We start from the raw sequence: 115,343 nt of genomic DNA, 5'->3' as shown, positions 1-115,343 counted from the left end.
GCACTCTGATTGATGGCACGTTTGTAATACGGGTACATCGTCCCGTTCGCCCAGGCTTCTACCTCGGCCTGCACACACGCAGGCACGGTGAGTTTAATTCGGTTGACACACCAGTTCGGCATCGTTCTTTCTCCCATAAAGGTTGGTGGATACGGCTGTCGCCGTGACCACTAACCAGACCGGGCGGTCAGCGGGGGGAACAAGGGCGAGCCCGCAAGCCGCAGCGCAGGCGAAAATCAGTGCTGAATGCGCTGATTTTTGACGTGAACGGGTGAGGAGCGCGGCGTAGCTTCCCTTGTTGCTCACGCCGCCCGGGCTAAGGTTTGGGCACGGCGTCAGCCACCTCGGGCACAAAACGTATCGCGGGAAAAGCCACCCTCCGCCGGTACGGCGACAGAAGGCGACCGGTACGGGCGCGGCCTTTTTGACTCCGGATAACACCGGCTCAACGCCGGGGGTATCCGGCAGGGGGAAAACGGGCCGCTGGGGAGCGACCCGGTGGTGTTGGGGATCAGGCGGCGTGAACAAAGCTGCGGAAAGCCTGTACCTGCTCAGTAATGGCGTGGCGGGCTTCGTTTGCGACATACTGGATTTCTGAACGGCAGACCCATTTTCTGACCGGCTGCCCGGGGAGAATGACGACCTCACTGGCCCAGGACTCCGCCATCAGCTGGCCCGCGCATTTCACCTGAAACCGGACGGAAACCACACGCGCATTATCGTCCAGGATCATCCGGATATATTCCTCCAAAATGGCTTCATCAGTATCACAGTAGCCACAGTCGCACGGGTCTACAGCCACGGCTTCCAGGGTGATGTTCTCCGTTGCCCGAGTAAACAGGTTCTCATTATATTCAGCCGGATACGTCCCTTCCGTGAGCCTGTAACCCAGTGTTTTCACGTTGTGACACAGGCAGTCATACTGTTCGCGCAGCGCCTGCAGCAGACGCTTTTCCAGCATTTCCATCTCATCAGAAAAACCCTCAGCAACCAGCCGGGCATCACCAGAGTGGCTGTACCAGCTTTGAGTCAGTTCGAGTCGCACACAAATACCCAGCTCCTTCACCGCCGTGAATAACGCCCGCGCATGCCCCCTGGACAGATAACGCTTCCCCCGCAGCCCCGGAATAATACGAAGCAGATCGGCACTGGAAAGGGTGCCGTGGAAAACCACGCCGTCGCTCTGCCCCCACTGCAGGCCATATTCAAGGTGGAGTGACGTGGGCCAGTTCAGGGCCTGCAGCTCCTGTTTTGCCATGGTGTGGATCAGCGCACTGGTCAGGCTGTGAAGGGTCTGAAATGTCATCGTGTGTTTCCTCTGGTGTTGACTCCCCTGATTGGCCGGGAAGTGATGGCCGTGACCCCTCCGCGAGACGGGGTACCAGGGCCGGCGTCAATAACCGGAAGGAGGCCGCAGCGCCGCGTTACAGACGCGGTGACCGGGGGACTGACGGGCTGTTGATGCCGGACCGCACCGGCTCAGCGTGAGTCACGGCCAGAAACACCGGCCAACACGCAGAGGAACACCAGGAAGGGCGATGTGTTCACGCCGGGAAGGCGATAAAAGAGCGCCCTTAAGGCGCTTCATTATCCGTACACGGTAAAAAATCGGGACAGCACTGATAATAGCCATCCACATCCTGCCTACCAGGCCAATGAGCTCCCTCATGACGCTGGCATACACTGTCATCACCCGGGCTATAGAACAGGTGCTGGCACCAAGCACACAGATCGTCGTCTGAAATTGAGCGGGCGAAGATCATCAGATCTGCGGGCGGCTCCCGGAAAGGGGCGCGTCTGGAAGGGGCTGAAAACTGTTGCATGGGATAATACCTCTGTCAAAAGGCTCCCGGTCACCCGGGAGAATAATAGGCTGCAAAACGACGTTAATCAGCGTTCAATCCCGGGCAGCTCACCCTCACGAACGCCAGTGGCAAACGCAGCGGCGTCATCAGGATGATCAAACTCATACCGCTGGCCTTTCGGGTGTTCAGCCGAGAAAACATCAACATAGAAACACCCTTTATGGCCGAACAACCCGGCCCAGTCTGGATCGCCCTTAACCCCCTGGTATGTGGTTTTTATATCAAAATGCGCCAACGCGGCAGCGAACTCCGGGGCTGAGTACAGCAGCTTGTCAGTCAGTGCTTGCAGCAGATTGCTAACTATCTGGCGATCGTTCATGGACTCTCCTTACTGAGGGCTATCGGGGAGTGAACCAGCGTTCTTCTGGCGTTCCCCCTTTTGGGGCGGGTCGTTGTCTCCCGCCATGAGCGACGGGCAGCAACGGGCCACCGGGCAAAAATCAAGCCCCGGGTGCAAAGCCGCAGCGCAAACGACCGACGTCAGGAGGGCGTGCGAACGGGTGCCGCAGCGGGCGGCTTGAGTTTTGCCGGCACGGTGCAACCGTTTAAGCGAGGGCAGGAGATAACGAATGTCCGGCAGAAGGGAACGGGGAGCCGCTTAAACATTACAGGCCCGCGTGGCGGGTATCCTTATCTGGCCAGTTCATCAGACTGGCCGGCATGACGCGCCGGAGGCGCAGAAAATACCGGGGCCCGTGCCCCGGCGCGTTCAGTTTTTAAGGAAACGTCGCAGCCTATCAATGGCGTCTCGGGTCCCCAGACGCTCACCCCAGTTACCGACATACCACAGCGGCGTTTTAAAGGTTTTGCGAACAACCAGGGTCAGCGTGTTACCGATAATAACCTCTGCTGGGATCCCCAAATACGACAGCTGCAGATAACACATATGTGCGGCGATGGGATCAATATCTGTACAGCGGGCAAACAACGCTTGCTGTGGGTTAATCCCCTGCTCCATCATCACTTCAGCAAAAGCGATCACCATGCTTCCGGCACCGACAGCCGGTTCATCCAGCATGATAAAAGGTTCCCTCTCCAGTTGCTGCGCAACATCACCGGCAGTGACGCTGGCCATCAGTTGTGACAGATCGTAAGGGGAAAAAAATTGCCCCATGTGCTCCGAGCCAATGTCCAACTCCATAAAAATCTGACCTAAAAAGTCCCCATACTGACACTCCAGTGCCCCGGCAAGACACCCCAGCAACCGCGTCATGCGCTGTATGTCATCAGGCTTATAGCGCCCGGCAATTGCCAGATACTCCTTCTCCAACGTTGGTGACTTCAGAAAGGCATTCTGCATGGCCAATGCAGCCATCTCGGCGAAATCCCGGAAAACCTCATACCGATGGTGATTACGCGCGGTTTCTTTAAACAGGCTGACAAACGTGCGGCGATAGTGTTCGTAACCGTTTTTGCCCGTGTGTACGGGATGCTTGCGAGTCAGTTGTTCCGGGAAAATATCCAGGGCCATCTGCGTCATTCTGGTGTTCCTTCCTTTCCGGCGGTTTGCGGTGTGCTCCCGCCATGCCGCGCAGGACGCAACGGGCCTGAAGGAAAAAATCCAGCTCCGGATGCAAGGCCGCAGCGTAAATGACTGACTAAAGGGAAATCATGCGAACGGGTGCCGCAACCGGTGGCTTGAATTTTTCCGGCACGGTGCAACTGTTAAGCGGTGTGGGAGTCACTGCAGATATAGAAGGTTCAAGGAAAAAGATACCAGCAACTTTTAGCACTGGCATTTATGATGTAAATCTCACTCGCCGACAATTTTGTTGTCCGGGAATAAGCGCCCTAATAGATGATGACTGACTCTGCTGTTCCTGAGCAAAAGCATCGACGTCGAGCATGCTGACTTCAGCCAGTGCAGCGCCGTGATACTACGACAGCAGTTCGATACCGACATAACACCACCGTCCAGCAAGGCTGCAACTCAGGTAGAACCACTATCTCCTCAAGTCTTTTTTAATCCTGGAGATTTCAGCGTGAAATTAACGGATAATAAACATAAAATACAATAAGTTAAGAAGAAATTGTTAGTGGGGGAGTTTCTGAAATTTCAACAGTATGTATCAATGAAATCTTACGCCATTAGAGAAATGCAGCTGGGTAGGGAACATACTAATGAAAAAATTGGGATTTCACCGTGAAATCCCAATTAAAAGACCAATATATTTAGACAGTTAGCACTGAATAATAGGTGGAGAACATGTTAATCTATGATTTCAGATGTTTTTCCAAAATGGCTTTCACAGCCTCATCGATGGCGTCCTGCAGATCAGTTGGTACACGATTAAACTCATAACTGAACATGCGACCTCTGCTCTTTTTACGTGCATATCTGTTTTTGTCAGGAAACTGCCAGAGAGGGGTGGTAACAATAGCGTCTCCATGCTGAGGCTTTCTTAATACGGTAGCCTCATCACGTATTGCCGCAATGATTTTATTCTTGACCTCATCCGCAGCTAACACTGTCTGCTCACAGATGTCGTTGACTGTATGATTGATATTGTCGACAAGTTCAGACACTAAACGATTATTGCGAGCCAACAATTCTTCCGCCATCATCAACACCTTATAATCAGAGAATGATAGCTCTGACTGAATGGGAAAGAGGGATAGCAACTCAGCAGAAACACTAGCAGCTTGTAGGGCACGCGTAACCTTAGCTTGTGACAACCCTTCAGCTTCAGCAATTTCTTTCTGTGTCAGCCCACCCCGTTTGAGTGCAAGCAACCACATCCCCACTTCACGAATGTTATGTTCTCTGGCTGTCTGAATATCCTGTGCCAGTTTTCTGGCCTCACTGACCGAGAGTGACTCCCCCGTAACCAACACATCCAGTCCAACCTGCTTGAGAATGGCAGATGCACGGCGGCGCGAACCATCCAGAATTTCGATGCGGTCATCTTTACGTACCCCAATAGCAGGGAAGAACTGCTGAAGACTGATGGTACGTGTAATATCCTTCAGTGACTCAGGTGTAAGCGCAGACTGATCACGTCCGTTGACTTCCTGGAGAACGAATGTTTTGGCTTCAACCTCTGCTGCAGGGACCGTCACCTTGATAAATACAGCTTTCCTACCGGATGACAAGGTAAATACCTGCTTGGATTCCCCCGACTCAGCTTCGCTGTTAAGAACTGGCGCGTTAAACGTACGTCCGATTGTCTGACGTTTTGTACTCATCGGGCACCTCAATTCATTCGAATAAATTCGATGCGATCAAACACCGCTTTTGCAAAGTCCTCTGCCGCAGAGCGTGCATTCTTCAATGCCTCACTGCTTCCGACATAGGTTGAAGGGTTAGCAGAGATAACCGTATCGAACGACTCACCACAACGCTCGAAGCCATCAAGACGTGGCAGCGCGGCATCAAGCATATCTCCGCCAAAAATCTCTTTCGCGAGACTGTGGCACACTTTGTGGTCAGGCTTATTAGACAGTTTGGACATAAAACCAATGTTTCCCTGTAACCGGCACTGACAACCTGAAGCATTGATGATGCTGACCAGTTCGGGTAAACGAGTCAAGTACTTCAAAGTAGAGTGAAAATCAACCTGTGCAGGAGGGATCGGTGTCATCAGGAGATCGGCGGCCGCAATCGCATTTTTAAGGAATGCGTCCAAATGAGGACCACTATCAACAAAGATAAAGTCATAATCGGACTTCAGCTTATCAATGATGTTCTCGCGTAAAATAGCGTGGGGATTTTGCCCAGGCAGATGCTCGGCACACAAACCTTCCCATCCTGAAGCGATGAAGGCATCATCAATAGAAGCAGGGAGAACATCAACACCAGGAACAACAGAAGGCACGATGAACTCGTTGAGCAACTCTTCACGACTGACATTCTGGAGCATAGCCTGGGCTGACGTTGTCTCAACCAAGCCCACAGCACGAGTGTGGTTCAAAAACATGGTCGCTGATGATTGCGGATCTAAATCGATAACCAGTACGCGTAAATCTTCATAAAGTAGGTGAGTATGGGCACGCAGTGCATGAGCCAGTGATACTGTAGAAACGGTCTTTGACACACCACCTTTCAGATTGCCAACGAAAATAGTCATCGCCTCAGGATGGCGATCGCGATATTTTGGTACACCGCGATGATGATAAATATCGATGATATTCTGGACTGTCATGGCGTACTTTGTTGACGAACCTGCAGCACGCTTCTCAAAAATATAGCCATTGTTTTCCATCTCACTCACCGCATAGTCCACGTTGGCGCGAGTCAGTTTTGGAAACTTGGCAACAGCAGCCTTGGCATATACCTGAAAATACTCGTTTTCCTTGAGTTCTTCCTTCTGAGATTGTATCTGTTCAGTCAACGCCGTCAGCATCTTTTCAGCACGTTGTGCAACCTTTTCTGTTTGATGAGAATCCATAATCAAAAAAACACCTTTTATGTAATTTATATGAATAAAATCAATAATCCTACATAAAAAAACAAAAATCAACATAATTAGCTAGAAAAACAAGCGCAAGTACCATTCTCATTCATGATTGTGTAGCAATACCAGAAGCTGTCGTGCCATTGCACAGCTCGGTCAACAAGTCGAATGACCGCGTAATTCCGGGGGCCAGGAGGTAACGGGAAGCGGGACACGTCAAGATCTCGCGTAACCTCCGGGCAGACTGATCGCGCTACGTGAAATCTGCTTCATGTTGTGAGGATGAAGGGCTCAATTTTTTACTCTCCACAATCTGCTCACACATCGTGCTATTGAGGGTCAACAAGGTGGATCTGTCACGCCAGGTGGAGTGAAAAAATGCCTTTGTGGCCAAGGATCGATTGGACTCAGATTATTTTGTCTCTCCAGGGCAGGCGCAAGGAAGCCGAATAAATCGGTGATCGGTCAGGAGAGGATCATGTAAAAATTGGGGGGAAATGAAATGTGCATAAAAAATGAAATGACGGTGGCCGCCGCAACGCACCCGAAACGGGGCCTCCGCCAGCCGTACGGTATGCAAGCCCACGGCTGACGCGGAGTATAACGGATCGGCGAGGGGAAGTCAGGGGATTGGGGAGGCTGACGGAAAAACCTAATCGCTATTAAGGCCAGGAAAGGTGGCTTGTCGCATCCTGAGATTGGCCGAGAATTCTGATCACGCTAACAACCAATAGAGATAAGAATAAAAAGATAACATGTAATTCAACAGACTTTTAATAAATTCGTCGTGAGACTCCTTTTACTATCTTGGATCGTTTCCGACTTACGGCATTTTACCAGATAAGAACATATAGAGAGATTTTAACTTCAGTCATTTGACACAGAACCCACCCGAGAGGACACACCATACAGTAGCCAATCATCACTTAAAACCACAATATCTGGTGTCTTTGGAGGGAGAGTGCCGGTTTGCCGGGAGACACGCAAAGCGGAAAGGCCGATCCCACGACTGGGAAGCCTGGATCGCCACCTGCGCAACCGCGCGTTTGAGAGACACCCTATCCCCAGCAGCATAAAACGGTATCCTTCTTCAGACCATGACTGCCCAAGTACAAAATTAAATTTATTCTAAAAAGACGATATCGCTTAAATGATGATGAAATTCGGAGTATGTGATCACCGCCATCGCAAACAGCAGTATTTAGAATAGGGTATAATCGGCAAAGTTAAGAAGCCTATCGTTAATAGCACAAGTCGACAATTAACTTTATTTTAGGAGCAACAAATTTTGTGCGTGTACAGAGTAAATATCTACCTTGGAGAAAATGATGCAATCTGACAAAATTATTCGCAATTATGTACCTTATCCAAACCATCCTGGAGACAAAGGACAATACTTTATCGATATAAACTCAATAACCAAAGACATCAATGGACATATAACGCTTATATCAAAACGCGTCGGCATAGACTATACAGGGTATACCTTAATTAAAATCGACTGTAACGCTAAAAAGTACAAAGAGTTGGGGTATAGTGAGATAGATGAGGAGTCGATAACGTTACACAAAGATGCATCATCTCAAGAATGGGTCGACCTTGTCGATGGCTCGAGTAAATATTACCTAATATTGAATATGCAATTGTACGACGAAGAATTCAATAGACTTTCAATAGAGAATACAGCATTCATAAACTTCCTGTCGCAAATAGAGGAATTAAGAGACAACATTCCCGATAGTCCATCATCGATGACTTTAAAAATGAACTATTCTTTTTCAGTTACCCTGATGGAATCCTGTCTAGGTGATATGTTGAAACATGCAATTTTAAATGAAAAGATTTTTCTTTCCAATGCTCTTCGCAATGTCGAAGAATTAAAACAAAAAAAAGTTTCATTACTCGAAGTGTATGAAATTGACGATCTGGTTAAGAAATATGTTCTGAGTGTTTTATCAGATTACCTCTATCACAATATTGCCAAGATAGTCCCAGTATACAACTGCGTGTTTAATGAAAAATTACCATCCATAATTTACGATAGAATGAAAAATATTATTAAAATAGTCAGGATAAGACATGACATTGTTCATCGCAATGGTTTTGATAAGGACGGAAATGAGCATAAACTTACTAATGAAAATCTGAAAGTTACTATACAAAATATTATTGATTTTGTTCAGTCAATGAATATGTATATAGAAACAGCGAAAAAGAAATTAACTTTCAGTCAAAACCATCAACCTTTATTTTAATAAAGGAACTCATGATTCGGTGCTCTGTTTGTGGAGTTGTTGCGCGTTATACAGAGCACGGAATAGCCAGAGCATCTTCCGAGAAGAGCAGAGAACGCGAACGCTGAACCCGCAGCAGGTGAGACAGGCTCTATAATTGGGTAACCGCACTCACTCGCATGCTCTAGTCAAATTGGAGCAACCAAAATAGCGCGTAGTGCATCAAGATGTTCCTTCAACTGTTCCTGAGCCACCGTATCATCGGCGGCTATATGTCTACTCACATCCAGATAAAACCGAATACCTTGATCATTTTTCCAAAATAGCAGCCAATCACCTGTCGAAGAGTTAGGTTTATTAAATGGCTTATTAATAATCGATTTTATTAACTCACTCAACTCGTGCTTTATTATACTTTCCGATATACGATTTCGGTTCGCGTAATTAATAATATTATCGCGGATCTGTTCGACACTTAAACCCGCATAGGGAATAGCTCGCGACTTGGCAAAACTTACCAGAGCATGGTGTGTACCTTTAGCGACCGTTTCTGATGGTGATGGGTTAGCGTTAATATTCGATTTGTCACTACCCAAATTATTATACGCCCGCGCTAAGTGTGATTCGGGTATGTGAACATGCCAGTAGTTGCCAAGTGAGCCCTTAAATTGTCTTTCTTTGTGCCTCATCGCGCTCGATGATGGCGCGACGGGTCCTAGTCCTTCAAGGATCCGAATAGCTTCTCGAACGTTTCTATCCGTAAAGCCTGTTGAATCTGATGATATTGACATTTTTGATAGCAGATAGTCACTTATCCTATTTTCAAAACAACTGTCTAGCATTTTAATCCCTTATGTTATCCGGTTTCACATATTCTTTTTAAACCAGTCATTAAAGCGTTACCTGGCCAGCCATACACTTTTATCACTTTCCTGCCTTCTACATAAAGTAATCCCCCCCATCAGGTAGATCTTCAATGGTAATTAGGTATGCCGGAACTCCAGAAAATTCCGTCACCAAAGCTAAAAACTGCCTGATTTGTATGACGTTGAATAAATAACGGGTTATGTGACAGATTTTAACGTCAAAATCTGCGTTTTGTGATAGTCACTCAACTGGTCGTTTGTGTGACAACACCGTAAGCGTCCGGCGGGGTGACGCAGACCAAGCCTTGAGGGGTTGATGCGGTGCGAGCAGCATGCAACTTGAAGTATCACGAGTATAGTGTTTTCAAATTGGGCTTGCCGGTGGTCATTTTGATTCCAAAGATACTAAAGTGTGTCACCCTGGCTGTACTTGAGTTAATTAAACGCCGTTGGTTTTAAGAGATCCGCTTTGAAAACGGAATATCGGGGTTTGGGGAGTAACGGAACAGTAAACGCCGTTAAGCGGTTACTTTAAATGGCCATTTTATTAAGTATCAATGCATTATTTTTATTCAGTTGGCCCCTTACCTTTCCGGCAACAGACGACCAGCAGACTTCCTGCCGCACCGGCAACCAGAAGTAACAAGGGCAACACCAGTAACAGTGTCATTCCCGCAGATTCATGTTGCCTGAAAAAGGGGATCGTTGTCAGCGCCTCTCCGGCCATCATCAACGTGCCGATCCATAAAAATGCCCCGACCCAGCTGTAAAGCTGAAAACGTTTCTGTCTGATACCGGAGATCCCCGCCAGCAAGGGTAACAGCGTCCGGACAAAACCGATAAATCGCCCGACGAGCAGCGCCAGCGGCCCGTACCGCTCTGAAAGATGATGAGCCCGTTGATGATAATGCTCCGGTACCCGACTGAGCCATTTCTGCACCCTGTGAGTATGTCCGAGCCAGCGCCCCAGAAGGTAATTCACCTGGTACCCGGTTCCGGTGGCGACAACCAGCAAACCCATTGTAGGCCAGAATGGTAGTACACCTTTTGCCACCAGGGCTCCCGCCAGCAACAGCAGACTGTCTCCGGGCAGAAACGCAGCCGGCAGCAACGCACTTTCCAGAAACAGGGCCGCAAACAGGATGCCATATATTCCCCATATCATATCCGGACGACTCAGGGTGACCAGGTCGTGGGACAACAGGGCATGCAGTATGTCCGTCATACTGCGCTTTTCCCGCGTGGTGTACAGACGTAAATCCAGGCCGGGGGAACATTTCGTATCTCGTAAATCCGGGTCCACTCAAAATAGCGGGACAGTAATTTTTCCGACAGCGGGCTGTACTGGAACTGGATCAATACCCCTCCAGGGTTCAGTCGCTCACATACCTGGCGCAGAATACGCAGGCGGGGCATGACCGGGAGTGACAGCAGCGGCAGGCAGGAGAAAATAACGTCGTAGTTTCTTTCCAGTTGTTCTGCTGAGCGGGGGATCACCTGCAACCGTGGATCACATTCTGCCAGCATCCGGAGTTGCTCCGAAAGCGCTGGCTGAATTTCCCAGGCATCCAGCTGTGCATCCGGTGCCAGTCTGGCGAGCAGCCGGCGGGTCAGAACGCCGTCCCCTGCGCCCAGTTCCGCTACCACGGAGGCTTGTGTCCAGTCGGCCAATCCCGTCATCCGGTTACACAACCAGGGCGAAGATGGCACCAGAGAGCCAAATGTCCGTGGGGATTTAATAAACTGTCTGACATATCTCATCTGGTGCTTCAGGTACGGGTGTACGGTATTCAACACAATGTTCAGCATCATTTTTCCTTCGGGGCACAACTGACTAAGGGCACCGTCATCATCGGTCTGCAGCCTTAACGATTGCTTAACGATGGATATGCCCCCCAAAATCCTGTCAGGGCGTGAATCTGGCCGGTAACCAGGAAAACAGTCGTGTGCTGATGCGTTCACAGAGCGATGTCAGCGGCTCACCAAGGCGACGCCAGAGTGGACGAACCAGCAGGCAGGCCAGCATCGCCACCAGAGCTGCTCCCGCCATGTCCAGCGGAAAATGTACGCCAAGGAAGACCCGGGACCAGGCTACGAAAAGCGAGAGCAGAAGGATCAGACCGCCGCTTACCCTCGCGCCAGCCAGTAACAGCGACAGAGACGCACTGAAGAACAGCGTGGCATGGTCGCTCGGGAACGAGGTTTCCGGGGCATGATAAATCCAGGTATGTCCCAGCGGCATCATGAACGGACGGGGATGAAACCAGAGCGCGGTACAGAGAAAGCCCAGCCCCAGAGCCATCAGAATGGTGGCCAGGGAGAACAATGCCCGTCGGTGCCCGTCTTTTCCGCCCAGAAACCAGTGCCCCAGCAACGTCACGGGAATAATAAAGATGGTATACTGCGCACAAACGGTGGCAAACGTTATCAGGCCTGCCGGGGTACCGGGTGCGGCATTGAGGGACAAAAACCAGCGCTGGTTGAGGAGTTCCAGGGTGTTCATCATCAGGTGTAAGATCCGGTCAGAATATACAGGCGAGCCTTTATTCTGACCGGGCGGGCTTAATAAAACCTTAACATGATCCTTACCGCTGACATTCAGGGGGCGGATCAGCGGATTTTTGTCCGACCGGCACCACACTCAGATACAGCAGGGTCAGCAGACAAATGAGGGCGCCAGCTATGAAGGTTGATTCTGACCCCCAGAGACTCCAGAGCAGACCTGCGCCGGTACTGGCTAACAATAAGGCAACCCCACTAACCAGACTGAAGAGTCCGTATGCCGTCCCCCGAAGGTCCGACGGTGATGTGTCAGCAATCATGGCGGCCAGCAGCCCCTGCGTCATACCCATATGAATACCCCACAGGGCGACGCCGGCCAGCACACCGACCCAGTGTGTACTGAGTGCCAGCACGATATCGGCCGCAACCAGCACCACCAGACCCAGCTGCAGCAGATGACGGTGGCTCATGCGATCAGCCAGTTTACCTGACGGGTAAGCCGAGAGTGAGTACAGCAGGTTCATTGCCACCATCACCAGAGGAATAAGTGCCAGCGGGATATGCACTTCCTGTGCCCGCAGAACCAGAAAGGCCTCGCTGAAACGCGCCAGGGTGAAGATGCCTCCGAGAGCGATCACCCACCAGGTGGATTTTCCCAGACGTCGCAGGTTTGCCCGGCTGACCGGATTGGAACGTTTATGCTCCACGGAGGTACGGGGTTCATGCAGGCCAAAAAACAGCAATGCCACCGCCATCAGTCCCGGAATAACGGCCACCCAGAAGATGGACCGGAAATCATCCTGCCACAACAGCATCAGCCCTACAGCGAGCAGCGGCCCCAGAAACGCGCCGATGGTATCCAGGGACTGGCGAAGGCCAAAAGCGGCACCACGCAGTTCCGGCGGTGTGACATCCGCCACCAGGGCATCCCGCGGCGCCCCGCGTATCCCTTTCCCCAGTCGATCCGTCAGACGGGCGGTCAGCACTATTCCGGAAGACGCGGCGATGGCAAACAGCGGCTTACTGAGCGCGCCCAGACCGTATCCCAGCAGGGCCAGACCTTTGCGTTTACCCAGCCAGTCGCTGATCACTCCGGAGAAGACTTTGACTATCAGCGCGGTGGCCTCTGCCAGTCCTTCAATCAGACCAATGACCAGTACACTGGCACCCAGCGTTGTGGCCATAAACAACGGCAGCAGACTGTGTATCATCTCAGACGAGATATCCATCAACAAACTGACACCACCAACGACCCAGACTCCGGAGGGAATACGTTGCAGTGTGGAGAAACGGGATAGCATGCAGACTCCATGACATTAAAGGATTGTGGTAAAGCGTATTAAAATCTATCTGAGTGACGTTATACACCATTAATGAGAATGAATATCAGTTAATTATCCATGAGTGGGTATGCTAACCAGAAGACAGGAAAAATAACGCTTAATGGCTAAATTGGATAGCCAAAAACACACTGGCTAATTTACATCGCGGATTGCCATTTTTAGCCATCTCTTTTACGATAGCCAGATTGACTATACTCATTTTGGCTACCGTAAATGAAAATTGCTCGCATCTATGAAAGGGTCAGTACATCAGAGCAGGATCTGACACGCCAGGCTGACATCGAAAAAACGGCCATTGCCAGTGGTTTTTATATCGCTGGTATTTATCGGGAAAAAGCATCGGGTGCCAGAGCTGACAGACCTGAGCTTCTCCGTATGATCGCCGACCTTCAGCCTGGTGATGTGGTGATAGCCGAAAAAATTGACCGCATCAGTCGTCTGCCTCTTCCTGAAGCTGAAAAACTGATTGCTTCCATCAGAGACAAAGGTGCCCGGCTGGCTATTCCAGGCATAGTGGATTTGTCAGAAGTGGTAGCAGAAAATGATGGTGTCTCCCGCATTGTTCTTGAATCTGTTCAGGAGTTGTTGCTTAAACTTGCCCTTCAGACCGCACGAGATGACTACGAAATACGGCGGGAAAGACAGCGACAGGGTGTTCAGCTCGCCAAAGTTGCAGGCAAGTACGCGGGCAGGAAGGCCGATCTCGTGACCCATGAACGTATCGTTACCCTCCGGCAGTCCGGATTAACCATTGAGCGCACGGCCACGCTGGCCGGCTGCAGCATCAGCCAGGTCAAACGCGTCTGGGCAATCCATCAGTCGCAAAAAAATTCGTGATATGCCCCTGAACTAAGGATGGTTTACGATGCCAGTTAATTTTCTTTCCGAAGATCAAAAAGCAGGTTACGGTAACTATCATGGCGAACTGACAAAGGAAACACTGGCTCGCTATTTTCATCTTGATGATTTTGACCGGATGAATATTTCAGAAAAACGGGGGGACCATAACCGGTTGGGCTATTCCATATTATTATGTACAGTCCGTTACCTCGGTCGTTTCCCCGATTTAACGACAATAATTCCGGTTGCTGTTATTGATTTCCTAGCAGAGCAACTACATATTGAGAGTGGTAGTGAGCAGGTTAATATATATAACTCAGGAAAGCAACGTCGACAACATATAGATGAAATTACAAAAATATATGGTTACACGGAGTTTACCGACACCCGTGTGGCGTTTTCACTGACTCGCTGGTTATATTCTTTATGCTGGACCGGAACGAGTCGTCCGGGTATTCTTTTTGAAAGATGTACCGGATGGCTTTTATCACATAAAGTCTTATTACCCGGATATTCGTTGCTCGAACGCTATATAGCCCGGTTACGCAGCAGGGTTGAAAACCGGCTCTGGTATTCACTGGCGGCCTGCATTGATGACTCTCAGGCTCAACGGCTTCTGGAGCTTCTTTCGGTTCCTGCCGGGAGCCGCTATTCGTTACTCGATCAGTTACGTACCGGACCCACTAAAGTGAATGCCACATCACTGGTGCAGGCGATAGACCGCCTTCAGACAATACGTAATCTGGGAGTGACATTACCAGCAATTACGCCAGTTTCGGATACCCGTATTGCTGCCCTCGCCCGTTATGCCTCAACGGCTAAAACAACAGCACTTCAGCGCTTACCAGAAAAAAGAAAACTGGCCACGCTTGTTGCATTCTCCTCCTGTATGGAGGCGACGGCTCAGGATGATGCACTTGAATTACTTGAAGCACTACTCCGGGATCTGTTCAATGAAGCGGTTCAGGCAGATAAACGGAACCGCCAACGAACGCTTAAAGATCTGGATCGCGCAGCGGAAATACTGGCAAAAGCATGTCGGATGATCCTTGATGACAAGTTACCTGATACTGATGTTCGTGATAATATCTTCAACATTATTCCCGAAGATGTACTGAAACATGCTGTAAATAATGTGACATCAATTATTCGACCAGCTAATAACGTTTACTTCAATGAGCTTGATGCTAAATTCAAAACGGTACGACGTTTTTTGCCTGATTTACTTTCCAGAATACATTTTGAAGGCAATGCCTCAGCTGAGGCATTAATTGAAGCGCTTTGCTGGATTGAAGTTAATTTAAAAAAGAAAAAGACAGATAACGATGCACCACGCGAAATAATTAATAAACCGTGGCAACAACATGTGACAAGAAAAGATGGCAGTATTGATTTTCACGCCTATACATTTTGTGCACTTAAGGAACTTCAGTTTACACTGAAAAAAAGGGATATTTATGTCAATCCCAGCTGGCGTTATGCAGACCCCCGGACAGGGCTCATCGAAGGTAAGGAATGGGAAGCTATGCGTCCAATAATCTGCCGCTCTCTGGGATTATCATCAGCACCAGGTGCCACTCTGTCGGCCATTGCAACAGAGCTGGATTCAACATATCGCGATGTGTTGGACCGACTACCGGAAAACCCGGCAGTCAGATTTGCGGAGAATGGCGATAAAACTGAGCTAATCCTGAGTCCTCTGGATGCCATTGAAGAAACGCCATCACTTATTGCATTGCGGCAGCGGGTGACCGACATGTTGCCACGCGTTGATTTGCCTGAACTGATACTGGAAATCGATGCCCGGACACATTTCACCGGTGCCTTTACCCATTCATCAGAGCAAAGCTCCCGCGTCTCAGACCTGAATATCAGCATCTGCGCCATGCTGATGGCAGAAGCCTGTAACACCGGTCCGGAGCCCTTTATACGCAATGATGTCGCGGCACTGAAGCGTGACCGTCTGACCTGGACAGACAGCAATTACATCAGGGACGAAACGATTAGGGCAGCCAACGCCATTCTGGTCGCAGCACAAAGTGGCGTTCCCCTGGCGAACATCTGGGGTGGTGGTGAGGTGGCGTCAGCCGATGGTATGCGATTTGTTGTTCCTGTGCGCACGGTACATGCCGGCCCCAACCCTAAATACTTCAAAGAAGGACGTGGGGTTACATGGTACAACCTGATATCTGATCAGTATTCGGGGATAAACGACATCGTTGTTCCTGGAACGCTCAGGGATAGCCTGGTCATCCTGGCTGTCGTGCTGGAGCAACAAACGGATCAAATCCCATACCAGATAATGACCGATACGGGTGCATACAGCGATGTTATTTTTGGGCTTTTCCGCTTGCTGGGATATCGTTTTTGTCCAAGGATCGCGGATACGGGGGGAGCCAGATTCTGGCGCACCGATCCTAAAGCAGATTACGGTCCGTTTAACGCGATATCTTCGCATCGTCTTAATTTTGGGAAAAAAACAAAGCCACACTGGGATGATATTCTGCGGCTGATTGCGTCCCTCAAACTTGGACGACTGAACGTAATGTCCATCATGAAAACACTGCAAACGGGCGACAGGCCAACCAGTCTGGCGCAGGCTATAGCCGAAATAGGCCGCGCAGATAAAACTATCCATATGCTGACTTACCTCGACGATGAAAACAAGCGGCGAAGAACGTTGCAACAACTCAACCGTGGAGAGGGTCGCCACGCGGTGGCCAGAAATGTCTTTCATGGTAAGCGGGGAGAGCTGAGGCAGGCTTACCGTGAAGGCCAGGAAGATCAGCTTGGATCGTTAGGTCTGGTGCTCAATATTATTGTTCTGTGGAACACGATTTACATGGATGCAGCAATTCAGCAGCTCAGGCGTGAGGGTTATCCGGTTTTAGATTCAGACGTTGAGAAACTTTCACCGTTACAGTGTGGGCATATCAATATGCAGGGGCGCTATTCATTTACAGTGCCGGAATCCGTCAGTAAGGGTGAGCTGAGAGCTTTCAATGAAGAGGAATAATTTATTGATTAATAAATTAATGGCCATTTAAATTGACTACTTAACGGCGTTTACTGTTCCGTTGCTCCCCAAACCCCAATATCCAACGCTCAGAATGTGCTTTGTTCACATTAACAGTGTGCTTTACCCCTGTTATCGTCAATGAATTCCAAGTTCGAGGTGATAATTACATAAAGTGCTATATTTATATGCATTTGAATTTATTGTGTTTATTACATTATTAGAAACTGCTCTTACGTATTCTTCAACATACCTTTGAAATTGGTTAACGATCATTTTTTTCTTATTTATTAGCGCCTTTTTTTGACTGTCTGGGACAATATATAACATACCAATATCAGTCGATTCGTCATTGATGATAAGCGCTTTTGTAAAGTCCAATCCTCGTTTCAACTTCCGTCCATCTCTAACCACAGTATCCAGTACTACACCATATGTGTGGTTAAGATTAGTTCTGAGTGGTATTGCGAATATCAACCCCTTAAAACTTATAGTGACTATACCGTGAGGTCTAGATTTGTCTTGAATCGTTTCTTTTAGACCGGCTGTTTTCTGTATGAAGCTAGATGTAAGGCTCGCCACTTTCAGCATGCTACTTCCTTAGTAGTATGATCAAAAAAGCCCCCATTTGGGGGCTTCTTGAGTGAATATCATTAGTTCTGGACATTTCATTGATAATGCTGGCACTCCAGTGGCGCAGCTTCTGTATTTGTGGACATTTCGTTGATAGTGCGGGGACTCCACTGCCGCCGCTTCATTCACAAGCACACTATATCAGTTTATTGGTTAAAAGTATAGTAGTTATAAACCGCCCATACCCCATAAGCATAGGTATCTACATAAGTTGGCCAAAAAATCGACTGGCGATCCGGCTTAGACGCAAAGCGGAAAGGTGATCCCGCCACCGGACAAACGTGGATCTCGCCAGACAGATTCCGAGAAACACGCAAAGCGGAAAGGCCGATCTTGGTCAGGAAGAACACCTTCCGGTACCCGGCCAATCTCCCTGGCAATCACCGACGTGACGGCGGGCCGTTTCTCGCCAACGTATCATGCGAAGCCCCGTGCACCGGGGTCGGAGGTCGAAACTTGAAAAATGTACGTGCCTCATTACCCTTCGCAATGCGAAAATGGTGTTATTGAAACAAAGGACATATGACAAAGCGTCAGCCAAGAATAAAATTAATTAATGTCCGGAAAGGTTTAGTGAAAAGAGGATATCAATAGGGTATTAATTAAAAAATTTGGTTATTTAAATTTCCGTATTTGTAAAACGATTTAAAGATTAACAATAGGTCTGAAATAATTTCCGTGACACCTAATTAAATACGGGATGCAGTTTAAACAGCGAAATTTTCGCCATTAGTAATTAGCCATGGGTCAAGAAAAATATGCACCTTGGGGCCGTTAGGTATTGCCATTTAAGAGGGATTGCTGTAAACTAATTAATAAGAGTTGACTTTGCATAAAATTAAGCTTGCAGGTCAACAAAAGATAATTGATGTGACAAGACAGGGTCGAAAATAAATGTGAAAGAAAGCCTGATACCACGCTGAGTGACTTACCAGCCTGAATCTATTTCCACACACGTTACCGTCGACCTCCCACAGGGAGGTTTTTTATACCCGTCAGTCCGCATTCAATACAACATCAGTCTATCTCTTACTGGTGTGAGTTTATAAAACTTACACCAGGAGCTCTCTACGCCTGAAGACAGCAATAAGGATGAGGGAGCGTAGATTACCATTATTGAATTTTGATAAAGGAGGCAGAACATGAGTGGCTAAAGAAACAAGTATCTTCAAAAAATCACCATGCCATAAGGGAACATATTCCCAACGGTAACATTTAAATCATGAAGGAAATCTCTATGCGATTTTTAAACATCGTTAGATCTATCTATTATTTCACAATCAGTCGAGGTCGTAATGAATTCAATGTTCGAAGAAGTAAAAGTACACAGTGTTATTCAAGAAGGGTATTACTACATGGGGGATATCTACACCGCCTGTAGTACAAAGAAGTGGTGGCGGGTTGTTACCTTATTCGCTGTGATGATAACCATGTTGGCTGCTGTGCTGTTCGTCAAACCGCTGCTAATTGCATTTCTCACTAAATGGATTTGTGCGACTTGGGGGGTGTCGCTGTTCGTTGGCAAAAGCATAGCGACCTGCGTAGGAGGCTTGGTCACTGCACAGGTCAGGAAACTATTGAAATTTGTTGCAAAAAGTATTGATTGTTAGATAGCAATCTTTAAGACATGTTTCGGGTGGAGCCGGAACATGTCTATATAATAAGCTTAATGATAAATGATTTCAAGTTCTTTATAGATTCAACCGATTGGTTATCACAATTAGTCGGTTGAAACTTTATTTCTTTTCAGCGCTATTCATGTCTAACATGAGTAGTGTTTTTCACGTATTATCGTACTATTCATGTGTCACATGAATAAGGAAACTGAACATGCGGACCTCCGAACTCCAGAAAAAAGTGCTCCTGGTGCTGTCAGCACTTGAAGCGCGTGGCCACGCGGCTCCTCTGCCCGTTACACAGTTGCTGAACATGCTCAACGCGGCAGCGAATAAGGATATCTATGCCACCAACCTGCGAACCTCGCTGCACACGCTGCATCGGCATGGCTTGGTAGCGAAGTTCCGAAACCCGTCCTTGAAACTGGCTTTTGCGTTGACCGCCGCCGGCCGTAAAAAAGCGAAGGCAATCTTCGACGGACAATGATCCCCCCTGGATTTGCTCGTAACCCATGGGCTATCGGGGATGTTATCCTCACTTCGTTGGGCATAGCGATTATTCTGTCCACAGCCAGTGTCACTCCTCAGACAACTGAAGTCGGTGCATAGCGTCAAGAGCCTCCTGCCGCACTTCCATTTTTTCAGATCCATCAAGAGCGACTTCCCCCAACGACATATACCCGCGCCTGAAAACCTCCCTGTTTATGACGCTCCTGGAAATAAGGTAGGTATGTCTTGCCTGCGTGACAGTGCGGATGATCTGCTGCAACCTGATGTCATTTTTCATGGGTAATCTCTTCAGCGCGGCTGATTCCGCATCAACAGGAAAATATCACGACCAAATTTTCGGTACCGCAAATGGGCGAAAGTTTTGCTGCTCGCTTAATTCCAGCACTACCTGGACGTTCAGCCATTCTCTCCACCTGACCTCCCGCTGTTCTTGGTCAACGCTCAAAATGTTGATCACTTATGTTGGATAGCTCAAGTGCGACGCAAGCATAACTCTAAAAGATTGAGCCGGAGTTTCAAATGAGCGGGTCAGCTTTCACTACTCTTTTATACGGTCTTTATTTAATCAATACTTTTGTGTAACTGCGGTTTACCCACCCTTCTATCTCTTCACCATTCAGTTCGGTCCTGACCAGCAACCATATCCTGTTATCCCGATTTATAACTACCAAAGGCAAATTCATGGGTAATACTTCTATAACCTCAGCCTGCATTGAGGGGCCAGTTCTGAGTCGGACGTTATTACGTCTGACGACACGGATACGGTTCAAATCTTGATACGTTAGGTCATCCGGTCTGTTGACGGTAAGTATTTTCACCTGTTCCTTTTTATTTTCGCACAGAAACTGCGTAACGCACTGCAGCTTTATATAGTTCATAATTATTTCGTTTTTTATCTCGTTTACTGGTTCTAAAATAAAGTGAGCTAATAGAAACATGAAAATTAATTTAAATGATGAAGGTAAATCAGAAAATTTTCGCGCAGACCTAACCTGCTCCCTGACTTCTGCAACTTCTTCTTCGGGCTGATTCTCAAGTGAATCAATTATACTTTCTCTCAGATGAATAAATGAATTTCTGTCTTCTGAAAAAAGCTTATTTATAGCCTCAAGTGCACGCACTTGATCTTTTAAACTGATCGCACCAACACTTCGTTGAGAAAGTTTTTCCCATTGTGAGTCGAACAGACTTCGGTGTGACTGATTTAGTAGTTCATGGGCGGCTATATGGTCGCTGATAAGATGAGGGTTAATACCTGCTCCTTTAGCCATTGATTTAAGAAGTTCCACATCCTTCTTCATTTTGTCTCCTGCAATCGTTATAGCCGAGGGCGCATAAATATTTTTCATCGCAGGGCTTTGATATAAATCTGTAACGGTACTAAACTTCTCCATCACTTTAAAAAATGGGGTTTCAGATATAGCTGATAGAGTTTTCGAAAAATCCGTTTGTCTTTGTATTCTGTAAAGCGCCATAAAACTGGTGCTACTAGACGCGGTTTTTAAGGCTGTTTCATAGCGAAAATAGTTCCTCAGTATGGATTCCGGAAAAATGTGTCTCGGCAATATAGATGTATTAATAGAATCAACCAATTTCGGCGTATTAGTCAATCCGTTCAACGCAGCGAGTTGACTGACGGATTTCAGGTTGGCTAATGTTCGCTGCACTTGAGAATGCTCGTCAGGCTGACTTTGCTCAGGCCTATTGTTATCGGTCATATGCGTGTCCGTACATTACCGGCATTGTACCTGCCAGCGGAATAAAAAGATTCTTAAACATCATTACGCATTACTCTTCCTGTCGCAATGCGCGCGCCCCGTTTTGTAGGGAAAAGGCGGCATTCTTCCGCACGCGGTTCTGTCGAAAATATTCTACAAAGTCGAGTGTGGCCTAATCCAGGACGTAGGTAGTCAGATTGGCCGGTTACCCTTTCCAACTTCAGCGGAAATTGGAACCCCTGTGGCAGGAAAAGTGAGCTTTCCAGTCCTGGTCCCTGCTTACACTCATGGACACCCACACGGCGTTGTCCGTGTTTTACCCGTCAGTCACAACCTGGGTCACCTGGTGAACGTTTGATTCGATACGTATAACAGCCTGCAATCAATGATCATGTTGAACCCAAATTAGCTGCAATTGACGGAGGCCCAAACCCAGATTATTTGCGAATGAGCCTGCAATAAACTGACACTGACTTACATTAAATGATTTTTAGCCCACGCTATCTGCAAGTGAAAATATGCTGAGGGGTTAGACCAGAAAACGACCGTTTGTTGAACATGGATGGTTCTGTGTGCTTTTAACACAAAAATGCGATCTTTTGCGTTCTTTTACCGTGTTCATGTTTCTACGTCCTGAAATTCTAGTTATTGACGAGATACCTATACATGTTTTTTCAGTTGCAAGTAATCTGGGTTGGAAAAAGTGGAATGCAGGCTGGAGGCAAATAATGTGGGTTGAAAACCGCCGTTGATTGCAAGTCGGGCGGTTTTCGATGTCAGGTCGCTACACCTAATTGTAACGGATCGCGTTTGACATCACGTGGGCTCGCAATCAGCGCGATTTTCGGCTCAAATTAACTGCCAATCAAAATCGAGTTGGGCTCACGCTAAATGATAATGAGCTTGCAATCAGCTTAACGGGCTTGCATTCCATCGTTACGGGCTCTCAATAACTGCAAATGAAAAATCGTCTCTTTTGGATCTAGATGCTCGATAGTCGCTATCTCGTAAGCTTCTTCTCAACCCTTACAATACGCTGAAAGTGTCTCATTACGCCGTCTTACTGGAGTACACCCATACGGAACATCGGGGCTATACAGAGGCACAAATTTCATTATCACTTATTGTGAGCCAACAAAAATGGATTGTGCGCTGACCGTGATAAATGTGAGCTCATTTGCAGTTAATTTGAGCCCACTGCCTTTTTCAGTGCCATTTAATCTGAGCTCAAATTTGCGCTGATTGCGAGCCGTTACACCTAATCATCGAGCGCCGCCTCGTCGCTATACGCCTGCAGTTTTTTCAGCTTATCCGGGGTATACCAAGCGACGTTTTCTGCACGGATAATATCCTCAACCACCGACGCTGAGAACGGTATCCGCGTGAGAAAGGAAGGGGTCTTGGAAGCATAGGTGTCAATCAACCCGCCCCCCTTAACCCAATGCGCCTCAAGCCGAACATTGCGGCTCCACCATGATGCGTTGAAATGGCTTCGGTCCTTTTTGAAGGTGTAAAAAAAGGCGGCGTTACCATTGGGAGTAGGGTGGTTATCCATCAACATCAACAGCAGCGGGATCCCCCATGGGGGCAGATACCGATATCCCCAGATGCCTACGCTATCGGCCACCTTGAGCAGTTTAAGAAAGTCGTCCTGAGACAGTTTTCCATGCCCCCCTCTTAATTTTCGGCATACCAGGTAGGCACATTTGAGGCTCTCAAACTGCAGGAAGTCCTTCCTCACTTGGGCCGACTGGTGAGCGTTAGATTCGATACGCGCTAACGATCCAAATCGCTGGGATTTAGCGCTCAACGGGCAGAGCTCGGGGTTGGTCGGATCATGAATATGAGAGAATCGAGCAGTGAATCTTTCAGTGGGGGCATAAGGGCCGCTGACATAGCACGCCCGGCCACAGGCGATACAAGAGATCTTGGGCCAGAGAGGTCGTTCGCGGCCTCGCGTTCTCTGCTGATGCGCGACAATGTCAACGATCGTCGGCGTTCCATTTGGTTCTTCAATGAACACGGTCAACATCCTTCACCTCCTGGTATCCTGTCCTGCCGTCATTATGGCGAAAAGATAAGCAAGAGTGAACAAGGAAGGAGAACCGCGGAACGAAAACTCACCGCATTACGCCTGGGGGCGTGTACGCGGTTCGGCCAAAAGATCCCGTGCAAAAAAAAAGCCGTCACGACGGACGACTTAAAAAACTTCCCGGATGTTGTTATCGTTATGGTGGGGTGACTAAATAGTCACTATATAAACACTATATAGGTACTATCTGCAACCAGTTTACTCCATCTGACAGCCATTTACACTCCCCCATTTCACCGTGGGTATGATCATGGCCGAACCTTTCCTCAAAAACCGCAAACGCTTCACGTCCTCGCTCGACAATCCGCTGGTGCCGCTGTTTGATGCCCTGTCAGCCACCACGCGCATTCCCAAGAGCCGCCTGCTGGACGAAGCCATCCGCGATCTGTTGATCAAGCACGGTGTGCTCGACGCCGAGAAACCCCGTTAACCCGCTGACAGGCCTGCGGGCCCGTCACCGTGTGGGTATCACCTTTCGGCTCATCGTTGCCCCTTGAGCAGGGCCACCGCCTCGGCACCGGGCATCAGGAACGGCACCCGGTGGCGCGCGGCCACATCCAGCGCAAACACCTTGGTATACACCTCCGTCGAACTGATCGACTTGTGTCCCATCAGTGACTGCAACACCTTGAGCGGAATGCCGGCGTACAGCATGTGCATCGCATAGCTGTGCCTGAAAGTATGGGGGGTGACCGGCACCGAGAACGTCACGCCGTCAGCGGCAGCGGCTTCCACCGCGTCGTTCAGCCAGGTGCGCACGGTCCGGTCGGTGATGTCCCAGAGGCGCGCCTTCTCCATTCTGCCGGTGCGTGTGTTACGGCGCTCTAACGGAATTTTCAGCGTGGCCACCATCGTCTGCAACTGCACCACAAACTGCGGGTCGGACAGGGGCACGATACGGGGCGGGGGACGGTTGGCCGGGGGTCGGCCGGCGGGGCGGGCGGCCTTTTCTGCCCGCTGCTTCAGCGTGGCCAGCAAGACGAACGGATACGGCGGCGTCAGGGTAAAATCCCCCCGGGTCAGGGCCAGCGCTTCGTTGATGCGCGCCCCAGTATTCCACAGGGTGGCGATCAGCGTCTGCCGGTACAGGTCAGGAATATAATGCAGCAGGGCACTGACTTCCGGGGCCAGCAGGTAACGGGGCAATGTATCGTGCACCAGCGCCATCTGGCGGAGCGTCAACGCGGCCGGGTAGTCGATGGCCACCGGGAGCGGCACAAGCGGTGTGCTCAAAGGGCCGGGGAGCGCCGGGAGGTTCTCTTGCGTCAGTCTGCCTGTCATTCATTGGCCTCACAGTGTCGTATGGTGTTCCTGCTCTTGCGCTCCCTGCGCCAGGTTTGCCACATCGCGTTCTGGGGGGACCAGGTATATTTATCAAGGCGAGAAGCCGGCATGCCGGTGATCTTGCGCAGACGCTTGGCCAGGAACAGCGCCCGCAGACCGAGACGCGCATACTGGTACTGCCGTTCACGAAAAGCCCAGGAAAAGTCGGGGGGAGAATCATGATCGTAGGCGTGAGCTATCGCACCACTGGCTTCGGGCTGAAGAACGTGGAACTCCAACACACGGTACATGACAGAAGCAGGGAGAGCCCGCCAGTCGCCGGTCACATCGTCAAATTCGAGCGGCCGTACTTGGGTGGTAGCACGATACAAACCGCGCTCATCCGGCTCACCATCATCTTGAGTGACAGCCGCACACGTCTCGGCATACTCTTCCAGTTTGAAAACCAGCTCAGTGGCAATGAAATAGCGATCGGCGGCAAGTTTCCGCTCAGCAGCCTCTTGCTCCCGCTTCCGGGTAAAATGGTGTGTCATCCAGATACCGGTCAACGCGATAGCCCCGGCAAGTAACCCACCCGATAGGGCTGAAATCACCGGTACCCATACCGAAATCCCCTCCGTCACCATTATTGACCGACCTCCGCAGAGGCTTTCACAATGGCCTTTACCGCCTTTTCCACAGAAAAAGGCAGCGCTTGTTTAGGGGAAAAACGCACCCAGTAACACAAATGCGATGCCCAGGTCTGCCCGTTCTTCCGGGGTTCATGATCCACGAAGAATGTCTGGATCACTAAACCCGGTCGGTCCCATTCAGGCGAACAGTCACAATAGCGGTTATAGAGATCTTTCAGCTCGTCAAAAAATGCACCGTCTTTGACGGGGCCTTTTTCTTTGATCGCCTCACGCTGATCCATGAAATAACTCACGGCGGCTTTTTGAGAGGCAAATGTCTGCTGACCGATGTTTACCGGGATGGAACGTCCCATGATGCCCTCCTGTTGGTTTGATGAATAATAATCACTCATTGAAATCACTTACCCTAATCACCCTCATTTTCCCTATGGAAATAATCCCAAAGGTGAAAGTGAATCAGAGTTAAAATAATCACACTAATAATAATTAGGAATATAATCACGTAATGTAATTACTGAACGCCGGTGTTCAGGTGATCCGCTTTCTGGCGTATTTTCGGATTTTCGGAAGTGTACCACGGGGAGGGGAGCCGCCAACAGCCCAGACACCCCCGCTTGAGCGGGCGGACGATCGCGCCATAAAACACATCATGCAGTAGCGCACGCCACAGGGGACCACGACATGGGGTGTTTGGGGGCGAAAACAGGCGGTGCGACGAACGGGAGATCCTAAAGTATCACTTTTCGGATCTGCAGTGAAAAAGAGAGACACCGCAGCTAGGTGATGTTCAGAGGTCATCACAGCAGCGATTATCATGACATCACATTGATAACGTGATGATGGGTTAAATTCATCACACTATTTTAATTGCTATGATAGCATTGAAGATATAGCAAAACATAAAGGACATGATGATGCTCAGCCAGCTTAACCTGCGCTTTCACAGAAAACTGATCGAGGCGCTGAAAAACCGCGCCGCCAGTGAAAAAACCTCCGTCAATGCCCTGGCCGAACGTTACCTGGACGCGGCACTGCAGGCGCCCGGCCAGGATGATGACTACCTCCGGGTGATCACCGATCCGGATGACACCCTCCGCCAGTTGTACCGGAAAATCATCCTGGGGGAAGTCCTGGGGCGCCAGGCTATCCGGCGGGCAGAACTGCGGTTCATGGTCGAGACGGCGCACCAGGCGTACAGGGGCGGAAAATCACGGGAATACGTCCGGGGGGCCGTGCTGGAAACGCTGCTGCGGATCACGTTTGAGCTGCTGCTCTGGCAGGTGGAAAACGGCCTGCCGATCGACCGTCATTATCTCAAGAGCACCTTTGAGTTTGAGACGGAGCACTGGGAGGTCGAATCCGCCCGCTTCCTGCAGGAGCTCAGTCCGGCCGTCAGCCCCGGCTATGCGGAAATACTGCTGCGACCGCTGGCCGCCGGCGGCTTTGCGCTGACGGATTTCCCGGATGAGGTGCTGGCCAGGATCTTCACGACCGGCCGCCTGCAGCAGATCTTCCCGTTGCTGATGCACACCCGGGCGTGGGATGTTACTCAGCGGAAAACCTTCATCCAGGACATGCGGCCACCGATCCCGGCAATACACCAGACGTTGACCGCCGGTTCACTGCAGCTCGAGATCCGCGTGGACGGACAGCGCGACAGCCGGGTATCCAGTGTTGAGTACCGGGTACCGTGCCTGTCTCTGGTGGTGACGGGGCAGCACTTTGTCATGCCGTTTGAGTGGAGCCATTTTGCTGAGCTGTATCGCCTGCTGAAGGTGTACCGCACCGTGCCGGAGGCCATCCGCCGGCTGAGCGAGGGCCACCATGTGAGCCTGTCGCCGCCCGGAGCCGTCTCACAAGAGGCCATTCTGGGGTTGGATGCGCTGCGGGTATTTGTACCGGCCGAGGCTTTCGCGGTACTGGTGGTGCAGCTGACGGACGCGGTGGACACCGGTCCACTGGCCCTGGCAGTGGACGCCTTGCGCACCCTGTATGGCGATCTCTAGCCTGTCCACCGAGCATTCGAGGAAAAAAGGCAGGTACCGCCTGGGGAGAGTGAGTCAAGGAGCCCTTGACGTTCCAGGGCGTAGGCTGAAGGAGCCCCCGAAATTCACTACGCACCGTGAATACACCGTGGTTGGCTCGATATAAAGTCATCATACGTCGTCCCCCTTGCCGGGCCAGGTGACAATCGCGGGATATCGGGGGGATCACTGATGCCCCTTTCCAGGCAGTAAACCGGGTTTAACAAACCTTAAACGGGGAGTAGACGAAGAAAGCGTAAAAGAAGATAGATTAGCTTTTCTTTATATTTTTCATTTCTCTGAATGACATATTATTTTTCATTTAGTTACATAAAGACATTTATAAACCGAATAACGTCATAGCTGTAGTCTTTGAAGACTGACGGACGACTATCCGGCGTGTCGCCACCCAGTTTTTTCACTGACAATACGTCCCCCCGCTCAGGCAGAAATATTGGGGGGGACACTCTCTGAAAAGCAGTCTGCGAGCGGAATATTCAGAATAAGCGCATTCACCGGCAACAAGATGCAGACTAAAGAAGGAGTTAACTCATGCCCCATTATACCTTTTTCGTGAAGCAAAGTGATGTTCGAACGACTGACAGCGATGCCGAAAGCACTGAGCTCCTCAATTCTGGCTATCAGAAGCTGGACTTTGAAGCGGATGCAGCAGACAAAAAAGAGGCACTGAAAAAACTTCAGGTCCATCTTGGTGAAAACACGACCGCGGTTAAAAATTTCTCCGGTGACATTACATTCAGTTCGCTCATTGAGTCATTATTGCGTTAATTGACCGCTTCAGGAGGAACTCAGGGATGAGTGTACAACCTTACTCTCTGTTGGCTCTGGGTACCCTGATCCAGAATGTTTGTCTTCAACAGGAAACCACAGAGTCGGATGCTGTAACGGCACTTGAGGAGATGCTCAGGGAAACTGCGATTTATAAAGTCAGAGTACCCGATAAATTGCATTTTGTCTGGATTGGGGAAGTCAGCAGAGCTGACCTTAGCTATCTCTCGGTCTGGCACAGATTTAATCCTGATAAGGCACTGTTTCTATGGACAGATAAGTCCAGCGATTATTGTTGTTTGTTTCAGCACTCTCTCAAAGAATATTCGCATAATCATCCCGACCATGGCTCACTGTATGAATTGCAGAATGCCGCGTTTACATTCATTTATCCTCGCATCACGTCAGGAGAAACATTCAATACTGCGGCCAGCCATTTCCTTGTTATGAATGGAATTCCTGAACAATCAGACAAAACAGCCCACAATAATAATACCGATCAGTATCAGGGGATGGTGACGCTGTGTGATATACAGACACTGTTTACAGATGAACTCCTCCCCTATAGAAAGCTGTATTATTATGAACTTATCCTGCGTGGAAATCTGGCGGCCGCCAGCGATATCATTCGGCTTCTGATCCTGTATAGAATAGGGGGAGTCTATATCGATCTAGATACCCTTCCCGATGTTGAGAAGGTTTTCAGAGCGACTCAACGTGTTGAAAACACTTTGGGCATGGCAAATCATGAACTCATCTGCCTCGCAAAGTCCGCTGCTTTTCTGGCCTGGTTTGACGGAAATGAAAATATAACTGCTTCGGTTGATTTTTATATCAGAAAGATAACTCACCTCTCAGAGAATGATTATACGAAATTAAGGGAGAGTGTTGCTTTTGATATCATGAACATCAATATCCGAGATATCCCCCCACTGGGTGAGGTACTCTCATACCCGGACTTGATGAAAATTGGGGCAGTACATTTTCTGCCGGGGATATTTTTTAATAATTTTCTTTGCGCGGCACCGGGTTCACGGCTGATCAAGATCATTCTCATGAACATTGCCAGACGTTATGCAATTCTGAAACGAGAAGATGCCTTGTTTGCATCCCCCGACACGACAGACCAGGGGCGGATACTGGAAAATACTGACAACTATCGAAATAATAATGATTTTTTCTCTGATGCGTTTACGCTATCACTGACCGGTCCAGGAATGATAGTCAATACACTGCTGAGACTGGTATTCAGGATCATGCCACTTGGCAGCCAAGTTCCCCCTGAAAGACTGGCGGAGCGCCTTCAGGATCAGATGTTCGGGTTGACACAAAAGGATCAAACACTTGACACACCAATGGGGCTGAAATAATGCAGGACGGTATCAGTGTAATCATCATGACCCTGAACGAAGAACAGACGCTTGCCAGAGCACTCAATTCATTGTCCGGGATCGCCGATCAGATTGTCATTGTTGATACCGGTTCAACAGATGCCACGCTATCGATAGCCCGATCTCACGTCCTGCAGCCTGAAGTGTACGAGAAAATATGGAGCGATGATTTTTCTGCCATCAGAAATCATGCGCTATCACTCTGCAAGTATCAATATTGCTTTGTTCTGGACGCAGACGAGTATATAGATGACGCCTGCAGATCTGCAGTACGAAATATAATTAAAAAAAGCATGCTCAAGGATCCGCACGCGTTGTATGCTCCTGTCATTGATAATCTGAATGGTCATATCTTAAGAAATAACCCAAGAATTTTTTTTCGCAGAGAAACACTGGAGTACAGAGGGCGAGTGCATGAATACCTTCATGATGAAGACTCAACTCAACTCGTCACATTGGATGGGATCATCATAATACATACGGGCTATCAATTTGAAGCATATGAAGGAAAACAGAAAAATGCAAGGAATAGCCGACTCCTCAGACTTCAGATAGCGGAAGAGCCGGAAAATTTTCGCTGGAAATATTTTATTTTACGCTACCTTGATCATGCTTCCAGTGAGGCTCTTGCGGTACTTAATGACTTTGGAGATCTCCCTCTCCCATATTCTTCCAATATTGAAGTTTATGCATTCAATGCAAAATCAAGATTAATCATGTGCCTTCTTGAAAAAGGTGAGTACTGTACAGCACTCGCACATGCATCTCAACTGTATACTTATTATAAAGACTATGACACAACATTGCTTTTTACTGAGGCTACATACCAGGCCAGTTACCAACAATTCAGACAGGATATTCAAACCATTGAAGCACTCCTAGACAAATCAGAGTCTCTGACAGAAGATGAGTATTTACATGAAAAATTCCCGCTTGAACGTACAGTTAACATTCGGGCGAATGTGTCTACATTACGTGCGGCCATGAATAATATTGATGAAAAATGATTTATTTCGTGAACAAGCTTTAAAAAACAGAAATGACCTTTGGTCATCGAAATCATTTCTTCCTCAAGGGATCCCAGTATGGATAGTTGCCTCCGCCGTCATCTTTATCCTGTCAATAATCATCTTATACCTTATTTTTGGTGGGTATAATCGCAGAGTTCTTGTTTCTGGTGAGGTGATATCTGAACCTAGGGCTGTCAGTATTTTTGCCGCACAACAAGGTTATATTTCAGGTCAGTTTGTTCACGCTGGAGATCACGTTACTAAAGGTCAGTCTTTGTACCAACTTGATACCAGTAAAAAAACCAGCTCAGGTATTCTCAATGCGACGCAAAAAAATAACATTCTAAAAAAAATGGCCGTAATCAATGAGATTATAAGACAAACTGAAAACAACAAAGTGGTCACTCTGGCATCCTTACAAAAGCAGATTGATAATGTCAGTGCTTTACTTAAAAAAATAAGAGGTGCCATTGGGGGGGCAGAACACGGCCTCATATTCATGGAAAAAAACATGCAGAATTACAATACCTATCTCTCACGTGGCCTCATTAACAAGGAACAGCTCATCAATCAAATGTCAATTTTCTATCAAAGACAGAATGATATGCTTAACCTCAAAAATCAAGACAGTCAATTCGAACTGCAATTAATAAATTTACAAACAAACCTTAAAACTCAGGAAACGGATTTCAACAACCGTATTAATGAACTGCTGATCCAGAAAAGTGAAGCACAGAGGCAGCTTGCCGACACCGACGCCGACGGTGTCATCCTCGTTTCAGCCCCTCTTTCAGGACATGTAGAGTCAATCAGCGTAACGCCTGGAGAAATGGTCAGCCCAGGCGCAAGTCTTCTGCAGATATTACCGGGAAAGGTCAGTCGCTATATTCTGGTCATGTGGGTCCCCGGTCATGCTGCCCCCTATGTTTCTCCGGGTGATAAGGTCAACATCCGATATGACGCTTTTCCGGCAGAAAAGTTTGGTCAGTTTCCTGGACACGTCGTTTCAATTTCAGCGGTACCGGCCTCCGTGCAGGAAATGTCGACTTATCCATCAACCCCCACACAAGCGCCCGGATCGGCGGAGGTCTGGTACAAGCTACTGGTGAAACCTGACACAGACGGTTTCGAATACCGAGGAAAAAAGTTTTCCTTTTCTAACGGCATGAAAGCCAGTTGTGTGTTGTTTCTCGAAAACAGAAAACTGTACCAGTGGATATTTTCCCCACTGTACGACATCAGAAACAGTACGGAAGGGCCTCTGAATGCACCTGAATAAAAATATCGCCTTGTCAGCACTCACACTCTCTCTCCGTCGCTCTGTGCCGGTGATGATCCAGACCGAATCCGCAGAGTGCGGTCTCGCCTGTTTGACCATGATTGCCAGCTATTATGGAAAAAATACCAACTTACTGGCATTGCGTCAGGAATTCGGTATCTCATCGCGAGGGGCAACACTTGAAACGTTAACGGGGATCGCAACAGCGCTTAAACTGGGCTTCAGGGCGCTATCGCTTGAAATGGACGAAGTCGATAAGCTTAAATTACCTTGTATTATTCACTGGGGTTTTAACCATTTTGTCGTCCTGGTGAAGGTCACTCGGCACAACCTGACAATCAACGATCCTGCTGTAGGTAAACGGGTGATAAGTCGTGACCAGTTTTCAAAACTGTTCACTGGCGTAGCCCTTGAACTTTGGCCTGATGCTGGCTTTGTCAAGAATAAGAACAAGATCCTTATTCAGACGCGTGAACTTATCAATAATATCAGTGGATTTAAAAGCGCGCTCGTCAAGATTTTTCTCATCTCCCTATTAATTGAAATGATCAGCCTGCTGGTTCCTATCGGCACACAACTGGTCATGGACCATGTCATACCTGCGATGGACTTTGGATTACTCAAATTAATCTGCATTGGGTTATTCATCCTGACACTTTCACAGACATTTGTTCTCCTCTGGAGAAGTTGGTCTGTGATAATTCTTGACACGTTGACCCATGTCCAATGGAGTGACAGCCTTTTTCATCATCTCATTCGATTACCTCTTGTCTGGTTTGATAAAAGAAAGATAGGTGATATCCAGTCACGCTTTGAATCCCTGAACAACCTACGATTAACCTTCATTCATGATATCACCGGTAGTATCATGAATATTATCATGACCATTGGCGCACTCGCTATGCTTATCCAATATGGCGGAGGGCTATCATTCGTGGTTATTGGATTTACCAGTTTTTATATTGCATTGCGATTATGTACCTTTTCAAGATATAAACAGCTTTCTGAGGAGTCAATAATCAGGCAAGCAGGGGCGTCATCATTTCTCACAGAGACGCTATATGGTATCTCAACGCTTCGTGCACAGGGCCTGACTGAGCGACGCCGGAGCCGCTGGGTAACGCTGATGATGTCATCCGTTAATGCGTCCATCAATGTTGATAAATTCAATATGTTCTTTCAGGTGGTCAGTACCTTTATTGGCACTTGCGATAATATCGTTATTTTATGGTTAGGTATTGGCATGGTAATGGAAAGAGAGATGACCCTAGGTGCATTCGTGGCATTTGGAACGTTCAGAGGACTATTTTCAGATCGTCTGCTCTCGTTGACTGACATCCTTCTTAATTTTAAAATCCAGAGTCTTCATAATGAACGTGTTTCTGACATTGCGCTTGCCAGTATTGAACCAGAATCGGGGATCTCAGAAGTCTTTAAAGTTTCTGGTGCGATGACATTATCATTAAAAAATATCTCATTCCAGTACGACAAAATATCACCACGTACCCTCCATGAGATCTCCTTTACCGTTAATCGTGGAGAAAGCATAGCCATAGTGGGGCCCTCTGGCTGCGGGAAAACCACCCTGATGAAAATCATGGCTGGTCTTATCAGACCAGATACCGGGGAGATAATCGCCGCGGGTTATGACATTCATACGGCAGGTGTGAATAACTACAGAAAAGGCATAGCCTGTATACTTCAGGAAGATCGCTTGTTTGCTGGCTCTCTCCGGGAAAACATTACCGGTTTTGCGGAAAAAGTGGATGAGGAATGGCTCATCAAATGCACCCGTCTCAGCCACATCCACGACGACATTCTGCATCTTCCCATGGGGTATGACACCTTCATTGGAGAGCTTGGGGAGGGCTTATCAGGAGGGCAACGACAGCGTATTTTTATTGCACGGGCACTGTATCGTCAGCCTGGTATTCTGTTTATGGATGAAGCCACCAGTCATCTTGATGAAGAAAATGAAAAAATGATAAATGAAGCCATATCCGCGCTTGATATGACGAGGATCATTATTGCGCACAGGCCGTCAACTATCGCGTCAGCCGACAGGGTGATCCGGCTTAATAAAAATACCGGTCGTTTAGCAAACGACTGCAATAGCGAACCAACATGAGCGACCCATGATGAAAAACCCTCTTCTGTTATCTGCTTTCACCTTCATACTCTTGACAGTGACCTCAGGGGTCCACGCCTTAACACCTGAAGAGTCTGTCAGGGAAATTTCAGATCATCTGCCTTCACTCAAACCGATCACATGGACGTCTGCAGCCCAGAAACACCATCTGGTTGTCTTCATCGATAACCAGTGTGTTTACTGTTCGGACGTTGTAAAAAATGTTCATAAATATACTGACGCGGGTCTGACCCTGTCATTTATTACGGTCGCCCCGCCAGCCATTCGTGATCAGGTGGTGAGTGACATGGCCAGAGTCTGGTGTTCTGCGGAGCCACATGAAAGCCTGCGAAAGGCGATGGCGGGCTTTTTGCCAGAAAATGACAGCACTCCTGATTGTGTCAACACGATTGAAGCGCAATCCGCTCTGGCTTCCCGTGTCGGCGTGCAAGCCACCCCTGTGATGGTTGTCCTGCAACCCGAACCCGTCGTTTTCCTTGGGAATGTAAAACCTGCGGATATTCTGAAAAAGTTAAAGCCGTAAAAAACGCAGGGCGTCCCCTGCGTTGTCATGCTTGTTGATTATCGGCCATCAGCGGATGTGCGACACTGCGAACGGGCACCACCGGTACAGCCACCGGATGAACCAAAATTACCGCCACCTTTTCCGAAATTATTGGCCTGGCTGCCGCTCCCCCGATTTGAGGTCTGCCAGCTTCTGTCCTGATAGTTACTCCCTTTTGACCCGGTGCTACCACCACAACTACTGCTACTGGAAGAACCACAACTTCCAATGCCAACACCGCCTGCGACTTCACTGTACTCTGCAGCCTTTAACTCTTTCATAAAAAATCCCTTATATTCAGTATGTTAAGTTGATTTTTTTGCGCATGAATGTATAGCTTATAAGCAATTATGAAGTTATGTTGATTTTATATTAAAATAAGAAACAATTTGAAAGTAAATATTTCCTACAATTAAGCATGGTCCTACAGAGGCATTCAAAATCTTCAGAATAAGTAAATAATTAAAAGTCTTTTAATTAGCACGAAAATGAAAAGACACCATCAAACTCTACCTCTACCCAAAGTCGGATCTGACCGCCAGGGTAAGAACAAAAAAACGGCAGCGTGTCACGGGTGAACAGCATGAGAGGATGAATGGAGATTTTTTCCAAAATGGAGGGTCACTGTGATAACGACGGAACAAAACAAAAAAACAGGTTGTAAGACTCTGAATCGACTGATAGTGCCACTTTAACCCTCACAGTCATCAATAATTAATCTGTATGACGCATTCAGGGTTGAGAGGCCAGTCCGTAAGCTCTGCCAAGAAATTCCGGAACTGGCCAGTTCATACAATCTGTCAGTCTAAGGAGTTACCGAGTTGGCTAATGTGGTTGATGCGCGCCTGCAATCACTGGTGGTCTGATCTCTACCATCACACCCAGGATCTCGATATTCCACAGGCCACGTCGGTGGCCTTTTTATTTTGTGCCGGTACGTACCGTCAACCCTACTTTCGTTCATGTAAACGGTGCTCAAACCACTGCACAGTGCCGACATCAGACGGGAGATCAACTGTCCATCACCACACCGCTGAAAATCCCTGATCTCTCAGCCGCTGTCGGAGGCGTTTTACATAAACTTCATCAATCATCTCGTCAGGCGGCCGATCACAGATAATATTACTCAGGGTGGCCATCGCCCCATCTGATAACCGGAATCTGAGCGGAAGTCCCCGGTAGGAGCCATCGGATACCTCACATAACCTGCTAAAAAACTGCCTGAAAAAATCAGTATGTGATGCGCGTCTGGCTCCCACAATCGCAGCCGTAGCTTCATCCCTGCACTCTACCTCAGCAGGTTCTTCCCCCAGAGTCTGCAGCAGGTCGGCAATATCCGGCCAGTATCTCAGATCAAAGCCATTCAGTTCATCCAACTTCGGTTGAATATATGTACGGTATAACCCGTTTTCATACCCAGCTTCGTCAATGTAATCCGTCAGCCTGAGCATTCTGTCGACATTAAAACATCCGCTATTGTTGAGAATTTCACTCCTACGCCGGATTAACTGTGCCAGTTGGATACTCATTACCGAAATATCCTCACAGAGTACCTGCAGTTCCCGGTGATCAGCGCGCAGGGCAGCATGCCGATCCGCGGTACCAAACCCACCGGCAAAAACACACTGCTCCAGCAGCACCCAGAGTCGCAGATCCGTCACCTTCTTTTCTTCCAGCTCGACATACACAGCTTTCATTTCGCTGTGTCGCACAATAAGCCGCTCAAATACCGGCCATGTAGAATTCCAGGCCGCATCAGGTCCAGTTCGCCAGTGGTTTAGCTTTTCAGTCAGGAGCAGGAGCGCCCGGGTTGCCGCATCATTCTTTGTATCAGTCATCGTAAATCTCACATCATTTACTGGGTATGCCCATAATTTACCAGCAACGCTGGCGATGTCGGTACCTGGAGCCCTTTTATTCAGCCTTGTCAGGGTTCCTATCACTTCTACCTTTGCCAGAATTCGGATCCGGACAGAAAAAACAGTACGAATGGTATGTACGACAATACTGTATGTATGATGTGTACGACATGTACTGATTGTATTTCATGTATGAATTGTATTATCTGTATTTTACATGTTGTGTATTTTTCGTTCACCGGTTACCCTACCGTCAGACCCCTCTTCTCTGGAGACCACCATGAGCACCATCCCCGCAGACACCGTCCGTCGTATCGAGGACGCCGCCGCCGCCCTCATCGCGGCCGGCAATGCCACCCCGACCAATGAGCAGGTGCGCCAGCACCTCGGCGGCGGCTCCCTGTCGCACATCTCCCCGGTGATGCGCGCGTTCCGCGCCCGGCAGCGTGAACAGCGTGCGGAACAGACCCCGGCGCTGCCGCCCGAGCTGCTGCAGCTGCTGACCGGCCAGTTGGGCCTGTTGTGGCAGGCGGCCTGCAAACAGGCCGACGCCGACACCCTGGCCGCGCGCGAGCAGGCTGACGCCGACATTATGCAGGCAGACCAGGAGCGGGAGGCGGCCCTGGCAAAAGTGGCACAACGGGAGGCGGAACTGGCGGTACTGCGCGAAGTGGTCACCGAGCGGGACCGGCTGCTGGACGAGGTGCGGACGCTGCGTGCCGAAGCCTTGCCGCTGCGCGAACAGTTGGCACGCCTGACCGCCACCGGTGAACACCTGACGGCACAGTTGAAAGAGACGAAGGCAGAACTGAAGGGTGCCCGGGAAGAGACACGGAGCCTGCAGGCTGAGTTGCTGCAATTGGCACGGAAGGGAACGAATCCTCAGGGAGAGGCGGTATGAAAGACAAGGTGATCACACTCGCTCCGGGCTCTCCCCTGGACAAGATGCTGGATCTGATTGCAAATGTAGCATCCCGTAAGATCCCCGGCGTCGCTGTTGTTCCAGAACTACGCCAGGCGTATGCAAAAATCAGGGAGGAAATACACCAGGATCGAATGCTTGATTTCGCGCTAGGCCTTCGGGACTCAGGGATTGATAAAGATAATTTTGATTTATCCCCCGAATGTTTTTCTGCCATCGTCACAAAATTATTACTGGATGACGAGAAGCGAAAAACGGAATTTTATATCAAACTGACCATTGAACTTGCCCGAAGTGACCTCGATCCAGACCAGAAGATATATTATATCAACACGCTGAGCGAACTGACCGGGGCTGATATTGACTTTGCCCGCAAGCTGTATATCAGACAGACCGTTCCACTCAGAGGGTACACATCCCTGGAGGATGCGGAACTGGCGCTGACATCAAGCAAACAGGGGATCACGCTGAAATCACTGCACAAGTTGATTAATCACGGCTTGCTGGATGAGAACAGAAGTGGCGATATCAGGGCAAAACCGCTTTATAACATGACGGATGAACTGAAAACCCTGATTTCCTATCTGTTTCATCCGGATGACCTGGTCCCGACAGCGATTGATGAAAACCAGAAAGAAGCGTTTGACGTTATCATTATCGATCACTATAAATCGCTGGATAACCTGTACATCACGCATATCAGGGATACCCTGACGAATAAACAGATTTCTGTGGGTGTCGTGCAACGCAATGATGACTACCGGCTGCAAAAAACCGCCAGACTTTATATCAATAATAATGCCATGACACATAATTCAGGATCCAGGAACAAGGAATATATACAGGTTTTCGTACTGTGCGATCCCGATTCTGACACCCTTAAACTGTCTCATTCCGGCGAACGCAGTTTTAAGATTGAGAAGGAGAATTTTATTGGGGCGATTAGGAACAGCGCAGACGCAAGGAAGGCATTGCTTAACACACTGAGTGAGGTGACCAACTATGTTGTGGGATATCTGAAGAAGCCTGAGCACCCATGACGAACCAGATATACGATCTGGCATACTCTAATTTATTGGTTTCTGCTCGACCAGGACTAGTTCGCAGTGATGGATAAAAACCAAAATGCGGACACCCAGAAGTTGCCATAGTAATGAGTTGTATTACCCTTATTAGCTCAGATTTGACTTGACACATCTATTGCACAGAGCCAAACCTAATCTGACAGGTGGCTCTGTGCCAGATATTTTGAAATAACTCATGCTATTTAAAAGAGTTTTGCATATCATTGGATACTTAATCATCTCATCTAGCCCTGATAGCTGAGGGGCTAGGATAGAAATGCAATTCAGCATTTAGTGAAGCCACTGAATGGAGACACGTATGAACTCTTTACCAGATCAAAAGATTGTATTTAAGCAGCCTGGTTCATGTCATCACTGCCAAGCTCACAATGTAAGTGATGTTAAGGTAATGACTGTTGAAAAGAATTTGAGTTACGGTTGGAGGCTCCACGGCAAAGGATCTATACATGTTAAATGCCGATGCCCGATGTGTGGCATGATGTACACCGCTGCTGAAAAAATGATACCAATTGAATGTGATAGCTATTTGTGCCCACGTTGTAATGATTCAGAAAACCTTGAATATAAAGTTTGCAAAATAGAAAGAGACGAGAATGACTTTACATTTGAGGCCGAGATTTTTTGCAAGAAATGTCATAAGAAAAATAACTTTAGCCACACATTGAAGAGGATTTTAAATATAAAAAAAATAGAAATAAAAATGACTGGGATTACTATTGAGCGATTTAACGAATAGGCATAAAAGACATGGTTGCTGGCCCTCAATAGTTTTCATTGTTGAAGTATATTGAGAACGATAAGGTCGTGACGCAAACTTAGTGTTGTTGTACTCTTTGCCCTTTGGATGATTGATGGCAAGGATTGATGTAGTTTATCCCCGTTGCTCTGAAACTCAGGGGGCTATCCGAAAGGGTCGTTCCAGTTCAGGGGCGCAGCTCTATCGCTGTAAGGGGTTTTATGCCGGAACCGCCGAAATTTCCGGCATCAGGGATTAGACGACTTTTTGAGCACATTTTCATATGCTGACGTGTACGGTTATGGTGCCATCGATGAGAATTGATGCGTACCAGCTATAATTGCAATCAGTGATTTTTCGCGCAGAATGGCCATTGCTTTGCTGTCCGGTTAAGACGGTCTTACGTACAAGCCGTCGAACGCCAGAATTATGCGTCACGGAAATTTCGGCGGTCCAGTGTAGAACCCTATGAGGGAACAGGATGAGTTATGTCGGTGGACTGGTACTCTTTGTCTGGGCAATATACGCTCTCATCGGCGGACTGTTCGCCGCAGTAGCAATCTGCTTATGCGTTAAACGTATCAACTCATTCGGTCAGTTTGCTTTACTGTGGCTGACCTGTGGCATCATAATTTTTACCGTTAACGCTGTCTGCACATGAGCCCACTTGAACGTTTCCCGAGCCTGGATAATTGCAAGGGTTCACACGAAGTGACCATCATCTTGCAAGGTTTACATTTCTGCATGACGCACTAACTTATTTAACAGTCTTTGCCATTAAGTTGGATATTAATAAATCTTACAGAGGAGATAAAATTATGGATGAGTCATTGGATGAACTGAGCGTAAAGTTAAATGGCTATATTAACAACTTAAAAAAGGAAAACTGCGATGATGGACGCGCAAACAACTTCCCGAATAAAAACAAACTTAAATCGAATAATAAAACACAAATAAAAATCATTATTGAGCAAGGTGAAAAGTTGCTGTCTCTCAACCCAAATAGCATTTTGTTTGGATTAAGCCCTCACCCAAAAGATAAAGCAATTTTAATAGAACACTTTTTATCAGATCTTGAACAATTCGCTACAACAAAAGGGATTCACTTAGGTGGAAAGCATATCCTCACGTATGCTCAATCCAAGATACCGGAGCACGCTTTTTTCCACTTGGCAGCATCGCCACTCCTACCAAGCACTTACGAAACGATAGAGCAACACGCAGGGCAAGTCTTCAATATTTATTCCATTCCATTTAAAATAAGAATATCACTTGAAAGTAAAATAAAAAGCATTATCGGCTTTAAAAATTTAGAAATAAAAAAGTGGCAAGGAGGGACAATTAAATCCTATGACCTGCCTTTTTCATACGTTGTCAAAGAACTAATGCATATAAAGTGCCTGAATTTACCATGCTCATTAGAAAACATATTGAATATCTATCAGTGGAGCTGTGATTTTTGTCATACAGGAGAAAAAGAACCAATATGGCTTTCAATGAAAGCCTTGGAAATAATTTCATCTCTATTTGTCTACCAAGCTCAGAAAAAGCATGAAATTGACATTACTGAATTATGGCATAAGTATGTTATATCAGAGGAATATCTATTAAAAAAACTAATTAATTATAAGGGGTTTGTTCGTCCATTATACTTATTCAAGAAGAACTGGTCAATTCAGAAATTGCAAAGCCATCTAAATACCCCTGAGGATGAGAAAAGAAAATACAGAAGGAAAGATGCAGAAGAAGTCACATTCAATCTCTCTGAAACAGAATTTAGTGAGGTTTCCTTTTATTGGTGTGGTAGGACAAAAGAGTACTACTGAGCCGTGTGAGTAACTTATGATTGTTCAAAAAACCGCATTTGGCGTATATTTTCGTACGATTGGACTTCAGCCCCCAGATATACCTCATTTTCCAAGGAGGGAGTATGGATCAACAGAGAGTACCATCACCCAGAGAGCATCATTTTTTCGTTAGCATCGCCAAGTTCCTTTTCTATCATCCAGAGCATGGGATTGTCTCTGTACAGGATCCGATAAAACCCAAAGATGCAGAGCGGTATGGGCTCAGCCCCCTCATACTCTATGGCTTGTCTGTTTCTGGCTTGCCCATCCGATGGATGACCTTTACCTCGATAGATCACCCCAGGCCTTTCAAGGAGATTCTGCAGGAGGCGTGGCACCACGCAGAGGGGTTACGTGGTCAACCTGATAACTTGCGGATTAACCGCCATCTCGCAGCAGCCAGTCCAGAACTGCTAAGGGATATGGAAAAGACAGGTATTCAGGTCAAGATTGCCAATGCCTGGGATAAATCGCTTCCCGCTTCCCTGCGCTCTGCCCAGGACGCCAGTCGGTGGCTGCCGAGAAAAGGTGCCCCAAAAGACCCGTCTCTAACCGGGTCCCTCCAGGCTCTTTGTCAGGCGGCTAACAATGAACACCACTTCCGTATCAGAACGGGCTGCAGATATGTAAACAACCGCGAGGTTGAAGACAGGATCCAGCAGTGGTTGGCCTTACCGCTGCAGGTGCCAAAACCTGTGGTAAACGCAGGGCTCGACTGGAAACCCGGTCCATGGTTGTCATCTTGGTTGTCCTCGTTACCCCCCGATCAGCCCCGTTATTTCCACCACGACGACTTTGACAACAGGATTTGTTTATTGACTGGCGAAAAAATCCCGGATGAGACCGCGGATGATGAGGACTTCTGGGATGACAACGCGGCAAGGCTCATCAACAACCTTGTGGCATGCTGGCCCAATCCGCTTGTAGCGATTGCCCGGTATGCAGGGATCACCTTACGGGAACTTCAATGGTTCACTTCGGAAAAGGCCCCGCTTACGCAACAAGTGCGTATTGAATTGGAAAACTTGCTGGGGATTGAATACCGCGAAAGAATAGGGAGTTATGTCTGCGCAGGGCCTTATGTTCTGATAGCCCACAAACAACGCGCACTGAGGGAAATCTACGAAAGCCTTTCCAATGGCGGGGATGCCTGTCCCGTTGAGATTGTCCCCCATCAGGGAAGCGCAGATCCAAGCTGGCGATACGTGTTGATCAACACATATGGTGCCCCTCCGAGTATTATAATGGCACCTCGTGGCGTAAAAATCACAGATCACCTACCGGAATTGCTGATGAATTATGGAGGGATGATACCTGTTTCTCCAGCGTTCTACCGAGATGTTGTTTCTACCTGTGCACGGGCCTGCCGTGAACCGGCAACCAACATTCGCGAAATGAAAGACTTTGCGAAACGCTACGAAGAACACTGGGTAAATTGTGCATGGCGACCTGAATGAGACCGTCTGGGGATAACTCAGAACCCGCAAAATACGAAGAAGTGTACGTGACACAGAAATTCATCCCAGCTACTATCATTGGTGACACCAACGACAGTAACCGGAGTGCCCATGACTGAATCCTCACGCCAGACTACCACCCTGCGGATCGAGCAGGATATCAAGGAGCGGTTGAAAGCATTGGCAGAAGACCGCCACAGTTCCACCCATGCCTTGATGCTCGAAGCCATTGCCGAGTACGTTGATCGGGAAGAAAAACGCAGCCGCTACCGTAAAGAGGCGCTGGCCACCTGGCAACGATACCAGGAAACCGGGGAGCATATTACCGCTGATGAAACGATCGCCTGGCTCGAATCCTGGGGAACCGAGCACGAACAGGGCGCACCAGCATGCCACAAGTGATTGTCTCCGCATCGGCCCGACACGATTTGCAGCGACTGCAGGACTTTCTCAGAAAGAAAAACCGGCTGGCCGCAAAAAAAGCCGCTGAGGCGCTGATAAACGGCATCCGAAAACTGGAGAGCCTGCCCGATATCGGACGTCCGATCGAGCATCTCCCGCTGGACTATCAGGAATGGATAATCCCGTTCGGTGATAGCGGATATGTCCTGCTTTATCGCCACGATACGGGCGCAGACCGTGTGGTGATCTTGACGATCAAGCACCAAAAAGAGGCCGGGTATTCTCACCCATAGCAATCACAAGCACAAACCACTCAGAAGAAATCCCAGTTAAAAACAACCAGGCTACAGTGCCGACAGATGAATTTATAAACACCTTGATCACCACCAGGATGGTAGTCTCTCATAAAATAAGACCAACTCTCCGCATCTTGCTCATAATCATGCATCCACTGCTGGCGCGTTTGTTCACTGGCTTCGGCCACATCTTCAGACGTGGCGTCCCCATGGTAGACACACGCATCATTACAATGTGTTGCCCAGCATTGATCTTGCCATGAGTTGTAACCTGGCGTCTGCTCACGAACTGTGGTGACAATGAGCTCAGCTAATTCCTCATCGTATATCTCATTGAAACTGGCTTGGTATTTTTTGGCCGCGCTACCGTCATGGATACACCATGGGCAAAGAGTGATATCTTTATTTCCTGCTACATAAATAGGGCCGGAATAGCTATAGGGACTTTCCTTCTGACAACAATCACATGTTGAGGTTGTTTTTACAAATACGGTTTTAACGTATTCATCACTGACATAGGTAAATGGCGGTAACTCTCTTCCCATTGCTGCTCTCTCAGACCTTGTGGTGATTTGGTTTTCAGATAACGGGTTATTTTTAATGATGATGCCCAATAAATGCGACATTATTGGGCATCAGTTACCAATCATGAATCAGGCAGATTTAAAACCGGGTTTACCATTTTTAGCTCGCCATTCTTTTATTTGCTTTACAAGCCCTTCAGGGGTGTCTTCCTGGTCGGGGGGAGGATAGAAAATTATATCCGTACCATCAGGATGCTCGGCTAAGCGGATAAACTCGTACACCGCGTTATCTGCCTCTTTTTCTGTAGGGTAATCAGCACTACACACTTTTTTAGCAAACTCTAGAAATTCTTTTTCTGTATATTCTGAAATTGTTTTTTTGTTGGTCATTTTACTTACCCCCATTCTTTGAATGAATTTCGACATGTCGTTTGGGTGTCAACACGCGAAGATTATCGACATTATAGACCTCTCCACCCTCGCTGATAGGTTTAACGTGATGGATTTCGTACTTATCCCGCCCACCCCATTTTTCCTTATTAGGCACGAAAGCAGAATATCCTTTTTTAAAGAAAGCGCGATTTCGGGAGTTAAATTGTTTCGCCAGGGCAGGATCCTGACCGACTTCAGTCCACACAGCTTCACGGAATTTATCAAAACTCTTAAACTCCTTACCACGCAATTTGTCAGCAATCTGACTCGGGATGGGAGCACCCAGTTCTTTACCTGCATTATTCAACCACCCCTCACCGACTGTCTGACCTTTTCCTTCAACCTTGCCCGGCAAGTCACGCCCGCTTTGCAGCATGATATAGAGAGATTTCATCTCGGTCTCTGCAGGGAACACCAAAATGAGATCACGAAAATCCAGATCATCAGCCATCGGGAATGACTCGATGAGCGGTTTGGTCGTGACAGGCGACTGATTACCTGTATTATCTGCAGCAATCTTTCCTTGCTGAGGGGTGACAAGTGGAGGTAACCCTTTGTACCCAGGCGTTTTATCCGGTGATATCAGAATGGTTCGCGACGGTATTTCATTTTCCGCCGGAACGGTATAGCTGTATAACCCGGTGACCTCATCGCGCACCGTCTGTACAACCCGCACGGGTGTAGGTGTTGTCGTGCGTACCAGAGCGGTTTTAAATGTATTATCACTGAAATACACGCGTCCACGAACAGCCAAATCCACTGTCCCTTTGGCGGCTGCGGCCGCTCTCAGGGTTTTATCATCAGGCAGTTTAACGGCATCCGCAGGCATGGCCGACAGGAACATATTGGACTCGTCACGGCCAGGCACCTTGTCACTGCCTTCACCGGCACTGGGTATGTAGGCAATGGAAGCTATCACCGTCCCCCAACCGCTACCTTTGATAACGACACCAATCAGGTCGGCAAGGGCTGTTCGTACGGATGCCCAGGCAGCTGTAGCTGCAGCCCCGTCCAGTGCCAAAGAACCCAGGCCGGTTTCAGCAAAGGTGATAGGCGCAGCGGAAGCAGCCATGGCAGCAGGAAAACCGGACAGGCCAAACACGTTGGGTTGTTCCAGTTTCGACATGGCCGCTTCTTTTGCTGCCGCCTTGGTTGCCGCCTCAGCATCGGCCTTGGCTTTGGCTTCTGCCGCCGCTTTGGCATCATTGACGGCTTTTTGACGACGCGCTTCAGCATCCAGCAAAGCCTGCTGTTCTTGCCTGAGTGCATTCAACCGGGTCTGTGCATCAGTCTTGTCCTTGGTAGCCTGGTTGAGACGCATATTGGCATCGTTCAAGGCATTCCGCAGGGCATTAACTTCATTGCTTAAGGGACCAACCTGCGGCTCTTTTTTGGCAAGCTCGCTCGTTGCAATATTATAATCGCCAATAGCATCCATACCGGCTTGGCGAGCATTCCAATCTTTGATATTAAAAATAGGGCCGTATACTTTCGCTATGGCCTCCATTTGAGCGTACGCCGATGCAGCCTGGTTTTTCAAAACCGCAATTTCATTCTGCAATGCATTGAGCTGGGCGGTTTTACTGTTCAGCCTCTGTTCCACATTGGTCTTGTCAGATTGTGCCTGATTGATGCGTTGCTGGGCTTCATTGATTTTCCGTTCAGCGGCTTCAATAGGGTGTGCGGCATCCCATTCATCCTGTTTTCGCTTGGCTTCCTCATCGGCTTTGCGTTTGGCTTCCGCTGCCGCTTTTTCCTCCGCCAACTTTTTGGCATTGAGTGCATCCAGTTGGGTTTGAACCAGGGCTCGAGCTTGATTGATACGTGCAGTTTCAGTTTGCGCCCAGTTCTGTTTGGAAGGGATGGTCGGGCGAGAGTAAAGATATACACCCGTGATAGCGTTATTCCCGTTGACCGTCACCGTGTAGATATACCCGTCAACCGCAGCACGGTAACCGTTTTCTACCTTGGCAGTAGCATTGGTGCGAACATTATCATTGCCACTCCCCCCTTTACCATCGGACCAGTGAATGGAGTTATCACTCACCCATTTCATTCCACCTGTGATTTCTATTCGTACCTCACCCGCAGGATCATTTTTTTTCGGGGAAGGGACACCAGGGTCATAATTCCAGTAGCCGTTACCCCGATCTCCAGCATTTCCGCTGGGACTCCCCGACCCCATGTTTACTCCGCCAGTTGGCCCGCGTCCACCGCCGCCAAACTGGTTGTTATGGGCATTGTCAGCACCATTTCCACTCATATCGTTATCCTCAATTGTGTTTTAATAAAAAGCACACAAATACTGTATGCATATACACATTAAAACCGTTATGGGAAGGTCACGAGCATCATGGGTTGTGTAGAGATTGGCACACAACATAGCGCTTATCAGTTTTGCAGTAGTGTTGGCACCGTTATTGTGAGCCGAGAATTGGTGTTGATTGCAAGTCGGAGGGATGTCGATGGCAGCCGTTACAAGTGCCGAGTTTCTGACCTTCTGAGGCTAAAGATAAAAAGTAAACCCGCGTTCTCTGCGTTTTCCCTTATTAGGGGTCTGAAGCCCAACTGTACGAAAACGTACGCTAAGTACATTTTTTGAACTGAATAATGCTTTGAGGAAACGGTGTTACTCACGACATGTGGACACGTATGAAGCGGGATTCTGGTTTTCAAACTGTTGCGGGTCGAGTCCGCAACAGTCACTATAATTAAATACCGTCGTCATTTATAAGGCGTAGTTATCTGCCCACGATGTGGAATAATCATTAGCTATGCAAAAATCATACATTCCAGCAAAGTCATGAATTCCCTCCCTAGTTAACTCAGCATGGATATGATTGCAAATTATCACTCCATTATTGATATCCAATGCTAATAAAGGTGATGTGGTTACACTTTCTATATGGGCAAATTGAACCTCAGATAAATTACTGAAAATATAACTAGAAAATTCACACTGGCTTATGTTATAAGAATTGATTCTTTGTGCTTTTAGTTGGTTGCGTTGACTATTTATCTGATGAACAAATGATGTTCTAAGTTCATTAAGAACTGAGAGTGCCGAAATAGATTGATAAATAGTCCTGACATACTTTAAATATAGGTGGGTGTTCCCATAGCTAGAATTTATTCTAAAATCAAGAATGCCACTAAAATCAGGCCCGGAAATATACAATTCATTATCTATTTCATAAGGATTTGAAGGCGAGACATACCCATCGATACCCTGCCGAACATAGACATTGTGAGCGCCAGAATTACTGGTTCTTAACAAATTTTTAAGTTCAGATATTTTAATGTAACACAATCCATTTCTCCAAACTAAAATGCTTCGTTCAAATGAATTTTTTATCCCCGTAAGTGTTCTGGAGCTTAAACAATCTAGTAAGGCAGGATTAAATTCTATAGTATGCTGATGCATATTAATATCAAGAGCAGTTAATGTATAAAAATTTGATGATGGAAAATTCGCACTCATAGTTCACCACCGGTTAACCGCTTGAATACGTTATTAATATCCTCGCACACCTTATTGAAATTTATATCATTTTCAACGTTAACGTTTTTGTCTGGATGAAAAATACTTAGATAAATCTTCCTTAGATCATTTGCTTTCCTCTTGTCAACCATGTGTACTTTTTTTATTCCAAGATACTTGTCAAATATTTGATTGTTTTCTTTGAAATAGAATGCAATCTCATGAATTCTATTTTTAAAATAACAAGTGTTTTCACCATCTTCCAATAGTGAATTTTTATTGACAATTCTAACCCCTACATTTGATTTTTTAATTAACTCCATTTGACACTCCTTTATGAAATATTACACATATAGTTATGCTTTCTATGTGAGTAAATACGCTGCATCAATAACCAAGTTTTTTTAATTCAGTGGAAAGCCTTTTTAAACTTTCATCTAAATACTCCTTGTTTTCTTTAATCTCTTTTTTCATTAATTCTATATGATGCTTTAGATCCGGATTATCTGTTGAACGATGTACCGGAAAATCATCCGTAGATGTAAGGTTATTATTATTACGACAGTAATCCATTGCAATGCAGATCAACGATGCTAAATCTATAACTCGGTGAAGTGGTAACTCTTCTGATTGACGGGACCATTTATCCCCTGGGTTTCGCCAGACCTTGGCCGACAGTTCTGTCCAACCCGCTGTATTCCATTGAGCAATACCAATGGACAAGCCCATAGCGTCGGTATCACCGACATAAGGTCCATCAATTTTGTCGTAATTTGGGACTTCCAAAATGGGTTTGTGCTTAAGATGTGTTGGGATTTTCATTATTGACCTTACTTAGTAATGTTTGTGAATTCTATAATCACATAAATTATAAACGTTTGTAAAGTGAAAGTTAATGTCAATATAAGCTATACCCTAACCTGACGTCAGGCCGGACAGTGAAAAACTGTCAGAATAAAGTCACTCTGCATATTTATTGACACAAGTAATTAAAGGTCATAGATTCTTTCCTGACACATTCAGTATTGGAGGCGTATGAAAGGTCAACGTATTGGCTATATCAGGGTAAGTAGCTTTGACCAGAACCCAGAGCGGCAATTGGATCAGACTCAGGTGGATAAAGTCTTTGTCGATAAAGCATCGGGTAAAGATACCCAGCGGCCAGAGCTGGATTCACTGTTGTCATTCGTGCGTGATGGAGACATCGTGGTGGTTCATAGTATGGACCGGCTGGCTCGTAACCTGGATGATTTGCGCCGTCTGGTACAAAAGCTTACCCATAAGGGTGTGCGTATCGAATTTGTTAAAGAATGTCTGACATTCACTGGCGAAGATTCACCGATGGCAAACCTGATGCTCTCAGTGATGGGGGCTTTTGCCGAGTTCGAACGTTCTTTAATCCATGAACGTCAGCGTGAAGGCATCGCTTTAGCCAGGCTGCGTGGAGCTTACCGTGGACGGAAAAAATCACTGTCCTCAGAACAACAAATTGAAGTTCGACGGCGAGCAACAGAGGGTGAGAAAAAAGCGCAGCTTGCTCGCGAGTTTGGTATTAGCCGTGAAACGCTGTATCAGTATCTGAAACAGTCTGATTAACATCTCATTTTTATGTATTCGTATGTGAGCCGTAGCCAGGGAGGCACTTTTGCCAGCAGATTTTTTAAACGCGGAACAACGTGCCAGTTATGGTCGGTTCTCTGGTGAGCCTAATGACATTCAGCTTGCTCGTTTCTTTCTGCTGGACGAAGTGGATATGGATTTCATTAACAACCGGCGCGGAAGGGCAAACCGTCTGGCAGTGGCATTGCTGATTGGCAGCGTTCGATTTCTTGGCACATGGCCTTATGACTTGTCAGCGATCCCGACCAACGTACAGTGGTTTGTTGCCCGACAGCTGGGAATATCCGATACGGGCGTTCTGTCCGACTACTCCAGAAGAGAAACTACGCTGCGTGAACATCAGGCACTGATCCGTCGTCAGTATGGCTATCGTGATTTTTCGTGGCCGTGGACTTTCAGATTGAGCCGGTTACTGTTCACCCGCAGCTGGCTCAGCAACGAACGACCGGGTCTGCTTTTCGATCTGGCTACCAGTTGGCTTCTGCAAAATAAAATACTGTTGCCGGGCGTCACCACGCTGACCCGTCTGATATCCGAAATACGTGAAAAATCAGCAGACAGGCTCTGGTCACGTCTGTCCGGGCTGGCATCAGGCGAGCAGTGCTCATTACTTGAAGAACTGTTACAGGTGTCTGACGGAGTACGAACCTCACGTTTTGATCAGTTAAGAAAAGGTCCTGTTGCCATCAGTGGCCCAGCATTTAATCAGGCCGTTGCGCGCTACCTGAAACTGAAAGCATTTGGCATGCAGGATCTCGACTTCACCGGTATTCCTCCGGTGCGTTTCAATGCACTCGCCCGGTATGCTGATATGATTTCAGTGTACAAAATAGCCCGGATGCAGCCCGCAAGACGAACAGCGATGCTGGTTGCGTTTGTCCGTTCCTGCGAAATATCGGCACTGGATGACGCGCTGGACGTTCTGGATGGGATTATCGCTGATATCGGCCGGGAGGCGAAAAAAATTGGGCAGAAAAAACGACTGCGGACACTAAAAGACCTTGATAAGTCGGCATTAGAACTGGCACATATCTGCTCGGTGCTCCTGGATGAAAATATTGACAGTGAGTTGCTCCGCTCGACGATATTCGGGAAATTTCCTCCGGCCAGGCTGGCCGATACCATCGCATTTATAAACACCATCGCCCGACCTTCTGACGCCAGTTTTCACGATGAAATGGTGGAGCAGTATGGGAGAGTCCGTCGATTTCTTCCCAGTTTGCTGGAGAATATTGAATTCAGCGCCGCTCCGGCAGGTGAAACAACGCTGGAGGCTATACGCTACCTTGCGGCGATCAGGTCAACCCGGAGGCAGCATATTGATGATGCGCCAATGGCGATAATTACCGGCCCCTGGAAACGACTCTGCTATGGCAAAGACGGCCATTTATCCCGACAGGGCTATACCCTTTGTGTTATGAATAAGTTACAGGACAGTCTGCGACGTCGGGATATTTACGTCGCACGGAGCGAGCGCTGGGGAGATCCGCGGGCTAAACTTCTCCAGGGGCAGGACTGGCACACCAACAGAGTGCAGGTATATCGCTCCCTTGGGCATCCTCTCAACGCCGGAGAGGCCGTCAATGCACTGACCAGGCAGTTGGACACTGTGTACCGACAGGTCGCTAAAAATTTTGCCGATAATCAGGCTGTCTCACTGGATTTCACCGGTAAACGCACGAAGCTGACCATTACTCATCTGAACGGACTGGATGAGCCGCCGACGCTGAAGTTACTCTCGAAACGTATATCTGACCTGCTGCCAATTGTCGATCTGACAGAACTCCTTCTCGAAATTAACGCGCATACCGGGTTTGCAGATGAATTTACCCATGCAAGCGAGGCTGGCGCACGTATGGATGATCTGACCGTCAGTATTTGTGCCGTATTGCTGGCTGAAGCCTGTAATATTGGTATGGAGCCCTTTATTCGACCTAATATCCCGGCACTGACTCGTTATCGCCTGAGCTGGACCAAACAAAATTATCTCAGAGCAGAAACGCTGGTAAAAGCAAACGCTAGACTGGTTGATTATCAGTCTACACTGCCTCTGGCTCAGAAATGGGGCGGTGGTGAGGTAGCCTCTGCCGACGGCATGCGATTTATTGCCCCGGTAAGAACGGTACATGCAGGCCCTAATCGAAAATATTTTGGTTCCAGCCGTGGGATCACTTGGTACAACTTCATTTCAGATCAGTACTCCGGATTCCATGGCGTTGTCGTTCCAGGCACGCTAAGGGATTCCATTTTCGTGCTGGAAGGGCTACTGGAGCAGCAAACCGGACTAAACCCGACGGAGATAATGACAGATACGGCCGGTTCCAGTGATCTGATCTTCGGTCTTTTCTGGTTACTGGGCTATCAGTTTTCCCCCCGTCTGGCTGATGCAGGAGCCTCTGTATTCTGGCGTGTGGATAAAGATGCAGATTATGGCGTGCTGAATGATATCGCCCGCAATGCTGCGAATGCCCGGAAGATAGAGCAACATTGGGATGACATGATGCGCATAGCTGGCTCCCTGACGCTGGGGACAATTCGGGTGTCAGTTTTGATTCGTTCGTTGCTGAGCAGCGATCGCCCTTCAGGATTAACACAGGCAATTATCGAAGCCGGGAAAATAAATAAGACACTGTATCTGCTGAATTATATTGATGATGAGGATTACCGACGTCGCATTCTGACCCAACTTAACCGGGGAGAAAGCAGGCATGCCGTCGCCAGAGCCATTTGTCACGGGCAGAAAGGCGAGATCAGAAAGCGCTATCAGGATGGGCAAGAGGAACAACTGGGCGCTCTGGGGCTGGTGACCAATGCCGTCGTGCTCTGGAATACCATTTATATGCGGGCGGCACTGGCACATTTACGTGATGAGGGCGAAGCCATTAGCCATTAATGAAGACGATGAGTCTCGGCTGTCACCACTGCGCCATGCGCATATTAATATGCTGGGTCACTATACATTCACGCTGGCAGAACAGGTAACAAAAGGACCGCTAAGGCCACTTAAGCAAGCGGAAGAGAGCGATGAATGGCCTTTATAATTATCTTTCGTCATGGCAGCGAAAATACCATTCTGGTTAAAAAACATACTTAACGTACATTTTCGTACGGTTGGGCTTCAGACCCCACAATCAACAGGCCGTTCGGGGCTTCGGGCCAGTCCTTGCCCGGTGTGGTGATGACCATGCCGGGGCGCAGCATCATGCTGTTGCATTGGCCCTCAAAGGTGATTTGCTCCGTCAGGTAACGTTCCTGGCGACGCTTGGCATACCACATGCCCTGCCCCGGCTCCGTACTGTACTCCTTGCCCGGTTCGGGATACGATTCCCCCCAGCGGTAATCCTCGGCAACCAGTGCAGGATAGTCGGGGTTGGTCTCCGTCACCGCCAGCATGTCGCTCTGCGCACGCGGGTAATAGTCGTCGTTGACGGTCACCTTTCTCGGGATGGCCTTGCGGGTTACCGACATCCCCCAGACTGACTCCTGCCCGCCGTCAAACAACCCGGCGGGGTGACGGAAGGGAATGGCCCCCTTTTTCGCAAAAGCGTGCGCATTATCCGCCAGGACCATCACATCGCAGTGGTTCTCCTCGTCGTATTCAAAAAAATAGGAGACACCACCGTCAGCCAGACGGCGTGCAATATGGGCATATTCACTCTCTCCGTACTGGATCATTATGGGTTTGAGGGGGTACTGGTCACGGAGCGCGAAGCGGAAATCCAGCCGGTCCATGTTGAAACGCAGGAGGGTGTTCTCCATCATGCTGATAATACTGTCATTCTGGTAGACCGCGTTATTTACGCCTTGGGTCAAACGAGCCAGACGATGCTCAAGGGTCACGACATAACGGGTTTCATCGGCGGAGGTGCCGCACTGACGGAACTGGGTGATCACCCCCGGCAGAATACGCGGTTTGACCGATTCCCAGGGCTTGCCATCGGGGTACATCAGAAACAGGGCGGAATAGTTGATGATGGGGTGCGCGGGAATATCTTTGGTCGCGCTGGTAAATTCAATCTCGTAACGCAGAATGGTGCTGATGGCCTCAACACCCGAAAATCTCAATACCGAAATCCCGATCCCCGGCTGCTTGGCCTCCAGGTTGGGAAAGCGCAGTTGGTAATGGTTATGGATCGGATATTTACCACCGGCAAGAATGTAGTCCTGAATGCTCATTGTTCAATTCCCTTTAACACAACGCCATCGTCAGGGAACCGTTCACCAGGAGCCGACGTTATCGCTGTGACGTTAATCCACCGTCTGAAATCCAGACCCGCCATTGTATAAAATTCAAGGGGTCTTGCCAGCTTTTTTAACCGGCATAATTGCTGGGCTGGGCCGCACTTTTGCACACAGACAGGTCATAGGTACCCGAAAAATGGAGATTTATAGGAATGTTCTCGGCAATGTCACAGCAGGCAGATACAACGATACCAGACAGGGAGATAACGGTAGCCGGCAAAAAGTAAAGAGGCTCTTGTAACAGAAAGGTCACCCTGCATGTGCGAATTTATCAGGCATGACAAGCACTGAGGATGAAGGCGGTTTACCAATAAAGTACAGTGCAAGACTGTACTTTAGTCTATCTATCATTCATTAATAAAACACCCTATTGTTTCTGCATAAGAATTAAAGTGTTTTGAATGCGAAAAAAACTGATCCTGCTTGGAGGATCAGGTGCCAAATTGGCCAACACCAGGGAAATTTTCACCATTATTGCGAATAGCCGATAACCTGTCAATTTTAGTCTCATTCTGTAATAACCGAGTGAGGCTACAGGGGTGTTTCTGGCGAATAAAAAAAATCCTATCACACTGTTATTTAAAAATTAATTCAAAAACCTCAATCAAGGTCCTCTCTCAAGGAGGGGATAGCATCATACGCCCATTCCATTCTGCTGACGTGCTTACTCTTTATCTCGCTATTTTCCCTTTTGATATTAAGGAATTGATGCTGGCTTCTCAGAATAAGGTTAAACAGCGCCTGTATTTAAAGAGTTGCGGTCATCAGTATCACACTCTCCTGTTCACGTCATGAAATACCCGCGTGTCGTTCAGATAAGCATTCATAGGGGTATGACAATTATCCCGCTGCAAGATCTTATGCTATACTCTTCACATTACGATGGATTTTTATCAAGGAGATACTTGGGTGTCCACTTCATTTTTTAATAATACGTTTATTAATACCTCCATAAAAAATTATTTAGAGAAGAATCTAAAAGCTTTTCATAATATCAAATACGCTTATGCCATTATGAATAAAAAGAATCCGAATGATTTCGCTATCATTTCGAATAGAACAGAATGGTTTGATTTTTACATCAAGAATAACTTTCAGTTCATCGATCCGGTTCTGATCACGGCCTCATACCGTTTCACCCCCTTTTTATGGGATGAGAACATCATGATCAGCTCAGGATTAAAAATGCCCAAAATTTTCGACATGGCTAAAAACTACGATGTCATTAATGGGTATACGTTTGTCCTGCACGACCATAATCATAACCTGGTGGTTCTCTCTCTCATCATGGACAAGTCTTGTGACGATAATATAGAAAAAACAATCGTCGACAAAAAAAATGACATTCAAATGCTCTTGTTGGCAACACATGAGAAATTAATCGCCCTCTATCAGGAGGTGAACGATCCACATCACGTCGATAAGAAAAGCCAGAAAGAAATCCTCTCCAAGCGTGAAAATGAAATACTTTACTGGGCAAGCATGGGAAAATCCTACCAGGAAATCGCCCTCATCCTGGAGATCAAACTCACCACAGTAAAATACCATGTGGGTAATGCCATCAAAAAACTAGGGGTGACCAATGCCAAGCATGCCATAAGGCTCGGCGTTGAGTTGAAACTGATCAGACCGGTTCTCCCTGACGCGGAATGAAAATGGCCACACGTTTAATGCGTGACTCGAGAGGGGGGATTTTTTGTTGATACGCTTTATCAACAGGTGTTGATTATGCTCATCGACAGGCATATGGATCAGATAAATATTCTGACGCTTCTCCGATAGCCCCTTTTCAACAACAGAAACCTGCCAACCGGAGCGTTGAAAGATAATCAGCATCGGGTGACTGACAATCGCATAAATCCCTTCATAGCCCTGGCTTCGTGCATAATTAATCATCGACAGAAAAAGAAGTAAACTGACCGGATGTTGTTGCAGGTGAAGCGCCCTGATGCGTTCTTTATCAATAAATAAACGACTGGCTTCAACATAATGTCCCTCAGGCAAATGCAAATGAGAAAAATAAGGTTTGAATGTATCAATGATCATGTTAGGGAATTTTGTTTCGATAAACCGCAAGCTGCAAATAATCCCTCCGTCATAGACACCAAATATATAGGTGGTGTTTTTATTATCATACCCATCAAACTCCATATTGTGTTCGCAACTGACCCTCCAGTTAAGGCGATCTTTAAATGTTTTCTTCCTGAGCGAAAACAACTCCGCCGAACGGCTCTTGGACAATGAATCATAATCTAAATCAAAAAACTCCATCATATACTCTATTCCCCAAAATTAAATCACATTTAAATATTGTCATAAAAAATGGCGGGCAATTATATCAGAGCCGTTATAACAAGTAAATTCGAAAACCCTGACCATCCTATTTCAGAGCAAAAGTTCATTAAAAAACAATAATCCTGGCGCTTCTTAAGAAAAAACAATGAAATAAAATACAACACAATAATGTTAAAAATACACCTTCTTTCATTTACACTATTTATACTGCCCGTAGTATCGTTATTTATCTGTCTTGAGAACCATGATATTTTTACTGTGTAGTCTGTCAGTACGACACGCTGCATGAGGGACTACATGGCAATATCTGCCTCGTTCAGTGGCGTGGCAGAGAGAGGATCCGAAGAACATCATTCCGCCTGACACAAAAACGAGGGACCGATGAATAACGATGCCGTTTCGCCGCTAAACTATACGCAAGAAGCCCTGGAACATCTCGACGATATGGAAAGAGCGATATACCGTTCAGCCCCCTATTCCGCCCATGTCATCCGTAACTTCGCGGACATGCTCAAGGACAGCCCTAAATTTATTTTAACCAACTGCGCAGAATTCATCGCTCCAGAAGAAATGCGTCAGACCCATCTTGATCTTGCCCGATTACCCTATCCCGTGGTCACTTTTGAGATCCCCTGGGTGAAAGAGGCCGCTCTCGAGCACTATACGGATTTTCCAACCCGACTGTCGACCAAACGCATTGCCTTGTGCTGGGAACTGAATGCCGCATTCGAACCTGTCCCAGGCTGCAACAAGGTGTCACATCTTTATCCCGGTGGCGGAGTCTTCATCGTGCCAATCTATTGGACAGACCACGACCAACGCTGGCACCCCTGTTATGGCGGGACCTTCTTTCCCCATGATAATACGATGAACAAGGGGAGCAATTTTGAAAATCGGCCCCCGGCCTCTCACATTGCCCTTGACGCCATCAAAGAAGCGGGGTTGATAAAAAAAGGGCAAAACCGGCACTACCGTGCAGAGCCTTTTATTACCCTTCCCGAAATTGCCCATCAGGCAGAATTGATGATGGGCAGTAGAGAAAAGCTGTTTGCCGATATTATCCTCAACACGCGAGACGAATTGTACGCTTTCATTGGTGCCTGCAGCATCCTGAACTGCGCAAACGTCACCATAGAAACGCTGAGGCCAAAGGATTTTGCTGCAAAACCGGTCAAAGGGAAAAAAAAGCCCGTCGGCTCCAAACCCCGATTTACCTACAAGATCCTGCAAATCTCCGATGAGAAAAACACCTATGCAGGCCATGACAGAAGCTCTACACCCGGTATACCGTCAAAACGCATGCATCTGCGACGTGGCCATATCAGAAGACTGGCAGAACGCCTGATCTGGGTGAGGCCCGCTATTATCAATGCAGGGAGCCACACGGGCAGCGTTGCAAAGGACTATCAGGTCAGCACCCGGCTAAAATAAGGCACAGCGACCCTGCAGGGACAGCACGCCGAGTGTTGGTTGAGCCTGCAAGGCACTTGATATTCAACGCAGATGAGGGAAAAAGATGGCAATGGCAGACTTTCGCCGGATGGCAGCAAAAATGGCCCAGCATATGCAGCAACTGGACGCTCAAGGCATCACAGAGCCGCACCAGATAATCCACCTGATGATGGGTTATACCCCCGAATTGCACCAGATCTGGACCGGCACCACCGATAAAGAGTTGATGGCATTAGCACAGGAATACCCAGGCTTTTATCGCTACGCCCTCATCATGGAAACCGCATTTGAACAGGAGAGTCAGAAGCCATCGCGGCCTTATGACAGCCAGCCTGAATTCTCGGTGGCGAACAAACAGACCCTGGAACAGATACTGACGACAGCGGCCAATCTGGAACGCGGCTACCTCGCTTATCAGGGACTGGCCCTGTCGGTATTTGACGAGCAGATAATCCAGCTTTACCAATCTCTTCAAGTATGGCAGGAATGTGTGGAGAACTTCAGGAACACATTGAATGCCGATGAAAACGTGACGCCGATGCAACGTGACTACGTTCGTGCCGGATTGACGCGAATGGCCGATCGGCTTATGGATTTACAGGCCAGACTGCAGGGCCGTAAAAATGACACCCCGGAGTAAAGCGTGAGTAAAGAACACGCCCTATCCGATCTCCACCCAGACTGAATTCAGTCCTGAGGAATGATGACTAAAACCGACGCCGGGCATTTACTTGCCCTTCATTTATCTGCGGCTGATATTACGTCAACCTGGAGGGTTCTGACCGCACAGGAAGGGGTTGAGCCTTTGTATTACAATCAGGCTATTTATACCGACAAGGTGTGTGCGGAAGGTTTGCTGCGTCATAACCAGACATTGCTCGCTTTCTTCTTTGTCACAAAAAGAAATGACAGCGGCTCACTTGTGATAATGAAACAGAGGTTCGAAGCTGCGGATAAACAACAGCTAAGAGGGATCCTGCGATTACGCTCCGAATCGCTGCACAACACCCGCGGCATGCTCACCTGTGACTTTCTGAGGGCAAGATCTGATCGCGGTTTATAAAATAGTATCAATGTGCGCGGTTTAAACGTGAATTTTTGGTCAGTCATCCATGATATCAACAGCCAAAGTTTTCACCCGTTGACGCAGAATTTCCGCTGGTAGCATATCGATCTCTGACAACATAGCCGCCAGGGACAAGGCCTGAATAGCCAACACAATCCCCCTCGGTGGGCTTGCCTGTTCATAACGGATGTAGGTGCGCATCGAGATACCAAATTCCTCCGCCGTCCGTCTCTGCGTCCAACCCAGACCCGTTCGCCAGAGTTTCAACTCGAATCCTGTCATGACTGCCCCTACAAAATATGCCATTTTGTCACATTCTAATAGTTTGAGATTGTACGCCGCAAACCTAGATTTTTCCGCCGCCTGTCACTGTGGGCTTTGTCACACAAGCGACCGATTGAGTGACCCCCGCTAAGCCGTCGTTTTAGACGTTAAACCCTGTCATAAAACCCGTAACTTATTCAACATGGGGTTCTTCGCCGGAACCGCCGAAATTTCCGGCATCAGGGATTAGACGACTTTTTGAGCATATTTTCATATACTGATGCGTACGATTACGGTGCCATCAATGAGAATTGATGCGTACCAGCTATATGAGACGTTGCGATCAATATTTTTTCGCGCCGAATAGTCATTGCTTTACTGTCCGGTTAACGGCGGTCTTATGTATAGACCGCCAAAAATGGGGTCGTCATGAGCAAATTAAATAAAGAACCTATCCTGGGACTGGATGATGAGGAAATAGCCCTGCTTATCGATGCACTGACAGCGCTACGCGCCGAACGCGGGAAAGTCTGGAATACGGCCTGTGACATAGCTCAGGTGGCGAACAAGCGTCCGCCATCGCTGAAAAGGTATGGTATTGATGACATTATACGGCTGGCTCGTCGGCTGGGTGCCAGAAAAACGCACTGGCTGGATTGATACGGGCTGCGATCATTTCCTCCAAAAGTCCCACCGTTATGATCTACCCTATTGATTACATTAATTATGGCGTTGGATTTCCGTCATAAGAACCTGATACTTGTACCTCTGCATCTCCCCATTGCTCATGTTCCGGTTCGTCAGGGTCAAGGTACTTGCGGCACTTGGCGTGAAGCCAGATATTCATAGGCCGCAGATTAACAACTTCCACTTCGTCAAATTCAAAATCGGCATTATCAATGTAAGCGGCTCACCTGAACCGTATTGACGTTTATTCAGCAGTAAGGTCGATTTTCCATGGCAGCAGCTCACGAACCCGATTAGCTGGCCAGCTCTGGATATGGCTGATGACATACCGAAGCCATGCCTCTGGATCTACCTTGTTTAGCCGACAGGTACCGATCAGCGAGTACAGGATTGCTGCCTGTTCACCACCGCTGTCCGAACCGGCGAACAACCAGTTTTTCCGGCCCAGAGCCACACCGCGCAGCGCGTTTTCCGCGATGTTGTTGTCGATTTCCGCCCATCCGTTACTGCAGTACAGATTCAGCGCATCCCACTGTTTCAGCAGGTAGGCGAACGCTTTCGCCGTATCTGAGTGGCGTGACAGCACCTTCATCTGCTTCTGTATCCAGTCGTACAGCGACTGCATCAGCGGGAGGGTTCTGGCTTTTCTGACCGTCAGTCTTTCGTCTGCCGGACTACCGCGTATCTCCGCTTCGATGGCGTACAGTTCACTGATGCGCTTCAGCGCTTCGGTTGTGATGTCTGTCGGGATGCGGACATGGACGTCGTGGATTTTCCGGCGGGCGTGTGCCATACACGCCGCTTCGCTTATGCGCCCATCTTCGTAAAGCGTATTGTAGCCACCGTACGCATCAGCCTGCAGGATACCGCTGTATCCGGTCAGATGGTGTTGTGGATGAACACCCTTTCGATCAGGTGAGTATGCGAACCATACCGCCGGCGGTAGCGGTGAGCCTGCGTTGCGATCATCCCGTACGTACACCCACAGCCGTGCCGTCCGGGTTTTGCCGCTACCCGGCTCCTGTACCGGCACCGGGATATCGTCGGTATGCACCTTCCCCGGCATCAGCACATACTGGCGCAGCAGTTCCCAGAGCGGCTCCAACAGTTCGCTCACTGCACCGGACCAACGCCCCAGCGTGGCCCGACTCAGCTCCACGCCCTGACGGCGGTATATCTCCGACTGGCGATAGTGAGGTGTATGTTCTGCGAACTTCGCCGTGACGATGCGCGCCAGCAGACCCGGGCCAGCGTAGCTGCGTTCGATGGGTTTTGATGGCATGGATGCCTGAACGATGTGGTCACATCGGCAACAGGCCAGTTTTGGCCGCTGCGTTTCGATAACCTTAAAAGCGCTGCTGATGAGCTCCAACTGTTCCGAGACATCGCAGCCAAGCGGATTCAGGCCACCACCACACGCCGGACAGGCGATTTCCGCTGGCGGCAGATTGCGGGTTTCACGCGGGAGTGATACCGGCAACGGTTTGCGGGCCGAAGACTGGCGTAGCGGTTGTGGCATATCCGGGTCATGCTGTTCGCCCAGCACTTCCGCCATCTCTTCCTGCAGTGCACCGATACGCTCCTGTGCCTCACACACCTGGCGTTCCGTTTTCTGGCGCAGCTTTTCAGAACTTTTACCGAACTGCATACGCTGCAGTTTGACGACCAGGGCTTTCAGCCGGTTGATTTCGCTGGCGTAAGCCGCCACCCGCTGTGAGAGCAGCCGGTTATACTCCGCCATCTGGCGAAGACTTTGTTGCTGAGCGTCCAGCAGTGCCCGAAGTCGGGTATTCTCGTCGAGGAGTGAACGATCCATTCTTCTACATTACAGCAGGTTATATGCGTATTCCAGGTCGTTCCATCCGCTGCGGATGTTTCCAGTTAATGCCTTCCAGTAACATGGACAACTGGGCGGGTGTCAGATGTACTTTTCCGTCGCGGGTCACAGGCCAGACGAAGCGCCCACGCTCCAGCCGTTTGATGAACAGGCACAGGCCGTCAGCATCAGCCCACAGAACTTTAATCATGTCACCCCGGCGGCCACGGAAGATAAAAACCTGCCCGGAGAAGGGATTATCTTTTAGCGCATTCTGCACTTTAGATGCCAGACCGTTGAACCCGTTGCGCATGTCGGTGACCCCTGCCACGATCCAGATACGTGTTCCTGCGGGCAACATGTTCATTGTGCACCGGCCTTCATTTCACTGATCAACATGCGCAGAAGCTCGGGTGTCAGGCTCCCGCGGATACGCAGTATTCCTGAGGGAAGCGCCAACTCGCAGCAGGGTTCCCCGATGGACTGTTGCGATATGGCCGGTGTCGGCTGTTCAACCACCGTCGTTGTTTCAGTCAGTGTAACGGGCAGGAGCAATGGCCCATCACCCCGTGGGCGCAGAAGCCCACGTCTGTAAAGGTTACGCCAGTTGAACAACAGGTTGTCGTTGATACCGTGTTCACGCGCCAGTTGCGCCACATTAGCGCCGGGCTGAAGCGACTTTTCTGCCAGGTTGATTTTAAAATCACGAGGAAAGTTGGGCCTGCGAGGCCGTTTGCGTACAACGGGCTCTTCCGACAAAACAGGCTCAGGGGGGGCAGATACCTCAGACCTGACTGTTGTGGTACGCGCTGGATAAAGTAGGGCTTCGAGCTTGGCAGAGGTCATGCCCTCAGGCAATGGCCAGCTAATCCCCTGTTTTCTGAAGCGAACAAAGAGATCACAGATGGTGCTTTTGGGAATGCCAAGCCGGCGGCCAACTTCGACTCTGGATATACGCACATCAAGATGTAAGTGCAATGCATCAAGGAGCAAGGTCCGGTATTTCACAGCGATAATGTCCATTATGAATGATGGACATCATTTTCTCTGAACCGGAGAGATATCGACAGACGGTCTAAATGAGCCGCTTACTTATCAATTAGCCAGTCCTGAATAATTTCTTGGAGATCATTATCGTCAAGCTCTATTTTGCGCTCAACAAATCCTTCGTCTTTATAGTATTTAACAGGGAAAACCGTCCGCATTTTCAACTGTCCTCTGTCCGTTGAAGTAAGCCTGAACATCGCATTTAAACTGGCAGTAACCCGGTCACTGGCCCAATGATATACAAAATTTTGGCGGCTTTCCGCTTACAATATCCAAAATATTATGCGTCACGGAAATTTCGGCGTTTCCAGAGTACAAATCCAATGAATGGCTGGATCTTCCATCAGACGAAGAAGATCGCAAAGGATCCTTTTTTGCCCCTCCCTCCTGCAAAGCAGGTCTTTTTTCGTTGCTGGACGCACCACAGGTGCATGGATCGCAACGAGCCGTTGCGATAGTTGTCTTACAACCGAAAGAGCTACCTTGGCTTTTCTAGCAATGATGATGTAGGTTCCATTTTTCACCGTGGGACCCACTGGTTTCCAGTGGGGGCTATCGTAGTGACTATCATAGTAACTTTAGCTTTTTCCCATACTCAGGTTATCCACATATCTACAGACCTGTTTTTTAAAGATTTTTTTATATTTATTTTTAAAAGATTTTAAAGCTTTTTAGGGTTCATGGAGCCCTTGCTGGGCGCGGCCTTCAGACCTGTCAATATGGGAAACAGCTCAACGTTGTATGGGAAGAAGATAAAGTTACTGTGGGTAATAGGATAAGTTGCTATGGGTAATACCTAAAGTTTGCATGGGAAACACCTAAAGTTAGTTTTATTTCATGGCAAGTATGGGAAATACCCTAAGTATGCCTTGACCCGGCTGTTAACCTGGTGCAACTATGGGTACATTAAAAACAGCCCATAGATAGCCATATGAATGAAAATAAAGGGATTGTTAAAACCAACCGCCCTGCCATTGCCCAATCGAACGAACTCACCGAGGCAGCTTACTATCTCTCACTACAGGCAAAACGTGTACTGTGGTTATGTCTGATGGAAACCTACCGGCAAGAAGATCACCCCGGCACATTTACCGTTCGAGTTGCCGATTATCAACGCTTGTTCAAGGTAAGTCAGGCAACAGCCAGTACCGATGTCAGAAAAGGCATTGATGCGCTGTCAAACAGCTCTGTCACCTTCTTCCCCTCTGAGGGAGAGTACGAAGAACGGAAGCGGCCATGGTTGGCGGAAGCAGGCTTAAAGCGCGGGCGAGGCTCGTGGAATATTGAGTTCAATAATAAAGTCATGCCCTATCTACTGGATCTCAGCAGCCAGTTCACGACCTACAATCTGTATGATTGTGGCCGTATTAACAGTGTAAGAGCGATCCGGCTTTATGAAAGCCTGTGCCAATACCGTAAATCGGGTATATGGATTACGACTCCAAACTGGCTGGCTGAACGCTATCAACTCCCCCAATCACAGCGGGACAATTTCGCGGAAATGAAACGAACCTTCATCAAACCGGCGTTGGATAAAATCAATAAAGAAACCCCCTTGTCCGCTTCAATGTCAGAAACCGAAGACGGCAGGCTGATTTTCACCATCATCACCAAAAACCCTGAGCCAACATTACCTGGTATGTGAACTTTAGCTATTTCCCACATATCACCCTCTCGGTATCACTTTAGCTATTTCCCATAGCGGAGCTAACTTGAGCCATTTCCCATAGTGAGTTGCGTCGGCAATGCAGGCCAACAGGTTTCCATCAGGCGGGTTGGGCTAATGCCATCAGCCGAAAAAGAAAAGGCATGGGGTCATTCACACAGGCTTCTAGCTGCCAGCCACAGCGGCCCAAAAGTTTCTCAAACCCTGCCACATTGCCGGTCACGCGGGCCATAAGCGGCATAATTTGCTTACCCTCATCATCAAAAGCCACATCCAATGAGGATCGGGACACAAAGACCCCGTTTAGACGGGGATTCATTGCCACGGCATTCCGGCCGGTCCATTCCCTGTCAATCAGCAACCGGTAAACCCACTGCATCTCTTTAGCGGTTTCGAGGGCGTATGTCAGCCTGAACAAATCATTCTGCTCAGACAGTTCACCCGTGCAGGAACGCCACAGGTAATCAAGCTTGTGACGCAGCTTTGCTCTGGCCCCCAGCGTTCTCCCTTGCTTAAGCAGTGGAGTAAGAGACAGGACGTAGTCGGACTATTTTCCTGCCTCTCCTCCCCGAACCGGACGTGCGCCTCTCAGCGCATCCGGCTCTCCGTCTAAATGCTGTCCAGTGCCATAGCCACTTCAGCGTAGCGCGAGGTCCATGTATTTCTGGATTCTGTCCTCAGATAGGGGTTACCTTCGGGATTCCTCCAACGAAAACTTTTCTTACCTTGTCCGACCATACGGTACAGTATTTCACCACAGAGACTGCCATTGTTAGCCCTGCCAAACAGAATCCAGGTTCTGTTCATGCCTGGTTTTGGTGTTTTACACCACATGCGCATCAGTTGCTTGATACTTTTCCGGTATTTATGAGCCAGCCAGTAAGCCAGTTTCCAGAACACAACCCGGTCAATATAACTGAATATTTTGGCTTTGAAGTCCACAAATTGATAAAACGCACTCCAGCCTTTCAGTTTACGGTTGATTAACTCAACCATACTGACTTTACTCTCACTGTAGTTGCCTGATAATAGTGCCGTCAGCGATGCTGCGAAGTTTTTGGCCCGATCTTTGGGGATCGTGGTGACTACCCGCATTTTGCCATAGCGGCTACGTTTACGGATAATCCGATGTCCCAGAAAAACGAAACCATCGTTAACATGAGTAACTTTTGTCTTTTCCATGTTTAGCCTGAGTTTCAGGCTATCTTCGAGCACACCCCGGCATTCCTCCCGGATGGTCAGCGCATCTGCTTTCGTGCCCTTGACGATGATTACAAAATCATCGGCATAACGACAATATGTGACGGCTGGCCTGAGTTGCCTGTGCTCCGGTATCGCTACCGCTTGTCCATTCCGGACAGACCGGTTCCACTTTTCTCTCTCTTTCCTGCTCTCAGCACTCAGATAATGCTTATGCAGGTACTTATCGAATTCATTTAACATGATGTTCGATAGCAAAGGTGATATGACACCTCCCTGCGGTACTCCTTCGCTGGCAGCGCGGAAAAGCCCGGCATCAACGTGACCCGCTTTGATCACCCGCCATAGCAGGATCATGAAACGTGCGTCTCTGATCCTCCGTCGTATGGCTTTCATCAGCAGGTTATGATGTACCGTATCAAAGTAACTGGATAAATCTCCCTCAATGATCCAGCGCCCTCTGGCTTGCCCACAGTCTGTAAGTTGCAGTTTTACAGTACGTATCGCATGGTGGACACTGCGTTCAGGTCTGAAACCATAGGAAAGAGAGTGAAAATCACACTCCCAGATCGGTTCCATGGCCATCAGCATTGCCCGCTGAACAATGCGGTCACGCAGCGAGGGTATACCCAAAGGACGTTGTTTACCATTTGCCTTGGGTATATAAACCCTTCTGGCAGGGAGTGGTCGATAGCTACCCGAAAGCAACTCATCTCTGAGATTATTCAATTCCTCAGTTAGTCTGACCTGCAATTTTAGCCTGTCGACCCCATCCACACCGGGGGTATGAGCCCCTTTTGTGCAGAGCGTAAGTCGTGCTGCTTCAGCAAGCCAGTCCGGGTGGGTAATCAGACGCAACAACCTGTCCACCCGGAAGGATGGATCTGTTGTCGCCCATGTGGCTAATTTGCGTTGCATTTCACTGATTATCAAAGGTCTTCACCTCATTTGGTCAGTTATATTACTCAACAAATACATTTAAACTGCCTCCCTTCGCCATGTAATGGGCTTTCCCCATTTCGGACTACTACGGAAGCTCCGCCAGTCAGTACGGCATCAGGGCCATGCCCCCTTAACATCCGTCACTGACCTTCCCCGGTTTATCTGTCTGGACTCAGACATACTGATTAGGTTGCCCATCGCACTCTTTACCCTTGCTTGCCGCAAGTTGACAGGAAGCAGCAGCCCGTTCTGTGGTGGGACTGCTGTCCCGGCATCCCAAATGGTTGTCAGAATGCCTTCGTACCGACAGTACCTTACGTTCTGTCGGTTCCTCCTGTACGGCTTATCAGGTCACGTAAGCCGTGGTGACATTTCAACCCTCAGAGGCGGATTAATGGGTTCATGTTCTTCAACCTTTCAGCACTCAATCTTGGAGATCGTCTTGGCTTAGTGACCTCGCCTCAATCCCCTTTGTCAGCGGGTTACATTACCCTGCGGGCATGCCGCAGGTCACTGCCGCTCAGATTCACCATTGCCACAACCAATGGGATCGGCAAGTTGCTCATCATGAGTAATCTGCACGATATTCCAGACAAACTCGTGGTTCATATTGAGCATCCTTACTCTGCCTGAACTCCGGGCACACACCATTCAATATCAGGTGCTACCTCGCGAGAAAAACGGTGTTGTTTTAACGCAGTGGCCAGCCAGCGAGTCAGAAACAAATTCTCCTGAGATTCAGAGCCCACCAGACCATCATGTTTTGCCAGTTGCAGGGCAACCATCGCACACCACGCCAGGTGGCCGGACTTTTTTGTCAGCAATTCAGTGCTCATGGATTTTTACTTCTCCTGGCGTTATCCATCGGTCGGCCATAAATGAAGGGGACATGGGGTTAATTATAGCGTGGAGATATAGTTAACTAAATGTTTTCAATGAATTTTCAGTTATGCGTTTACGCATGGAGGCGACAAAAGTGGTGCCATATGATGCTGTGGGTAAGGGTCGCCGGAAGCGCGGCAAAGCCGCCCGGATCGATAAGGAGCTTCGATACCCCCCATCCTGCTAGACCGGTCTTTTTGCAGTCTGTAAGCGATATCAGGGTGTAGTTCGCAACGTGCCGTTGCGATGAGGAGCTTGTAGATAAAGAGCTAACTTTGCTTTCCGAACCGGCGAGAGCGCAGCTCGCTGCAAGGGCGGTCATTTATGCCCTTAATTCACAGAAGAAGTGTGATGGAATGAGATCTTTTTAATTAGTTTACTAATTAAAAGATAAAACCTCTGGGTTTTGTTTATTTTGCACATAGCAAAGCTGTCCTTTCCAGATAATGGTCATTTTTCTATTGCAGATAAGAGTGAATAAGAGTGTGATTAACAAGATAGGTGCTGATTATCGGCTTCGTGCTGAAGGTGAGAACATTATTTATGTGTGATCTTTAGACAAATGTAAGCAGGCGGCAAACACAAAAACCGCCTATAGCGGTTGGGAGGTATTTTCACTCTCAAGTAGCGTCAGTGTAAGTTGTCAGGGGGCTCGCGCTCGAGCCCCAGATTAAGTTGATACAGGCGTAAATACGTCTGCCGTTCAAATTCATCGGAGGTCATTTGATAAAGCTCGTCCAGTGGCAGCGTTTTCGTCAAATGGTCAGCCATTGCATGTAATCGATCGTCAAATTCTTGGCGTCCCAGTCTCTTGGCTCGTTTCTGCTTTAACGCCTCACTACGTCGGTGAACGAGCGTAGCGTGACGCATATTTTCATACCAGCGCTTACGTGCAGCCTTGACGCTGATCTCTTCGTCAGGTGCCAGTAGACCATCCGCCTCAGCCATAAGACGTTCAGCTTGCTGTGCGTAAAGTTTATCGAGGTTTACCCCTATCAGTTTCCAAAATTGCTCAGAGAGAACAACATGTTTGGGATACCAGTAACGATTGACGCTGTCCCACTGGACACCCTCCGGTAATTCCAGTAAGCCAAAGCGCATCAATTCCTGAATAAGACGGCATACCCGGCTGATCGTCACAGCGGTTTCAGGAATGACATGCCCGTCGCCATCTTTAGGACTCAGTTCGTCGGCCAACCGGCTGACATTCATGGTCACGACATGCGTCGAGATGTCCGCACTGCTGACAAATAACGGTATGCAGGCATCCAACAAATTCTCCCGATCGGGACGAAAATCACGACTACGTCCAACTGCGTGACGCATATGCACAAAATAGGGATGGCGAGAGATACGCATACGTAGCGATATACGGCCACTTTTTTTGTCGTGTTTGACCAGACGACGATAGGCATGACCAAGCTCACCCGGCAACGGCTTGTATCTTGCCGGCCTACTAAAGAAAGGATTGGGGCACTTGCATGCCGTTGAGTGATCACCCCGTCGGCGCTTGGTGCGTTTTGGACTCGCTTGAGATTGATTTTCATCAATCCACTGCCAATAGGTATCATCCGTCGCAGCACGCTCTAGCGCATCGAAATCGACAGTTTCCCAGGCAGGGTCAGAGGAAAGGTTTTCTGGACTTTTATCAGCCACACCCGCCCGCACTTATGGCGGTGGGGTATTGTTTTCTGAATTGCATGAGTTATAATCTCTCACAGGCCAGCGCCTGCTTTGTGACCCCCTGATATCTGACGCCTTCCGCCAAGTTGATGACAGATTTCAGGGGGTTTTTGCATTCAAGGCCCGTTGCTCTGGTACCTTTTCCCTTGAGCATTTCAGGATATGCCCATCCCATTCGACTATGTCGCTCATGGCAACATAGCCTCTTATTTGTTTGCAGGTCAGTCTGTTACAAAACAGATCTCCAGCATGATTGTCTGCAAATACTACTCGTTTTTTCTCAGCTTGCAAACTATGGATCCGGACTGAACGATCTTGATCACACGAATTTTGAATAATACCATTATAAATCATGGAGCTTAGTGATCAAGGGTAAGGATCTCCAATGATCCTAATGAACTTGAGGGCTGACACTCACCGTTGCGAAAACTCATGTTAAGCCAGTACACACTCTCTCAAGAGCAATTTTCGACTGAAAACCTCCCTTTGAGTGACGTATCTTACCGTCAGCAATGTATTGAGTTACCGTATAAAAACTGTCTTAACGTGTGGATCGTACCTGTCCCTTGAATGCCCCCCTCTCTCATGCGCAGCAAACTCATCATCCAGCGAGCTCACCCAGGCAGCGTATTATCTAATAACGGCTCTGTTAAAGAAGAAATATCGAATAAAGATCACCGTGCTGAATGTCAATGGAATACAGACAAAAAATGAATACAGGAGTTTAAACAAATAGTTGCTAAATACATAACCCAACAGTTCTCGCCACCCTAACTCAGCACCAAAAAAAAGAAGGATCCATATGACAGAATAAAGAAACTGTCCAAACACAATTGAAATCAAACACCGTAACAATAAAAAATTACCGTTAGAGTATAACTTCATCCTGGAATATATGCTGTTATTTATGCCATCAGCCAAAAGAAGGCAGAGCGCATTGATAACAAAAAGGTAGGGAAGGTTAGAAAAGACAAAATTGTAATGTTCTCCACTCCCCTGGTCGATGGAAGATAAGTTTATTGATAAATAAATAAACAAGGAAGCAAATAACAACGATAACGAACCAATCAATATCACATTCCTGGCATGCTTCCTTCCATATATCTCATTAATAGTATCTAATAAAAAAAAGACAATGGAAAGATAAGTATCCCGCCGGGTTGTTTATATCCAAGTATGTTGATCAAATTCGGAGACAAGGGTATTGCAATAAAGAGAGTCACTAAAAAAAGAGCAGATAACATCATGAATGTTAAGGCTTCTCTTCCTTGACGTAGACTTATGGGATTGAGGCTGCTGTAGGCAATTATTTCAGATCTGTCTTGCTCTGAGAAGAAGTCAATTAAGTTTTTTTTTACCATATTGTCAGGTGTCTCATGAAAAGTAGCTCCGTTTTTTTTTACTTTGTAACGAACTACTTTATTGCTTACTTTCTCTAAAAACATTCTATTCCTCACTAAAGAATTCGAAAAATGATATTATCTTCCCTAGCACATTAAAATCGCTTGACTTAATTTCAACTTGTGAGTTATGAATCCATTTAATATTACTGATATTATCTATCCTTGTTGAAATAAATAACTCACCCCTATCTTCTATCAAAAACATCCCACTCCCTTTGGCTGTTTTATCCAGAATAACGTAAGAAGTCCCTTCAAAAATTAATTTATTTTCAAACATTACTCCTTGTAAATCTTTACCATTCGTAAATTCTTCTGGAAATCTGATTTTTGATTCTTTAATAAATGACAACTTCCCCGTTGATTTATTATATTGATATAAGGGAATACGAACTATTTTTTCGCCATCAGAGTCGGGGTTTCCATTGCCGTTGAGCAACCAATCTTTCCTAACACCCAGGGCATTAGCAAAAGCATCAATATGTTTATGAGGTTTACTTATCCCTCCAGAAATCACATTGGATAAATAACCATTTGAAATCCCAACTTTTTTAGATAAATCCGCTTGGGACAACCCACGGGCCCGAATAGCCTCGCTTAGACGTTCTCCAAATGTGCTTTTCATATGCGTTTTTTTAGTTGAACTTTCCTACAAACTAAAAAAAAAACCAAATAATATCAAGTGCATAAAGAATCAAATTGATTCTTTATTGGTTTTTATATTTTCTTTTTGGTTCTTTTTGTGTTTTAATAATTTCCGATTTCACTGATTTACTTATCTTTTCCGCCTAAAAGATCCGTGAATGAGTTGACGTTTTAGCCCACAAAACCGCCCCAACGAAGCATATCAGAACGATGTAGACCAGAGCGCAAACTGTGGCTACGGGCGGGAGACAACAATTTGAAAGCATGCCACATTGATGGCAATTGAGTAACCAATGAAAGACTCAATACCAGGGAGTTTTTCCTGTTTCATCTGAGTTTGTTGCAATGTACCCGCTCTACCGCCAAGAGCTCGGTGTACACCCTGAACAAGAATAGACTGGGCGATGACGCTGTCTGAATGCAAGTGGCTGAGTGAGACAACCACTGTTTCAGCGCTATCGCCCAGTGTATTCTGGCCCCCAGCCGAATACAGAATGTTCCCCCCTCAAGGGGATCGGTTCAGGCGAGAGCATGATGGATATTGAAGAACTTAACGGGCAATCCTGGTATCTGGCGCAGTATATTTCCGGTGGGAAAAACCGCGAAAGGCTTTTCGACTGGCTCTGCGACCAGCACATCACACCTTGGACACCACTAACAATCAGAACCCTCCACCGTACAGATAAAATTAACTGCACACGCAAACGTATTTCACCCTTGTTTCCCGGTTATTTTTTCCTGAAAGCAAATCTGGCCACACAGACCGTCGATAAAATTCGTCGACACTCAGCCTTCTGTGGTTTTGTCATGAACGGTTCACAAATTGCCCCACTTCGCTCCGCCGTCGTTGAAGGCCTGATGAAGCTTCATCCGAACCCGACACTGGCCCCGGAGGCCCAGGATGAACTGGAATCCGCATCCCGAGTTTGGCTGACAACAGCACAGTACCAGTATCTTCTTCGTATGGAGCAAGACCCCCATCCTGTGTCGAGAGTGACACTGCTCATGAAGCTGGTATTCGAGCCCTGTTTGCTGGGGTTCTGATATAACCCACAGCACCCTCCCGTTAACCTGGATCTGAGCAAGGTTCTTTTTAGTCGTCTTCCCGCAACGTCCCTTGCCGGATCCCGGCAAGGGTGTCTGAACCGGTCCCACCGTGAGCCTCCCCCGCTCTTTTAATCGGTTAGCCCTATCTGGCGTTTCCCCCTCTGACGGAGGGAGAGACAGGCACCCTTGCCGGTATTCGGTAAACCTGTTCAATAAAGGAGATAACCTTTGTCTTCCGCAGATAATTCCATTCACCATCTGCTCTGGTGCATTCTGGTCGCACTACGTTCAGCCGAGCGGGATAAGCCCTTTATCTCGGAAATGGCCCGCAGGCGTTTTATCACAGCCTGGCTAGATACAGCCCGCAGTAAACCTGGCTTTCAGGGTATGATTACCGAGTTTACTTCGTTGCGACAGTTACTGGATACCAGTGACAAATCCATTCCGGTAGATGGGACACTCAGTGTCCTTTTAAGCCATGCTTCAGCCGCAAAACAGTGTGACCTGTTCCGCTTTCGTTCTGCATTAAATAACCTGATGCAAAAAGGCTGTCGCTTGGTGGTCTGCCGGTTTCCGGAAAATATCACAACGGAGTTGATGCAACGTCGGCAGGACCGTCGCAAACATGCACTGCAACTGACGCGCACAGAAAACGCATTCCAGCCAACAGGTCATATGGCCCACCCTGTGACATTCCAACTGCTGTTAAACAACACGGGAAAAACCGACGAAGAGGTGGAAATGGCTTTCCACGCGGAAGGATTCCAGGTTGTGGTCGCCAATAGGGAGCTTGCTCTCGATAACAAACGCCTCGTCCGTACTCTGCACATCGGTACAACGTCACTGGAACCCGATGAATGGAACCCCAGAAAAGACGATATCTGGCAGCCGCAACATCGTTCGGACGATACCAACAAAGAGAGTTATCACTGAAAAGCAGGTCATCCTCCCTAAATCAAACATGTTGAGGAGTTTCCCCTATGTGTCTCACCGTCACCGGGAAAGATCTGCGAGAATTGCAGATCTGCCGAGCTGCCCGGATCATCGAATTCAAACGCGCATGTCGAATACGGGCTAAGACCCCGGAGAATATGTCATTAAGTACATTGTCTTCCCTACGAAGCTTGATCGATGACATTGAAGATCAACTCGCTGAATTTCAGCAAGAATATATTCTTTAACTCTCTCATCATCCCACTGATAACACCGTTACCGCCCCCTACATTAGGCGCCATGCCGATGACGTATTGAGACGGCGCCTGTCGGTGATTTTCCGTGTGTAGCCATACGCATCGGGTTATCTGCCCCACCGTGTCATTGAGGTGACTCTATTGAAATTATTTACCCCCGTTGCCCTGCTGGCACCGGTGGTGTTAAGTGGCTGTGCGACCAACACGCCTACACCGCCGCGTGTTCCGGCACAAGCATTTGTAACATCATTGCTCCAGGATCAAATACCGATAATCCAGCGTGCCCAGACAGATCTGGCTCAGGCGAGCCGTGTACGTCTACAGCCTGAGCCCCCTGTGCGTTCTCCGACAACGTCTGTCACAGCCACACCGTCGCGTGAACCGCCCAAAAGTAGTCAGCCCAAGACATTGGTCGGGCAACCGGTGCTGACTCTGCAAGCAATCCGTTATCTCGGGAAACGCCCTGCACACGTAGGGCTCGCCAGGACAGGCAAAGCACAAACACTTCGTCAGGCATTGAGCCAGATAGCCCCGAATGGGTGGCAGGTGTCATTTTCGCAGGAACTCACACCGGATGCGCGTGGCGCTTTGCACTGGGCGGGCAACGACCAGTGGCCCTTTGTGCTGGACGGTGTCTTGCAGCAGCAGGGCAAGGTGGCGTTAATCGATTGGCAGGCCCAGCGTATTTCGGTTGCAGACAAATCCGCCGGATTTACCCCAGGCGCGGCAACCACAGCGGCGACAAGCAAACCACTATCGCCAGCCAATGTCTCAACAGCCTCCAACGTACCGACATCGATACCAACAGCCTCGGCTACCACGGCTAAAGCGCCAACAACAACGGCCATACCCGGAAGAAACCCTTTTGGCGGCAATAAACCGACCGCCGCCAACGTGACAACCGTTCACACCCCCGTGCCAGTGGCATTACCCAAACCCGCTATTACGCCAACAGTCTGGCGGATTGAGGCGGGAAGTACGCTGAAAGACACCCTGTTCAGTTGGGCTGCCGCTGAGACGTGCGCAACGTCGGGGGGCACTCACTGGACCGTCGCCTGGTTGACCTCGGCCAACTACCGTATTGATGCTCCGCTGCAGTTTGAGGGGAGTTTCCGTGATGCGTTGAATAGTCTGTTCACGTTGTACGGGACGGCGCAAGTGCCGCTGTATGCCGGTATTCGTCAGGCACAATGTGTGATTTCGGTGGATGACAAGGAGCTGCGCTAATGATCTCTTGGTTGCTCTCTGTCTTTCTGGGGTTCCTGGTCTGGAGCACTCTCCCCCCAGAGGATCCCATGGGCGAGCAGGTGCAGGAGAGCACCGTGAGTCAACGCGCTATCCAGACGGTTCGCTATCTCAACGAGATCAACGACTGGCGTTATCACAATCCGTCGCAAAAAGACGGCGTGATCCCCGACAGTGCCTTCGGTGGGTCACCCCTGCTCGGCTTACAGCATGTACTCCAGGCTGACCGCGTGTACGTCTACCAGGCCGATCAGCCTGGTCTGCTGGCCGCACTGCTGGCCCAGAGCCGCCAGTCGGCACTGGTTGGGAAAGTGGCGGGGCGACGTCTGAGTGACAGCCTCGGCCATGACATGCTCGTCAGCGTTCCCGCCGTCATCCCGGATGGCAGTCTGGTGTACCTCAATTAACCCGTATTTCCAGCAATACCCTTATCACCCCCAACAGGAGCACTCTGGTGAAAAAAGCACACCTCAATCGCATCACATTATGTCTGATCTCCCCCTTCCTGATCGGCCTCCCTTCCGGGGCCATGGCTGCCAATACCTGGACCGAAGCCCGTGGTGACGCCATGGGGGGGACCGGCGTAGCCTCAGCCCACTACGGTGCCGCTGCCCTGACCAACCCGGCTCTGCTGACCCGTTATGGCCAGAGCGATGACTTCAGCCTGATTTTACCGGCTATCGGGGCACGTATCGCCGACAGTAACAACCTGATCGATGGCTTCGATGCCATCAACGACAACTGGAACCACCTGAAAGACACGGTCAACAGCGGGGGAGAAGGGGCTGCGTCAGCCGCCGCCCTGGTCAAGAACCTCAGGGAGGTGTCTGGCAAAGACCTGTTGGCCAACGCAGGTGCATCCTCTGTCGTGACTATTCCCAATAGTGCGCTGCCCCTGGCGTTAGTCTTCAATGCCTGGGGAAGTGCCAGTGTGCGTGGTGCGGTAACAGACGGTGATTTGGCCTGGCTGGAGGCGGTGGCCAACGGCAGTATCACCCCGACACCGGATGAGCTGGACAACCTGACGTCTTACGCGCAAGGCCGTGCGGCCGTGGTCGCCGAAACCGGGATTGCCATCGCCCACGACATGCAGCTGGGCGGCAAGCCAGTCTCTGTCGGCATCACACCTAAAATCCAGCGGGTTTACACCTTCAATTACAACGCCGCCATCAATCACTACGACAGTTCAGATTTTCGCAGCAATGACTTTCGTGATGACAAAACGGGCGTCAACATTGATATCGGCCTCTCTACCGCATTGACCGACCACTGGACCGTGGGATTGGTCGGCCAGAACCTGGTCGCTCGCCATGTCGAGACCAAAGAAGTCAATGGTCTGAAGGACAGCTTTAATATCCGGCCACAGGCCACGGTGGGCACCGCCTGGAGCAACGGTGTTGTCACTGGTGCGCTCGATGTCGACTTGACACCGACCAGCCGTTTTGCCTCGGAAGAAAAACGCCAGTATGTCGGTATCGGGGGGGAGGTGAATGCCTGGAAGTGGGCGCAGTTGCGCGCCGGCTACCGTGCCGACGTGCATAACAGCAGCAACAATATGGTCACCGCTGGCGTAGGCCTGTCACCGTTTGATGTCGTTCACCTGGATATCACCGGCATGGTCGGTACGAGCAGCAACACTTACGGAGCCGTAGCACAACTGGGCTTCACGTTCTAAATCAGCAACAGCTTTTGCCCCTGAACCTAAAACAGCCTCTGCCTGGAAATAGACATGCAAGAGAACGTGCGAGTTGACGATGTTGAAGAAGAGCGTTATCGGTTAGCGCAGAACGTCAACGAACAGCTTTCGTTGATCCTTCACGCTGTTGGAAAAGAGGATGCAAAGGACGTTATTGCCATGGCTGCTGGGAAAATCCAGTTATGGGTACAGAACGCCGGTGAAAAGGGGTGAAAAAGCACGTTAATCCGCTCGAATAACACCGACCACGGCGATAAACCTCGCGCACCTCAATCCCCCTCTTTTAATCAAGGCTTTCCATGAAAAAACAGCTTCCCCTGACCGGGCTGGCGGCGACCCTGTGCCTGCTGCTTTCCGGGTGTGCCCCGAGTGGGCGCATTGACACGATAGACAATCAGGCCTCCCTGGACGAAAAAAAGGCTGACCAGCAGCTGCATGCCCTCAAAAAAGGGGCTGTGGTGCGCGATTTAACCAGCCAGTGGATCAATCCCTATCCGATCAATGCCGTCGCGGGCGGTAATAATCCCCTGCCGCCTTGCGCCGTCGCCATCAATCGTCCTGGCAGCATGACGTTGGCGGAGGTCAGTGCCTATATCAGCAAGACCTGCCGGTTACCGATAGTGATCACGCCGGATGCGCAGGCCATGCTGGTCCCCTCCGGTGGCGGCAAGACCGAGCAGCTCAGCGGCCCGGTGCCCGCGCCTGACCCGAACGGCATGGTGCCGCTGGCGACACTGGGGGGCACGTCTACTCGCACCGTGCCGGTGTCCTCGGGGGGCAGTGCGCTCCGGGGCGTGTTCTGGCAAGGCGAACTCGGGGGCTTGCTCGATAACGTGACGACCCGGCTGGGATTGTCCTGGCGCTATGAGCAGGGCCGCATTGCCATTTTCTATATCGACACCCGCACGTTCCCGATCATGTTTATGGACAGCAAGGCCAGTTTTGGCTCGAAAACCGTGAGCGGCACCACGTCGTCAATGGGGGCGACGGGCGGCGGCAGTGGGGGCGGGTTGAGCGGTGATTCCAACACCTCCCAGTCCACCGAGATGGAGATCAAGTCCAGTTTGTACGAGGACGTCACCCACACCATCACGTCCATGCTGACGCCGGACACCGGCCGCATGAATCTGTCAGCTGGCGTGCTGACCGTCACGGATACACCGCGTGTCCTCGAACAGATTGGTCGTTATCTTGATGACCGCAACACCGAACTCAATCGGCAGGTGGTACTCAACGTCCAGGTCTACAGCGTCGAAAAACGCACTCAGGACCAGTACGGCATTGACTGGAACGCGGTGTTCACCAGTGGCAGCGTCGGGCTGTCATTGACCAACGCCTTCACCGGGGCCGCCTCCGATGCCCTGAGTGGCGGAGTCTCAATCCTCGACGGCAAGGGCGCGGGGACCAAAGCCTTTATCAAAGCGTTATCCGAACAGGCCAACGTCAGCGTCATGACCGAGGCCTCCAGCATGACCACCAACCTGTCAGCGGTCCCTATTCAAGTCGCTCTGCAGCAGGATTATGCCTCCAACGTCACCACCGAGAACACGGCCAATGTCGGCTCATCCAGCAGCATCACCAAATCGACAATCACCACCGGGTTCAACATGACCGTGTTGCCCTTCCTGGTGCCGAAGGCCCCCAAACTGCAGCTGCAGTTTGCCATCAACATGTCAGACGATCCGACCATGCGCACCTTCACCAGCGACAACGCGTCGATAGAACTGGTGAAAACCCGGCTCAAAACCTTCACCCAGCGCGTCAACATGCAGTCGGGGCAAACACTGGTGTTGAGTGGCTACCAGTCGCTGAACAACACCGCCAGCCGACAAGGTGTCGGCAACTTCCGCTTCTGGGGGCTGGGCGGTGGGGCGAACGGTGAGAACAACAAGACCCTGCTGGTCATTCTCATCACACCGGTCATTCTGGGGTAAGCCATGACACAACAGACGACCTGCACGCTTCATCATCAACAGACCGGGTTTGTCGCCGGGTTGCACTGGCAATATCTGCCGTTACGCGGCGCGCGTCACCTGCGGCTGCGGGCCAAAGAGGCCCATGCCAGCCATTGGGCGACGTTACTGACCGGGGACGGGAAGGCCCAGGGGGCGTTGCTGGGGACCGTCGCCCTGAGCGACCGACCCCGCTACCCCGTGGTTTCCCTGGCACTGGCGGTCCTGCCGGCCTTGCCTGCCGCGTGTTACGGCGTTTTCCCGTTACCGGGTAACCAATACTGGTTTGTGGCGGTCAGGGACGGCACCTTATCGCCCTTCGGCGATGTGGTGGGGAATGACGCGGCCATCCGCACGGCGGTGTCCAACTTTCTGCACATCACGTCGGTACCGGCAGCGGGGTGGACGGTGTATGCCCCGCCCGGCTTCTTTTCGGACAGAGACACCGAGGACAAGGCGTTGTCGGCCCTGCTCGAACCGTCTGCCGGACGCCGTGCTGCCCGCTTGCACAACACCCATAATTCGCAAGGCATGTGGCTTTGGGGGATCGCCGTGGTGAGCCTGGGTGTCGGAGTGATCGGGTATTCGGCCTGGCAGGCACACCAGGAGAACGCGCGTATCGCTGCCGCACAGGCGGCACTGCGGGCTAAACAGCAACAGGCCAGACAGGCCCCTGCTGACACCGTCAAGCCCTGGGCGACACAACCGGCGTTGCCCGCGCTGCTCAGTGCCTGCAGTACCGTGTGGAAAGCCGCGCCGATCTCCCTGGCCGGCTGGGTGTTCAATACGGCGATGTGTGAGGCGCGCGGTCATATCACGCTGCACTACAGCCTGCCCAAAGGGGGGACGGTCGGGGATTTTGCCCAGCGTCTGCCCGCCGTGTATGGCCCTGAAATCACACCCGGATTTAATATCCCGGGCAGTGCGGATGATGCGGCTTTTACGCTGCCCGTGCCGTTGACACGGCCGGAACACCCGGAAACCCTGTTGCCTGGCGACCAACAGATCCAGCACCTGACCAGCTATGCACAGCGTATCACTGCCCGCCTGCGGCTCAGCGAACAGGACTCTGCCAGCCGACTGACGCAGGGGGAGGCCAACACCCTGCCGTGGCGCACCTACAACTTTACGTTTATCACCGACATTCCGCCCGATCGGCTGTTTGCCCCCACACGCTTTGACAGCCGTGGGATCCGGGCCACCCGCATCACCACCACGCTGAAGAACAACCGTCTGGAGTACACCATTGAGGGATTACTGTATGCCAACCGTTAAATACCGGGCGATACCCTGGGCCCTGGGCCTGGCGATGACTGTCGTGGGGGGATTCGCCGCCCCGATCACTGCGGTGCCTGCGGCACCGGCCGCCCTCCCGTCGACAGCCTCTGCGGCCCCCATCACGCCGATGACGTCTGATACCCCCTCACCCTCGTCTCCCTTTACCCGAGCCGACGTGGGGCGGACCTTGGATTTGGGGCAGTTGGAATCGATACAAGCGGAAACGGTGCTGTATGAAGCCCAGTTGATCCGGGCCAAGGCGCTGAGTGAACTGCAGAAAAACGGGTACGACCGTTCACTGGACCTGCCGTTCAATCCGGCACCGCCGTCGCAAGAGGGTCACTCAGCGGTTAAGGGCGCAATGCCAGAGGCGGGGCCGCCACAGATCCTTGAAATCACCGGCAACAAAAGGGGATTTATGGCTGTGCTGGTCCTGGGCAACGGCAATCAGGTGACGGTCCAGACCGGTAACCGTGTACCGGGAACCGATTACGTGGTGAAACGGATCACTCTCAACGAGGTGGTGGTCAGCGGTCAAAACACCGCGTTGGTTTCGCTGGCGTTTGCGAGAGGGTAACCATGTCTGCAACACACCAGGCGTACCTTCATCTGGAACTGTCTTCTCCTGAAACCCCTACCCTGTACATCTCAGACGCCCATAACGACAGCCTGGCGGTACAGTCCGAGATTGCGGCGGCGCACAAGCGGCATCCCCGACTGCAGGTTGAGCGTGTGCACCTCGACAGGTTAAGGGAGTTGCAGCAACGCCACCGTAGCGATACGCCAGAGACAGAGGATTTCTCCGACCAACAGGCGAAAATCATCCATTTCTTTCGGTTGGCCAAGGAAAAGGGGGCGAGTGATATACATCTGCTGATCGGCATGAATGACGTGACCATCGTGCAGTTTCGGGTGCATGGCGATCTCGAAACCGTCACGCAGCTGGATCGGGCCGAAGGGATGACGCTGGCCTCGACCATCGTCATGTCCATGTGTGATGTGGCCGAGAAAAGTTTTAACCCCCACCGCGCCCAGGATGGACGGTTACGCAAAGCGTTCCTGCAGGGACTCCACCTGTTCGGTGCCCGTTACGCGCATACGCCCGCCGAGTTTGGGCTGTATGTGGTGATGCGGATTTTGCCGGATGAAGGCAACGCCCCGCCAACCCTCGACGAACTGGGGTTTCTCCCCGGGCAGCAAACCCTTATTCGCCGCATGCTGGCGCGCCCCGAAGGTGTCATTATCCTGTCTGGCCCGACCGGCTCGGGTAAAAGTACCTCGCTGCGCACGTTCAGCGACATCTACCTCTCTACCACCGGCTACCGCAAGCGCATGATGACGTTGGAGGACCCACCCGAAGGGCTGATCCTCGGGGCGGTACAGACCCCCATCATTGCCGACAAAAACGATCCCGAGGCGGTGAGCCGGGCCTGGGTGCGGTCTATTTCTGCCGCACTGCGCCTGGATCCTGATGCCATGGTCGTGGGGGAAATTCGTGATGCCAACTCGGTCAGGTCGGCCCTGACGGTCGCCAAATCTGGCCACCTGGTGAAAACCACGCTGCATGCGAATGACGCGGTCGGCATTCTGGACCGGCTGACGGACACCCTGGGCATTCCGATGGGGCAGGTGGCCGATCCGCAAGTGATGATTGGGCTGATTGCCCAGAGACTGGTGCAGTTGCTGTGCCCACACTGTAAACAACACTGGAATGACGTTCAGGAGAGCCTGGAGGAGGAGAAGCGCGCATTGCTGGCGCGTTTTTGCGAGGTGGAAAAACTGGCCTTTCGCCATCCCGAAGGGTGTCAGCACTGTTACAAGGGGGTGATCGGACGGCGTGTCATTGCCGAGGTCATTCGTCCCGATGCCCGGTTTATGACGCTGTTTCGCCAGGAAGGGAAGCTGGCTGCCCGCCGTTATTGGGTGAACGAGATGGGCGGCATGACCCGAGGCCAACACCTGTTGCGTTATCTGCATGCCGGCCTGGTTGACCCGATTGAGGCGGATTATATCAGTCCGTTGGACGAAGACAGTCTGACCTTGCTGCCACCGGAGGTGACATCATGATTTTCCGCTGGCGTGAATGTCTGAAGCGGCTGCAGAGCACGCTGCCTTCCCCGGAAAAAATGAACGAGGGGATGGGGCGCTGGCTGGCGCAAAAGACCTTCTCCACCGCTGACCGCCTGACCCTCTACGAGGATCTGGCCTTTCTGCTCGACAACAACCTGCAGGTGGAAAAAGCCCTCCAGGCGATGATAGGCAGCTACGGCAATAAACGGCCTCCCGTGGTGTATTGTCTCGACGATATGCTCAGTGCGCTGCGTCAGGGGCAGTCCATTGACCAGGGGCTGGCATCATGGATCCCCCGACAGGAAGCCGCCATTCTCAGTGCCGGGGTGCAGGACGGCAACCTCGCCGCCGCCTTGTACCGGGCCATCATGGTGGTCAAGGGCATGTCCGAGATGAAAACAGCGCTGATTTCAACGTTGCTCTACCCCGTCATGTTACTCGGCACCACCTTCGCCATGATGAAGATGGTCACGGTCTATTTTCTGCCGCGCCTGGCGTCATTATCCTCCCGGGATCACTGGCGTGGGGCGTTGTGGTGGTTGAGCGCCACCTCAGAGTTCGTTGTCAGTCATGCCCTTCTCCTCGGGGGGCTGGCGGTGTTGCTGACGGCGTTCGTTATCTGGTCAATGCCGAACCTGACAGGGAAAACGCGGCAGCATGTGCTGGACCGTCTGTTGCCCTGGAGCGTGTATCGCGATGTGTCGGGGGTGGGGTTCCTGCTGAACTTCAGTGCGCTGATGCGAGCACAGGTGAAAACCGAGGACGCCATTGAGATCCTGAGTCGCCATGCCACTCCCTGGCTGTATGAGCGTCTGGCCGCGACCCAACGGCAGGTCAGACAAGGGAGCCATCTGGGACTGGCCCTGCGTAATGCTGGTTACGGTTTCCCCTCCCCCCGCGCCATTGACAAGCTGGTTTTGCTCACCGATGGCGATAACGCCGAAATCATTATTGAAAATTTTGCCCGGGCCTGGCTGGTGCACACCGTTGCCCGGATCAAACGGACGGCGGGATGGCTTGCCAACCTCGCTCTCGGCACCAACGCGGGCTACATGATCCTGATCGTCCTGGCCACACAAAACCTCAACGACCTGGTGGGCGTGCATTAAGCCGCCCCTTTTTCTCAAAACCTGAAGGAAATGTAATGAAACTGACACACACGCCCTGTCGCTCAGCGATCCACCGTGGCGCGATCACCCTGTTGGAAGCGGCCATTTATATCGTGATTGCGCTGGTGATCCTCACTGTCGCCATTACCCAGGGAGGCGGGCTGTTTAACCGCAACGACGCCAGCACGGAATACAACAATGCGGCGGAGCTGCTGACCAACACCCGCACCCTGATGAAAACCGCCGGGATTTATGACTTCGCCTCGGCGGAGGCAATGACCGGTGCGATGATCCAGTTTGGTGGCGCACCCGCCAACATGACGGTGGTCGGCACCAAATCCTCTGGGAGTGCCACGTTACAGAACCTGTGGGGCGGGGCGGTCACCGTACAGCCCGTTGCCACAGCGGGCGGCCAGACGTCTTCGTTCTCCTTGACTTATGAGGCGGTGCCACTGGAGGCGTGCATTACCCTGGCGACCAAACTGAGTGCGGCACCCAGCATCGTGACGACGCAAGTCAATGGCACGACCACCCACGGTCCGGTTGCGGCCAGCGCCATCGGGGCGCAATGCACGGCGGATAATGGCGCGGTCGGTCAAAACAGCCTCACCTTTACCAGCAACACCTGATGCCCATCCTGCCGGCAACCGGTGTTGCCGGCCTCTTTCTGGAGTGCATTCTCATGTTGTCTCCCTGTCAACGTGCGCTATCTGGCCTGGTGCTGGGCGGCGCACTGCTGTTTTCACTGCCGGTACAGGCTTTCTGTTTTAACGAAGCCGGGGCGCGCTATAAAGTCGACCCGCTGTTGCTGCGCGCGATGGCCACCGTCGAAAGCAGCCTTAACCCGCGAGCCATCGGTGAAAATGTCAGAACTGATCGGCGCCGGATGCCCAAAGGACACAAGCCACCGGTCCTGAGCCGTGATTATGGACTGATGCAAATCAATGAGCGCCATATCCCCCCGTTACGCGCCCTGGGTATCTTGAATAACGAACAGGATCTGCTGAATAACCCCTGCCTCAACGTCCAGGTCGGTGCCTGGATATTGGCTAAACATCTCAAGCAATGTGGGGTCAATTGGCAATGTCTGGGCTCTTATAATGCGGGGTTTGCCGATAACAATGGCGAGCGGCGCATGATCTACGCCCGCAAGGTGTACACCCTGTACCTGAAACTCAAGGGAGGTGTAACCTGATGCCCCTGTCCCTTCTGACATTCTCGTTACTGATGGTTGTCGCCAGCACCACGCTGTTCATGGGTGCCCAACCGTGTGTTAACAAAGCGAAACAATTCTTGCTTGAGCATGGTGGACCGCCACTCACTCGGCTGCAGGTCAGGGGCGTCACACTCGTTTTCGCCGGTGCTGGCACTGTCTTGATCGCCACAACAGTGCTCGCTGGATCTCCCTGGTTAGGGACAGTCAAAGCTCTGGTGCTGCTCGCGTGGGGTATCCCCATGGTGTTGCTTGATATGCGCAATTTCTGGCTCCCGCTGCGGTTTACCAGCGGATTCTGGCTCACCGGCCTGCTGTTTACCCTGTTGCCCGGCAGTTCACTGAGCCTGAGGGCGGCGCTTATCGGCAGTGGGGGGATGTTTATCTTCCTGTATGCCTTTCATGTCGGGGCCAAACGCCTGCGGGGCGAAGAGGGGTTTGGCCTGGGTGATGTTCATCTCATCGCGGCACTGTGTGCCTGGCTCCCCTGGTCACTGGCCAGCCTGCTGAGCGGCGGTGCATTTTTGCTGTTTATCCTCGGGGCGCTACTGACCGGGAAAACGGCCCAACCTTACGCCCCCTGGCTGTTTGCCCTGCTTGCAGGGCTGGCCAGCGGTTTTCCTCACCTCACTCTATCCGGTGTTTTATGACGACTGACGCTGCAAAACCTCGCATCAACCGGGGCCTCTCGTTGATCTCCCTGGGCATCGTGCTGGCGATCGTGCTCATCTCCGCCCCGATCGGCCTGGAAAAATACTCAAATTATGTGGAAGAACAGACCTGGCGGGTGACGGCCACGCACCTGAGTACCGTGAGTCAGGGGGCGCGTCGCTACGTCAACGATAACTACGCCACCTTGCTGAGCCAGGTGGCCGGGGGTGGGAACGTCACGGTGACGGGACAGACACTGCGCGATAAAGGGTACTTGCCCACGGGATTTGCCCTGACCAACAACCATGCCCAGACCTATCTCCTGGCCGTGATCGGACACCCTGCCCAGGCCGATAAACTGGTGGCTTTTGTTCTGACCGTGGAGGGTCAGGCGATTGCGTTCAAGGGCCAACGCGTGATCGCACAGACGATCACGGGTCTCGGTGGCTACATCTTCCCTGCCAATATCGCCAACGGTGCAGGCGGGGGCTGGCAGGTCAATCTCGCCAGTCTCGGCCTCAGCGGGCAGACGGGACATCTGGTCGCCTATCTGACATCAGACGTGCTGGCCAGCGGTGCGGAAGAAAGCGATCGCCTGTACCGTTTCCAGGCTAACGGCCGTCCCGACCTGAACAAGATGCACACGGCGATTGATATGGGCGTCAACGACCTGAACAACGCCAATACCGTGGACGCCAATACCGGTAACTTCCGGCAAACCGTCACAGCGCAAAATCTGGCGTCACGCGACGGGGTTTCTGCCGCCGGTGGCATGTCGGCAGGCGGTGGGATCACGGCGGGCGGCGACATTCGCAGCAACAGCGGCTGGATCATCACCCAACACGGCAAGGGTTGGCTCAATGCAGACCACGGCGGGGGCTTCTATATGGAAGACAACGACTGGGTCAGGTCGGTGAACAATAAAGGTATCTATACCGCGGGCCAGATAAGGGGAGGTAGCCTGCGTGCCGATGGACGGCTGTCGACGGGGGAGTTTCTGCAGATTGATGCCGTGGCGACCGCCGGAGCAGGCTGCGGCCCGAATGGGTTGATCGGCCGTGACGACAGGGGGGCCGTCATGTCATGTCAAAACGGGATATGGACTCTCGGGGGAGCGTTACAGCAACGGGAATGTCGACAAATCGGTAATTTTTCTGGTCGTGATTTCACACACTACGTTTGCCCGGTGGGGTGGTACTCGGCGGGCCTCCAGTTTGTGGGTCATCAAAACAATGAATCCGCGTACGTGATCACCTGCTGCCACTGAGTTATTTCCCTCTTTCTCCCGACGGCCCCCTTTCAATTCTGTCTCTATTCAGGAACGCCATGATGAAAATCCCCTATCTGACCGGTCTGACACTGGCTCTGCTGTCAGGTTGCCAGGCACAACAGTCTCATTCGACGCATCCACTGCAGCCCACCTCAGCCAATACTGCGCAGATCCGCAGCACACAACAACAGCTCTACCTGGACGGAGCCCTCAATCAGAAGCCCAACCGGCTTATCGACAGCTTTGCGGCAAACAGTGATCGGCTGTCACTCAATTGGGAGGGGGACGCCATTGAATTACTGGCTCAACTCGCCCGTCAACGCGGACTGCATTTTGCCTACAGCGGTGTTCGTCTGCCTTTGCCTGTCAGCGTCCACGTCAGCAACATCACGTTTGAGAACCTGCTGCGCCAGTTGGAAACACAGATTGGCTGGCGTGCCACCCTGAAACAGCAACCGTCAGAATTGCACCTGTATTTCTCACTACCTGATAAAGGAGGCCGCCTCGCATGAAATGCCTACGACTTGCAGGCTGGCTACTGTTCTGCGCCCTCCCCGCCCTCGCCGAAGACGCACCACCGACTGACATCCAGAATTACATCAATTCGGCCACAAATGATTTCAACGGGCTGAGCGACACGGAGTGGCAGATGCTCAATGATGCAGGGCAGACCGTCGGGTTCCAGGGAGGGAAAGCCCAGCGCGCCTGGGAGCTTCGTCAGAGTCTGACGGCCAGCGACAGCGTGCTGAACACCCTGTACGACTTCCGCCCACTCATCAGCAAGCAGGGCTACCTCCCCCCAGTGATTGCTACCGCCACAGACATGGCCCACGTCACACCAGAACAGATCAGGTCGGCTTACCGCACCTATAACATCCTGGCCCCTGCCCGGTTTGTCAGTAATCCACCGGGATGGCGCACCTGGCTTTTGCCAGGACTGTCAGCCAAACGTATCGACGCCCCCGACGTCAGCGTCCGTCCCAAAAACCGCAAGGAGAAAGCAGTCTGGGAAGAGGCCGTGCGCCGGGGATGGGAAGAAGGCCGCCAGAGTGCTGACCGTGCACTGGAAGCCAACTTCAACCGTCTGACCCGTGATTACACCGGGATGCTCCGTTATTCCACCCTGTTGCAGCAGGGCATGATCCAGGCACCGGACATCAAGGAAACGCAACAGAGCGTCACTGGTACACGGGACGAACTGATGATTGGCGACAAGGTAAAAAGCATTCGGGATCCGGCTGGCTTTGTGGTGGACAAGAATAAGTGGAAACCCGTCATCCGCAAGGAGGTGCCATGACGTTACCGGCGTTTGACTTCCATCAGCACGGTGGCATCACCGGCGATGCCTTGCGGTCATTTCTGGTCCACTGCGCCCGCAACAGCGTTTCCGATATCTTCTTGCAGGGGGGTGGCCCACTCGTGGTTGACCTGCATGGACGCAAAGTCCGGGCCAGCGAGTTTCGCATCGAACCGCCCCAGTTGGCGCGTCTGATCGATGAGGTGTTTTCTGAACAGATTAAAGGCGATCTCAAATCAGGCAAAGGTGTCGATCGCGCCCTCCAACTGACCGGTGATCTCTACAACCGTTATGGGCTCGGTCGAGGCGACCGTCTGCGCTTTCGCTGTAACTTCGTACAGGCAACCATCGGTGACTATGACATGGTGCCTGCCCTCACACTGCGTACCATCCCGACCGTGATCCCGCAGCTCGAAAGCTTTGGGTTGGAAGAGGATTTATTCCCGGCGTTACTGCCTCACAAGGGCATCGGCCTGGTTGTCGGTGAAACAGGGTCAGGGAAATCCACACTCCTGGCGGCGATTTATCAGTATTGCGCACAGCAGTATCCCGACCGAAAGATTGTCACGGCGGAAGACCCGATTGAATTCCTGCTGAATTTCCCGCACGCCATTCTGATGCCCGAACAATCCCAGATAGGGCGAGATGTTGCTTCATTCGGTGAGCACCTTCGCCTTACCCTGCGCCGTGCGCCGGGGGTCATTGGCGTGGGGGAAATCCGCGACCTGGAAACACTGGATGGGGCCGTTATGAACGGTCAGTCCGGGCACCTTTGCCTGTCTACCATGCACACTGATTCTCCGGGAGAGACCATTCCCCGGGCATTGATGCTGGTTCCGACAGAACAACGGGAAGCGATGGCGCACAACCTGCTGAGTAATCTGCAGTACGTGATTGCCCAGCGCCTACTGCGCACGACCGACGGTAAACGGCAGGCGGTCAGAGAGTACCTGGTGTTTGATGACGACATCCGTGCAGAGCTTGGCCGTCGGGAGCACACCCACTGGCGTGAATGGATAGATAACCATTTGAGTGAGCGCAAAGCCCGTATGAGTGACAAGGCCTGGGATCTTCACCAGCAAGGTCGCATAGACCAGCACGAACTGCTGAGTGTTATCACCCAGCGCGAACTGGACAGGAGGACGTCGCGGTGAATATCTGCCCCTGGCGTGATGCCGGCCGCCGACTGGAAATACTGGGTGTTCCGGTCGTGTTATTTACCCTGTATGCCGCCTGGTTTCAATGGCCGGAGACGGCCACGCTGTACGTCATCACAGGCATCATCCTCTTCTTTCGGATCCTCTCCTTTTTCGGTTTCACCCTCACGGTGCTCTGGCAGCGCCTCATTTACCGACTTCGCGGACAACGCCTGACAGGCCGTCCGTGGTGGTATCGCAAGTTCTTTGAATAACAGAGGAACATGGTAATGCAGAAACGTACTTACCTCACCATCACACCGGATGATAAAAAAGACGCGCTGCGTGCAGCTGGACGTCTTCCCGATGGCAGTTACCCCCTTGAATATGATCGAACGCAAAAACTCTGGTTTGCCAAGTCAGAGGCTGATCTGGAGACAATAAAGCCGTGGCTACCGGAAAATACCGTCACCGGGAACATGCAGACCGTCGCAAATAACATGACGCCCGTAGAAGAGTTTGCTCAGGTACTGAAAGAGGCCGGATTTATTCTGCCGGATAACGGTTTGCCCGAGATGGATGGTAAACGGCACCGTGTGGCCACCGAAGGTGATAAAGCAGGCAGCAAATCCGGCGTCTATCAAGGCTATCTGGATGGTCGTCCTGCGGGCTGGTACCAGGATCACCGTGCCAGCGAAGGTAAGGTGAACTGGACCTCGACCGGTACCTATCAGAATGACCCGGCGAACGCGATTAAGCTGCGCGCTCTGACTGCCCAAAAACGCTGGGACAGAGACTTGCAGTCACAGAATGATTACGCACGCATCGCAAAAACATTGGCAAGCCAATGGTCAAAGATGCCGCCCGCGCCAGATTCTCATCCGTACCTGTCACGTAAAGACGTATCGGCGACAGTGGGTGTCAGATTGGATAAATATGACAACCTGGTCATTCCCCTGAGCAACAGCGCCGGCGAACTTCGCACCTTGCAGTACATCAAGCCCGATGGCACCAAGAACCTGAAAAAAGACGCCGAGAAAACCGGCAACTTCTTCGTTGTCGGCGGCGAACTGAGTCCGTTGTCCCCTATTCTCTATGCTGAAGGGTACGCCACGGCGGCAAGCCTTCATCAGGCAACCGGACTGCCGGTGGTGATGACGGTTGACGCGGGAAATATGGTGACAGTGTCACGTAATCTTAACACCCTGTACCCCGACACGGCTCACATTATCCTGGGTGAAGACGACTTCACCAAAGCCGACAATAAGGGGCTTAACAAAGCCCGGGAAGCCGCGTCGGCGATTAACGGCACTTACGTCATTCCGCAATTTACTGACAGTGAGCGGGCACAAGCCTTTGCCGGTACCGCGTCATTCAGCGATTTCAATGATATTCACCACTCCCGGGGGCTGGATGCCGTGCGTGACCAACTGGCCCCGGTGCTTGACCCTTTACTCCCTGACTGGCGTCAGACCTTCGCAGAGGAACACCCCATGCCAGAGACTCACACACCACAGGACGATCCTGCCGAGCAACGTCCTGGGCCTGCTGACCTCGCAGAATATGCCGCTTATCTGCAGGACGTGCCCGTCGCCCCCTATCCAGGCGGTGAGCATCACTCGCCTCAGAACAGCAACGGCGTACCCGAAGGGATGTCAGTATCAGAACCCATTGAAAACATGCCAGAGTCCTCTGATACACAGACCCCGCCGGTTTATACAGAAAGTACGCCAGAAATAGCAGGTTCGCTGCCACCGCAGGCTGAAATCACTGCTGCCGAAGCAACACCACCCTCTGTCGAAACAGGCCCCGTCTCAGAGATGACATCCCATGAAACAGACGTTCTTGCAGGTACGGTGACTAACGAGCCACTGTCTCAACCGGATACCGCGCCAACGCCACCGGAAGCCTCATCACCGCGTAGTGAAGAGGAAGCGGCACTCGCAGCTGACACGTCTCAGCCTGCGGGTACAACGCCGCTACCCCGTGATATCACCGAGCTGGATCCGCCAATCTCTCAGGTGAAACATGGCCCCCAGACTCCCGAAGAGACCGCCCCAACAGACACAGCAGACTCGGCGGCTGCCGAAGAGAACGGATTGACCTTCACGTTTGGCCGCCAGGCTGGTGACGTCAGTCCGCCGGAACCCACCGTGTCCCCCATCAACCTTGATGAGCTCCTGCAGGGGTTAACCAGTCGTCAGGAAGACCGCACCTGGATCTACGCGCTCGATGGGCAAGATGCCTTCCGCGACTACGGTGACCGCATCGTGATGGCCTCCCCGGAAGCCAGCGAGAATGACCGCATGATCCTGGCGGCACTGCTGTCCGCCAAGGCCAATCAGCGCGGGGCCGTTGAAATCACCGGCAGCGACGGGTTTATCCAGCGAACAATGACGTTAATTGCAGACCACAACATTGATGTCCATCTGAAGAACCCGCAGCAACGCGCCCAGTTTGAGGCCCTGTTGCAAACGAAGGCAGAGCGTGCGAAACCGCAGAACGGGCTGGATATCGGACCGGCACAGCCAGGACCGGGGCAAACCGCACCTGACTCACCGGCCACGACATCCGAGATGAAACCCGCCCCAATGGCGGCAACACCTGACGCTCAGGCCCCCCTGCCATCAACATCGACCGTCAGTCAATCATCACCGGCTGCACCGGCACAAGCCACCGCCCCCGAACTGACCCTGCTGGAGAAAGAAACCCTGCGCACCGGTCTCACCGGCAAACTTCTGGACGCGGGCAAGGCCCCGTACCAGTTCGATGAGAACAACACGAACAGCTTTTACCTGCAGTTGCGCACCAAAACCGGTAACAAAACCTTTTGGGGCGTTGAGTTGGAGCAGGCACTGAGTGACAGCGGCAAGCAACCCGGTGATATGGTCAAGCTGCAATATCTCGGCAAGAAAGCGGTCACGGTAAACGTTCCGGTAAAGGATAAAGACGGCAACGTCACCGGATTTGAACGGCTCGACACCCATCGCAATCACTGGACGGTCACCCCAGCCATGGACAACCGGCTCCTGGTCGCCGACAAAAAAGCCCTCGCGCCAGCAGAGCTGTCGACCTATGACGGCAACGCGTTCTGGACACTGCAGCAGAAAACGGTTCAGGCAGCAGATCTGCCGCTTGTCCTGCCCGACATCCACGGACACGGCCTGTTGTATACCGGCCCGGATGGCAAAGGCCAGCCCGCACCAGAAACACCGCCGAGGGATGCCCCCATCCCGCCGCATTCAAAAGCCGCCGGATCCGTTGTCATGCATGCGCTCGCAGCAGACGGTGAAGTGCTGGCGCACCTGGTAAAAGGGCATGGCGATTATCTGCAAGGCATTATCCGTCACGAAGGCGAACTGCAACACGTGTTGGCCAGGATCTGCACCCCCAGTCAGGGCAACACCTATCTGGCACTCAACACGGTGAAGGACGACGGTTCACTTCGTCTGATCGGGCATGCGTCAGCCGTCAACACGGTAAAAAACGGCACGGCCAATTACGACACCTTTGCGTTTCAGATGAAAGGTAAAGACGCGCCCAAATTTGCTGTACCGCTGGTTTCCCCGGAAAAGATCCCGCCGGCCCTGCACAACAAACTGGGGTTCTCACAGGCTTATACACCGCCGAAAGCTGAGGACACCGGTCAAGCCCCACGTGCGCAGGCGAAGCCGGCTATTCAACCGCAACCCCAATGAGGTCATCATGCGTCATGCACTCTATTTCACGCTCATATTGCTGGCGACCCTGCCGGCGGCAAACGCAGCCTCCTGCCGCGCCGGTACCGCCGCGCAAATCGGGAGTGAGTCAGGCTACAGCCGCGCCAAAGCAGCAGCGGACGCGTGGGCACAACGCCAGAACACGGTATCTGCCTCACTGGGGGACTGCCTGGGGAACATCTCCACCACGATCACCGCCCCCACCTTCCCCAACCTGACCGATATCATGAACCAGATTGGCCAGAAAATTTGCAAAGCGGCGCGTGATAAAATCAATGATTATGTTCCGTCCACGATTGACCCCTGGGGCGATTTAGCCTCGACAGCCAGTCTGTCGTCATATCGTTCTTTCGGGTCGACAGAACAACCTCAGCAAATCATTCCAATGCAAAACGTTGTCCCCTCCCCCCCTGTTGACAGCAGGGGGTCTTCCTTCATTTTCCTGAACTAACCCGAGAAGTCTCCGATGAAAATGACTCAAGCCTCCCCTGCGGAGGCCTCTTCTGCTGCGACTGAAGCATGTCAGCCACCGGATACCCCTGCGGCCCCCTTTATGGAGGCCATGGCGTTGCAGCGAAAGAACATGCTCAACGCGGGCTTTGCCCGCAAGACCCTGCAGGTTGCCCTGATTGCTTCCACGGTCAGCCTGTTGCAGTGGCCGGTTAACGTCTGGCTGGTCTGGAAAGTAGCCAACCCGCCGACAAAATACTTCGCCACTTATAAAGGCAGCATACTGGAGCAGTACCCCACTTCAGAACCTGCATATTCTGATGATGACGTTATCGCATTTGGCGATAAGTTGATCCGCGATGCTTTCCAGCTTGATTTCAAAAATTACCGGGTACAGATAAGCAATCAGCAACAGAAATTATCTGAGGCGGGATTTGCCAGCTACTACAACGCCCTGACGAACTCGAACCTGTTTGAAAAGGTGGTGAAAGATAAAATGCTGATGTCCGCCAACACCACACGAAGAGGCATGATTTACCGGCGCGGCAGGGAAGGAGAAAACGGTCCCTATATGTGGGACATACAGTATCCGGTCACGCTGAGCCTGGACGGTCAGACCCGCAGCCTGCCACCACAGAACTTTATCTTCACTGTGCGCGTCCAGCGAACCGACGTCAGCGTCAAACCGGAAGGTATTGAAGGCGCGTCAATCGTTACCCGCGATGCCCGTTAACGCTACTCAGGGACTCCAATGAAAAAACTCACGTTTACGGCAGTGATCATGCTGCTCTCCACGGTATCTGCTCAGGCAGCCGACTGGGCACCTGCCAGTACAGGGAGTCGGCCGACCACCGCACTGCCCGCCGCACCGGCATCGACCCCGCCCCAAAATGCGTCAGTGGCCAATCAGACGGGCGCAGCCCCACAGATACCGCTGACAGACATCACGGCATCACAGGATCCGGCAGTGCCGCCGGCACCACCGACTGCAGAACAGGCATGGGCGATGAGTCAGGCCAACCCACTCGGCGATCGACACGGTGTTGAAATGTTAGGCCAGGTGATGGACGACGCCAGCCGGGGACGTGCCTGGCAACCGGCAGATGTGGTCCCGCGTATCTCCACGCTGACCGTCAACCTATCTCCTGGTGCCTCCCTGCCGGTCTTGCGTACCACCACGCATCAGGCCAGTACCGTGATGTTTACGGATAACACCGGCGCCCCGTGGCCGCTGGCAGCGCCACCCTATAACGGCAACCCGGAGGGCTTTGCCGTCAGTTTTATTCCCGACAGCAGCGTGATGACCGTTCAGGCCAAACGCCACTATGACAGAGGAAATGTGACCGCGTACCTCAAAGGCCTGCCCGTGCCGGTGATCATCGATGTCAGCAGCGGTGAGGCATCCAGCAACACCCCATCACGGATCATCGACAGCCGTCTTGACCTGCGTATCCCGCAGCGTGGTCCGCAGGCGAAGAATATGCCTGCCGGGCAGTCAAAGATTGGCCTCAATAATCCCACCTTGCAGGCCTTTCTCGATGGCGTTCCCCCAAAGGAAGCTCGTCGACTGAAAACACAGGGTGCCCTCCCTGATACCCAGGTGTGGCAGATGGGGGATGACCTCTACATCCGTTCACGCAGCGAGATCCGTGACGAGTTTGAACTGACACAGGCCTCCGGCGACGGGACCTGGCTCTATAAGCTCCCCCTGACACCGGAAGTCGCCTTCTCCTATGCCGGCAAAACGGTGTATCTGACCCTTGCACTGGAGTAACCATGTCCACAGAAAAAGACGTCAGCCGGGACGTAAAAAAAACCGGCATTGTCATCGGAACTGTAGTGTTCTCTGTGATTGCCGGCGGCTACCTGCTGGTCTCATGGATGAACACCCCACCGCCCCCCGCCTCCCGGATCAACGTCGACAAGGCGGCCGGGGGCTCAGGTAAAGCCACCCCGGAAAGTCCGCACTACCAGGAGATACTCCGGGAGAACAATGCGGAAGGGGCAAAGCAGGCACAGGTCGCCAACACCAGTTTTATCGCCTCCGTCGGCTCAGGCACCGTACTGCAGGTGCCACCGATATCACCGGGGACGGCACCCATGCAGTCATCACAACCAGCCCCGCACGTGCAGTACCCCCCCTATGCGCAATCGCCTCAACAGGGTATTGATCCTGACCGCAAAAGGGCCCTGGAAGCGATGCTCAAAGAGCTGGTCACCCAGCGTACTGCGCCGGCTGGTCAGATGGCCAACATGACCGGCATGGCCAGCGGACAGCCCGGGGGCACACCCGGCAGCAAACCGGTGAGTCTCTACGCAGAGTGGGCAGAGAGCCTGGCACCGGCAGTGTCCCACACTGCGCTGTCAAACGGGGTGCCGGATAGCATCGACCACGTGGTTATTCCTGCGGGCAGTCGTCCTGGTGGGGTGATCGACACGTCGATTGATTCCGACAACACTGGCTCTCAAGTGTTGGCAAGCATTCCCGCTGGACCTTACGCCGGTGCTCTGCTGATGGCCAACGGGGTACAACTGGCGGGGAACGGTGTCAGCATTCATTTTACGCGTATGACCTGGAACAAAAACACCTGGCGCGTAGATGTCTGGGCCGCAATGCCAGACACGTTGCAATCCTCGGTGGCGTCCAGTGTGAACAACCGATACGGCTCACGCATCCTGTTGCCAGCATTGGCACACGGACTTGGGCTTGGCGGACAGCTCTATGCCAATGCCAACACGCAAATCCTGAGTAATGGCTACAACACCCTGGAGGGCCGTGTCGGCATGCCTGACGGCACGGCAGTTGCCGGTACAGTCCTCGGTGGTGCCGCCCAACAGGCAGGCCAGGTCATCGCCAGCGATGCCCAGAAACTGCCGGTTAAGCAGGTACTCGTCGATCGTGGCCAAAGTGTCGCCCTGATCTTTATGACCGCAGTGAAAGAGAGCGATAAAGAAACCCGAACGCCAGCTGACACCCCTTCGGCAGAAATGCGTTTACAACCCACCGGACTTTTTACCCCCGCCGCACACCCCTGAAGAGAAATACCATGAAAGAAGACTATTTTAACTCGGACCTTGAGCAGGAGGCGTCGCTGTTGCCGACAACCTCGGAAGGACCCACGGAAGACGCTGACATTAATGTCCCCACGGCCCCCCGCCATCCCCCAAAAAAGCGTCAGGTTCTCGGCTATGACTTGAGTACGCTGCTGATGGCTAGCGCGGCCGTCGTGGTACTGGCGGTCTATGCGGCCTGGCCGGACTCACCGCCCTCCCGGGCCTTCATCCCGGATGAGGGAACAGCTCAGGTCACGCAACATCCCTCGATCACATCACCGTCTCAGCCAGAGCACCGGGTGTCAGAGGAACAGCTCACGGTGGCCATTCCACCTCCCGCTACACCGCAGGCGGCTGAAACGGAAGAGATCAGACAGTACAGCGCCGCCAACCGGGAGGCCATTACGGTATTGAATGGTCGTACTGGCAATATTGAACAGCGTCTGGCAACGCTTGAAACCCAACTGCGCACGCTGGCCACCCAACCCACAACGCCACCACCGAGCCCACCCAGCACACCCCGGGTTAAGCCCGCCGCGCGAATCACATCCGGTACGGCAGGCAATGCTGGCCTGAAAAGCTGGCGCATTCACACCTTGTATCCAGGCATGGCCTGGATCACCCATGACGGCAGCACCTGGGCCGTTCAAGCCGGGGACAGGCTGCAGGGCATCACCATCCTCAGTATTGATAACCAACACCGGGTGGTGATGACCGACAAAGGCGTCATTCGCCAGGGGGACTGATGGACGCCATTCAGATCCTGGTCAACGTGGCTGATGGCCTGAAGACCAGCGGAATACGCCTTGTTCTTGCGTTGGGATTTATGTTTGGCCTTGCAGGTTGCATTGCCACACTGGTTTCGGTCGTTCGTCAATCCCGCAGCGGCAAGCCGGCCAGTGGCATGAAAGCGCTGGTGTCCGTCTGCCTGGGCGGTGCGCTGATCGCCCTGCAGCAAATGATGAACAAAGCCGCCCATACCCTGAGTTTTGGTGATGTGTCCTTCGACGCCATTGCCTATGCCCCGGAGTCCATGGGGCAGGCGAAGCTGGCGATTGATGCCGTCCTCACGCTGCTGCGTGCGGTCGGCGTGTTGTTCTTTTACATGGGAGTGGTTCGCGCCCGGCGTTCTCTCGTTGACGGACATACCGGCCTGTCAGCCCGAGAGGACATTTCTGCAGGTCTGGTGATGGCCATCACCGGTATTCTCCTGGCCTGCACCCCCGAACTGCTTAATGCACTGCAAAAAACCCTGGGTCTGACCTGGAATTAATTCAACCACAATGAGGTCGTCAACATGCGTAATATCATTCTCTCCGTTTTCATTCGTCTCTGGCTGGCATTTTCGTCTCTCCACACCCGACTGACGCTGGCCCTTGGTGCAATGCTGGGTACCGTCACGCTGCCAGTCCATGCAGAGGATACTCTCTTTGGAATGCTGGATACGGTCGCTGAGGGTGCTGACAAATCAGGCAAGAGCCTGTTAAAACTCGCCAAGTTTGGCGGCATCGGGCTGGTTCTGCTTGGCGTCATTCTCTGGGTAGCCAAGAAGAAAAACCCTCAAATCTCATGGGGCTGGGTGCTGACAGCCTTTGGCGCAGGGTTTGTATTAATTGCTATCGACCAGTTTATCAAGAAAGGGCAGAGCACCATCCAGCTGAACCCCGTCGATGTGGGTTAAACCCTCCCCCTCCGGCACCTCTGTGCCGGAGGATATCTGTTTCAGCAGAAGGAGAACGCCCCCTTGAACCGCTTCCCTGAAAACGTGAGCATCCTGTTTCCCATGGTGCTTGAGCCCTGCTTGCCCGACGAGGTCGACGACGTGGAGACCCTGGCCATGACACTTGAGGAACCCGATAACCGCAACGCCTGCGCACTACTCGCGACGTTGGCCAGCCATTTTTATCACTGCGGGGTGAGTCGTCAGGAGGCCGGATATGACTGCGACGTCGTGTTGCTGCCCCTGGCACCGCTGATCACCCATCTGAAAGGCATGGTAAAGAACACCCCGACGCCACTGACCAATCGGTTGCTGAAGACCTGCAGGCACTGGGACACCCTGAATACCAACCATCTTCGCCTGACGCTGCCCCGCCGACAGCAGAACTTTGGCATCGAGCAACACATCTGGGGTCATGAAAGTGCCGGTCATCCCCCCATACTGCGCCACCGAGCCCGTAAACTGACTGGCGACAGCTGCGACTTCTGCGGTTATACCTGCAAGGATAATCCGCTGATATTCAGGGACAGCAATCCCGAGAATCATGCCGATGCCAATCTTGGCGTGGCCTGTCCCGTCTGTGCCTGCAGCCGCCACCTGAACCGATTGGGCGCCAATGATGGCGTCATGGTGTATCTGCCGGAACTCGCGCCAGCGGATCTCAGCCACTTGCTCAGAGCAACCCTTGTGGCAAAACAGCACGGTGATGAACGCCAGAAACAGGGAGCGACCACCCTCCTGCGTTGGCTGGCAGAACACCGCAAAGAGGTGGAAGCGTTCTGGGGCACCAGTCATCCTGGTGAGCTTGGTCAAGCACTGATGCAGGCCACAGACCGCCAGCGCGAAGATCTGCAGCAGCGACTCCGGCACATCGCACTTATCCCTAACCCTGATCTGATTTCCGGTCATCTCAGTACGGACACAAACGCAACAACCTCCTGGTCTTCCTTGTTCAATCAGTATCGCAGCCAGCACTAACTGCATCGTCAGAGAGCAAAACCCATGAAAAACCCGTTAGTCGCCGCGCTCCAGTGCGTGGAAGAGGCGCTGGCTTATGCGTCCCGCTACGCCCTGGGGCATGATTTTACCCGCTACTGCGACCTGCGCACCGTCATCGGCCTCACCGATGACGACAAAAAACGCCGACCAGAGATGCAATCACCCTGGATATTTGTGACCGACCAGGGGCATTACGCCAGCGTGTTCGAAGTGGAAGGGACCTATTGTGCCTTCAATGAACAGCACGCCGTCACCGAAGAAGAAAAACGCGATAAGGCGCTGTTCAGCAGTTACGTTGCGCAACTGCAGACGTTGCTGACCAGCGAGTTTCAGGCGGTTGGCCACAAGCTCAGCTTTGTCTTCGAACGCGACCCGGACAAGGCACGAGAGGAACTGCACAAACTGTTGGCCCACCAGTACCGGGGGCTCAAACGTATGGGCCTCGACCTGTCCGATATTCTGGACGAGCGCATCGAAAAATTGGTGCCGTTTGTCGCCCGTGAGCGCGCTTTTCTGGTGGTCTATACCGCACGTGAAGCGTTGACCAACACCGAAATCCGAGATGAAGAAAAGCGCCGTGCAGCGATGCTGAAAACAGCGCCGGGCGCGCGTTACGGCCAGAATCCGTTGTTCCATGAGTTGGAAGGACTGAAAATTCGCCACGATACCTTTGTGACCACGCTGGAAAATCAGTTCGGCAACGGTGATTTTGGCACGCGCATCCGTCTGATGAATGCACGCGAATTTGGCTTCCACCTGCGCGAAGAGGTTGAACGTGACAGTACCTCGCCAGACTGGAAACCTTTCCTGCCGGGCGATATAAAATGGCCTCATGGGTTACCCAAAGGCCAGGACCACTCGATACTGCTGGCCCCACACCTTAACTACCAGCTGTTTAACAGCGACCCCGAGGCAGATGGCAGCTTTGTTCACCTTGATGGCCACTGGCATGCGACGCTTGCACTGTCCCTCGGTCCGCAGCAGCCGGAAACCTTCAGCGAGTTGTTCAGAAAAATGAGTCGCCGGCTTCCCTGGCGCATCCGTATGGACCTGATGCCCGGTGGCCTGAACGTGCTGGGCGGGAAAAAGATGGTGTTGAGTATGGCGGCACTTATCCCGCCTCTGCGCCCGGTCTATAACGCTGTGCAATGGCTTGAACAGGCGGGAAAAAGCGATCCCGTCTGCGTCATGACGGTCTGTGCCAGCACCTGGGGCCGCTCAAAAGAGGTGGTTAAGCGTAATCGCACGCTGCTGCAGAAAGGTCTGCAGTCCTGGGGGATCTGCGAGGTGACGGGTACGTTTGGTGACCCTATCGGCGCATGGGTCTCAACACTCACGGGTGCCAATGCACTGAGCATTCCGTCGCTGATGTTTCCCCCGCTGTCGGCCGCGTTGGCCCTGTTGCCCCTGCAGCGACCGGCAACCCCCTGGGCAGACGATGCCAGCATTGTGTTTTCAGCCCCTGACGGAAAACTGATCCCCGTAAAACTCGCCAGTAGCCTGCAAAATAAGTTCACTGAAATCGTTGCGGGTGAATCAGGTACAGGTAAATCCGTCTTGCTTAGCGCTTTAGGCGAAGCGAATGTTTTTTCAGGTCAGAGTCAACTTCCATTTTACTCGTGTATAGATAAAGGGTTTTCCGCACAAGGTTTTATCAGGCTGTTGCGCGATGCACTGCCTCCCGACCGCAAACACGAAGTCATTGGTTTGGTACTGGAAAACAGTCGCGAGCACTGCAAAAATCCGTTCGATGTCCAGTTGGGCATGAAATATCCGCTAACACCCGAACTCGAATTCATGGTCAATATTTGTGAAGCACTCTGTATTAACCCGGAAACGGGTATCCCACCCAATGCACAGGACTGCCGGCAGATCCTGACAACCATTATCGAAACCGCATTTGATAATAACGCCGACAAAGAACCTGTACGCTATGCCCCGACTATCGAACCGATTGTCGATACGGCACTGGAGAAAACGGGGCTGAACCATGAGTATGATGATCTCTGGTGGCAAAAGGCGACCTGGTTTGAGATACGGGATTTATTGTTCGTCAAAGGGGAGGTGAAAGCAGCCACGCGAGCACACTATCAGGCAATGCCTGAGCTGAGCGACCTGCAGGTTTACCTCAATGACGAAGACGTAAAAAAACGGTACGCAGCCATTACCCGCCAGGGCAGTAGCGAGTCGTTATTGGCCTACATTGATCGTTGCCTGTCTGACGCATTACGCACTTACAAAATGCTGGCCAGCCGCACTGTCTTCGAACTCAACCCGGAAACCCGCGTCATTGCCATCGACCTGAACAACGTAGTCGGTGGCAAAACCCGCGCAGGGCAGGTAAAAACCGGGCTGATGTACCTGTATGCAGGACAGCTGGCAGCTGGACACTTTGAGCTACCGCAGTACCGCAACGAGCTGATGAGTCACCTGCCAGAAATGTACCGTTCTTTTCATCACGAACGTCTGACGCAACTGGCTCAGGAGGTCAAAACAAAAGTCTATGATGAGCTTCACAATGCAAAAGATATCCCCTTTATCATTGAAAAACTGGTCACACAAGATCTGGAAAACCGTAAATTCTTCATCCGCACCGTACTGAGTTCCCAATACCTGAACCATTTTCCGCCCGCAATTCTTAAATCAGCCAACAGCCTGTACCTGATGCAGGTCAGCCATGAAGACTTACCGCTGCTGATCGAGCATTTTGGCGTTCCCGCCCATACGGCACAGGCCTTCCGGCACATCGGATCAGGCGCATCACCTGACGGCAGTGGCACTCCATTCCTGGCATGCTTTCGTTTAAAAACAGGGCGTGTAGTGCAGATCCTCAAAAATACGCTCGGCCCGAAAGAACTCTGGGCGTTGAACTCAACACCGAAAGATGCCGCGCTGCGCGATCAACTGTATGACCTGCTCGACGGACCCACCGCCCGCGCCATCCTGGCGGAGGCGTTCCCGACCGGCAGCGCCGTAAAGCTGATTGACCTTCGTCAGAAAGAAGCCAAAGAAACCGACCACGGCAACGTCATTAACCGGCTGGCCAGCGAACTTATCGCTGCACGCGGCCTGCAAATCTGAACCAGGAAACTCCATGAAAAAACGCGTCATTGCCGCCTGCATAGGCGGCCTGATACTGTCTGTCTCTCAGACCCTGGCCTATCCCGTAGAGGTCACGGCCAGCAGGCCCATCACTCAAGAAGTGGTCCCCCAGTTGTCAACGGCTAACGGCACACTCGGCAGTATTCTCAGCACCACCCAGCAGATTGGTGGGGCTGTCAGCGCCGGCAACGACAAAATCGCGGCCATGATCCAGCAATCCACCGAAAACCTGCAGCAATACGCCACCTATGCACAACAGGTACAAAATCTTGAGCAGGCGCGGCGAAGCTACACCGTTCCAGACGCCATCTGCAGCGAGTCCGCCTCGGGACAAGCCTCGCAGATAGCCCGTCAGGCAGGGGCAAAACAGGCCTCTCTCGCCAGCGGCGGAGGAGTCAGCAATACCGCGATTAAAAAAGTGTTGTCGTCCAAACCCGCTGCGCCAGAACAGAGCCAGTTTGCCACCGCAGAGATCCACCGCAGTTACTGCACGCAGGAAGACGCCGATGCCTGGGGAGAACTCTGCAACGGCGTGTCCAACCTACCCGGCGGCGACAAACAGATCCGTTCCCTGTTGGCCGGGGGGGGCGCTGAAGACAAAGCCCCTGAGCTGACATTCACCCAGGAACAAACCGATGCAGCCATGATGTACCTGAAGAACTCATCGCGCCGCAGCGTCGGGCGCGCCCTGAAGAAGGGGGAAGTCAAAACCGATAGTGGACGCCAGTACATTGGTATGACGACAGAGCATGACGCCATTCAGAGCGCGGCGGAACAGCCTCAATTGGCGATGGTCGCCGCCAGTCAGCCGAATGAGGCGACAAAAGACGTGCTGGCTGAAACCCTGCAAACACCGTCCAGCAAGGCATGGTATGACCAGAATGCGTCCGCTGAAGCCCGACGTACAGGCATGATGTCTCTCCGTGAGTTTGAGGCGTTTGAAGTGAATCGTCGCTATGCCAACACGGACTACCAGACAGACCTGCAGAACATGGATGGCGACAATCTGGTGCGCGAATCCATCCGTGTTCAGAGCCTGCAGAACGCGCTGTTGTTAGGCATCAAGCAGCAGTTGCAGGAGAGCGCCATTTTGTCTGGCCAGCAATTGAGCCTGAGCAGCGCACAGTATTACGAACCTCGCCTGGCACAGAAACTGCAGCAGGCCTCAGCAGGAGCCACTCGCTGATGAAAAAACTCACCAAGGCCACCTACCATACCGCCAATGTGCTATTACCGTTGTCTGAAACGGCCCGCATCCTGCGCGCCATGAAATATTCGGCGACGACACTGGCAGATCAGGCCCGTCGTCTGAAACAGACAACGCCGGAGGTTTCCGATGAAATACGGTCATTTGATGACGCCGTCAGGGACAGTGGCCAGAGCCTGGAGGCGCTGACAAGCCGCTACCTTTGGGCTAAACGGGTCTTACTGTTGCTTTTCGGTATGGCAACCCTGCTGGCGCTGATACTGCCGGCAGCCATGTTCTTTTCTGACGTCCCCTTCTCGGGCGCCCTGTTCGGCAGAGCCCTCAGCATGTCATTCATGCTGGCCGGCTTTGGCGGATTGATGTTTGTCCGTGCCCTGAAAAATCAGTATCACCTGTGGCAGTTACAGACCCGTCAGCTCGGTACCTTCGCTGACTGGAGAGCGACAGCCCCGTGGCTGCGGGACATTGTCAGTTGGCAACTGCGCTGACCGAGACCTTGCTCTGTACTCCCCCACGCACGGGGAACCCCATCGTCCGTACAACGGAAAACACCCATGAAAAAACGTCTTCTGTTCATGCCCGCCATGGTGTTGGCCGGGCTGGCGCTGCCAGCGTTGGCTGACAGCGTCAATTTTGATTCGATAAATTCTGCCGCCACCCGCAACACCGATTTATCCCGCCAACTGTTGATCATGGTGTTCGGTGATGTGGTGAACAACCCACTGCAGCCGGCGAACGTCAGCTTTATCGGCCAGCTCTATGGCGTATTCAATGCCATCATTGCCGGCCTCGCGTTTATCTGGTTTATGGTCATCACGCTGCGGGCTACTGTCCTGACGGGCAACCGGGGAAAAGTCTTTGGCCGTGGGACCACCATGATGGCCCCGGTCTCCTCCCTGGCCGGTTTTATGGCACTCGTGCCGACACCGTCAGGCTGGTCCATCTCCAACTTGGCGTTTCTGTGGATGGCCTCCATCATGGGGGTAGGCAGCGCCAATCTTATGGTGGACAAAGCCGCAGACTCCATAATGGAGGGACAGTCATTAATCATGCAGCCGGTGGCGGGTGAGACCATCACCGCTGCCCGGGGCATTTTTGACATGTATCTCTGCAAGGTGGCGTTAAACACCGAACAGTCACAGATGCACCAGAGCGGCAGCAGCAGTACACCGCCGATGTCCGTACAACGGGCGACGGACGGACGGGAAATCCGCATCACCAACGGCAGCGCGATCTGTGGCAGTGCCAAACTGCCTGAAACAGCAAAAAGCGGAGCCTGGTTCCCGTTTAACGTGCCAATCAATTCAGGCCCACTGGAAAATGCGCAAAAAAACGCCTTTGCCGAGATCAACAATACGCTCTCTAAAAGCGCTGAAAACATCGTTAGCGCCTGGCTCAATTACCAGGATGGGGCGCAGTCTCGAATGCCCGATATCGAGTCAGAGATCCAGCAGGCGGCAAGAAGCTATGAAGACACCATAAACGCCGCTTCAGCAGCCGTGAATAATGAGGGCTCAATCCGGGGTGAACTGGCTAATTACCTCAAGCAAAGTGGATGGATCGCTCTCGGCGCCTGGTACCAGTCTTTTGCTACCGCAAATCAGAAGGTGAACAGCGTAGCAAATCAAAGTCCGGTTGTGACCGGGCCGTCCAGTATGGGTGAAGTAGGTGTTGGGCGACTACAAGAGGAAATAAAAACCGCATTACTGGCACAAAGGAAAAATTCAACCTATACACCGCCACTTGGCTCAGTGAATGCGGCCGGTAATGACAATCTTGATGATGTACAGTCGGCCAACTCAGCAATTATTAAAATACTCCCCTTCTTTTCAGGAGAGAGATTCTCAAACTTCATTATCCAGTCAATAATGACCGGTAGCGATAATGATAGCTCTAGCCAAATTAATCCACTCCTGAAAATGAAAGCCATCGGTGATTATACATTAGGGGGCGCTCAGGCAACCTTTACCGCATTTACAATTGCTAAAGGGTTTGTTGACTGGGGAAATGGTACAGCATGGGGGAAAGTTGTTAATGCGGTTTCAGGTGCTGGATATATAGCACAGAGTGTTATTGGCTCAATAGCCCCTATTGTCTATTTTATTCTATTCATTCTGATTAGCATTGGTTTTTCACTGGCAATATTTCTACCTTTCATTCCTTTAATTTACTGGATCACGGCCTGCACATCGTGGCTGGGAAGTGTTTTGATTGGCACTACTGCTGGCTCGTTATGGGCCGCAACACATATCGGTACTGAGGAAGATAAAGGGAGTCGCGCTAACTACGGCTATATATTCCTCATTGATGCCGCTATCCGCCCCTCTCTAATGGTCTTTGGTTTCTTTTTCGCCAGTCTTGTTGTCGTTGCCATTGGTACATTACTGAATATCTTGATTTTACCAGCCATTGTTAATGTTCAGGCTGATTCGATAACCGGGCTGATAAGCATCATTGGTATTCTGATGATTTATGCTCGACTCTGTACCACACTCGTTTCATCGGCATTCAGTCTGCAAGTCTACCTGCCGGATTATGTCATCGCCTGGCTAGGTGGCCGTGAAGCCGCACAGATGATGAAAGGTGCTGTAGAATCCGCCCGCAACATGTTTGCAGGATTTGGCGGTAAAGCAGGCCATACACCGGGCATGAAGAGGATGGAACAGAACAAGCCTTCTGGTGATGCGGATGGTTTTAAGTAATACATTTCACCCGGTTTTAACTGGGTGAAATAGCAACAAAGAACTTGTTAATAGGTTCTTTAATGCTACAATGAAACCTATTAAACGGTTTTTGTTTGAGGTTAATATGCCTAACATTATCCATAGCGATATAACCGCCAGCATCACTGAGCTAAAAACAAACCCAATGGCCACTGTCAATGCCGGTGCAGGGTATCCGGTAGCCATCCTGAATCGCAATCAGCCTGCGTTTTACTGCGTTCCTGCTGAGTTGTACGAGCGAATGCTGGAGTACATTGACAATCAGGAGTTGGCAAACCTGGTCAAACAGCGCTCAGAACAGACACTGCACGATGTAGATTTGGGAAAATATCTATGAACTGCAAGGTCAAGTTTCGAACCGACGCATTTAAGGAGTGGAACAGCCTTGATAAATCCATACAGCAGCAATTTGCCAGGGAACTCAAACGATGTGCAAAACCCTCTGCCAATCTGCGAAATACACCGAACTATTGTGTGATAAAACTTCAGGCATCCGGTTTCAGGTTGGTATATCAGGTTATCAACAGCGAAGTAATCATCGCAGTCGTGGCTGTTGGTCAACGGAAACACCGTGAAGTTTATACTCTGATGAGTAACCGACTTAAATAAAACAGATTGGGACGATATAGATGACGGTAAAATACATAGATACTTACTCAAAAAAATGGTCGGTAGCTCTAGTTGGCGTCCTGTCTTTTGCATATTGTATATTCGCATTACCATTTCATATACCAATGGCTATTTATGCAATTCATAATATCCAAGAGTTAATGAGTAGCCGATTCCAGCAAGACAGAATTCTGACCATATTGCTGATTACATCTCTTTTCCTTTCACTTTTTATTATCGTTTACTCAATTCGTAAACAACGAAAAAACATCAAAGCGTTCACTTCACGTTTCAGTGAGTTAGACCTGAGTAATCCACAGCCCCAAAATACCGTCATGAACCGGACGGGTTGGGGGTATATGGCACTCGATACTAAAAAAGGGACGCTCCTATACATCAATCACCCTGACACCACTGTCTTTAACTTCTTCTTTCCAAAAGATGTGCGCGTGATGGGGTTTGGGATGTACGACTGGAAATCGATTGAAGTGGAAGGCAATACCCTACGGATTTATACGGGCAATCCTGAGCTGCCTTCAATCACTATTGCGACCGGCAAAGCAAACCAGCTGTATGAAAAAATCAACGCCATGCGCAATCAAACCTGGACCTATGAATACAGTATTCCTGGGTATGTCGAGCATCAGGCAAAACGCATTGCTGACGCGCAGGGACTGAACCTGATCCTGCCGCCCAAATAATTTCCCTTCTGCTGTAATCCACCTCAATGGTTTCGGGGCCCTCTTTTCAGGGTGCCTCTTCTTTTGCATTCGCAAAACAGTTAAAGGTTTCCCCATGGCGCAACCTATTCGCAATGATGTCCAGTCAGGCAATGACTGGACAATGGCCGCTGTCGGTCTGTTTATTACTCTGATGGTAGTCGCCCTGTTTTTCCGGCAACTCACTATCGAATGCACGACCACCCTGCTCTACTGGCTATGGAGCCTGGCGGACTTTCCCCGCTTCCACACCGATGCTGCCTGGCGTATCAATCTGCTGGCCACAACGCACAATACGGCAGAGACCGTCTCCTGGTCTGAATTCTTCGCCGTCATGGATGTCACCGCCGGCATCTTGCTGGTTGCCCTGATACCGTTGGCCATCATCGGCACCCTAGCCGTTCGCCGCCATCAGGTCAGTCGAACACGGCGGGATCTTTCTATCCACTCGCTCCCCCGCATCATGTCGTCATTTTCTCCAGCCATCGTACCGGCACTGACTTATGGCGACAAAAAGACGCAACTGCTGAATGTGGATCCGGAAGAACACCGTAGCGCACAGACACCCGATGAATTTGCCATCAAGCACAAACTGGTGGTTAACCGTCGTCTTCGCCGGGAACGGGCTGAGTTGCAGTTTATTGCCCAGCTTGGCAAGCCACTGTCCCATGAGCAAGGTAGCAGTCTCCCACAGAACCTTGTACTCCCGGCGTTTGAGCAATTCAGTGATCATGAGCGGGCCATGTTCGCTGTCTTCGGCCTGCAGCACTTCATGGATAAACGCAAAGAGGCTGAGCAGTTGCTTGATACGCTAAACCGGTCGACGCTCAAATCAGACCGTCGATATCGAAACCAGATCGGCTATCCCAACCTGTCACTCGCAGACAAAGCATTTCGAAAGGTGGCCACAACGCCTGCCGCGCAAACCTGGATCAAGCAGTACGGTTATGTCCGCACGGCCATCGCCGCATTACATGATAACGACCTTCACCTTCCTATCCGCCGATACCGCTGGCTGAAGGGGCTTGACCGCACACTCTGGTACGCACTGGCGTCCACCGGTCGTCCTTGGCCATTCGTTGAAGGTGCCGGCGTGGTCAGTCAGTCGCACTGGGAAAAACTGGCCGCCCGTTATCGTGTCAAGCTGAACAAACCCATGATGTCACTCGCCCTGGATGGACTTGAAACAGACCTGAGAAATATCGGTGCCGTGGTGGATGACACACCGCCGACATCACGTCCTTTTGATGAAGAAGAGGAAGACGACGACGAGGACTCAACAGGATCACAAACCACATCAAACGAACAACACATTCACCGTCACGTACATCCCTTCCGCCCTAAAATGAGATAATTCCATGTCAGAACATGCTGTTAACGAAATCACGACTGAAATTCATGGTCGGCACCTGCAGGTGCGGTTGAATGGGCGCCGCCTGTTTAACCTGTACCACCCTTTAGCCGATCGCTATCAGCTCACGCTTGAGCAAGATGCGAGTCAATACACTATCTGGATGCGCCAGTCCTGCAACGGTTTCGCCAGACTCTTTACCACCAGTGACGCTGAACTCGCCAGCAGTATCATGAACACCACGGCGGATGCACTGCAATGCATGGCCATGGCCATGGCGGGATCATGTGTGAAGCCCCAGAAGAAATGGGGCATGCAATGGCTCCTGCCTGGGGCCATGTTTATCTTTCTGGCTGGGACGTGGATCTCCTGGTTTCATTATTCTCCCCTTCCAGCCCTACCCGTGGAGATGGCTGTAGAACCCGTCGTCAATCCCCCGCAGCCCTTGCCTACCCTGTCATCACCCCCAGTGACCAACGCTCTCCCAGTTGCCGAAGTCAATCCGCCCACGCAGCGCGTGCCACTCTCCCCGAAAGACGCTGCAGAGGCACGCCATCTCCTGGCCACTCGCCTGAAAAACGGCGCAGCAAAGAAAGAGTTCACGATCTCACTGTCCTCGGGTCACCCACGAACCCTCTACGTCTTTGCCGATCCTGAATGCCCAAACTGCAGCATTTTCGAACCAACCGTACAGGCGCTGTCTGAGTTGTACAACGTGGAAATATTCCCGGTCACACTGATAGGCAAAGCCCGTACCGCCGAAAAGGTCGTCCCGCTGCTGTGCACAACGGCAGAGAAACGCGCAGACAGGTGGCGCCGTCTGTTTGACGTCGGTGCCGGACTGTTGAACCCAACAGCAACATCAGAACCGCCGAGTGCGTCCTGCGAAGCGGGCCAGAACGCGCTGGCCCGTAACGATATGGCGTTCGAACTCTACCGCCTCCCCGGCACCCCCACAGTCATCAGTGATGACGGCCGCATGATCCCGTTGCAAGCAATGGCCAGCGATGTCGCGCTGCAAGCATTTTTGAACAGTGCACCGTGAGGAGCTGCCGATGGATTTTAAAGGACGCCACGGGCCGGTTGAAAGCCAACTGATAAGTCGCCAGGTACAAAGCAGACTGGCTGAACGGTTGATGCTTGCCCCGTTCACCGTGCAGTTTTTCCTGGTGACATCCCTCATCACCGGCGTATTGTGGCCGGTAACACTGCTGCTGTTCCTGCCTTTTAATATCATCCTGCTGGTCGCGTTCAGTGATCAGCGATTTCGCCTTCCGCTGCGTATCCCGATGGATGTGGGCGGATTTGACCTGTCCACCGAGCGGGAACTGAGTTGGAATATTCCGCTGCTGAATCTGAATCTGCCCAAAGTTGTACCAGGAGAAGCCGCCGGTACGCTCTGCCTGGGGACGGGGCGCGGCCGCGACAGAGGGAGAGAATTGTGGCTCGAAACCTCTGACGCCCTGCGCCATATGCAAATCATGGCCACCACCGGCGGCGGTAAAACGGAAACGCTTTATTCCCTTTACCTGAACTCGCTGTGCATGGCTCGGGGATGCTGTATCTCGGACGGTAAGGCGCAGATTGATCTCGCGGTGGCCACCTGGTCGATGGCCAGGCGTTTCGGCCAGGAAGATGACTGGCACGTGCTGAACTTCATCACTGGTAACGATGATCGGTTCAAAAAACTGCTGCTCGGGGATAAATCCCGCCCCCAGTCTAACAGTACCAACCCGTTCGCTTACGGCAGTCCAACGTTCATTATCCAGTTGATGGAGTCCCTGCTGCCTGCCGGGAACGGCAGCGACGAGGGCTGGAAGGACAAAGCCCGCGCCATGATGAATGCCCTCATTTACGCCCTGTGCTATAAGCGCGCCCGGGATAACATCCTACTCACACAGGCGGTTATCCAGTCTTACCTTCCTCTGGTGAAGTTTGTCGGTCTATATCGCGAGGCGCTGCGTGACGGCTGGCATGAGGAAGGATACAAACCGATGGAAAACTACCTGTCCAATCTTGCGGGCTTTGACATGAAGCTGATAAATCGTCCATCAGACTGGTCGCAAGGCGCCCTCGATCAGCACGGTTACCTTATCCAACAATTCACCCGCATGCTCAGCATGTTTAACGACACCTATGGCCATGTTTTCCCGAAGGGCGGCGGCGATATCGATATGCAGGACATTCTGCATAATGATCGCACCCTGGTGGTACTTATTCCGGCGCTGGAGTTGTCTGATAACGAAGCGGCCACACTGGGTAAACTGTATATCTCCGATATCCAGATGAACATCGCCAAAGACCTGGGCAACAAAATTGACGGCTCACCAGAACACACACTGACGGTGAAGAAGTTTGCCAGTAAATTCCCGTTCATGATCATCTGCGATGAGGTGGGGTATTACTTCGCTCCAGGGCTGGCCAAACTGGCGGCACAGATGCGCAGCCTACGTTACATGCTGATTATCCTGGCGCAGGATATTCAGGCCATGTTGCGCCACGGAAAAGAAGTCCACTCCGTGAATGCCAACCTGGGTACCAAGCAATTTATGAAAACCGAAGACACCGAGGACACGCTAAAGATGATCCGCGCCGTCGGCGGCACGGGCCAGTATGCAGAGCAGAGGACCATGGACCGCACCGGCATGGGCAACTATCAGGACGTTGACAGGGTAGAGTTCCGCGATCGGGACAATATCCAGCTGTCTGAGCTCAAAGCGCTGAAATCCGGCGAAGGCATCATCGTGTTTGAGGACCAGCAGGTCCGTAGCAACACCATCTACATCCCTGATGACGAGAAAATCTCAACGCTGGAGGTGAAAATAAACCGATATGTACCGCTCCGCCGTCCCGACTTCAGTGACCTGTGTCGAGAGGTGCCTGCAGCTGCACGCAGACGACCGGTCTCCCAAGAACGCGTTAGCCATATTCTGGACATCTGCCAGACGACAGCCCCGGACACGTGGAGTAGCAGGCTCAATGCCCGCCTTGCTGACGAAACACTGCTGGCGCTCACCACCGTGGCAACCGACCTCGATAACCGTGATGACGTCACCTATACCCTGGAGGAACGCGGTATCTTGCTGTTTGAAACCGCCCTCAACGCACTGGAGAAAACGGAAGGTCGCTACCGCTGGATCAAAGAGCAGGGGAATATCCGCATATCGAAAGAGCGGATTGAAGAGGCACGCCAGAACAATGCCGGCATAGTCACGCCCCCTGCCTCTGGTCAACAGAAACCGTCGGCTCATGCACCAACCACCCTCCCTCAAAACGATATTCCCCACTTCGCGGAGAGCAACGATCCTGATTACGGGTATCAGAATTTCACTTCAGATGCCTTTACCGACGATTTTGATAACCCAACGGGGAGACATGACTTCTGACTCAATGACAGCAACATTGTACAACTCGCCCCTCAACATACATCACACACCCTAGGAAAATAATGACTATACGTATATTACGGTCAGCCATGCTGGCTACCATTCTTCTTTTATCTGTAGGTACTGTCATTGCGACACCGACTGTTGAAGCCGGATTCTCTCCGGAAGGCAGCGCACTGATGTTGGTTCTAAACACCATCGATTCTTCAAAACAGAGCATCCGCATGATGGGCTACTCTTTCACCTCACCGGAGGTCGTAAAGGCGCTAGTAAACGCACATCAGCGCGGAGTGGATGTAAAAATCGTGCTTGATGATAAGGGAAATCGGAATAAGGCTAGTCAGGCCGCAATGAACATCGTGGTGAACGCAGGAATTCCGCTACGAACGAACGGTCGCTACGCCATTATGCACGATAAGGTAATTATTCAAGATAATCATACTGTTGAGTTGGGTAGCTTTAACTACTCCAGAGCAGCAGGCCGGACCAATTCAGAAAGTGTCTTGGTCATACGCGAGATGCCTGCGCTGGCTCAGTCGTACCTGGCACACTGGCAATCCCGCTGGGATGGCGGTACAGACTGGCAGTCGTCATACTGAACGTAAGGAAACCGCTCCAAACATTTGGGGCGGTCAACCACCTAATCATCAAGATACTTATTCCTGATCTGCAGTATTGGTACTGTCATCGCGGCAAAAATCCCAGAAATGAACGCCAGAATGGCAAGCAAAAAACCGCCTATAACACTCTCTCTGAAACACAACCAAACGATTACCGCAACCATCAAAGCCACTGTAACCCATGCCAGGTAGACATACTTTTTACGCAAGGGCAGATCTATCAGGCGGCAACGAACATACTGCCCCCCCATAAGCTTTTTCTCAGCAGCTTTATCAAGCACCTCCCGCACAGCACGAATATCAATAACCTTCCTGTGGAAATGGCTATCATCAGAGCAATAGCGCGTATGTTGAAGAAGTTCATTCAGCGTCGGCAAGTCTTTGGGCCATTCATGGAGAACGGCGACACCATAGGCTCTCAGCAGTGGCAGTGCATAGGCGTAATGGCTGACCTTTTGCACGTACCGATTATCCAGAACAGCCCAGACGTCACTGCCACCGGCAATCTCCAAAACGTAGATCATGATCTTATCCGCATCGGGGTAAAGCCCGACACTGACGCGCGCAGGGATGTGCTCGATATTGTGATACCGGCAAAAATTTACTCGATTCTTTCCCTCGCCAGAGAAAAACAGCCCCAGTTCAGGAACATGGAAGTAGTCGGTATCCTGTATCCCGTGCTCAGAATTGATATACGAGATCACTTCTTCTTTCTCTGTTATCGATATGTCTGGATCAGGCCACAGACGCCAACTGCAACCCAGCGTATGAGCAACTGGTACAGCCATATTCTCCGCTGGCGACCGAACTCGAGGCAGAAAGGGGATGATACTGGTGAAAAAATCCTTACCGAAGAATGGCCCCCACTCTCCATTGGATTCCGAACCGTGCAGGTCACCAGGAATATTCACCGGTGACATCCTGCCCTCAGTATCAATACGGAATTTAAGATCCACAAATTCACGGGCAGCTTTCGCTACTTGATGTGACAGATGTGACAAGTCTGCGATCTTAATGCTCTCTTTCATTCAGATCCTTCAAAACATGCGTTGATTCATCGGCGTGGTTTCGGTGGTACATGCGGCCGGGCCGTATTCGTGGTAGCGGCTGGCTTAGGCTCCTGGTATTTTGTCACATCGTAACCAGCCTGCTGCCGCTGAGCCGGATGCGTCAACGGTACTGTCTTACCTGATGATGCATTGAAGTGCGGGATGTACTTGATCGTTCCCTGGACAAACGCTTTCTCGCCCCTGACCTCCACTTTCTCCCCACACTTCTGTTCGGTAATGTGCAACGCCATAGCCAGATTTTTACCCTTCTCTGCCGGTGCATCGGCAACTTCAATAAACAACCCTCGGTCAAGAAGTACGGGCTGACCACCTGATGTATACACGACAGCACCATCACGATTAACCTGCGTTTCATAGCCCCGAATCTGCGACGGTTTGATATCATCAGCAACAGCATGAAGAATGATATTGTTAGAAATTGCGGTCGTGCGGTTATTACGCTTCTCTCTGTATGCCCAACCACGCAGCTGCGAGATGGCGGCAGCATCATGCTGCGTTGCCTGCACTTCTACCCACGCACGGTATGACAGTGGGCGGTAATCCGGCCTTTCTTTCAGCGCCTGTCTTTCATCACGTATCTGCAGGCGTAAGCCTGCCATCTCTTTCATTTTCTCCACTTCCAGAGCACGGAACATCAGTTTGCGCAACAGCGGATCACGTTCGCTCAGACGCACATTATTTTTACGGATACGGTAACTGGCCGACAGCGCTCGGAACCGGGAGCGAACATCATCAGTAGAAAGACTGGGGCGAACAAAGCAGGTTTTGTACGTCTTGTAACGTGCAATCAAATCCTGCCGAGCCTCTGCACGTATATTACGACGTTCAGCCCGCGCACCTTTGTCACGACGGTGAAGACGATTGTCATACTGAGATCCAATGTCCACACCACTCAGTAAAACCGCTTTACCTGCACGGTTAACGTCTAGCATTATTGGTGCCGGAGAAAATGCACCAATCAACTCTTGTTGGCAATCAAGGGTGAGCTCCGGGTGTATGCTGCTGGCCTTCACCGGGCGCTGCTCATCATCACTGATGTCGTAAATCGCCAGTCCCTGACCTTTCTGACGTAACTCCAGTCCCGCAGCAATCAGTACGTTATGAACATCATCCCAGTGGTAGTTCGCCCGAAGAAACAACGTATCCAGTTTGTCTCGACAGTGATCAACGGCGTAAGAAAACAGGCTTTCTTTATCGCTGAAATGCTCCAGTTCGCGGGCGGCAGCGGGAGCTGACTTATAGAAATTACGCTTGCGAACAATGTGACCTTCGCTATTAACCATGTAAGGACCATTGACATGCTGCCAACCATATTTGAGTTCCATTTCGCGACAGCAGCGGTCCAGAGTCAGACGATCGTTATACAGGGATGCTGCTTTATAGCTCACCGGATTGACGCGATTTACAGTCAGGTGGCAGTGCAGATTATCGGTATCCTCATGGATAGCACAGACATACTGATGACCGTCCATTCCCATACGATTCATGCAATGACGCGCACAGTCAAATATCTGTTCCGGCGTAGGTCTTTCAGCTTCCGGCCAGGACAGGATGACATGATAAACCGGGTCCTTGCAGCGCGTGTTTTGCATCGCAATCATGTTCATTTCGCTCGCTGCAGTGGCAAGTGAAAAGCAGTTCGTCTCGGTAATAACATCACCACACCGCAGAAGCTGACGACCATCCGGGAACATAGCGATCACATCAACGGATCCAGGCAGTGGATTACGGGTGGCGTACTCCACCAGGTTATTGAAGATGGCAGCTTCAGAACGAGATTTACGCACGAACGGTTTTTCAGGTGACAGCGTTTCGCTCATCTCAACGTCATCACGGATCGTGACGTAAGAGACAAGTTTAACAAAGCTGGATTTCCCATCCCGCCTTTTTGGTGGCACCTCTGCGATCATCTTATTCCCCGCTGTTATTCAAACTGCTGGCATCGAACTTTAAAAATGCCGTCTGCATTGCCGTCAGTGTTTCAGCATATTTTTTACTGAGTTCTGGTGTCATCATCCCCTGCTTTTGCATCTCGCTGTAGAGATGTTTCAACAGTCCACCCTGTTTCATAATCTCGTTCATCTGCCGGGTGTCACCTTTGGCCACAATGCGACGACCAAGAGCACAACGTCGGAGAAATTCACCTGCGCTGAGTCCTGCGGCACGGGCACTTTCACTGACTTGCTCTTTTTCTTCTGGGAACCAGCGGATACCGAGAAAAAGAACTGTTCTCTGGCGTTTCTCACTCTTGCTCATCGCTTTAATCCAGCACCAATTTAAGGTATCCACTGTAATAGGGTGTCGGGACGGAGTCCTGACCAGGGCGTTTTGTGGGGCCGTCTGCGTGCAGGCGGTTCAACAAAACATACCTTGTCCCTCATTTTAAATTTGATTTCGATTTATGGTCGGAATTATAGGTGATTTCATCATTGCCGTCACTGGCTTACGCCTAAAATACGTGGTTCTGGTGAATTAGATAACAAAGAGGTATAATCTGGCGGAATGTTTACCCTAGACAGACAGGAAATCAGGCAATGGCTGAGAAAAAATGGTACAGCGTGGAAGATGTTGAACAGGCAAAAAATTCTCTTGATGAACTGCCTGATTTGACACCCACAAGATTGACTAAATCAGATGTGCTTGAGCAGCTTAAAGAAAAAATAATTGAGCTGGCAGATAACAAAGGCTACAGCGTGGAAGATATCCGCAGTGCGCTCAGTCATGCCGGGATCCAGACAAGTGTTAAATCCATACGTGAAATACTGAATTCGCGTAAAAAAG

General features: G+C 50.9%; 106 protein-coding genes and 4 pseudogenes (1 of these 110 running past the window's edge). 69 read left to right on the top strand and 41 right to left on the bottom strand.

All coding sequences use genetic code 11. The features are described from left to right. The 6 genes from WG891_RS16165 to WG891_RS16140 all read right to left on the bottom strand — a co-directional run. Positions 1-122: the 5' portion of a DUF1281 domain-containing protein gene (locus WG891_RS16165; protein ID WP_337263707.1), read on the bottom strand. 793 nt of this gene lie to the left of the window's left edge; the window shows 122 of its 915 coding nt (coding positions 1-122); its start codon is at positions 120-122; the stop codon falls past the left edge of the window. A gap of 389 nt (positions 123-511) precedes the next feature. Next, positions 512-1,306, bottom strand: coding sequence for a hypothetical protein (locus WG891_RS16160; RefSeq protein ID WP_337263708.1), 795 nt, complete (start codon positions 1,304-1,306; stop codon positions 512-514). A 584-nt stretch (positions 1,307-1,890) separates the two neighbouring features. Next, entirely contained in the window at positions 1,891-2,184 is a 294-nt protein-coding gene (locus WG891_RS16155) for a hypothetical protein (RefSeq protein ID WP_337263709.1), read from the bottom strand. A gap of 390 nt (positions 2,185-2,574) precedes the next feature. Continuing rightward, on the bottom strand, positions 2,575-3,345 hold the full coding sequence (locus WG891_RS16150) for an N-6 DNA methylase (protein ID WP_337263710.1): 771 nt from the start codon (positions 3,343-3,345) through the stop codon (positions 2,575-2,577). 734 nt (positions 3,346-4,079) lie between these two features. After that, the gene (locus WG891_RS16145) at positions 4,080-5,051 is read right to left on the bottom strand and encodes a ParB family protein (RefSeq protein WP_337263711.1); all 972 of its coding nucleotides are present in this window, start codon (positions 5,049-5,051) and stop codon (positions 4,080-4,082) included. A gap of 8 nt (positions 5,052-5,059) precedes the next feature. Then, a complete protein-coding gene (locus tag WG891_RS16140; RefSeq protein WP_337263712.1) occupies positions 5,060-6,253 on the bottom strand; it encodes an AAA family ATPase in 1,194 nt (397 codons plus the stop codon). A gap of 1,331 nt (positions 6,254-7,584) precedes the next feature. Here WG891_RS16140 and WG891_RS16135 point away from each other — a divergent pair. Then, positions 7,585-8,514: a hypothetical protein gene (locus tag WG891_RS16135; RefSeq protein WP_337265216.1), complete on the top strand. Its 930-nt coding sequence runs from the start codon at positions 7,585-7,587 to the stop codon at positions 8,512-8,514. Between the two features lie 167 nt (positions 8,515-8,681). Here the strand turns inward: WG891_RS16135 and WG891_RS16130 are convergent, their stop codons facing one another. From WG891_RS16130 to WG891_RS16110, 5 genes are all read right to left on the bottom strand, one after another. Further along, a complete protein-coding gene (locus WG891_RS16130) occupies positions 8,682-9,335 on the bottom strand; it encodes a hypothetical protein (RefSeq protein ID WP_337263613.1) in 654 nt (217 codons plus the stop codon). A gap of 592 nt (positions 9,336-9,927) precedes the next feature. Then, positions 9,928-10,584 (bottom strand): DedA family protein, encoded by a 657-nt coding sequence (locus WG891_RS16125; RefSeq protein WP_200974051.1) that lies wholly within the window; start codon positions 10,582-10,584, stop codon positions 9,928-9,930. Further along, positions 10,581-11,156 (bottom strand): class I SAM-dependent methyltransferase, encoded by a 576-nt coding sequence (locus tag WG891_RS16120; RefSeq protein WP_407712657.1) that lies wholly within the window; start codon positions 11,154-11,156, stop codon positions 10,581-10,583. The genes WG891_RS16125 and WG891_RS16120 overlap by 4 nt, the downstream gene beginning before the upstream one ends. A gap of 109 nt (positions 11,157-11,265) precedes the next feature. Further along, complete coding sequence (locus tag WG891_RS16115; RefSeq protein WP_244048021.1) at positions 11,266-11,862, bottom strand: undecaprenyl-diphosphatase; 597 nt, start codon at positions 11,860-11,862, stop codon at positions 11,266-11,268. A gap of 82 nt (positions 11,863-11,944) precedes the next feature. After that, entirely contained in the window at positions 11,945-13,162 is a 1,218-nt protein-coding gene (locus WG891_RS16110; RefSeq protein ID WP_234651816.1) for an MFS transporter, read from the bottom strand. A 255-nt stretch (positions 13,163-13,417) separates the two neighbouring features. On the opposite strand from WG891_RS16110, the gene WG891_RS16105 reads away from it, so the two are divergent. After that, positions 13,418-14,041 (top strand): recombinase family protein, encoded by a 624-nt coding sequence (locus tag WG891_RS16105; RefSeq protein ID WP_234651817.1) that lies wholly within the window; start codon positions 13,418-13,420, stop codon positions 14,039-14,041. Between the two features lie 28 nt (positions 14,042-14,069). After that, complete coding sequence (locus tag WG891_RS16100; RefSeq protein WP_337263614.1) at positions 14,070-17,060, top strand: Tn3 family transposase; 2,991 nt, start codon at positions 14,070-14,072, stop codon at positions 17,058-17,060. A 138-nt stretch (positions 17,061-17,198) separates the two neighbouring features. Here WG891_RS16100 and tenpIN read toward each other — a convergent pair whose 3' ends face one another. Next, complete coding sequence (tenpIN, locus tag WG891_RS16095; RefSeq protein WP_337263615.1) at positions 17,199-17,651, bottom strand: type III toxin-antitoxin system TenpIN family toxin; 453 nt, start codon at positions 17,649-17,651, stop codon at positions 17,199-17,201. Between the two features lie 1,346 nt (positions 17,652-18,997). Between tenpIN and WG891_RS16090 the strand changes: the two genes are divergently transcribed. Both WG891_RS16090 and WG891_RS16085 read left to right on the top strand, forming a co-directional pair. Further along, the gene (locus WG891_RS16090; RefSeq protein ID WP_337263616.1) at positions 18,998-19,303 is read left to right on the top strand and encodes a hypothetical protein; all 306 of its coding nucleotides are present in this window, start codon (positions 18,998-19,000) and stop codon (positions 19,301-19,303) included. A 220-nt stretch (positions 19,304-19,523) separates the two neighbouring features. Continuing rightward, positions 19,524-19,796 (top strand): chromosome segregation protein ParM, encoded by a 273-nt coding sequence (locus WG891_RS16085; RefSeq protein WP_337263617.1) that lies wholly within the window; start codon positions 19,524-19,526, stop codon positions 19,794-19,796. A gap of 580 nt (positions 19,797-20,376) precedes the next feature. On the opposite strand, the gene WG891_RS16080 is transcribed toward WG891_RS16085, so the two are convergent. Both WG891_RS16080 and WG891_RS16075 read right to left on the bottom strand, forming a co-directional pair. Continuing rightward, positions 20,377-21,537, bottom strand: a complete 1,161-nt coding sequence (locus WG891_RS16080; protein ID WP_337263618.1) for an SH3 domain-containing protein — start codon at positions 21,535-21,537, stop codon at positions 20,377-20,379. Positions 21,538-22,795: 1,258 nt separating this feature from the next. Then, the gene (locus tag WG891_RS16075) at positions 22,796-23,569 is read right to left on the bottom strand and encodes a hypothetical protein (RefSeq protein ID WP_337263619.1); all 774 of its coding nucleotides are present in this window, start codon (positions 23,567-23,569) and stop codon (positions 22,796-22,798) included. A gap of 310 nt (positions 23,570-23,879) precedes the next feature. Between WG891_RS16075 and WG891_RS16070 the strand changes: the two genes are divergently transcribed. Continuing rightward, positions 23,880-24,059, top strand: a complete 180-nt coding sequence (locus WG891_RS16070) for a ribbon-helix-helix domain-containing protein (protein WP_337263620.1) — start codon at positions 23,880-23,882, stop codon at positions 24,057-24,059. Positions 24,060-24,109: 50 nt separating this feature from the next. Here WG891_RS16070 and WG891_RS16065 read toward each other — a convergent pair whose 3' ends face one another. From WG891_RS16065 to WG891_RS16055, 3 genes are read right to left on the bottom strand one after another with little or no spacing between them, the layout of a single operon-like run. Then, positions 24,110-24,910 carry a site-specific integrase gene (locus WG891_RS16065; protein WP_443006162.1) on the bottom strand — a complete coding sequence of 267 codons (801 nt, stop codon included), beginning with the start codon at positions 24,908-24,910 and terminating at the stop codon, positions 24,110-24,112. Further along, complete coding sequence (locus WG891_RS16060; protein WP_337263621.1) at positions 24,907-25,539, bottom strand: hypothetical protein; 633 nt, start codon at positions 25,537-25,539, stop codon at positions 24,907-24,909. Before WG891_RS16060 ends, WG891_RS16065 begins: the two co-directional genes overlap by 4 nt. After that, a complete protein-coding gene (locus tag WG891_RS16055; protein ID WP_337263622.1) occupies positions 25,539-25,898 on the bottom strand; it encodes a hypothetical protein in 360 nt (119 codons plus the stop codon). Before WG891_RS16055 ends, WG891_RS16060 begins: the two co-directional genes overlap by 1 nt. A gap of 555 nt (positions 25,899-26,453) precedes the next feature. On the opposite strand from WG891_RS16055, the gene WG891_RS16050 reads away from it, so the two are divergent. From WG891_RS16050 to WG891_RS16020, 7 genes are all read left to right on the top strand, one after another. Then, positions 26,454-27,551, top strand: a complete 1,098-nt coding sequence (locus tag WG891_RS16050) for a transcriptional regulator (protein WP_337265215.1) — start codon at positions 26,454-26,456, stop codon at positions 27,549-27,551. A 570-nt stretch (positions 27,552-28,121) separates the two neighbouring features. Continuing rightward, positions 28,122-28,358 (top strand): hypothetical protein, encoded by a 237-nt coding sequence (locus WG891_RS16045; protein WP_337263624.1) that lies wholly within the window; start codon positions 28,122-28,124, stop codon positions 28,356-28,358. Positions 28,359-28,384: 26 nt separating this feature from the next. Further along, entirely contained in the window at positions 28,385-29,728 is a 1,344-nt protein-coding gene (locus WG891_RS16040; RefSeq protein WP_337263625.1) for a TcdA/TcdB catalytic glycosyltransferase domain-containing protein, read from the top strand. Next, entirely contained in the window at positions 29,728-30,756 is a 1,029-nt protein-coding gene (locus tag WG891_RS16035) for a glycosyltransferase family 2 protein (protein ID WP_337263626.1), read from the top strand. The genes WG891_RS16040 and WG891_RS16035 overlap by 1 nt, the downstream gene beginning before the upstream one ends. Further along, a complete protein-coding gene (locus tag WG891_RS16030) occupies positions 30,746-32,038 on the top strand; it encodes an HlyD family secretion protein (protein WP_337263627.1) in 1,293 nt (430 codons plus the stop codon). Before WG891_RS16035 ends, WG891_RS16030 begins: the two co-directional genes overlap by 11 nt. Further along, a complete protein-coding gene (locus WG891_RS16025) occupies positions 32,025-34,166 on the top strand; it encodes a peptidase domain-containing ABC transporter (RefSeq protein ID WP_337263628.1) in 2,142 nt (713 codons plus the stop codon). Before WG891_RS16030 ends, WG891_RS16025 begins: the two co-directional genes overlap by 14 nt. 10 nt (positions 34,167-34,176) lie before the next feature. Beyond that, a complete protein-coding gene (locus WG891_RS16020; protein ID WP_443006165.1) occupies positions 34,177-34,710 on the top strand; it encodes a thioredoxin fold domain-containing protein in 534 nt (177 codons plus the stop codon). A gap of 1,043 nt (positions 34,711-35,753) precedes the next feature. On the opposite strand, the gene WG891_RS16015 is transcribed toward WG891_RS16020, so the two are convergent. Next, complete coding sequence (locus WG891_RS16015; RefSeq protein WP_337263630.1) at positions 35,754-36,569, bottom strand: hypothetical protein; 816 nt, start codon at positions 36,567-36,569, stop codon at positions 35,754-35,756. A gap of 301 nt (positions 36,570-36,870) precedes the next feature. Between WG891_RS16015 and WG891_RS16010 the strand changes: the two genes are divergently transcribed. From WG891_RS16010 to WG891_RS15975, 8 genes and pseudogenes are all read left to right on the top strand, one after another. Continuing rightward, complete coding sequence (locus tag WG891_RS16010; protein WP_337263631.1) at positions 36,871-37,491, top strand: DNA-binding protein; 621 nt, start codon at positions 36,871-36,873, stop codon at positions 37,489-37,491. After that, the gene (locus WG891_RS16005; RefSeq protein ID WP_337263632.1) at positions 37,488-38,552 is read left to right on the top strand and encodes a hypothetical protein; all 1,065 of its coding nucleotides are present in this window, start codon (positions 37,488-37,490) and stop codon (positions 38,550-38,552) included. Before WG891_RS16010 ends, WG891_RS16005 begins: the two co-directional genes overlap by 4 nt. A gap of 343 nt (positions 38,553-38,895) precedes the next feature. Beyond that, the gene (locus WG891_RS16000) at positions 38,896-39,333 is read left to right on the top strand and encodes a hypothetical protein (protein ID WP_337263633.1); all 438 of its coding nucleotides are present in this window, start codon (positions 38,896-38,898) and stop codon (positions 39,331-39,333) included. Between the two features lie 115 nt (positions 39,334-39,448). After that, positions 39,449-39,547: pseudogene (locus tag WG891_RS15995) on the top strand (IS1 family transposase); the annotation flags it as partial. A gap of 604 nt (positions 39,548-40,151) precedes the next feature. Further along, positions 40,152-41,159 carry a hypothetical protein gene (locus tag WG891_RS15990; RefSeq protein ID WP_337263634.1) on the top strand — a complete coding sequence of 336 codons (1,008 nt, stop codon included), beginning with the start codon at positions 40,152-40,154 and terminating at the stop codon, positions 41,157-41,159. 104 nt (positions 41,160-41,263) lie between these two features. After that, the gene (locus tag WG891_RS15985; RefSeq protein WP_337263635.1) at positions 41,264-42,637 is read left to right on the top strand and encodes a hypothetical protein; all 1,374 of its coding nucleotides are present in this window, start codon (positions 41,264-41,266) and stop codon (positions 42,635-42,637) included. Between the two features lie 111 nt (positions 42,638-42,748). Next, the gene (locus tag WG891_RS15980) at positions 42,749-43,039 is read left to right on the top strand and encodes a CopG family ribbon-helix-helix protein (protein WP_337263636.1); all 291 of its coding nucleotides are present in this window, start codon (positions 42,749-42,751) and stop codon (positions 43,037-43,039) included. Continuing rightward, on the top strand, positions 43,027-43,332 hold the full coding sequence (locus WG891_RS15975; protein ID WP_337263637.1) for a type II toxin-antitoxin system RelE/ParE family toxin: 306 nt from the start codon (positions 43,027-43,029) through the stop codon (positions 43,330-43,332). Before WG891_RS15980 ends, WG891_RS15975 begins: the two co-directional genes overlap by 13 nt. Before the next feature lie 20 nt (positions 43,333-43,352). Here WG891_RS15975 and WG891_RS15970 read toward each other — a convergent pair whose 3' ends face one another. The 6 genes from WG891_RS15970 to WG891_RS15945 all read right to left on the bottom strand — a co-directional run bounded on the left by WG891_RS15970 (position 43,353) and on the right by WG891_RS15945 (position 48,594). After that, positions 43,353-43,961 carry a CbrC family protein gene (locus WG891_RS15970; protein WP_337263638.1) on the bottom strand — a complete coding sequence of 203 codons (609 nt, stop codon included), beginning with the start codon at positions 43,959-43,961 and terminating at the stop codon, positions 43,353-43,355. A gap of 27 nt (positions 43,962-43,988) precedes the next feature. Then, entirely contained in the window at positions 43,989-44,249 is a 261-nt protein-coding gene (locus tag WG891_RS15965) for a bacteriocin immunity protein (protein WP_337263639.1), read from the bottom strand. 1 nt (position 44,250) lies between these two features. Beyond that, the gene (locus tag WG891_RS15960) at positions 44,251-46,554 is read right to left on the bottom strand and encodes an S-type pyocin domain-containing protein (protein WP_337263640.1); all 2,304 of its coding nucleotides are present in this window, start codon (positions 46,552-46,554) and stop codon (positions 44,251-44,253) included. 465 nt (positions 46,555-47,019) lie between these two features. Next, on the bottom strand, positions 47,020-47,772 hold the full coding sequence (locus WG891_RS15955; protein ID WP_337263641.1) for a hypothetical protein: 753 nt from the start codon (positions 47,770-47,772) through the stop codon (positions 47,020-47,022). Next, positions 47,769-48,095, bottom strand: a complete 327-nt coding sequence (locus WG891_RS15950) for a hypothetical protein (RefSeq protein ID WP_337263642.1) — start codon at positions 48,093-48,095, stop codon at positions 47,769-47,771. Before WG891_RS15950 ends, WG891_RS15955 begins: the two co-directional genes overlap by 4 nt. A 64-nt stretch (positions 48,096-48,159) precedes the next feature. Beyond that, complete coding sequence (locus WG891_RS15945; protein WP_337263643.1) at positions 48,160-48,594, bottom strand: DUF6530 family protein; 435 nt, start codon at positions 48,592-48,594, stop codon at positions 48,160-48,162. A 213-nt stretch (positions 48,595-48,807) separates the two neighbouring features. Here WG891_RS15945 and WG891_RS15940 point away from each other — a divergent pair, with 213 nt between their 5' ends. Then, complete coding sequence (locus tag WG891_RS15940; protein ID WP_337263644.1) at positions 48,808-49,368, top strand: recombinase family protein; 561 nt, start codon at positions 48,808-48,810, stop codon at positions 49,366-49,368. A gap of 49 nt (positions 49,369-49,417) precedes the next feature. Further along, positions 49,418-52,433: pseudogene (locus tag WG891_RS15935) on the top strand (Tn3 family transposase). 49 nt (positions 52,434-52,482) lie between these two features. Here WG891_RS15935 and WG891_RS15930 read toward each other — a convergent pair. Beyond that, complete coding sequence (locus WG891_RS15930; RefSeq protein WP_337263645.1) at positions 52,483-53,568, bottom strand: type VI secretion system Vgr family protein; 1,086 nt, start codon at positions 53,566-53,568, stop codon at positions 52,483-52,485. A gap of 975 nt (positions 53,569-54,543) precedes the next feature. On the opposite strand from WG891_RS15930, the gene WG891_RS15925 reads away from it, so the two are divergent. Further along, entirely contained in the window at positions 54,544-55,287 is a 744-nt protein-coding gene (locus WG891_RS15925; protein ID WP_337263646.1) for a helix-turn-helix transcriptional regulator, read from the top strand. On the opposite strand, the gene WG891_RS15920 is transcribed toward WG891_RS15925, so the two are convergent. Continuing rightward, complete coding sequence (locus WG891_RS15920; protein ID WP_337263647.1) at positions 55,204-55,908, bottom strand: acyl-homoserine-lactone synthase; 705 nt, start codon at positions 55,906-55,908, stop codon at positions 55,204-55,206. The genes WG891_RS15925 and WG891_RS15920 overlap by 84 nt on opposite strands. Before the next feature lie 402 nt (positions 55,909-56,310). Between WG891_RS15920 and WG891_RS15915 the strand changes: the two genes are divergently transcribed. The 3 genes from WG891_RS15915 to WG891_RS15905 all read left to right on the top strand — a co-directional run bounded on the left by WG891_RS15915 (position 56,311) and on the right by WG891_RS15905 (position 58,444). Then, the gene (locus WG891_RS15915; RefSeq protein ID WP_337263648.1) at positions 56,311-57,360 is read left to right on the top strand and encodes a hypothetical protein; all 1,050 of its coding nucleotides are present in this window, start codon (positions 56,311-56,313) and stop codon (positions 57,358-57,360) included. A gap of 85 nt (positions 57,361-57,445) precedes the next feature. Next, on the top strand, positions 57,446-58,021 hold the full coding sequence (locus WG891_RS15910; protein ID WP_337263649.1) for a transposase: 576 nt from the start codon (positions 57,446-57,448) through the stop codon (positions 58,019-58,021). Between the two features lie 63 nt (positions 58,022-58,084). Then, a complete protein-coding gene (locus WG891_RS15905; RefSeq protein ID WP_337263650.1) occupies positions 58,085-58,444 on the top strand; it encodes a hypothetical protein in 360 nt (119 codons plus the stop codon). Between the two features lie 39 nt (positions 58,445-58,483). On the opposite strand, the gene WG891_RS15900 is transcribed toward WG891_RS15905, so the two are convergent. Beyond that, positions 58,484-58,729, bottom strand: a complete 246-nt coding sequence (locus tag WG891_RS15900) for a helix-turn-helix transcriptional regulator (RefSeq protein ID WP_337263651.1) — start codon at positions 58,727-58,729, stop codon at positions 58,484-58,486. 411 nt (positions 58,730-59,140) lie between these two features. Here WG891_RS15900 and WG891_RS15895 point away from each other — a divergent pair, with 411 nt between their 5' ends. Then, positions 59,141-59,371 (top strand): hypothetical protein, encoded by a 231-nt coding sequence (locus tag WG891_RS15895; protein ID WP_337263652.1) that lies wholly within the window; start codon positions 59,141-59,143, stop codon positions 59,369-59,371. A gap of 271 nt (positions 59,372-59,642) precedes the next feature. Here WG891_RS15895 and tnpC read toward each other — a convergent pair whose 3' ends face one another. The 4 genes from tnpC to WG891_RS15875 all read right to left on the bottom strand — a co-directional run bounded on the left by tnpC (position 59,643) and on the right by WG891_RS15875 (position 62,785). After that, positions 59,643-61,214, bottom strand: coding sequence for an IS66 family transposase (tnpC, locus tag WG891_RS15890; protein ID WP_337263653.1), 1,572 nt, complete (start codon positions 61,212-61,214; stop codon positions 59,643-59,645). Positions 61,215-61,233: 19 nt separating this feature from the next. Beyond that, positions 61,234-61,581 carry an IS66 family insertion sequence element accessory protein TnpB gene (gene tnpB / locus WG891_RS15885; RefSeq protein ID WP_337263654.1) on the bottom strand — a complete coding sequence of 116 codons (348 nt, stop codon included), beginning with the start codon at positions 61,579-61,581 and terminating at the stop codon, positions 61,234-61,236. Beyond that, positions 61,578-62,222 carry an IS66-like element accessory protein TnpA gene (tnpA, locus tag WG891_RS15880; protein ID WP_337263655.1) on the bottom strand — a complete coding sequence of 215 codons (645 nt, stop codon included), beginning with the start codon at positions 62,220-62,222 and terminating at the stop codon, positions 61,578-61,580. The genes tnpB and tnpA overlap by 4 nt, the downstream gene beginning before the upstream one ends. A 326-nt stretch (positions 62,223-62,548) precedes the next feature. Further along, positions 62,549-62,785: a hypothetical protein gene (locus WG891_RS15875; RefSeq protein WP_337263656.1), complete on the bottom strand. Its 237-nt coding sequence runs from the start codon at positions 62,783-62,785 to the stop codon at positions 62,549-62,551. Between the two features lie 407 nt (positions 62,786-63,192). On the opposite strand from WG891_RS15875, the gene WG891_RS15870 reads away from it, so the two are divergent. After that, a complete protein-coding gene (locus WG891_RS15870) occupies positions 63,193-63,906 on the top strand; it encodes a replication initiation protein (protein ID WP_337263657.1) in 714 nt (237 codons plus the stop codon). A 121-nt stretch (positions 63,907-64,027) separates the two neighbouring features. On the opposite strand, the pseudogene WG891_RS15865 reads toward WG891_RS15870, so the two are convergent. The 7 genes and pseudogenes from WG891_RS15865 to WG891_RS15840 all read right to left on the bottom strand — a co-directional run. Continuing rightward, positions 64,028-64,447 (bottom strand): annotated as a pseudogene (locus WG891_RS15865) (DUF2913 family protein); the annotation flags it as partial. A gap of 89 nt (positions 64,448-64,536) precedes the next feature. Continuing rightward, entirely contained in the window at positions 64,537-66,045 is a 1,509-nt protein-coding gene (ltrA, locus tag WG891_RS15860; protein WP_337263714.1) for a group II intron reverse transcriptase/maturase, read from the bottom strand. A gap of 671 nt (positions 66,046-66,716) precedes the next feature. Continuing rightward, positions 66,717-66,905: pseudogene (locus tag WG891_RS15855) on the bottom strand (DUF2913 family protein); the annotation flags it as partial. A gap of 676 nt (positions 66,906-67,581) precedes the next feature. Continuing rightward, positions 67,582-68,607, bottom strand: coding sequence for a plasmid replication initiator RepA (repA, locus tag WG891_RS15850; RefSeq protein ID WP_337263658.1), 1,026 nt, complete (start codon positions 68,605-68,607; stop codon positions 67,582-67,584). Positions 68,608-69,264: 657 nt separating this feature from the next. Next, positions 69,265-69,738 (bottom strand): VUT family protein, encoded by a 474-nt coding sequence (locus WG891_RS27065; RefSeq protein ID WP_443006164.1) that lies wholly within the window; start codon positions 69,736-69,738, stop codon positions 69,265-69,267. A gap of 14 nt (positions 69,739-69,752) precedes the next feature. After that, complete coding sequence (locus WG891_RS15845; RefSeq protein ID WP_337263659.1) at positions 69,753-70,079, bottom strand: hypothetical protein; 327 nt, start codon at positions 70,077-70,079, stop codon at positions 69,753-69,755. Between the two features lies 1 nt (position 70,080). Beyond that, positions 70,081-70,659, bottom strand: coding sequence for a helix-turn-helix domain-containing protein (locus tag WG891_RS15840; RefSeq protein WP_337263660.1), 579 nt, complete (start codon positions 70,657-70,659; stop codon positions 70,081-70,083). 554 nt (positions 70,660-71,213) lie between these two features. Here WG891_RS15840 and WG891_RS15835 point away from each other — a divergent pair. The 39 genes from WG891_RS15835 to WG891_RS15645 all read left to right on the top strand — a co-directional run bounded on the left by WG891_RS15835 (position 71,214) and on the right by WG891_RS15645 (position 111,471). Further along, complete coding sequence (locus WG891_RS15835) at positions 71,214-71,723, top strand: transcription termination/antitermination NusG family protein (RefSeq protein ID WP_337263715.1); 510 nt, start codon at positions 71,214-71,216, stop codon at positions 71,721-71,723. 231 nt (positions 71,724-71,954) lie between these two features. After that, a complete protein-coding gene (locus tag WG891_RS15830) occupies positions 71,955-72,659 on the top strand; it encodes a hypothetical protein (RefSeq protein ID WP_337263661.1) in 705 nt (234 codons plus the stop codon). 398 nt (positions 72,660-73,057) lie between these two features. Further along, a complete protein-coding gene (locus WG891_RS15825; RefSeq protein WP_337263662.1) occupies positions 73,058-74,143 on the top strand; it encodes a toxin co-regulated pilus biosynthesis Q family protein in 1,086 nt (361 codons plus the stop codon). Further along, positions 74,143-74,568 carry a type IV pilus biogenesis protein PilM gene (gene pilM / locus WG891_RS15820; RefSeq protein WP_337263663.1) on the top strand — a complete coding sequence of 142 codons (426 nt, stop codon included), beginning with the start codon at positions 74,143-74,145 and terminating at the stop codon, positions 74,566-74,568. The genes WG891_RS15825 and pilM overlap by 1 nt, the downstream gene beginning before the upstream one ends. A 122-nt stretch (positions 74,569-74,690) precedes the next feature. Then, entirely contained in the window at positions 74,691-75,836 is a 1,146-nt protein-coding gene (locus tag WG891_RS15815; protein ID WP_443006163.1) for a conjugal transfer protein TraF, read from the top strand. Between the two features lie 54 nt (positions 75,837-75,890). Continuing rightward, on the top strand, positions 75,891-76,070 hold the full coding sequence (locus WG891_RS15810) for a hypothetical protein (protein WP_337263664.1): 180 nt from the start codon (positions 75,891-75,893) through the stop codon (positions 76,068-76,070). An 86-nt stretch (positions 76,071-76,156) separates the two neighbouring features. After that, positions 76,157-77,791, top strand: coding sequence for a PilN family type IVB pilus formation outer membrane protein (gene pilN, locus WG891_RS15805; RefSeq protein WP_337263665.1), 1,635 nt, complete (start codon positions 76,157-76,159; stop codon positions 77,789-77,791). Between the two features lie 3 nt (positions 77,792-77,794). After that, on the top strand, positions 77,795-79,084 hold the full coding sequence (pilO2, locus tag WG891_RS15800; RefSeq protein WP_337263666.1) for a type 4b pilus protein PilO2: 1,290 nt from the start codon (positions 77,795-77,797) through the stop codon (positions 79,082-79,084). After that, a complete protein-coding gene (gene pilP, locus WG891_RS15795) occupies positions 79,071-79,664 on the top strand; it encodes a type IV pilus biogenesis protein PilP (protein ID WP_337263667.1) in 594 nt (197 codons plus the stop codon). The genes pilO2 and pilP overlap by 14 nt, the downstream gene beginning before the upstream one ends. A 2-nt stretch (positions 79,665-79,666) precedes the next feature. Continuing rightward, positions 79,667-81,154, top strand: coding sequence for a GspE/PulE family protein (locus WG891_RS15790; protein ID WP_337263668.1), 1,488 nt, complete (start codon positions 79,667-79,669; stop codon positions 81,152-81,154). After that, positions 81,151-82,266, top strand: a complete 1,116-nt coding sequence (locus WG891_RS15785) for a type II secretion system F family protein (RefSeq protein WP_337263669.1) — start codon at positions 81,151-81,153, stop codon at positions 82,264-82,266. Before WG891_RS15790 ends, WG891_RS15785 begins: the two co-directional genes overlap by 4 nt. 35 nt (positions 82,267-82,301) lie before the next feature. After that, on the top strand, positions 82,302-82,895 hold the full coding sequence (locus WG891_RS15780) for a type 4 pilus major pilin (RefSeq protein WP_337263670.1): 594 nt from the start codon (positions 82,302-82,304) through the stop codon (positions 82,893-82,895). Between the two features lie 53 nt (positions 82,896-82,948). After that, the gene (locus tag WG891_RS15775; protein ID WP_337263671.1) at positions 82,949-83,461 is read left to right on the top strand and encodes a lytic transglycosylase domain-containing protein; all 513 of its coding nucleotides are present in this window, start codon (positions 82,949-82,951) and stop codon (positions 83,459-83,461) included. Beyond that, entirely contained in the window at positions 83,461-84,129 is a 669-nt protein-coding gene (locus WG891_RS15770; RefSeq protein WP_337263672.1) for an A24 family peptidase, read from the top strand. The genes WG891_RS15775 and WG891_RS15770 overlap by 1 nt, the downstream gene beginning before the upstream one ends. Continuing rightward, positions 84,126-85,397, top strand: a complete 1,272-nt coding sequence (pilV, locus tag WG891_RS15765) for a shufflon system plasmid conjugative transfer pilus tip adhesin PilV (RefSeq protein WP_337263673.1) — start codon at positions 84,126-84,128, stop codon at positions 85,395-85,397. Before WG891_RS15770 ends, pilV begins: the two co-directional genes overlap by 4 nt. A gap of 62 nt (positions 85,398-85,459) precedes the next feature. After that, a complete protein-coding gene (locus WG891_RS15760; protein WP_337263717.1) occupies positions 85,460-85,912 on the top strand; it encodes a DotD/TraH family lipoprotein in 453 nt (150 codons plus the stop codon). Then, on the top strand, positions 85,909-86,697 hold the full coding sequence (locus WG891_RS15755) for a type IV secretory system conjugative DNA transfer family protein (protein WP_337263674.1): 789 nt from the start codon (positions 85,909-85,911) through the stop codon (positions 86,695-86,697). Before WG891_RS15760 ends, WG891_RS15755 begins: the two co-directional genes overlap by 4 nt. Further along, positions 86,694-87,851 carry a plasmid transfer ATPase TraJ gene (gene traJ, locus WG891_RS15750; RefSeq protein WP_337263675.1) on the top strand — a complete coding sequence of 386 codons (1,158 nt, stop codon included), beginning with the start codon at positions 86,694-86,696 and terminating at the stop codon, positions 87,849-87,851. Before WG891_RS15755 ends, traJ begins: the two co-directional genes overlap by 4 nt. Beyond that, positions 87,848-88,108 carry an IcmT/TraK family protein gene (icmT, locus tag WG891_RS15745; protein ID WP_337263676.1) on the top strand — a complete coding sequence of 87 codons (261 nt, stop codon included), beginning with the start codon at positions 87,848-87,850 and terminating at the stop codon, positions 88,106-88,108. The genes traJ and icmT overlap by 4 nt, the downstream gene beginning before the upstream one ends. Positions 88,109-88,123: 15 nt before the next feature. Further along, entirely contained in the window at positions 88,124-91,531 is a 3,408-nt protein-coding gene (locus WG891_RS15740) for an LPD7 domain-containing protein (protein ID WP_337263677.1), read from the top strand. Positions 91,532-91,538: 7 nt separating this feature from the next. After that, positions 91,539-92,003 carry a hypothetical protein gene (locus WG891_RS15735; protein ID WP_337263678.1) on the top strand — a complete coding sequence of 155 codons (465 nt, stop codon included), beginning with the start codon at positions 91,539-91,541 and terminating at the stop codon, positions 92,001-92,003. A gap of 15 nt (positions 92,004-92,018) precedes the next feature. Next, complete coding sequence (locus WG891_RS15730) at positions 92,019-92,735, top strand: DotI/IcmL/TraM family protein (RefSeq protein WP_337263679.1); 717 nt, start codon at positions 92,019-92,021, stop codon at positions 92,733-92,735. Positions 92,736-92,753: 18 nt separating this feature from the next. Next, on the top strand, positions 92,754-93,776 hold the full coding sequence (locus WG891_RS15725; RefSeq protein ID WP_337263680.1) for a DotH/IcmK family type IV secretion protein: 1,023 nt from the start codon (positions 92,754-92,756) through the stop codon (positions 93,774-93,776). Between the two features lie 2 nt (positions 93,777-93,778). Continuing rightward, positions 93,779-95,038, top strand: coding sequence for a conjugal transfer protein TraO (traO, locus tag WG891_RS15720; protein ID WP_337263681.1), 1,260 nt, complete (start codon positions 93,779-93,781; stop codon positions 95,036-95,038). Between the two features lie 11 nt (positions 95,039-95,049). After that, positions 95,050-95,802 (top strand): hypothetical protein, encoded by a 753-nt coding sequence (locus tag WG891_RS15715; RefSeq protein ID WP_337263682.1) that lies wholly within the window; start codon positions 95,050-95,052, stop codon positions 95,800-95,802. Beyond that, positions 95,802-96,329, top strand: coding sequence for a conjugal transfer protein TraQ (gene traQ / locus WG891_RS15710; protein ID WP_337263683.1), 528 nt, complete (start codon positions 95,802-95,804; stop codon positions 96,327-96,329). The genes WG891_RS15715 and traQ overlap by 1 nt, the downstream gene beginning before the upstream one ends. Positions 96,330-96,353: 24 nt before the next feature. Beyond that, positions 96,354-96,737: a DUF6750 family protein gene (locus WG891_RS15705; protein WP_337263684.1), complete on the top strand. Its 384-nt coding sequence runs from the start codon at positions 96,354-96,356 to the stop codon at positions 96,735-96,737. 156 nt (positions 96,738-96,893) lie between these two features. After that, complete coding sequence (locus WG891_RS15700; RefSeq protein ID WP_337263685.1) at positions 96,894-97,754, top strand: hypothetical protein; 861 nt, start codon at positions 96,894-96,896, stop codon at positions 97,752-97,754. A gap of 24 nt (positions 97,755-97,778) precedes the next feature. Further along, complete coding sequence (locus WG891_RS15695) at positions 97,779-100,856, top strand: ATP-binding protein (RefSeq protein WP_337263686.1); 3,078 nt, start codon at positions 97,779-97,781, stop codon at positions 100,854-100,856. Between the two features lie 13 nt (positions 100,857-100,869). Beyond that, the gene (traW, locus tag WG891_RS15690) at positions 100,870-102,063 is read left to right on the top strand and encodes a conjugal transfer protein TraW (RefSeq protein ID WP_337263687.1); all 1,194 of its coding nucleotides are present in this window, start codon (positions 100,870-100,872) and stop codon (positions 102,061-102,063) included. Beyond that, complete coding sequence (traX, locus tag WG891_RS15685) at positions 102,063-102,572, top strand: conjugal transfer protein TraX (protein WP_337263688.1); 510 nt, start codon at positions 102,063-102,065, stop codon at positions 102,570-102,572. Before traW ends, traX begins: the two co-directional genes overlap by 1 nt. A gap of 66 nt (positions 102,573-102,638) precedes the next feature. Further along, entirely contained in the window at positions 102,639-104,786 is a 2,148-nt protein-coding gene (locus WG891_RS15680) for a DotA/TraY family protein (RefSeq protein ID WP_337263689.1), read from the top strand. A gap of 106 nt (positions 104,787-104,892) precedes the next feature. After that, a complete protein-coding gene (locus WG891_RS15675; protein ID WP_337263690.1) occupies positions 104,893-105,144 on the top strand; it encodes a type II toxin-antitoxin system Phd/YefM family antitoxin in 252 nt (83 codons plus the stop codon). After that, positions 105,141-105,416, top strand: coding sequence for a type II toxin-antitoxin system RelE family toxin (locus WG891_RS15670; protein WP_337263691.1), 276 nt, complete (start codon positions 105,141-105,143; stop codon positions 105,414-105,416). The genes WG891_RS15675 and WG891_RS15670 overlap by 4 nt, the downstream gene beginning before the upstream one ends. A 20-nt stretch (positions 105,417-105,436) precedes the next feature. Beyond that, a complete protein-coding gene (gene excA / locus WG891_RS15665) occupies positions 105,437-106,117 on the top strand; it encodes a plasmid IncI1-type surface exclusion protein ExcA (protein WP_337263692.1) in 681 nt (226 codons plus the stop codon). Between the two features lie 94 nt (positions 106,118-106,211). Next, a complete protein-coding gene (locus WG891_RS15660; RefSeq protein WP_337263693.1) occupies positions 106,212-107,489 on the top strand; it encodes a secretion/conjugation apparatus DotM-related subunit in 1,278 nt (425 codons plus the stop codon). A gap of 67 nt (positions 107,490-107,556) precedes the next feature. Further along, positions 107,557-108,531: a hypothetical protein gene (locus WG891_RS15655; protein ID WP_337274584.1), complete on the top strand. Its 975-nt coding sequence runs from the start codon at positions 107,557-107,559 to the stop codon at positions 108,529-108,531. A 10-nt stretch (positions 108,532-108,541) separates the two neighbouring features. Next, positions 108,542-110,872: an F-type conjugative transfer protein TrbC gene (trbC, locus tag WG891_RS15650; protein WP_337263695.1), complete on the top strand. Its 2,331-nt coding sequence runs from the start codon at positions 108,542-108,544 to the stop codon at positions 110,870-110,872. An 89-nt stretch (positions 110,873-110,961) separates the two neighbouring features. After that, positions 110,962-111,471, top strand: coding sequence for a phospholipase D family nuclease (locus WG891_RS15645; protein WP_337263696.1), 510 nt, complete (start codon positions 110,962-110,964; stop codon positions 111,469-111,471). Between the two features lie 41 nt (positions 111,472-111,512). On the opposite strand, the gene WG891_RS15640 is transcribed toward WG891_RS15645, so the two are convergent. The 3 genes from WG891_RS15640 to mobA are packed head-to-tail and all read right to left on the bottom strand — an operon-like array spanning position 111,513 to position 114,818. Next, positions 111,513-112,520, bottom strand: coding sequence for a hypothetical protein (locus tag WG891_RS15640; RefSeq protein WP_337263697.1), 1,008 nt, complete (start codon positions 112,518-112,520; stop codon positions 111,513-111,515). Between the two features lie 26 nt (positions 112,521-112,546). Further along, a complete protein-coding gene (gene traI, locus WG891_RS15635) occupies positions 112,547-114,472 on the bottom strand; it encodes a TraI/MobA(P) family conjugative relaxase (protein WP_337263698.1) in 1,926 nt (641 codons plus the stop codon). 1 nt (position 114,473) lies between these two features. Next, positions 114,474-114,818: a plasmid mobilization protein MobA gene (gene mobA, locus WG891_RS15630; protein ID WP_337263699.1), complete on the bottom strand. Its 345-nt coding sequence runs from the start codon at positions 114,816-114,818 to the stop codon at positions 114,474-114,476. 278 nt (positions 114,819-115,096) lie between these two features. On the opposite strand from mobA, the gene WG891_RS15625 reads away from it, so the two are divergent. After that, the coding region (locus tag WG891_RS15625) for a molybdopterin-guanine dinucleotide biosynthesis protein MobC (RefSeq protein ID WP_337274583.1) at positions 115,097-115,343 on the top strand (247 nt) is incomplete at its 3' end.

Source organism: Serratia sp. MMO-28 (assembly GCF_037199905.1).
Classification (GTDB): Bacteria; Pseudomonadota; Gammaproteobacteria; order Enterobacterales; family Enterobacteriaceae; genus Chania; species Chania oryzae.
Note: the sequence above shows the minus strand (reverse complement) of the source record. Positions and strands in the feature narration are given on the sequence as shown.

Excerpts from the sequence above, each read along its gene's own strand:
- WG891_RS16160 (WP_337263708.1), bottom strand. The coding sequence starts at position 1,306 with ATGACATTTCAGACCCTTCACAGCCTGACCAGTGCGCTGATCCACACC.
- WG891_RS16155 (WP_337263709.1), bottom strand. The coding sequence starts at position 2,184 with ATGAACGATCGCCAGATAGTTAGCAATCTGCTGCAAGCACTGACTGAC.
- WG891_RS16150 (WP_337263710.1), bottom strand. The coding sequence starts at position 3,345 with ATGACGCAGATGGCCCTGGATATTTTCCCGGAACAACTGACTCGCAAG.
- WG891_RS16145 (WP_337263711.1), bottom strand. The coding sequence starts at position 5,051 with ATGAGTACAAAACGTCAGACAATCGGACGTACGTTTAACGCGCCAGTT.
- WG891_RS16140 (WP_337263712.1), bottom strand. The coding sequence starts at position 6,253 with ATGGATTCTCATCAAACAGAAAAGGTTGCACAACGTGCTGAAAAGATG.
- WG891_RS16135 (WP_337265216.1), top strand. The coding sequence starts at position 7,585 with ATGATGCAATCTGACAAAATTATTCGCAATTATGTACCTTATCCAAAC.
- WG891_RS16130 (WP_337263613.1), bottom strand. The coding sequence starts at position 9,335 with ATGCTAGACAGTTGTTTTGAAAATAGGATAAGTGACTATCTGCTATCA.
- WG891_RS16125 (WP_200974051.1), bottom strand. The coding sequence starts at position 10,584 with ATGACGGACATACTGCATGCCCTGTTGTCCCACGACCTGGTCACCCTG.
- WG891_RS16115 (WP_244048021.1), bottom strand. The coding sequence starts at position 11,862 with ATGAACACCCTGGAACTCCTCAACCAGCGCTGGTTTTTGTCCCTCAAT.
- WG891_RS16110 (WP_234651816.1), bottom strand. The coding sequence starts at position 13,162 with ATGCTATCCCGTTTCTCCACACTGCAACGTATTCCCTCCGGAGTCTGG.
- WG891_RS16105 (WP_234651817.1), top strand. The coding sequence starts at position 13,418 with ATGAAAATTGCTCGCATCTATGAAAGGGTCAGTACATCAGAGCAGGAT.
- WG891_RS16100 (WP_337263614.1), top strand. The coding sequence starts at position 14,070 with ATGCCAGTTAATTTTCTTTCCGAAGATCAAAAAGCAGGTTACGGTAAC.
- tenpIN (WP_337263615.1), bottom strand. The coding sequence starts at position 17,651 with ATGCTGAAAGTGGCGAGCCTTACATCTAGCTTCATACAGAAAACAGCC.
- WG891_RS16090 (WP_337263616.1), top strand. The coding sequence starts at position 18,998 with ATGTTCGAAGAAGTAAAAGTACACAGTGTTATTCAAGAAGGGTATTAC.
- WG891_RS16085 (WP_337263617.1), top strand. The coding sequence starts at position 19,524 with ATGCGGACCTCCGAACTCCAGAAAAAAGTGCTCCTGGTGCTGTCAGCA.
- WG891_RS16080 (WP_337263618.1), bottom strand. The coding sequence starts at position 21,537 with ATGACCGATAACAATAGGCCTGAGCAAAGTCAGCCTGACGAGCATTCT.
- WG891_RS16075 (WP_337263619.1), bottom strand. The coding sequence starts at position 23,569 with ATGTTGACCGTGTTCATTGAAGAACCAAATGGAACGCCGACGATCGTT.
- WG891_RS16070 (WP_337263620.1), top strand. The coding sequence starts at position 23,880 with ATGGCCGAACCTTTCCTCAAAAACCGCAAACGCTTCACGTCCTCGCTC.
- WG891_RS16065 (WP_443006162.1), bottom strand. The coding sequence starts at position 24,910 with ATGACAGGCAGACTGACGCAAGAGAACCTCCCGGCGCTCCCCGGCCCT.
- WG891_RS16060 (WP_337263621.1), bottom strand. The coding sequence starts at position 25,539 with ATGGTGACGGAGGGGATTTCGGTATGGGTACCGGTGATTTCAGCCCTA.
- WG891_RS16055 (WP_337263622.1), bottom strand. The coding sequence starts at position 25,898 with ATGGGACGTTCCATCCCGGTAAACATCGGTCAGCAGACATTTGCCTCT.
- WG891_RS16050 (WP_337265215.1), top strand. The coding sequence starts at position 26,454 with ATGATGATGCTCAGCCAGCTTAACCTGCGCTTTCACAGAAAACTGATC.
- WG891_RS16045 (WP_337263624.1), top strand. The coding sequence starts at position 28,122 with ATGCCCCATTATACCTTTTTCGTGAAGCAAAGTGATGTTCGAACGACT.
- WG891_RS16040 (WP_337263625.1), top strand. The coding sequence starts at position 28,385 with ATGAGTGTACAACCTTACTCTCTGTTGGCTCTGGGTACCCTGATCCAG.
- WG891_RS16035 (WP_337263626.1), top strand. The coding sequence starts at position 29,728 with ATGCAGGACGGTATCAGTGTAATCATCATGACCCTGAACGAAGAACAG.
- WG891_RS16030 (WP_337263627.1), top strand. The coding sequence starts at position 30,746 with ATGAAAAATGATTTATTTCGTGAACAAGCTTTAAAAAACAGAAATGAC.
- WG891_RS16025 (WP_337263628.1), top strand. The coding sequence starts at position 32,025 with ATGCACCTGAATAAAAATATCGCCTTGTCAGCACTCACACTCTCTCTC.
- WG891_RS16020 (WP_443006165.1), top strand. The coding sequence starts at position 34,177 with ATGAAAAACCCTCTTCTGTTATCTGCTTTCACCTTCATACTCTTGACA.
- WG891_RS16015 (WP_337263630.1), bottom strand. The coding sequence starts at position 36,569 with ATGACTGATACAAAGAATGATGCGGCAACCCGGGCGCTCCTGCTCCTG.
- WG891_RS16010 (WP_337263631.1), top strand. The coding sequence starts at position 36,871 with ATGAGCACCATCCCCGCAGACACCGTCCGTCGTATCGAGGACGCCGCC.
- WG891_RS16005 (WP_337263632.1), top strand. The coding sequence starts at position 37,488 with ATGAAAGACAAGGTGATCACACTCGCTCCGGGCTCTCCCCTGGACAAG.
- WG891_RS16000 (WP_337263633.1), top strand. The coding sequence starts at position 38,896 with ATGAACTCTTTACCAGATCAAAAGATTGTATTTAAGCAGCCTGGTTCA.
- WG891_RS15990 (WP_337263634.1), top strand. The coding sequence starts at position 40,152 with ATGGATGAGTCATTGGATGAACTGAGCGTAAAGTTAAATGGCTATATT.
- WG891_RS15985 (WP_337263635.1), top strand. The coding sequence starts at position 41,264 with ATGGATCAACAGAGAGTACCATCACCCAGAGAGCATCATTTTTTCGTT.
- WG891_RS15980 (WP_337263636.1), top strand. The coding sequence starts at position 42,749 with ATGACTGAATCCTCACGCCAGACTACCACCCTGCGGATCGAGCAGGAT.
- WG891_RS15975 (WP_337263637.1), top strand. The coding sequence starts at position 43,027 with ATGCCACAAGTGATTGTCTCCGCATCGGCCCGACACGATTTGCAGCGA.
- WG891_RS15970 (WP_337263638.1), bottom strand. The coding sequence starts at position 43,961 with ATGTCGCATTTATTGGGCATCATCATTAAAAATAACCCGTTATCTGAA.
- WG891_RS15965 (WP_337263639.1), bottom strand. The coding sequence starts at position 44,249 with ATGACCAACAAAAAAACAATTTCAGAATATACAGAAAAAGAATTTCTA.
- WG891_RS15960 (WP_337263640.1), bottom strand. The coding sequence starts at position 46,554 with ATGAGTGGAAATGGTGCTGACAATGCCCATAACAACCAGTTTGGCGGC.
- WG891_RS15955 (WP_337263641.1), bottom strand. The coding sequence starts at position 47,772 with ATGAGTGCGAATTTTCCATCATCAAATTTTTATACATTAACTGCTCTT.
- WG891_RS15950 (WP_337263642.1), bottom strand. The coding sequence starts at position 48,095 with ATGGAGTTAATTAAAAAATCAAATGTAGGGGTTAGAATTGTCAATAAA.
- WG891_RS15945 (WP_337263643.1), bottom strand. The coding sequence starts at position 48,594 with ATGAAAATCCCAACACATCTTAAGCACAAACCCATTTTGGAAGTCCCA.
- WG891_RS15940 (WP_337263644.1), top strand. The coding sequence starts at position 48,808 with ATGAAAGGTCAACGTATTGGCTATATCAGGGTAAGTAGCTTTGACCAG.
- WG891_RS15930 (WP_337263645.1), bottom strand. The coding sequence starts at position 53,568 with ATGAGCATTCAGGACTACATTCTTGCCGGTGGTAAATATCCGATCCAT.
- WG891_RS15920 (WP_337263647.1), bottom strand. The coding sequence starts at position 55,908 with ATGATGGAGTTTTTTGATTTAGATTATGATTCATTGTCCAAGAGCCGT.
- WG891_RS15915 (WP_337263648.1), top strand. The coding sequence starts at position 56,311 with ATGAATAACGATGCCGTTTCGCCGCTAAACTATACGCAAGAAGCCCTG.
- WG891_RS15910 (WP_337263649.1), top strand. The coding sequence starts at position 57,446 with ATGGCAATGGCAGACTTTCGCCGGATGGCAGCAAAAATGGCCCAGCAT.
- WG891_RS15905 (WP_337263650.1), top strand. The coding sequence starts at position 58,085 with ATGACTAAAACCGACGCCGGGCATTTACTTGCCCTTCATTTATCTGCG.
- WG891_RS15900 (WP_337263651.1), bottom strand. The coding sequence starts at position 58,729 with ATGACAGGATTCGAGTTGAAACTCTGGCGAACGGGTCTGGGTTGGACG.
- WG891_RS15895 (WP_337263652.1), top strand. The coding sequence starts at position 59,141 with ATGAGCAAATTAAATAAAGAACCTATCCTGGGACTGGATGATGAGGAA.
- tnpC (WP_337263653.1), bottom strand. The coding sequence starts at position 61,214 with ATGGATCGTTCACTCCTCGACGAGAATACCCGACTTCGGGCACTGCTG.
- tnpB (WP_337263654.1), bottom strand. The coding sequence starts at position 61,581 with ATGAACATGTTGCCCGCAGGAACACGTATCTGGATCGTGGCAGGGGTC.
- WG891_RS15870 (WP_337263657.1), top strand. The coding sequence starts at position 63,193 with ATGAATGAAAATAAAGGGATTGTTAAAACCAACCGCCCTGCCATTGCC.
- ltrA (WP_337263714.1), bottom strand. The coding sequence starts at position 66,045 with ATGCAACGCAAATTAGCCACATGGGCGACAACAGATCCATCCTTCCGG.
- WG891_RS15845 (WP_337263659.1), bottom strand. The coding sequence starts at position 70,079 with ATGTTTTTAGAGAAAGTAAGCAATAAAGTAGTTCGTTACAAAGTAAAA.
- WG891_RS15840 (WP_337263660.1), bottom strand. The coding sequence starts at position 70,659 with ATGAAAAGCACATTTGGAGAACGTCTAAGCGAGGCTATTCGGGCCCGT.
- WG891_RS15835 (WP_337263715.1), top strand. The coding sequence starts at position 71,214 with ATGGATATTGAAGAACTTAACGGGCAATCCTGGTATCTGGCGCAGTAT.
- pilM (WP_337263663.1), top strand. The coding sequence starts at position 74,143 with ATGATCTCTTGGTTGCTCTCTGTCTTTCTGGGGTTCCTGGTCTGGAGC.
- WG891_RS15815 (WP_443006163.1), top strand. The coding sequence starts at position 74,691 with ATGGCTGCCAATACCTGGACCGAAGCCCGTGGTGACGCCATGGGGGGG.
- WG891_RS15810 (WP_337263664.1), top strand. The coding sequence starts at position 75,891 with ATGCAAGAGAACGTGCGAGTTGACGATGTTGAAGAAGAGCGTTATCGG.
- pilN (WP_337263665.1), top strand. The coding sequence starts at position 76,157 with ATGAAAAAACAGCTTCCCCTGACCGGGCTGGCGGCGACCCTGTGCCTG.
- pilO2 (WP_337263666.1), top strand. The coding sequence starts at position 77,795 with ATGACACAACAGACGACCTGCACGCTTCATCATCAACAGACCGGGTTT.
- pilP (WP_337263667.1), top strand. The coding sequence starts at position 79,071 with ATGCCAACCGTTAAATACCGGGCGATACCCTGGGCCCTGGGCCTGGCG.
- WG891_RS15790 (WP_337263668.1), top strand. The coding sequence starts at position 79,667 with ATGTCTGCAACACACCAGGCGTACCTTCATCTGGAACTGTCTTCTCCT.
- WG891_RS15785 (WP_337263669.1), top strand. The coding sequence starts at position 81,151 with ATGATTTTCCGCTGGCGTGAATGTCTGAAGCGGCTGCAGAGCACGCTG.
- WG891_RS15780 (WP_337263670.1), top strand. The coding sequence starts at position 82,302 with ATGAAACTGACACACACGCCCTGTCGCTCAGCGATCCACCGTGGCGCG.
- WG891_RS15775 (WP_337263671.1), top strand. The coding sequence starts at position 82,949 with ATGTTGTCTCCCTGTCAACGTGCGCTATCTGGCCTGGTGCTGGGCGGC.
- WG891_RS15770 (WP_337263672.1), top strand. The coding sequence starts at position 83,461 with ATGCCCCTGTCCCTTCTGACATTCTCGTTACTGATGGTTGTCGCCAGC.
- pilV (WP_337263673.1), top strand. The coding sequence starts at position 84,126 with ATGACGACTGACGCTGCAAAACCTCGCATCAACCGGGGCCTCTCGTTG.
- WG891_RS15760 (WP_337263717.1), top strand. The coding sequence starts at position 85,460 with ATGAAAATCCCCTATCTGACCGGTCTGACACTGGCTCTGCTGTCAGGT.
- WG891_RS15755 (WP_337263674.1), top strand. The coding sequence starts at position 85,909 with ATGAAATGCCTACGACTTGCAGGCTGGCTACTGTTCTGCGCCCTCCCC.
- traJ (WP_337263675.1), top strand. The coding sequence starts at position 86,694 with ATGACGTTACCGGCGTTTGACTTCCATCAGCACGGTGGCATCACCGGC.
- WG891_RS15740 (WP_337263677.1), top strand. The coding sequence starts at position 88,124 with ATGCAGAAACGTACTTACCTCACCATCACACCGGATGATAAAAAAGAC.
- WG891_RS15735 (WP_337263678.1), top strand. The coding sequence starts at position 91,539 with ATGCGTCATGCACTCTATTTCACGCTCATATTGCTGGCGACCCTGCCG.
- WG891_RS15730 (WP_337263679.1), top strand. The coding sequence starts at position 92,019 with ATGAAAATGACTCAAGCCTCCCCTGCGGAGGCCTCTTCTGCTGCGACT.
- WG891_RS15725 (WP_337263680.1), top strand. The coding sequence starts at position 92,754 with ATGAAAAAACTCACGTTTACGGCAGTGATCATGCTGCTCTCCACGGTA.
- traO (WP_337263681.1), top strand. The coding sequence starts at position 93,779 with ATGTCCACAGAAAAAGACGTCAGCCGGGACGTAAAAAAAACCGGCATT.
- WG891_RS15715 (WP_337263682.1), top strand. The coding sequence starts at position 95,050 with ATGAAAGAAGACTATTTTAACTCGGACCTTGAGCAGGAGGCGTCGCTG.
- traQ (WP_337263683.1), top strand. The coding sequence starts at position 95,802 with ATGGACGCCATTCAGATCCTGGTCAACGTGGCTGATGGCCTGAAGACC.
- WG891_RS15705 (WP_337263684.1), top strand. The coding sequence starts at position 96,354 with ATGCGTAATATCATTCTCTCCGTTTTCATTCGTCTCTGGCTGGCATTT.
- WG891_RS15700 (WP_337263685.1), top strand. The coding sequence starts at position 96,894 with ATGACACTTGAGGAACCCGATAACCGCAACGCCTGCGCACTACTCGCG.
- WG891_RS15695 (WP_337263686.1), top strand. The coding sequence starts at position 97,779 with ATGAAAAACCCGTTAGTCGCCGCGCTCCAGTGCGTGGAAGAGGCGCTG.
- traW (WP_337263687.1), top strand. The coding sequence starts at position 100,870 with ATGAAAAAACGCGTCATTGCCGCCTGCATAGGCGGCCTGATACTGTCT.
- traX (WP_337263688.1), top strand. The coding sequence starts at position 102,063 with ATGAAAAAACTCACCAAGGCCACCTACCATACCGCCAATGTGCTATTA.
- WG891_RS15680 (WP_337263689.1), top strand. The coding sequence starts at position 102,639 with ATGAAAAAACGTCTTCTGTTCATGCCCGCCATGGTGTTGGCCGGGCTG.
- WG891_RS15675 (WP_337263690.1), top strand. The coding sequence starts at position 104,893 with ATGCCTAACATTATCCATAGCGATATAACCGCCAGCATCACTGAGCTA.
- WG891_RS15670 (WP_337263691.1), top strand. The coding sequence starts at position 105,141 with ATGAACTGCAAGGTCAAGTTTCGAACCGACGCATTTAAGGAGTGGAAC.
- excA (WP_337263692.1), top strand. The coding sequence starts at position 105,437 with ATGACGGTAAAATACATAGATACTTACTCAAAAAAATGGTCGGTAGCT.
- WG891_RS15660 (WP_337263693.1), top strand. The coding sequence starts at position 106,212 with ATGGCGCAACCTATTCGCAATGATGTCCAGTCAGGCAATGACTGGACA.
- trbC (WP_337263695.1), top strand. The coding sequence starts at position 108,542 with ATGGATTTTAAAGGACGCCACGGGCCGGTTGAAAGCCAACTGATAAGT.
- WG891_RS15645 (WP_337263696.1), top strand. The coding sequence starts at position 110,962 with ATGCTGGCTACCATTCTTCTTTTATCTGTAGGTACTGTCATTGCGACA.
- WG891_RS15640 (WP_337263697.1), bottom strand. The coding sequence starts at position 112,520 with ATGAAAGAGAGCATTAAGATCGCAGACTTGTCACATCTGTCACATCAA.
- traI (WP_337263698.1), bottom strand. The coding sequence starts at position 114,472 with ATGATCGCAGAGGTGCCACCAAAAAGGCGGGATGGGAAATCCAGCTTT.
- mobA (WP_337263699.1), bottom strand. The coding sequence starts at position 114,818 with ATGAGCAAGAGTGAGAAACGCCAGAGAACAGTTCTTTTTCTCGGTATC.